The sequence below is a fragment of the Pedobacter cryoconitis genome, assembly GCF_014200595.1.
In the GTDB taxonomy this organism is placed as follows: domain Bacteria; phylum Bacteroidota; class Bacteroidia; order Sphingobacteriales; family Sphingobacteriaceae; genus Pedobacter; species Pedobacter cryoconitis_C.
The window spans coordinates 1-115343 of sequence record NZ_JACHCG010000006.1 but is presented as its reverse complement, the minus strand read 5'-3'; the positions used below and the strand labels follow the sequence as shown (position 1 = coordinate 115343).

Genomic DNA, 115343 nt, shown 5'->3' with positions numbered 1-115343 from the left:
TCTGACCTTCATTAATATCTTCAATCACCTGGTTATAGACAGCTTCAACGGTAGCAGGAGCATATTTTTGTTCCAGATCCATTTTAAGTGATAAAGGTATCCCGCGATCAGTCGCAGCAGTAGCCGCCAGGTAAGGTTTCGCATATACATTCAGTAATTCAAAGTGGCTATACGCTCTTAATAAGTAAGCCTCACCTTTCAGCTGGTCTGTTTCTGCACTTTTACCTGCCTTCTCCTGCACTTCTGCAATCACCTCGTTGGCATAAAATATAGTTTTATAAAATTCCAGGTACTGGAAAGAGGTGGTCACAGGGTCCGGAGAAGCATCGTTCCATTTAAAAATATCACGATAAAATGCGATATCATTACCAGATTCATCGATAGCCAACTCATCTGTGCGTATGGCCAAAAGTGATTTATTTGTAGAGAATCCAGCATAAGCTGTATTCAGTAAATCCCTGAAATCATTTGCAGTTTTAGGGACAACTTTTCCTACAGGTTCTATATCTAAATATTTTTTACAACTGCCCAGAGTGAGTAACACCAATAGAACAGCAGATAATTTTATAATTTTCTTCATTTTGAATCTATTTTTAAGTCTAAAATGTTGCGTTCAAACCAACTGAAATACTTCTGGAAATAGGCTGAGCATAAATATTACCATAAGTCTCAGGATCAGTATATCCTTTGTAGCCTGTGCTCAATACGAATAAGTTTCTGCCTTCGACACTAAATCTTAATGAATTCGCTTTGATTTTCGATGAGATTTTTGCTGGTAAAGTATAACCTACACGGACACTGTTTACACGCAGATAGCTCATTCTTTTAGCGAAAATATCTAAAGATTTGTAAGAGTTCCCAGGATCAGTATTGTTATACCAGTTATAAGCCATCCAGCGGCTACCATCACCAGTCGCGCTATCAAAAATCTGAGGCTGATTGGTATTCGTATTGGAAGGTGTCCATGCGTTTAAAATGTCTTTAGAGAAATTCATTCCGCGGTCAACTGCTGCTGGATTATAAGCAGGTGTAATCGTCATTAACTGACTAATATTAAAGATCGTTGAAATAGACAAATCAATATTTCCAAAACGGAAACGGTTAATCAAACCTCCTGTATATTTAGGATCTCTATCACCTGCGTAAGTAAATAACCCCTGGTATTCTTTGTTAGTTAAAGAAGAAGCTGTAGCGTTTCCAGGGAAGAAATCTGCATATGGATCATATAATTTATAGAAGTTTTCTACAGATACCACTTTACCGTCCTGAATAAATTGCGGAATTCCATTCGCATCCAGTCCAGCTGTTTTCAAAACAAATACAGCATTTACAGGATAACCTTCTCTTGATGGAGTGAATTGATTAGCACTGGCCATCTCACGGGTAACTTTACTTTTATTGTGGGCGATGTTGAAATCAGTCCACCATTGGAATCCTTTAGTACTGATATTTCTTGTCGAAATAGTCAATTCCAATCCTTTGTTTTTTACCTGTGCAAAATTAGAGTTGGTGAATTCAAATCCATTTTCCAATGGCAAAGATTGTAAGCCAATCAGATCTTTACTGTTCCTGTTGTAATAATCAAAAGTAATCTGGAATGCATTGTTAAATAAGCCCAGATCTACACCTGCATTAAAGGTTGTTGTTTTTTCCCAGCGAAGTTTATTATTTGGCGGGCTTTCTACGTTAATTGTTTCTTGTGTACCACCTGGTAGTATATCTGCACTACTATATCTGCCGACAATTTGCGGGGTAGTGTTTTTATCAATATTTCCCTGGATACCATATGAGGTACGGAAACGCAGGTTTGAGATCCATTTTGCTTTTTTAACAAAATCTTCCTCATTCGCATTCCATGCACCCGAGATAGAGTAAATTGGCAGGTATCTGTATTTAGGATCTACCCCAAATAAATCTGATCCATCATAACGAATACTTCCGTAAGCCGTATATTTCCGATCGTAAGTATAAGAAAGTGTACCATAGAAAGAAGCATAAGCATTGCTTAATTTAGACTTTTTGTAGGCACGATAAATATCATCATCTATCCTTTCTGAATTTGGGAATAGAATATTCTGATTGGTTAAAGTACGTTCGTTAAAACCGAAAGCTTTAGTAGCAAGATCATCACTGTTATTTTTCCTGAATTCAGTACCCGCAAGTGCTTCAATTTCATGTTTCTCATTGATTACTTTTTTGTATTCCAGCAAACTTTTCCAGTTGTACTGAAAGAAAGAAGTTTGCTGATTCTGCATAATTGCACCGACAGGCAAAAAGTATTCGTATTGCTTGGTTTTAGAGTTGTAATAACTTGTACCCTGTCTGAATTTACGCGTGAAATAAGATTCTTCACCTGCATATTTTTCAATGCCCGTCTCCTCAAATTGTAAGCCTAGCTCAGAATGGAATTTCAGGTCTTTAAAGATTTGATAATCCATATCGATAATACTCTTTACACTCTTATTTCCTAAAGTATAACGGGTGTTATTTCTTTCTTCAACGATATTGAAAGGGACATAAATATCACCACGCAGGTTATTTGTACCGAAAATATCCCTGTCATATGAATAACTTCCATCCGCATTTCTAACCTGCTGGTATGGATTTACATTTCTCGAATATCTTGCAGGGTTGGTAAAACCATCTATGTCTGCAAGGTAGTTTTTACGATCTGATTTAGAACCGAAAATTGCAACTCCAAGTTTTAATTTCTGAGAGACTTTAAAATCAGTCTTCAAAGTCATATTATATCTTTTCAGTCCTGTTCCAATTGTTGTTCCTTTTTCGTCATAATAGCCACCTGAAAAATAATAATTGGCCTGGTCATTTCCACCAGAAAGGCTTAGACTATACTGTTGGTTAATCGCAGTCTGGTAAAGTTCTTTACCCCAGTCTGTATTGTTTCCGCGTAGTGCGTTAATTGCTTGCTGAGTAGCAGGGCTTAAAGCTGAAAAACCATTGGTCTGGTAGTTTTCCAATTCTTTACTCTCATTAAGAATTCTGGCCACACTACCCTGACTGTTCCGGTAAAGAAGGTCTGGTCTTGCTGCTAGTCCTAATTCAAAATCAACTTTCTCAGTAGAGTTCATCAAGTTCAGTTTATCCAGGTTCGGACGTTCTGAGATGAATGTATTGGCATTAAAGTTTATTGATATCGGACCTTTCTTCCCCTTTTTAGTTGTGATCACAATCACTCCGTTTGCTGCCCTGGCTCCATAAATAGAGGTTGCTGCTGCATCCTTCAAAATTGTAATATCAGCAATATCATCCGGGTTTAAACCTGCAATTGGCAAGTTACGCAACTGGTCAATATTATCTTTATCTGTCAGGTTATTCGGCAAATTGGTTCCCTCCAGTGGAATTCCGTCCAATACCCATAAGGGATCTTGTCCGCCGTTCAATGAAACTGTACCACGGATACGGATTTTAGGTGCGCCCGATGGACCTCCACCCAATGAAGTAACTGCTACACCGGCAATCTGACCTTCCAGCATCTGGTCGATTCCTGAAACACCAGACTGACGGACTTTGTCATAGTCCAGCACAGTTGTTGCAGTGGTATTCTTACGTTTTGAAATCGCAGTATACCCGTTCACAACTACTTCGCCCAGGTTATTGTCATTACTCGTCATCGAGATGGTAATTTTAGTCTTATTGATAATATTTACCAATACAGAACTATAACCCATATAACTTACGCGAATGGCTGGCGTACCTTCAGGAACAGCCAATGTAAATTTACCCTCAGAGTTAGTTACGGTACCAATCGCTGTATTCTGGATTACTCCCGTAACATTGGTCTGCTCACCTATGGTGGATTTGTCCACGTAAACAGATGCACCTGGTATTGGTAATCCTTCCGGATCCAAAACCTGTCCACTTATAGTGGTTTGTTTCTGACTGTATCCTGAAAGACTGAGGCCAATCAGGAAGAGTATTAACAGTAGATTTTTAATCATAGTTTGTTGTTTAGGTGTGTTTGATAATAGTTAATTGTGGTGTGTGTATTTGTGTGTGTGTTCTTTATGTGCTTTTATTTTGTTTGAAGGCTCTGACGAATACGAAGGATCAAGTCCATATAATGACCTTTAGTTGCCTCATCACCTCTGTTCTTATTACTTTCCAATAGGGCTAAGATTTGTAAAAGTTCTCCTCTTTTCGCTGCTGCAACTTCCGAAGTACGGCTCATTGCAGAAACGTAGATATTTCTCAGGTTTGCCGAAGGATTGATTCCGTTTTCCAGGACATGATCTAAATCAGCATCATCTCTATTTAAACCTAAATCACAAATTTGTGGTAAGTTATTCAGGCTGGTCTGGAACAAAGATTTCTTAGTAATCTTCTCCAGCATCTTATCGGTACTCACCAATAAAACATCCACATAATTTTGCTGTAACATACGGTCTGTAATAGAGAGTGTTTTTCCTTTCAGCGTCTGTGCGAAAATAGCAGGACGGATATCTTTAAATAATTCGCCTACAGTAAATACGTTCTCTTTACCAAACTGGACTTCCATCTCCAGCATTCTCAATAAACGGTCTTCACCCAATAAACTGTAAAGCAGACCGTATTGATATTCACGTCTCAGGTTTAATGGTGCATACTCCATAGGACCTACTGGTGTATCTTTTATAGGGAAAGTTTTTTTAAGTAATTCTTTGTTGAACAACCATTCCGGCATAGTAAATACCTGATCTTTGAAATATTCCAATGCGCCTTTCTGAATCTTAACAGGTACTGGTGTATAGGCATCTTTACCATCTCCGCTAACAGGGTTTTCTAAATAATAGCCTCCGATGTTCGCAGTTACATGCTCTGCATAGGTTTGCCATTGCCAGATTGCAGCCAGGTAAAGTTTACCGGCCTGGTAATAATTATCACCTTCTGGTGCAGACCAGGTTAAGATTTGCGGGATCAGACGTTTTAAATTCGCCAATCCGTAACGGCTTGCTTTTACAGCATCATCACCAAGATCTTCAGATTGTGCTCTGGGATCAACAATGTTTTTCATTTGCTGCTGCTCCCCGTAGTGGTATAAAGGATCATTCGCATGTACTTTAATCCATTCTTTAAGAATTGGCAATTCCTGATGCGGATCTTCTGCTGGTAACCAGCGGTATCCCCAGGCGATAGCATATTTATCATAAGTCCCGATTTGCGGGGTGATATTAGTGACTTTATCTTCTGGTTGTGCTACGTAATTAAAACGTGCATAATCCATAATTGAAGAAGCTGTTCCGCCCATGCGGTTAGTAAAAGCTGGTGAACGTAAAGAGTCAACGGGGAAAGATGCCGAAGAAGACATATTGTGTTTCAGCCCTAAAGTATGGCCAATCTCATGAGAAGAAACGAAACGGATGGCATGTCCCATTCTTTGATCAGACACGTCATTATTTCTTACTTCAGGGTCAATGATACCAGTTTGCACACGCATCCAGTATTGAACTGAAGTCATTACGTTGTGCCACCATACCACATCAGATTCCAGGATTTCTCCTGATCTTGGATCTACGACAGCCGGGCCCATTGCATTTGATTTAGGCGAGGCAGCATAAGTAATTTCTGAGTAGCGTACATCGTCACCATCGTAATCGGTGGTATCTGTAACCTCACGGGCCTGAATTGCATTTTTGAAACCTGCTTGCTCGAAGGCTTTCTGCCAGTCATATACACCGGCAATAATTTCTTTCCTCCATTTTGGCGGAGTTGCAGGGTCTATATAAAAAATGATCGGCTTAACTGGTTCTACCAATTCACCTTTAAGATATCTTGCGCGGTCTTCCGGTTTAGGTTCCATTCTCCAGCGGGTAACCAGTTCTCTGGTTTCCAGTTTATGCTGTGCATCTGAAAAATACCATCTCGGTGTGCTGAAAAAACCAACTCTGTTATCTGCAAAACGAGGTTTCATTGGTTTTTCAGGTAATAAAAGAATATTAGTAGTTACCGTAATACTAATAGGTACGCTGATTCCTGCGTCCATTACCCTGGTGCTCATTAATGCACGAACAACAATATTCTGAGGAAAACTTTTAATCTTTTCAATAGCGGACAGGGAAGTTTTAGGGGTAGCTCCTAAACCCATATCATTAAATACATCATTGAAACTTTTCTCTGTTCCATCAAAAACCTTGTTCATTTTCACTACAACGGCCGATGAATCAGGTGAGTAAGCTTCAATTTTAAATGATTCTATCACTGAACCGGTAAAGTTATCTTTCACCGAACGGGTAATTGCATCGCCAGCAGGAGATTCTACCTGTGGTACGATCACTTTAACCCATACTGTTTTAGCTGCTTTATTTCTCGAAAACCGAATAACTCTGTTATCAAAGTTCATTCCTTTATTGACACCAGATTCGTTAAGTGCCAATGGTACTGAGGATATTTTATTGACTACCAAAAAGTCCTTTTCCATCAGGTTCAACGGAATTTCGAAGTAATAATCGTTCTCTACCTGATGCACTTTAAATAAACCTTTTAAGGTAGTTGCCTTCTTTAATAATTCGGCATAACTTTTCTCCTCCTTTTTACTGGTGCTATCTGCTTTCTTTTTAAGCGTATCTGTAACTGCTTTTTTGCTGGTAATCTTACCTTTATGCACAGGCAATCTCTTAGGCTGCACAGGTAATTTTTTAGGTATCTGGGTAAAACCGTTTACGTTGCATAAGAATAAAAAGAGCGCCGTAAAAGACAATTTCAAAAGTTTTTTAGTCAAAATCATGCTACAAAATCCCCCTTAGTTGGGAGATTATGAAATTATTAAAAGTGAAAGTCCTGTTATCTGAAGTGAAAGCGCAGATTTAAGGAGTGGAAGGTTTTTTAATCAGTGGCAAAAAGCATTGATAAGTCCCATTTTCAATTCCATAGCTTAGCTGGAAGTCCCCAAAGTGTGCATAAATACCTTGCAGATATTTCAAGCCTTGTTTCCCGGAATCCTTTACATCGGTGCGCAACTGTAAGTTGTTGGTGACTATTATACCTTCCCGCTCACTCCTGATACTGATATGCAGAGGCTGAAGTTTAGAAACGATATTATGTTTTACAGCATTCTCGACTAAGGTCTGCACACTCATAAACGGAATGTAAGCCGAAGAGTATTGTGGATCAATATCGATTTCCAAAGATGCCAGTGCCTCACCAAAACGTATTTTTAACAGGAAAAAGTATTCACTGGCAAAACGTACTTCTCTGGAAACTTCTTCGAGTCCATTTGGTGTAGGATCTAAAACATACCGGTATACCCTGGAAAGTTTAACAACAAATGCTTTAGCCAGGTCGGGTTGTTCTTCAATCAGACCATTCAGAGAGCTCAGGGAATTAAACAGAAAATGCGGATCGAGTTTTTCTTTAAGTTTATCGAGTTGCAGAATTGCATTTTCTTTTTCCTGCTGTGCGGCCAGTATTTCGGCCTGCTGCCGCAGCATGAACTGTTTCTGCCATTTGACTTGTGACCATTCAATTAAAACCAGGATAATTAAAGTGGCAGCAATCAGCATCAGAAACACATATTTTTCAATTGCTTTTACATCCTCATCTATCACAAAAACAGGGGTCTCCAGTACCATGGTCCACTTCATCCGGCTAATACCAAATGGGGTATAAAAACGAAAAACAGGCAGCCCAAGGTAAGAAGAAGTAGCTATTTCATAAAAACTTACGCTATCCGGAAGCTTCTCCAGGCGAGCTGTTTTAATTCCGCCCGGCATTTGTTTCCCAATCTGTTTCTCATCCGGGCTCAGCACATAGTCACCCTGCTCATCAACAATATAAATAGCTGCACGACTTTTACTATCCACCCCCCATAAGTAACGTTGTAATTCTTTGAAATTGATATCCAGTCCCAGAATAAGTGTAGAGGAATCTGCAAGACGATGCCGGGTAGCCAGCAGGCCATGAATAGAATCTTCTACATTGATAATTGTTCCTATTCTTGTGATCGTATCTTTTGAAACGAGCTGACTATGAATCCATTTCTTCTGATAGGCTAATAGCTCACCGTGCTGATAATTAGTCCCATTTTCAGTAATTGTCCTGTAAACAGTATCCTGACCGGTAACGATCGCATACCAGCCATGTTTTATTTTAGAATGGCTTAACAGCAGTGCATTGACCAGCTTTTCCCCTTTCAGGAAATCACTGGCAGATTTGAATTGAGGTATGATGAGTTCAGCATTGTTCAATCCTCCGACAAAACCTCTGAACTCATTATTGATAACATTGGATTTCAGCTGATAAATGCTGGTTGCCATATCCATGCTGATCCGTTCTGTGCGCTTATTGAATTTACTGGTTATAAAAAAACCAATCCCACTAAAACACAGTAAGATAAATACTCCGATTGCGATAAAGTACCTGGAGTTATATACTGAAGTTTTCATTCCGGCAAATATAGTCAAAATGCCTAAAACCTATTTTACAGGTCTGAGTTCCATCTTGGCATTCGCTGAAAGAGCTGATAATGTCTTTCAAATAGTATATTTTCCACTTTTCCAGGACTATCTGTATACTTATCACTATGAGTTACATACCAATAAACATCCAGCGCTTCAATGTTTTCTTTCTTCATTTGAGCGGGCCAGGATATTTCCCTGGCTACATCTGTAAACTGCATTCCATTAATCAGCTGGTCTTTTATTCCTCCGATCCCCGTACTTTGAATAGCATTTAATTCCTTTTTGGTCACCTCCCCTGTCCCTCCTATAAATACCAATTCAACTCTCCCATTTTTTAGGGCATAGGTAAGGAATACACCTATTTGCTTTTCAGGTGCGTTACAAACCTCCTGTAATTTATCTTCTGATGTCAAAAAGAAATGTCCATTCTTTTTGTATTTGTTCAATTCGTTAAACATATGCTGGTTGTTTCAAATATTAGTTAACAACTTATAAATCAATATTCTCCACGGTAGAATATAAATATATAAAAACCAATGAATAACATAATCATGAATGTTCTTTATTTCAATACATACCTATTGATTAACCTCTTCAAATGATAAAAGCCAGCCTGAATTGAGCTTAATCCAGGCTGGCTTTCTTATTCAATGGCAGATCAGTTAATTCAGGCAATTCGTCAACCCGATACGTTCTCTGCCTTTTATTTGACCAGAACTTGTAGTTACAGTCAACTCTACCCATAAGGTATGCGGCGGAACTTCAACGCTCCATGAATTGTATTCAGTAAGCTCAATATTCCCCTGAGCTGTGCGGGCTATCCATTTTCTATTTGATGTGCCAGCTATCGGATTAGCATATAAAATAAATGAGTCATTATAATCACAGAGTATATATGGCTTAAATGTGACACCCGTCTGAATATTCCCTGGCCAGCCAGTCCCGGTGCCAGCCTCAGTTTTGGTTATCTTTGAGGAGTGAAATTGTGCGGCCTGTGCTTTCTGATCACCATTTTTAAAGGAACAGAAAAATAGCAACAGGCATAAATAACAAATGATTTTTTTCATAACAGTCTTGGTTTAATCAGTTAATTTAACATTATTATTTTAAAAAGAAAAACAGCTAAGCTTAGATGAAAATACTATTCTTACTCACCTGTCTGTCTCTTACTTTAACAAATTCCAAACTGATGGCACAATCCAGAACTGCCCCGGATATGGAACAATTATATACTGAAGCGAATTCATCTTATCGGAAATTCGAAAGTATACATGGAGGTTATGTCCAGACGGATAATGTATTGATGCACTATCTATGCTGGGGAAATCCAAAAAACACGCCTTTAATCTGGTCACACGGAAGTTTCAGTCACAGTTATGAACTGGCTGATCTGGCCAGACTCCTGACTGATGGAGGGTATTATTTAATTGCTGTTGATTATTATGGACATGGTCAGACACCGGTTCCGGAAAAAGAAGTATCACTTTATAATTCTGCGGATGATATCCGGGTCTTAATGGATTCTTTAAAGATTGATCAGGCAATTATCGGAGGATTTTCCAGAGGAGGGTATATTGCCGCTGCCTTTTATCAAAGTTATCCTGAAAGAGTTAAAGCCTTAATACTGGAAGATGGAGGCTCTGTGGCTTTTAATACTTTTAATCATCGGATGAGTGAAGAAGCGCTGGAGATTAAAATTAAATCTATGGCACCTGAACAAGGAGTCAGTAGTATTTATGAGGCTTCTTTTGACTCACCTGCTGCGGCTTATCAAAGTTTATATGATAAGAGTGCGGGTGGGCTTCAGTTTGAGTTGTTAAATATTGTTAAACGTAAAGGCAATCAATGGATTACTTATGCAGGGTTAAATGACTTTTTCTGCATGAAAGACGATCAGCAATTTAAAAGCCTGGTATTAAAACCAAATAATTCTCCGTTGTATGGGGCTTCGATCACCATGGTACAGCCGAAAATTATCTTTAGAAATCTGCATATTCCTCTGCTAATACTTGACCCCGTAGCTGATCATGATCCAATGCCATTTGAAAAAGATAACATTGCTTTAGCGAATCAGTTTCCAGGGTTGATAACCCGGATCGAATTTGCAGGAATTGAACACAATATTCATTATGAAAAGCCGGCACAATTTAGTCAGGAACTACTCAAATTCTTAGGTATCGTCCAAAAACAGGGGCTTTCTTTTTCAAAAAAGAAATAACTGATAAGCGAATAGATGCCCTTATCTTTGTTTCTGATAGCTATCTTAATATTTCACAGCAGAAACTATGATCAGATTGAACAATGACACGCCCACCGATGTATTACAGGAGGTTAAGAAAGGTAGTTTAGTAACCGATACTTTTAGTAAAACAGGTTTAGTAGAAACGATTGATATCAGTGATGACGGACTATACCGTATTTACACCTTTAACCTGGTTACTGGCAGAAGTATTGTAGTGAAGAGATAATAGTACAATCAGTAAAATCAGAATCGGAAGTATAACCAGAAAACTCATTGTTTTAAAATATAACATAACGAACATGACTATACTGGTCAGGAAAATTACTGCTAAAGGTTTACTGATTTTTTTACAGAAAACCAGCAGATAAAAGGGATGACACCACAGCAGGTTTAAATTATACTTCACTAATTCCAAACTGGAAAACAGGGACAGATAGAGCAGTAAAAAACCGAGCAAACCGGCCATTGTAAAAACGGTTATAGTTACCCACATCATTAATTTATTTGCACCGCTTACCCGCTCTATAAACGGACTGATCAATAAGAGGATTAATAAAAAACTGTAGAGAGAAGTAGTTAAAACATTTGGAGAAACATGTTCTTCTTTGCCGGGTATGAATAAAAAAGCAGCTGGGTCAGCCATTTTACGCTTTCGCAATTGAATCTGGTCTAGTCTCTTTTGCAAAGTATCGGGTAGAAATAAGCTGACAGCCTTGCTGGAAGTTATATCTGCTTTGCTTCCTAATAAAACATTTATTCCGATCATATACAGAGCATCATTTGTCAGATAATTACTCACCAGTGTTCTAACCGGATTACCTGTGCCCTGGTTAGCCACAGAAAGGGAATAGTCAAAATCAGGCCCTATGGTCTGTGCTAACAGGTCAACTATTTTTGTTGCACAATTATTCTTTATAAAATCATAATAGTAATATTTATGGGTTGGTTTGAGTTGTTCATTCAGCAGTAAAAAGAGTTTATTTTTCTCTTTCAGCGTCAGGTTAAGTTTTTGGGCGGAAACCGTTTGTTGAGTTGTTATATATTCCTGTAAAAAGGAATGATAAGTGGAAACGGATAAAGAATATTTCATTCTTCCGCTAATAAAATTGATATAAAAGTTGGGATCATCAGTATCAAATGTCCCATAGTTATAGACCAGATCCAGCTGCCTTTCCTGATCTGTGATCCTGACTGCACTATGGCCAAATAAGGCATAAATATATTTACTTGTTTTACTACAGGTGAGGATGCTTACAGTAGATCTTTCTGAGAGTAAAAAAGTATTTTCTGATGGTAAACCAGCAACAGCAATCCTGATACATCCCAGAACAAAGACGAGTAAAAGAAGTATAAGTTTTCGCATTAGCTGATTTATAAGCGTAAATTCCGGGGCAATTTGCATTTATACTGTTAACTCAATGCGAAATATTCATTGCTTTTCAGGTTAAAACGAATAACTCAATAAATTGTTAACTTATTTAATTCTGCACAAGTTCAACATATTCAACCAATTAAACACCATTATAGCCGTAGTTAAGTATATAAGGGACAATATTTTCATTATTTAATTTGCATCCCATCCAAATTTAATTACTTTTGCCACCCCGGGGGATTAGCTCAGTTGGCTAGAGCGCTTGCCTGGCAGGCAAGAGGTCAGCGGTTCGACTCCGCTATTCTCCACAAGAGAATCAAAATGATCGGGGGGATACCAGAGTGGCCAAATGGGACAGACTGTAACTCTGTTGTCGCGAGACTTCGAAGGTTCGAATCCTTCTCCCCCCACCACTACTAGTTAAAAAAAAGTCTTTCAGTTCATGCTGAAAGACTTTTTTTATTTACAAAACTTATTCATTGCTTGTTTTTCCAATATAGCAGAAGTCACCACAAGTATCTGACATTAAACTTTATAAAAACAAACACCTCATATAAATAAATACATTAGATTTTAAAAGAAATTTTAATTTACATTTGGCTTAAATAAAATAACTTATCATTCTCTTTGTATGAAGAAAATTTACTTAACTATTGCCATAGTATTAGTTGGCTACATATCCAATGCGCAAAATAACCAACTATCTCCAACCGGAAACGTAGGTATTGGCATAACAAACCCGGATGTCCCGCTGCATATCCTTAAACCTACATCAAGCACAGTAGCTGTACCAATGCAAAAGTGGGATCCATCTGTAGCTGGCGGCTATAACTTAACTTTATCAAATTTCAATAGCATAAGAGGTATTGATTACAGGTTTACTCAGCTGAGTAACGGCATAGCTTTTCCTATCCTGACATTTCAAGGAGGTAATGTAGGTATTGGTACAGTAAATCCAACCGCAGCACTTCATGTCCTCAGATCTCCAACTACACTCAAAGATGCTCCTATGCAGGAATGGGATCCGTCAACCGAAGGTTATAACTTAACATTATCTAATTATAGTGGTTTGCATGGAATTGATTACAGATTTACTCAGCTTCATAATAATATACCTATACCCGTTTTAACTTTCCAGGCTGGAAATGTAGGTATAGGTACAACAGAACCCACCGCTCCGTTACATATACTAAAATCACCTGCTTCGCTCAAAGACGTTCCTATGCAAGAATGGGATCCATCAACTTCAGGTTACAATCTGACGCTATCAAATTACAACGGTACGCATGGAATCGATTACAGATTTACACAACTTCACAATAACATAGCTATACCTGTTTTAACTTTCCAGGCCGGAAATGTAGGTATTGGTACAACAAATCCTGATGTCCCTCTGCATATACTCAAATCTCCCACCGCCTTTAAAGACGTTCCAATGCAGGAATGGGATCCGTCACTTGCAGGCTATAACTTAACTTTATCAAATTACAATAGCGAACGTGGTATTGATTACAGATTTACACAATTGCTAAATGGCACACCTTTTCCTGTTTTAGCCTTTCAGGGCGGTAATGTAGGGATAGGAACAACGTCACCTGATTCAAGATTAACTGTTAATGGCACTATCCATTCAAAAGAAGTATTAGTTGACTTGAATGGGAATGGAGCATGGCCAGATTATGTATTCAAGCCAGAATATAATCTTCTATCGCTCGATGAGGTAAAATTATTTGTTGATAAAAATCATCATTTACCAGACATGCCAACAGAAAAGGAAGTCGAAATGAAAGGTATTAACCTGGGTGAAATTAACAAATTGTTAGTTAAAAAAGTAGAAGAGCTGACGTTGTACCTTATTCAACAAAAACAGAAAGCCGATCAGCAAAAAAGAGAAACTGATCAACAGAATAAATTACAGCAACAACAAATAAACGAGTTAAAAGACCTGGTATCAAAACTTATTAAATAAGAATAAACTGATTATCCCCCGGATCTGGAAGATTTGAATCTTTCTATATCCTACTCTAAAAGTCTTTCAGTTCATGCTGAAAGACTTTTTTTTGCTCCGTAAATCTTAAAAATCCCTTCAATTATAATCACGGAATACACTTTACTTTCAACAGATAGATTGTATTAAACTGAACACAAATTGCATTTCTAAAAAGGACGCCTGAATAAAAAATCAGACAAAAATCATAGCTTATCAGATTAATATTTGAAAGAAAAATAAATTTATTTATTTAAAAAAAACAAACCAAAATAAGAATGGTTATCAGTAGTGATAAATTTCAAAAAAATATCATAAAACTGGAATTTCAACGTTTAATCTTTCCATTTAAAAATCCACACTACACTACTCTTCAAAAGAATAATTCGGGGTTTAAAAGAGCTGTGCGAAAAAAAAGGTCTTCATCGGTCGCCTTAACTAAACGTGAAAAATAAAATAAATCACAAGAAATTATCAATTCTTAACCGACAAAACCATTCATTAGCTAAATCGTTAAATCAATTCTAAAGAAATTAAAAGGTGAGCTTTTATTCTGTTTAACTTTGTTCAACAATAAGCTAAACACATGCATTTCAGGCAAGTAGCGGCACAATTCTTGATCCGACACTCAATAGACAAGTATTTTGTATGAAAAAAAGTACACAAATAAACGTACTTTTTAAATAAGATGCTTTTTAACTATTATTTATCTAACCTGATATAAAATACCTAGTACCCTTTCTTCTTTTACACATCTACCAAGACCTAAAAAAAGCAAGAATCCTTTGTATACTTCATAATATACTGAGGCATTACGATCTATAACGTATCTAAAGCTATTAAAGTATGAAAAAAATCTACATTCAAACTTCCATCTTCTCTTTTCCAAAAATTCTGACTACGGATATATACATTAATCAGATACGATTTTTAGGGTAACCCCTGGAATCAACTTCTGTTTGATATTATTTTCCAAAGTATAATGCCATATAACCGGGCAACCGGTTTCATATTGGTTAACCTAATCTACTACACGTCAAAAGTTTTGCTATGAAACTAATCTACCCTCGAAGACCCTCTTTCTTGAAAATCCACAATTCACAATGTATAGCTCTTTTTAAGGAAGCGCCGCAATATGTTAAGGGAAAAATCAGTATTTATCATCAATTCCAAAAGATTGGATTTCTTTTGTTATTTCTGCTGATCGGAATACACGCAAATGCACAGTTTACGATTACAGAAAACTTTAAAGGGAGTTCTGCTGCCGGAATAACAATTGGCGGAGATGCAATATTAACTTCTGGTGGTGTAGATCCGGCAAATAATGGATGGTTAAGGCTTACTCCTGCTGCTTTAACCAAAGCTGGTTATGCCTATATCAATCAGTCTTTTCCTTCTACATTAGGAGTTCTGGCCGATTTTGAATATAAAACATGGCGTTCGGATAATCCGGCATTCGGAGGTGCAGATGGAATCGGAGTATTCCTTTTTGATGCCACCACATCGCCTTTTAAATTAGGCCCTAACGGGGGATCGCTGGGTTATACTGCAACCGCAGCTGGGAATGGTTTAAGTGGCGGTTATATTGGTGTTGGTTTAGATGAATTTGGAAATTTCTCGTCCACACAAGGAGGGCCGGGGCAAACTCCGAATGCAGTCGTATTAAGAGGACCCTCTACCGCAGCTCTTGCTACCTCAAACCTCTACCTCTCCGGAGCCTCTGTAGGTCAGATTGGCTACGGCACACTGACGCCAACCCGTCCCACAGACGCACAATTTTACAGGAGAGTTCAGATAGAAATCACTCCTACAGGTGCTTTAAATACATTTTCAGTAGTCGTAAGATGGACTACGACTCCAAATGGCGCTTTTACTCAGCTTTTTCAGTACACTTTAACAACTGCGACTACGGTCCCTCCTAAGCTTAAGATAGGCTTTGCATCTTCAACGGGTGGTGGTTATAACAATCACGAAATCAGAAATCTTATTGTAACTACGCCGGGCGGGGTACGTGTACAAAAAACGGTAGATAAACTTACCGCAAATGTAGGTGATCAATTAACCTATAATATTTTTTTAACTAATCAGACTAATGCAAATTTAACAGGCCTGGCATTTACTGATGCGCTGAATCAGCTCCCTGCTAATTTTCAGATCAACTCCGTAGCTTTTAATACAAATGGCAATGCAAATAGCTCAGCGACCGGATTCACCTCTACCAGCCTGTCATCCGCAACTGTTAGTTTAGGGGCTAATGCTACCGGAACGTTTACAGTGACGGGTACGATTAATAACTATCCAACAGGCGGAGTAATCACGAATACAGCAAACTTTAATGTAGGTACTTCTGGTGTCAGTGATCCGGATCAGACAAATGATATTTCAACAGTGAATACTACTGTACCACAAAATGACCTTTCCATCACTAAAGCAGTTGACAATGCGACACCTAGAGTAAATACAAATATTGCATTTACGCTTTCCGTAAAAAACAACGGAACAAATCCGGCAACGGCAGTTAAAGTCACAGACCTGCTGCCTAATGGTTATACTTTTATTTCCAGCAATGGAACCTATAATTCCACCACCGGAATATGGACAGTTGGTAATCTTGCTGCCGGGGCTACAACCGCATTAACGATCAATGCAAAAGTACTTGGAACAGGAAATTATGCAAATACAGCTACGGTATCAGCAGCAGAATTTGACCAGAATACAGCGAATAATACAGCAACGAATACCCCTGTACCAATTGCTCCTTATGACCTGGCCATAGTTAAAACTGCAACGCCAACAACTGCTGTTGCCGGACAAACTTTAGTTTATACGCTCAAATTAACCAATAATGGGCCAAGCCCGATATTGGCTACAGATGTAATCAATGTAACAGATAATCTGCCTGCCGGGTTCACGCCTGTTTCTTATGTTGCTCAAAACGGAACTTATACCAGCAGCAGCGGAGACTGGACAGGATTAACACTGGCTAGTGGAACAAGCAGCAATTTAACAATTACAGGTACGGTAAGTCCTACCGCAACTGCGGCTTTAAGTAATACTGCCACAGTGAGTACACCTACAGGTATAACTGATCCGGTACCGGGCAATAATACTTCTACAATTTCAACTCCTGTGAGCCGTGTGTTAGATCTGGGTGTCACCAAGACTTCCAATCCAACAACAGTAGTTGCCGGCCAGGCACTGACTTATACAATCACGCTGACAAATAATGGTCCATCAGGTTTGCTTGCCGCTGATATTGTAAACGTAACAGATAATCTGCCTGCTGGATTTACACCAACTACCTATACCCCTGCCAATGGAACTTATACCAGCACCAATGGAAACTGGACGGGCTTAACTTTAGCTAGCGGCCAATCCACTACATTAAGTATTGCGGGTACAGCCTCACCATCGGCCTCAGGTACTTTAACCAACACAGTTACAGTAACACCACCAACCGGAACTACAGACCCGGTTCCCGGCAACAATACAGCAACAACACCAACTACGGTAACCAGACAAATTGATTTTAGTTTAACCAAAACTGCCAGCCCCAAGCCAGCAATAGCAGGACAGACTTTAACGTATACTTTAACCTTAAAAAACAACGGTATAAGTAGTTTGGTAGCCAGTGATATTGTGAATGTAACCGACAACTTACCTGCCGGATTTACTGCAACAAGTTATACGCCTTCCACAGGTACTTATACAAGCTCAAACGGAAATTGGACAGGCTTAACTTTAGCTGGTGGTCAAAGTACAACTTTAACTATTGCCGGAACATTAAGCGCCAGTACTCCAGCAGGAAACTTAACAAACACCGCAATCGTTACCCCCCCAACTGGAATAACTGATCCGGCACCGGGTAACAATACGGCAACCGATGTTACTGTGGCGACCAGGGTTATAGATTTGGGAATTGCCAAGACAGCTTTACCAAACCCTGCGGTAACCGGTAATACGCTAACCTATACCATTACTTTAACGAATAATGGGCCAGGCACATTAGCTGCTGCCGATGTAATCCAGGTTATTGATAATTTACCAGTTGGATTTACAGCCACAACCTATACGCCTGCCGCAGGAACCTATACCAGTGCCAACGGCAACTGGACAGGTTTAACGCTGGCAAGCGGTCAGACTACAACGCTGACCATTACAGGAACTCTGGCTGCTAATGCAACGGGTTCTCTGAGTAATACAGCCACAGTAACCGTACCAGCAGGTATAACTGATCCGGTACCAGGTAACAATATTTCAACGGTTACCACGCCAGTCAGCCGTGTAATTGATTTGACCGTAGCTAAAACCGCGGCACCAAAACCCGCAATAGCCGGACAACCTTTAACTTATACCATCACTTTAACTAATGCCGGCCCGGGTACTTTACTGGCTTCCGACGTAGTTAAAGTTACAGAAACATTGCCTGCCGGATTTACTGCGTCTACATTTACACCTGCCGCAGGAACCTATACCAGTGCCAATGGAAACTGGACAGGATTAACGCTGACCAGTGGACAAAGTACAACTTTAACAATTACCGGTACTGTATCTCCTGTGGCAAGTGGTTCATTAACAAATACAGTTACAATTACTCCACCTACCGGAGTGACAGATCCTACACCAGGAAATACCGCAACCGATGTTACCCCGATTAACCGTGTTATAGACTTTGGAGTTAATAAAACGGCAAGCCCTGCTACAGGTATACCTGGAGAAACTTTGACTTATACCATCACTTTAACCAATAATGGCCCAAGTACTTTACAGGCTACTGATATAATCAGTTTAACAGATAATTTACCCGCCGGATTTACTGCGGATACTTACGCAGCTGGCTCCGGAACTTATACCAGTTCGAATGGAAACTGGACGGGCTTAACTTTAGCCAGTGGACAAACTACAACATTAACCATCACCGGAAAAATAGCAGTGGCGGCAACTGGTTCACTCAGCAATACCGCAACCGTGACGCCTCCGGCTGGCATAACCGATCCAACACCGGGTAACAATACTTCGACAACTACAACTAACTTAACAGCGAAACCAGTATTAACGATTACTAAGCTGGGTGCCGCAGGCTTAATAGCTGGTAATACAGCAACCTATACTTTGAATATCTCCAATACAGGAAGTAGTAATGCGGTAGGCGCAAGCATCACAGATATCATACCGGCAGCACTAACAGGTGTTAACTGGACAAGTACTGTGGCTGGTGCAGCTACCATTACGAATGGTGCAACTGGTACAGGGAATAATTTAAGTATCACTGCGAATATTCCTGCTGGTGCAGCCAATACCGTATCGGTAAAGATTACCGGTACTATAAACCCCGCAGCTACGGGAAATGTGAGTAATACCGCTACCGTAACACCTGCTGAACCTACAGGAACAGGAAGTAACTCTACTGTGAACGCTAATGTGACCAGTACTTCCGGAATAGTAATTACTAAAACAGGGCCTTCAGCTGCTACCGCAGGAAACCAGATTACTTACCAGGTAGAGGTTTCAAACAATGGCCCGAGTAATGCAACCGGTACGCAAATTTCGGATATTGTCCCCGCTTCATTAAGTAATGTCAGCTGGACAACACAGTTAACAGGTACTGCAACAATCACCGCAGGTGCAACTGGAACCGGCAATACCGTAAATGTTACAGCTAACGTTGCAGCTGGTACTTCCAATAAAGTAGTCATCATTGTAAAAGGTACCATAGACCCTGCTTTTGCCGGAAACATTACCAACACTGCAACAGCTACTCCTGCCGAACCAGGTAGTACACCTGTCAATGCCCAGGCAGTAACAACCGTTAAAAAACTACCTGTATTTACGGTAACCAAAAGCGGGCCTGCAACTGCAACTGCTGGTAATGCGATTGTGTATACCATCAATGTTAAAAACACAGGTCCTTCAAATAGTTTAAATACACAAATTACGGATGCTGTCCCTGCTGCAATTACCGGTGTAAGCTGGACGGCTACAGTAACAGGAGGTACCGCTTCAATTAATTCGGGAGCTACCGGAACTGGTAATGCCATTGCTGTTTCGGGTAATTTTGCCGCAAACAGCACTATACAGGTAGTCGTTTCAGGAACAATAACCTCCAATGCATCGGGCACAATTGTCAACACCGCTACAGCGACTCCATCAGAATCAGGCACAGTACCGGTAACTTCAACGCCAGTCAATACAGCATTAAGTGCTAAATCAGGACTGACAATTGTGAAAAGTGTTACACCAACAGTCAATTCCGGAAGCAATATTACTTATACAGTTGAAGTCGGTAATACTGGCCCAAGTGATGCTTTAAATGCACATGTACAGGATGCTATCCCTGCCAGTATTTTAAATACAGCATGGACTTCAGTAGTACAAGGCACTGCTTCTATTTCTGCTGGTGCAACCGGAACAGGAAATACATTAGATGCCACGGCTAACATCCCGGCAGGCGCAGGAAATAAAATCATCTTCACTATTACAGGTAAGGCTAATCCTGCTTTTAATGGTTCGATCTCCAATACGGCCTCGGTAACAGCAACAGAACCGGACAGCCCTTCACCTACTTCTACCGTAAATACAATTGCCAGCAGAACACCGGTACTGTCAATTACCAAAAGCGGCCCTTCATCTATCAATGCAGGAGAAACAATTACCTATACTATCATTGTCTCCAATAACAGTGCATCGGATGCACTTAACCTGGCGATTAATGACCTGGTACCGGCAACAATAAGTGGAGTCAGCTGGACTGCCTCCACTACTGGTAATGCACAGGTTACTGGCGCTTTAACAGGAAATGGAAATACGATTAACCTCAACGGTAATGTCGCCAGCGGAACCGGAAACCAGATTACAATTGTAGTTACTGGTAAAGTGGCTGCTGGTTTTAGCGGCCCGCTTATCAATACAGCAACAGTGACTCCTGCGGAAGCCGGAACCGGACCTGCATCAGCTACAGCGACCACAAACGTAACCCGCATACCAGTATTAGCCATACAAAAAAATGGCCCGGCTACTTTAAGTGCAGGTCAGGCAATTACTTATACCATTTCAGTTAAAAACATCAGCCAGGCAAATGCCACTGCTTCGGTTATTACTGATGCTATTCCTGCCAGTATATTAAATCCAACCTGGACAACTTCGACGACCGGAACAGCAACAATCACTGCTGGTGCTAACGGAACGGGATCTGCTTTAAGTGTAACAGGCAATATTGGCGGAAACCCGGCAGATGAAATCCTGATTACCATTTCAGGAACAGTTAATCCTGCAACCACCGCAAACATCAGCAATAGTGCAACCGTTACTCCTGTTGAAACAGGGGCTGTGCCTAAAACAGCCGGGCCGGTCATTACTACGATTACCAAAAAACCATCGGTCACCATTACCAAAACGGGGCCGGCAACCGCAAATGCAGGTGAGACCATAACTTATGTGATCAATACGGTAAACAACGGCCCATCTAATGCAACAGCCTTAGTCATCACTGACGCGGTTCCAGCAGAATTGACAGCGGTAACCTGGACAGCTACTTCACAGGGAACGTCAGCAATAACTACAGGTGCAACCGGAACCGGCAACGCAATCAGTGTAACCGGAAATCTGAATGCAGGTAATGCCAATACTATTCAAATCACAGTTACTGGTAAATTAAATGCGAACCAGGTCAATACAACTTTAGTTAATACAGCAACGGCAACCCCTGCTGAACCTGGAATTGCACCAGTACAGTCAAACACAGTAAATACAACCATTGCCAATAAGAATGCATTAACGATTAGTAAAACAGGCCCTTCATCTGTCAATGCAGGTGAAAATGTAGTGTACAATTTAACGATCTCAAATAATGGCCCAAGTAATGCACTGGCGGCTGTTATAACAGATCAGGTTACTGCGAACTTAACTAATGTGAACTGGACAGCTACAGTTTCTGGTACGGCAACAGTGACCGCAGCTACTGGTACAGGAAATGCGGTAAGTGTAACAGGCAATATACCAGCAGGTGCAGGTAATCACATCAATGTGAGGATTACTGGTAAACTTAATCCTGCTTTCACTGGCACCTCAATTGCGAATACAGCCACAGTAACACCAGCCGAGTCTGGTAATAACCCGTCAACTTCAAATACAGTGACTACCGGAGTTACTAAAACCGCTGATCTGCGCATTCTTAAATCAGGATCGGCAACAGCTGTTGCTGGTCAACCGGTTAGCTATACCATTAAAGTAAGCAATGCCGGGCCAGGTGATGTTATAGGTGCAAGAGTACAGGATATTATTCCTGCAAGTGTGCTGAACCCGGTATGGAGCGTGACTACTTCCGGCACTGCCGCATCGAATTTATTAACTGGGGCCGGCAATGTAGATCTGCTCGCAAATTTAAAAGCAAATGGTCTGGATGCACTTGACATAACAATCAATGGCACACTCGATCCACTATTCAATTCAGGCACCCCAATTACAAATACGGCGACCATCACTCCACCTGCCGGGGTTACTGATCCTACACCAGGTACGAGTACAGCTACCACCACAACTTCCGCTTCTGCAAATGTAAGGATTGTAAAATCCGGCCCTGCGAATGTCGGAGCTGGAGAACCTATACAGTATGAGCTCCGTATCACAAATGCCGGCCCAAGTACAGCAATAGGAACTGTCATTACTGATAATCTGCCTGCTGGTGTTTTAAACCCAACATGGACAGCAACAGCAACTGGCGGAGCAACAGTATCTGCTGCAAATGGAACAGGAAATGTGAGCCTGACTTCTGATATACCATCAGGAACCGGAACAGTAATTGTAATGATCTCCGGAACAGTAGATCCAGCATTGACTGATGGATCGCCTATGCCAAATACGGCTACGGCAATCAGTACAATCGCAGATCCTGAAACAGCAAATAACACGGCGGTCTCTCCAACTACAATTACGAACTCTCCTGATTTCAGGGTGTCTAAATCAGGCCCTGCAACGGCAAATGTGGGTGATCCGATCAACTATAAAATAGTAATTACAAATTCCGGTACAGGTAATATCACCGGAGCTCAGATCACAGATAATGTGCCGGCGAGTGTAAGAGTTACCGACTGGACGGCTACAGCTCTTTACAGTTCGGCAATAGCCGGAGTACCAAATGCAGTCGTTACTGGTACAACCAATGCGATTAATATTCCATCGGCTGATATAGAGGCAGGAACATCCAATGCGATTGAAATCATTGTGAATGGATTTGTAGAGACGACCGCACTTCCAATCTTTACCAATACGGTGACAGTTGTTGCAGGTAATACCCGCGCAAGTTCTGTAACTACCTCAGTTAACAGTTCTACAGATGTGCATATCGAAAAACAAGGCCCTCAATCTATAGCAGCGGGAGACAATATCTCTTACACGATAAAAGTATTTAACAATGGTACTGTTAATGCTACTGGATTAACGATTAATGATGTAGTACCTGCAAGCGTAGTGGTAAGCGACTGGACAGCAACTGTTGTCGGAACCGCCACTATCCAAACAGGATTATCCGGTAATACAAATACCATTCAGACTACAGGCACTATCCCTGCTGGTGATAACAGTAATTATATACTGATCACAGTAAATGGTAAAGTACCTTCCAATACGCTTCCATCGTCAATTAATAACATAGCAAGTGTTACACTTCCTGCTGGTTTACTTGATTATAATATGGCCAATAATACTTCGGCCGCTACAACTGTAATCACGAATAATCCAACCTTACAGGTGTCAAAAAGTGGCCCTCAGACTGCTGTTGCCGGCGAACAGATACACTATATTATCCAGGTAGCCAATAATGGCCCGAGTGATGCGGCCGGAGTGAATATCACTGATCCGGTTCCTCCGCAGTTACTCAATTATACGTGGACAGCTACAAGTTCAGGAACTGCTGCAATTACCTCTGCTCCTGTTATAGGAACGATGATCCCACCCGCAGTTACTGCAAACATCCCGCAAGGCGCTGGTAATATCATTACTATTGATATCACCGGAACCGTAGACCCGGCATTTACAGGTACATTTACCAATATTGCTCAGGCACAAACCGGGGCGGATCCAGCGGTAGTTTCACCGGCAGTAAGTACGGTTGTCAGCAAAGTTACGGCATTGAATATCCGCAAGTCCGGCCCGGTGTCAACAAGCGCAGGTCTGCCAATAACCTATACAATCGAAGTAACCAATACTGGCCCTAGTAATGCATTGGCGGCAGCGATCACAGATGCGATTCCTGCTGTTTTACAAAATGTGAAATGGACTGCGACTGCTGCCAGTGGAGCTGCGATTACTTCTGGTGCTACCGGAACAGGGTCAGTCTTAGCTGTAGAAGCAGCTATCCCAGGCTCAGGAAATGCAAAGGTTTTAATTACTATAACTGGTGATATTCCATCTGGGGCAACAGCCGGTTTAGTCAATTCAGCAACTGTAACAGAACCCGGTAATCCAGCAGTGACTTCTAACGTAATCACTACAACATTAACCAAAACTCCAGGACTGGTTCTGGTAAAATCAGGCCCTGCAACTGCGGCCAGTGGAGAAAAGATAACTTATACATTGAACCTGACTAATGCGGGCCCATCTGATGCAACGGGTACTGCTGTAACAGACGTAATTGATCCTGCCGTTACAAATGTACAATGGACAACGACTGCCAGTGGTGGCGCAGCGATTAATTCTGGTGCTGCCGGCACAGGTAATCAGGTTGCTGCAAATGTCAATGTGCCGGTAGGTGGTACCATTAATGTGACCATTACTGGTGATATTGATCCGGCTTATTATAACAGCCTGACCAATACAGCAACAGCAACGCCAGCAGAACCAGGTATCATCCCGGTAACTTCAACGGTTACCACTGTCGTGAAACCAGTAGTTAACCTGGCAATTACCAAAAGCGGCCCGGCTACCTTACTAGCGGGTGAGGAAATCAACTACGAAATCCGTGTCACCAACAGTGGCCCTAGTACGGCGCTTAATGCTGCGATTTCAGATATCGTTCAATCCGATGTGACTGTTCAGCAGTGGTCAGTTACCCAAACAGGAAATACGATAATTACCGGTGCAAGTTCAGGGACTTCAAATACTATTGCAACCAATGCCAATTTAACAACCGGCGCAGGTGATGCATTAATTATTGCCATCAAAGGAACCGTGACTCCTTCATTTAATGGCACCATAACCAATACAGCTACAGTAACAGCGGTTGAAGATCCACTGAATCCAGTCACCTCAACTCCGGTTGTGACAGCAGTAAGCAGAAAACCAGTAATTAAAATAGTTAAAACAGGACCAGCCACATTACCTGCGGGAGCAACGATTAACTATCTGATTACAGTGAATAATGAAGGTACCGGCGATGCACTTAACCTTGATATTGCCGATAATATTCCAGCTGTACTGACCGGCATTAACTGGCAGGCTACTGCTGCCGGGTCTGCAAATATAATTACTCCGATAACTGGTGGAAATAGTAGTAATATCTCCTTAAAAGTGAATGTACCTGCTGGAAATGGGAATACGATTACCATTACTGTGAGTGGTAAAGTACCTGCAAATAATAGTGTGTCACCTTTGGTGAATACAGCCACAGCTACGCCTGCTGAAATTGGGGTTCTTCCTCAAACTTCTACGGTAAGCACTGTAATTAGCAGAATCCCTATAATTGAGATCACTAAATCCGGTCCTGCTCATGCAACCGCAGGAACTGAAGTTGAATACATTATTACAGCTGTAAACACAGGTATCAGTGATGCATTAGGAACACTCATTACCGATGCGGTACCAGCAGCACTGACTAATGTTAGTTGGGTTGCAACCCCTGGCGGGTCAGCCACTGTGACTGCGGGTGCTACCGGCACGAACACTAATAATGTAAGCGTAACGGCTAATATTCCAGCGGGCAATACCAATACGGTTACGATTCGCGTCACAGGGTTCTTGCCGGCAACTGTTACAGCGAACCTTCAGAATACAGCAACTGTAACGCCTGTAGAACCGGGTACAACACCACAAACTACACCTCCGGTAACAACAACGATTGATATAGTAACTGATCTGGCGGTAACCAATACGGTTAACCAGGCTTTACAAAAAGTTGGTCAGCCGGTAACGTTTACCGTTCAGGTAACCAACAATGGCCCAAGCAACGCTTCGGGGGTTAAAGTTACAGATCTGCTTCCTGCTGGTTATATGCTAACCAGTCAGTCGGCAACTACAGGCACTTATGATCCGGCTTCAGGATTATGGACAATTGGCAATTTAGCTAATGGTGCGGTAACGACCTTAACCATACAGGCGAACCTGGCAGCCACAGGCCCTTACCTGACCACAGCTGTGGTATCAGGAACTGAAACGGACCCTTTACTGACCAACAATACCGCTTCGATCGGTGTAAGTACTGTCAATAGTGATCCGGTTGCCAATCCAGATGTGAACACTTTACTGGAAGATCAAACGCTGACAGTAACCGCAGCAAACGGTTTATTAATAAATGATACAGATATAGACAACGATGTATTGAGCATCAGCAAATTTACTATCGCTGGTATCACAGGTGACCAGCCGGCAGGTACTGCGGTATTTATTCCAGGAAAAGGAACCATCACCATCAATACTGACGGTGGATATACTTTCGCTCCTGTACCTGATTATAACGGAGCAGTACCAGTAATTACTTACACTGTCATTGATGGAAAAGGCGGTGCTGCAACCAGTACATTAACCTTAACAGTTATTCCTGTCAATGACGCACCGTCCTTTATAAAAGGTGCTGATCAAGTGTTGCTACAGTATTCGGGAGCACAAACAGTTCCAGCATGGGCAACAGCAATCAGTGCTGGTCCGGCAGATGAGGCAGCACAAAAGCTGAACTTCCTGGTCACCAATGCAAACAATACATTGTTTACAACTCAGCCAGCGATTGCCCCTGATGGTACATTGACCTTTACTCCTGCTTTTGGAGCAACAGGAACAGTGATTGTAACGGTCATCCTTAAAGATGATGGTGGAACAGCTAATGGTGGTGTGGATCAGTCTGCTCCACAAACGTTTATCATTACCCTGACTTCGGGAAATTCATCGATGACCCTAACTAAAGTGGCTAACAATACAGGCACTAAAGCGGGTGATGTAATTACTTATACGATTGTAGCGACCAACACTGGTAACGTTACTTTGAGTAATGTTGTAGTGAGAGATCCGGGTGCTGATGCAGGAAGTATTATTCCGGCAAACATACCGGCTATCATCCCCGGTGCCAGTGCAACGGTAACAGCGAAACATACCTTAACACAGGCAGATATCGACGGCGGCACTTATAGTAATCAAGCAGGTGCAACAGGTACCGATCCATCGGGTAATCCGGTTGATAAACCGAAATCTGATGATCCGGATACGCCTGCTCCTGATGATGCTACAGTTATTGTTATTGGCGCAAAACCGACCCTTATATTCGTAAAAACAGCAGCATTCAGTGGTAACCAGATTACCTACACCTTTACAGTTAAAAACACAGGTACTGTTACTTTGAACCCGGTTATTTTCAGTGATACCAAACTTGGGATCACGGGCAGGTCAATTCCTGTAAATGGAGGACTTAATCCTGGAGCGAGCGCTTCTGTTACAGAAGTTTACACGCTGACCCAGGCTGATAAAGATGCGGGTCAGGTGACCAATACAGCAATTGCAAAAGCAAAAGATCCGAGCGGGAATGAGGTGACTGCAACATCCGGAACAGAGGAGTCCAACAAGAACCCTACAGTTATTGTAGTTCCAAAATCGCCTGTTGCCATAGATGATAAAGCGGAAGCCAAAGCTAATACAACAATTGTTATCGATGTGCTGGCCAATGACAATCCTGGCAATTCAAGCTTTGACAAGTCTACAGTGGTTATTATAACCCAGCCATTACATGGTAAAGTAGTGGTGAACAGTGATGGTACAGTTTCTTATACACCAGATCCTGGTTATTCAGGGCCTGATAACTTCACTTATCAAGTGAAAGATAGGTATGGCTATCTGACAAATATTGCCTCCGTATCGATCACCCTTAATTTCTTCGAAATCAATATTCCGAATCTGTTCACTCCGAATGGTGATGGTACAAATGATGTCTTCGAAATACGCGGATTAAATCAATATGGTGACAATGAGCTAAGTATTGTCAACCGTTGGGGCAATGAAGTATTCAGACAGAAAAACTACCAGAATACCTGGAGTGGTGAAGGGCTGAACGAGGGTACTTACTATTACCTGCTGCGTGTGAAACCTAAGGGTGGAAATGGAGACTGGCAAGTATTTAAAGGTTATATCACCCTGATCCGGACCTTTAAGAAATAAGACAATAAACAGAATCAGATTGAAGAATAGAATTAATTATACCCGTATGAAAAGAAGCTTGTTATTATTAGTGTTGGTCTTCAGCCTGCTGCTTCCTGCCAAGGTGCTGAAAGCCCAGCAGGACGCACAGTTTAGCCAGTATATGTTCAACGGTATTTATATCAACCCGGCTTATGCAGGGTATAAAGAACAATTGAACTTACATAGTTTTTACCGTAGCCAGTGGACGGGGATCAAAGGAGCGCCAACTACTTTCTCCCTGGCAGTTGATGCGAATGCAAACAACGGTAACGTCGGGCTGGCTTTACAGGTTTCGGCAGATAAGCTGGGGGCACAGAGCAATCTTGCAGCCTATGCCAATTATGCTTACCGGCTGAAAATGAATGAAAGCGGAACTTCAAGGCTGGCACTTGGTGTGGGGATCGGAATGGTACAGCTGGGTATTGACGGTTCGATGTTACACCCCAATGATCAGGAACCTGATCAGCCGACAGGTTCACAAAATACCGTATTGCCCGACGCAAGAGTTGGGGTTTATTATTCTGATGACCGTTTTTTTGCAGGGTTATCTGCTGATAACCTGATTGCCCAATATATCAACGTGGACCGGTATGCTTTTATTCCACAGCCAAAACCTCATTATTATTTAACTGCGGGTACATTGATTCCTTTGGGACAGGATATTTTACTGAAACCTTCTTTTTTGCTGAAGGATGATCGTGGTGGGCCAACCAGTCTGGACATCAATGCTTTTGTACTTTTCATGGACAGGATCTGGGTGGGTGGTTCTTACCGTACCGGGGTCAAATTGTATAGCAAAGATTATTTGCAAAGAGATCTGAGCAACAGGAATTCGGCCGTCGCGGCTATTGAGGTTTTTCCGACTAAGACACTGCGTGTGGGTTATGCCTATGACATTTCAATAGGCCCGTTACAAGGTTACAGCAGTGGTACACATGAAATATCAATTGGTTATTATTTCAATACGAAAAATACCAGGATGAGATCTCCGAGGTATTTCTAAAAGACGGAGATTACATAATTAAAACAGATTCTAACACGTTCCACCGATTAATAGCATGAAAACGATCCAATCAGGTATAATCATCGCCATACTCCTGCTGAGTTTAACAGTAAAGGCACAGTACGTCCTTAAAGAAGCGGATACCCAATTTGAATTATTTAATTATAACAGGGCCATTGAATTATATCAAAAGGCTTATCACAAAAAGAAAACCTTACCTGCTGCGCAGCGTCTTGCAGACGCCTACCGGCTGACGGGCAATTATCCTGAGGCAGAAAAATGGTATGGGATTGCTTCTGCCCTCCCCAAAAGTCCGGCAGAAAACACTTTGTATTATGCGAAGGCTTTACAAAGCAATTCCAAATATGAAGAGGCTAAAACTACTTATCAAAAGTATATAAGTTTAAAGCCTGAAGTCAGTGCTGCCCAGCAGCAGGTATGGCTGGCGTCTTGCGATTCTGCACAACACTGGATCAAAAACCCGGTATCTGTAACGCTTGTCAATGAAAAAGAATTGAATAGTGCAGGATCGGACTGGGGCGCAGTCGCTTACCAGCAGGGTATAGTTTTCACTTCCGACCGCAATTTTTCAGGGGACACTAAAAAGCAGAAGTCTAAACCTTTTCTAAAGTTTGACGGCCCGACAAAATTGCCAGATCCTGCCAGTTATGGATGGACTGGAAATCAATACCTGCGCTTGTATGAAAAAGCGGGGAAGAACGATAGCCTTAAGGCTTTTGCCCTGAATGCAGAAACTAATTACCACATCGGTGCGGCAAGTTTTACTGCCGATGGCCTTACTGCATATTTTACACTGACCAGAATTCCCAAAAAGATTACACGTCAAAAAGGTGAGCCGGGAACAATAAACCTTGAAATTTACAGTAGCTCAAAAGATGCTGCTGGTAGCTGGGGGAAACCGGTTCCTTTCAAATACAATAAGGTTAACGAGTGGTCGGTTGGTGATCCTTCGATCTCTGCCGATGGTAATCAGCTATACTTCGTTTCTACGATGCCGGGTGGCAAAGGTGGAACAGATATTTACAGCGTAACTAAAAATGCAGACGGAAGCTGGGCTGACGCTATAAATGTGAATGCAGTAAATACTGATGGGAATGAACGAAACCCATTTATTGCTGCTGATGGCAATTTCTATTTCAGCAGTGATGGACTGATCGGTATGGGCGGACTGGATATTTATAAAGCAAAACAAACCCGTTTAGACAAGCCTGTTAATCTGGGCTACCCGATCAATTCTCCGCAGGATGATTTTGCTTTTTACAAGGGTTTAAAAGGAACAGTTTTTATGGCTTCTAACCGTCCGGGGGGAGCAGGTAATGATGACATTTATAGTTTTACCGATGCTCTGGTTACGACAATGAACCCGAAAGATTCTTCTACGCTCCATAAAGATATATTTTTAGATACCATCGTCCTGAACAAACCGATCAGAATAGAGAATATCTTTTATGATTTTGATAAATCAAATATTCGACCGGATGCTGCAAGGGAACTGGATAAATTAGTATCTGCGATGAAAACCAATGAAACCATTGGAGTGGAACTGAGTTCTTATACGGATAGCAGAGGCCGCGACGCGTATAACCAGTGGTTGTCTCAGAAAAGAGCAAATTCAGCTGTACAGTATATCATTTCAAGAGGTATTGACAAAAGCAGGATTACAGGGCATGGTTATGGAGAGACACAGTTACTCAACCGCTGTGCAAATGGTGTGAAGTGTTCTGAAGCCATGCACCAGTTAAACCGGAGAACAGAATTCAAAGTAGTTAGCCAGTAAGGTCAGCTCAATTTATTTTTCAATCCCTGCAAATTCAGTTTTGCAGGGATTTTTTAGTTAAAAATTCACTCACCTACAACAAGTTACCCTAAAACTCCGTTTATTAATTAAAATAATTTGTTAAACAATGTACAGTATGCCTTGTTTAACAACCATATTTTTTATCAATAAACCTTATGTCAAAACTGATTCAAATCATAGAAGACGATGAAGCTATACGCGATGTCATAGAATATATTCTGCAACAGTCAGAATTTGAGGTTACAGTTGCTGCTAACGCCAGAGAATTTAAAATTAATCTCTTTAATACCCTGCCTGATCTTATCCTGATGGACGTCAGACTTCCGGATGGAAATGGGATACAGCTGTGCCGGAAATTGAAACAGAGTCTGGATACCAGGCATATTCCGGTAATTATTATTTCTGCACATGCCAATGCTGAACAGAGCAGTAAAGAAGCTTTTGCAGATGATTTTATTAGTAAACCATTCGATTTAGACGATTTATTAAAGCGTGTTGAGAATCAATTAGCTTAGAACCCAAAAAAAGCCATTATGATTTATTATAAAATATCACTTTATGGCGAGAATTTTCAGGTGAAACGACTGTCACCAAATATCCCTTTGTTCAGAGTAGTACACAGACGGGGTATTCTGGAAATTTATAAAAACAGGTCATCAGGAAAGTGGTCGGTGCTTTTCCGTTCCAATCCTGATGACCTGACACTGGCCTCTTTAATAGGTCCCGAAATAGAGAACTCATACCCGGTTGCTTATGGTCAGAAGCTCAGTACCGGACGTTCTTCTTCGGTGATCAGGATCTTCTCCTGATCACGTTTGAATATAATTATTTTACTGTAGCTGCCCAGTTATCCATTTTATTTTCAAAGACACTAAGCGGTAATGAGCCGTCTTTAAGTACCTGGTGATGGAATTCAGCAAGCTTAAATTTAGTGCCCAGTTGTTTTTCATATCTGCTGCGGAGTTCACGAATCTTCATCGCCCCTATTTTATAACCTAATGCTTGTGCAGGCATACCCATATAACGCTCAATTTCGGCAGTTGCCCCTTGTTCGTTGATGGCCTCATTATCCATCATATATTTGATAGCTTGTTCTCTGGTCATATTTTTGGTATGTATGGCTACATCTACAACCAGGCGGATAGCACGGTGCATTTCATCACCTAATGCACCCATGTACTGATAAGGATCAGTATATAAACCCAGTTCCTTCCCTAAAGATTCACAATATAATGCCCATCCTTCTACGTAAGCATTATGCATTCCAAAACGTCTGAATTTAGGAAGTTCTGTATTTTCCTGTGTCAATGAAATCTGATAGTGGTGACCAGGAATTGCTTCGTGAAGGAATAAAGATTCCATACCCGAAGTGGTGTTGAATTTAGTCGCATCCAGTATAGGTACATAAAAAATCCCCGGACGTTTACCATCGGCAGAACCCTGATTGTATTCTGCACTGGCAGATGCTGCACGGAAAGCTTCTGTCTGACGAATCTCAAATGGTGTTTTGGGAACAGTCGTAAACATAGTTTTCAAGTTTGGTTCCATTCGTTTATGAATGTTATCAAAGGCAGCCAGAATTTCAGCAGGTGTTTTATAAGGCATGAATTTAGGATCAGTTTTCATGTACTCGAAAAATGCTTTAAGATCTCCTTTGAAACCCGTTTTATTTTTGATACTATCCATTAAAGAATGGATTCTTGCCACTTCTTTCAAACCCGTCTGATAAATTTCTTCAGGAGTTTTACTCGTTGTAGTTTGTTGTTTAACGAGGTAAGTATACATGGCTGTACCATCCGGTAAAGAAGAGAAACCAGAAGTAGTTCTGGATTTCGGCAGATATTCATTTTTCAGAAACTCTCCCAACTTTTTATAAGTTGGAACAATAACGGTCATAATCGTATTGCGATAGGCATCGGTCAGTCTTTTTTTATCTGCATCTGCAAAGTCTTTTGGCATTTGCGTAACAGGTGCATAAAATAAACTTTTTGCCGGGTCAGTAACTACCATACTCAACATTTGAGGGTACATTTTAACCACCAGTGCCTTTGGCAAAACTATACCGGATGCCATTCCTTTTTTAAAATTACCGATAGCTGTATCTGCCCATACGGAAAATGCGTTGACACGTTTCAACCAGTCTTCATAATCTTTAACTGTTTTAAAAGGCTGTGCACCTGTGCCAGATCCCAATTGACCGATAGTTAGTGGCAAGGCATTCATCTGGTTGAAAGGAAGATATTCGAAATGATATTTTAAACCTTCAAGGCCGGTTTCTAAATTATCCTTTAATACATCAAAAGATAACTTATCATTTTCATCCAACTGGTCGCGTTTGTATTTCCCCAGGCTATCCAGATATTGTTTGTAAAAGTTTTTAGTGCTATTCAGGTAAGCTACAGATCCATCATTGGGTAATTCGCTATTGTACCTGTTATCTCCTGCATAGGTAGCAGAAACTGGATTTAATTTTAAATAATCTTCGTAATACTGATCGCATAGTTTGCCGAATTGCGGATTCGCATTACTTTTTTGGCCCCCCTGTTTACAGGCCGCTATGGTACCAGCAAACAGAAGAACAAAGGCTATTCTTTTCATAAATTTTGAGTTTAGAAAATAAAGCTAGTCAATATTTATCAGGTTCTATCTATTCAACGAGGGTATTGAATCTGGATTCAATATGGCTTTTAGCTTGTTTTTGAAAGTCTTCGGGAGATAACCCGGTTTGTTTTTTAAAGAACCGGCTAAAGTAAGAACGGTCTGTAAAGTTCAGGTTATAGGCAATTTCTTTGAGTGTATTTTCGCTGTGGATGATTTGCCGTTTAGCTTCCAGAATAATCCGGTCATGGATGAGCTGCGTCCCTGTTTTATCCAATTTATCTTTTAAGATCTGATTGAGTCGTTTAGCGCTTAGTCCTGATTTCCCGGCATAAAAGTCGGCATTCCGTTCCAGTTGATAATTCTCTTCCAGCAGCATCATAAATTCATATACCCTTTTCTGATTGACGTCCTGGGTAGTAAATACGTGTTCTTTGATACGGATAAGTTTCAGCAGAAAGACTTTTAGCAGTGCTTTCAAAATTAAAAAGCTATTACTTTGCTCTTTGTATTCTTCTTCCAGCAATTGATAAATCTTAACCAGTTCAACAGCATTTTCACTGGTTAAGGGCAGACAGGAGAATTCCCCCTGGATATTAAAAATCTTAAAGATGTCGAGGTAGAATTCTTTATCTTCTTCGTCTAAAAAGTCTCTTTTAAAAGATAACAGGATACCGTTTTTACCTGCTTTATTCAATTGATGCACCCGGTATGGCGGAATCAGATAGATCCAGTCCCCTCTTGTTGGTTTTTCTTCTTCCTTAATGGCGTGTAATGGAAATTCATTTTGCAGCCAGACAATTTCAAAGAAGTCTTTTCTCCCCGGATCATTCAGATAACTTGGCGGACATTTCTCCAGGTTTCTGATATATATCAATGACTTTTCTAATCCAAGGCCGGTACTTTCTTCCATCTGGGCCAAATATATTAATAGTTAAGGAGGTATTAGCAGTCGTTTCCAAATAGTCCCATACTATGCGCATATAGTGTAACGTGAGGGCTGGATGCCTCCATTACCTTTGAGGCAGACAAAAAAGAGATGGGTAGTGCAAACATAAATGAACAGGCAGCCAGTTTACAGGCAAACCTGGAATTGATTTTACAAGAGAACCAGAAGTTAGCAACGCAGCTGGATTTTATGCAGTTAGCAGCAGTTATTCCTTATTTACAGCAGGCAGAACGCGTATTTGTAATTGGTGCCGGACGCACTGGTTTAGCACTAAAAGCAGCCGCAATGCGCTTAATGCACTTCGGTTTTACAGTATTCGTGGCAGGAGAAACCACTACGCCAGCAATTAAGAATGGAGATCTTTTAATCGCTGCCTCAGGTTCCGGAACCACCAGTACTATTGTCAGGGCAGCAGAGAAAGCTATTGCTGCTGATGCAAAGGTCATTGCTTTTTCTACAACCAGCGATTCTCCTCTTGGAAGTTTAGCAACACTTGTACTGCTGCTTCCCGCAGCACAAAAACAGGATCATGGAAAAACTATTTCTAAGCAGTATGCGGGCAGCTTATTTGAACAAGCTCTATTCCTGTTAACTGATGCACTTTTTCAGACGATGTGGGCTGCCGATGGCACTCCTGCGGAAGAGCTGTGGAAAAGACATGCCAACCTGGAATAACGATCCATTCTCAACAATCGATTTAAAGCAATACAAACAATAATTAAAAACAAATTACAATGGCAAAATTACAAGTCGCAATAGATTTATTAACTACAAAAGATGCTTTAGCATTAGCTGCTAAAATCGCTCCTTATATTGATATTATTGAATTAGGTACTCCGTTAATTAAAAATGAAGGTATCGCAGTGGTTACCGCCATGAAACAAGCTCACCCTGATAAATTAGTATTTGCTGATTTAAAGACAATGGATGCTGGTGAATTAGAGGCGGACATTGCTTTTAAAGCGGGTGCTGATTTAGTCACTGTATTGGGTGCTGCGGGAGATGCAACTATTGCTGGTGCAATTAAAGCAGCTAAGGTGCATGGTAAAGGTATAGTTGTAGATACAATTGGTGTAGCTGACCGTGTTAAACGTGCACAGGAAGTAACTAAATTAGGTGCTGAATTTGTAGAATTACATGCAGGTTTAGATGAGCAATGGACGGAAGGATATTCTATCCAGGTTTTAATTGACGAAGCTGCGCGTGCTGGTGTTCCTGTTTCAATTGCTGGTGGTGTAAATATCAACAATGTTACAGCTGTGATTAAAGCAGGTGCAATAGTAGCGGTTGCTGGTGCTGCAATTTATGGTGCAGAAGATCCTGCCGCTGCTGCAAAGGCTTTACGTGAGGCAATTGACGCTGTATAATTAAAATATTTTACATAAAAGGCAGGCAGGTATCGCTGATCTGCCTTTTATTCTTCAGAAGAATAAGTTTTACACACTGTTATGTAATTTTTAGCCCGACATAGCCGTTTATGCCTATTATGGAACACTATTTGTTGATCTTGTGGTTCAAATAATAGCCAAACATAATTAGTTATGATCAAAAGGATACACGTACTTGAAGATGACAGTGATATCAGGTATATCATTGAATATTTATTGAAGGATGAGGGTTATGAATTGCAGCTTTCTTCGTCAGTTAGTGAACTGAAAAGTAAACTGAGAGACTCTTTACCTGATCTGTTTATTATCGATGTAATGTTACCTGATGGAAATGGAATCGAGATTTGCGATGATCTTAAAAATGACATGTTCACTAAACATATTCCTGTTATCGTCATGTCTGCTAATCCAAGAAGTAAACAAATGAGTACGCAGGCTTGTGCTGATGATTATATCAGTAAGCCATTTGATCTGGATGATGTGGTTAAAAGAATCAGTAACTTATTAGTCAAAAAGACTGCTTAATATAAAATGAATATCTGCCCTGATAAAATCGAGGCAGATATTTTCGTTTTAACCTTTTAGCAGATATGCTGAAATCAGTGATGCCGTTCTGGCAGAAGCTCCGGGCTCGCCCATAATAAAAGACAGTTGTCTGTAATCTTCCATTATTTTCGTTCTTCCCGGCCCATCAATCAGCCTGAGCAGCTCGTCCGTAATATTCACCGTATTGCAATCCTCCTGAATCAGTTCAGTAACTACCTTTCTATCCATAATCAAATTGACCAGGGATATAAATCTGATCTTCACCAGCATTCTTGCAATCGCAATAGAAATTGTTCCTCCTTTATAAACCACCACTTGCGGTACATGAAATAAAGCAGTTTCTAAAGTTGCTGTACCTGAAGCTACCACAGCTGCTGTTGCGACATTCAACAAATCGTATGTCTTTCCGAAAACCAGTTTCACATTTTTAGCACCAATAAACTGCTGGTAATAGATCACTGGAAATCCTGGTGCCGCTGCAACAACAAATTGCTGATCAGGAAATTGTTCAGTAACGCTAAGCATTGCTGGCAATAGCCGTTCTATTTCCTGTTTACGGCTTCCCGGAAGCAGGGCGATAATATGATTCTCATTTAATTGGTGCTGCGCACGGAAATCCGGATCAGGTGTAAAGGAGGCTTTTTCATCCAGTAAAGGATTGCCTACATAGTCTACCTTCATCCCCCATCCTTTGTAAAATTCTACTTCGAATGGAAGGATGCAAAACATTTTATCGACTACTTTTTTGATTTTGAGTACCCGTTTTTGATTCCATGCCCACACTTTCGGAGAAATATAATAACATACTTTAATCCCTTTCTCTTTCCCAAAACCAGCAATTTTTAAATTAAAGCCCGGAAAATCTATCAGGATCAAAACATCAGGCGAATAGGCCAGGATATCCTCTTTACAGGTTTTTAAATTCCTGAATATCGTTCTCAGGTTAAGCAGCACTTCTGTAAAGCCCATAAACGCCATTTCTGCATAATGCTTTGCGAGCGTCCCGCCTTCTGCTTCCATTTTATCCCCACCGAAATACCTGAATTCAGCTTCCGGATCCTGATCCTTCAGCGCCTTCATTAAATTAGCTCCATGGAGATCTCCGGAAGCTTCACCGGCTACAAGATAATATTTCATGATTGTGAGATTTTATAGAAAAAGAAAAGCATTCCCCATATAAATGTAGCACCTAATACGCCTCTCCCGGTATTTTCTTTATTCACCTTGAAAAAGTACTTCAGCAGCAAAGCATTCACAGCTATACAGCCGATCAATAAGAGATCTGCTTTGGCCAGGTAGGCTATCTGGTGCATAATAAACCACACGATAGAAAGCAGCACCCCCGGAAGGAAAATACCGATTCCAAAACCTACCCATACATTGTCTTTAATATTTTTAATCATTAAATGTCCACGAGTTTAATATTGGAATAGCGTGATGTGCAGTTAAATCAAATTGTACAGGTACAACTGACACAAATCCATTCTCCAATGCCCATACATCTGTATCTTCTCCTTTATCGTTATTCTGAAATACGCCGGACAACCAGTAGTAAGGACGGCCATAAGGGTCTTTACGTTCGTCAAATTCTTCTGCCCATTTTGCATTTGCCTGTCTGCAAATTTTAATCCCTTTCAGCTCCGGGCCTTTAGGGAAATTAACATTCAGCAAAGTAGCTTGTGGCAAACCATGATCAAGTACCTGGCGGACTATCGTTTTAACAAATTTAAGACAGTGACTAAAATCAGCTTCTTCAGAGAAATCATCTAAAGAGAAACCAACAGAAGGAATACCTTCAATTGCTCCTTCCATAGCAGCTGACATCGTTCCTGAATAAATAACATTGATCGAATTGTTTAATCCATGGTTGATACCTGAAACACACAGGTCAGGTTTTTTACCTTTAAATATCCTGTTTACTGCCAGTTTTACGCAGTCTACAGGTGTCCCTGAACATTTATACATTTCAACGCCTTCATACAGGTATACTCTATCAAAACGCAAGGGCTTTCCTATGGTAATTGCATGTCCCATTCCGGACTGCGGTCCATCGGGTGCCACCACAACAACGTTACCAAATTCCTTAACGGCTTCAATCAGATTCCTGATACCCGGCGCGGTAACACCATCGTCATTTACTACTAAAATATTGGGTCTGGATTGCTCTTTCTTCATGGGGGTAAAAGTACAAGATTATAGGATATATATAAGTAGTTTCTCATATTTCAAAAGTATATTTGATCATAACTTATTAAACATGAAAAAAAATATATTTCTCTTATCCTGCTTTATCCTTGCTGGATCGTCCTTAATGGCGCAGGTGGGGTATGAGTGGAAAACGGCATCCTCCGGTGGATATACTTATAAGTATGTAACCAACGATCCTACCAAATCCCGTTTTTATACTTTGCAAAATGGACTTACTGTAATTCTTTCTGAAAATGCGAAGGAGCCTAGTATTGAGTTTCGCATGGCTGTAAGAGCTGGCAGTAATACCGACCCGCGTACTTCTACCGGACTGGCACATTACCTGGAGCATCTTTTATTTAAAGGGACTGATCGTTTTGGTACTTTAGATTATGCTAAAGAAAAACCTTTACTGGATAAAATAGAAGGACTATATGAGAAATATCACGCAACAACTGATCCCGCTAAACGGAAAGAAATTTATGCCCAGATAGATAAAACTTCCAATGAGGCTTCTAACTACTCTATTGCCAATGAGTATGATAAAATGATGAAATCTATCGGTGGACAGTCTACGAATGCACATACCTGGTATGAGGAAACGGTTTACAATGAGGATTTACCTTCTAATGCAACAGATAAATTCCTGGCCTTACAGGCTGAACGTTTCCGCAACCCGGTATTCCGTATTTTCCATACAGAACTGGAAGCTGTTTATGAAGAGAAAAACCGTGGACTTGACAATGATTCCTGGAAAATCAGTGAGAAGATGAATGATTTGCTTTACCCTACCCATAATTATGGACAGCAAACCACTATCGGGACAATTGAACATTTAAAAAATCCTTCTCTGGTAGAAATCCGCAAGTATTATAACAAATATTATGTACCTAATAATATGGCTGTTATTCTTTCTGGTGATTTTAAAGCGGATGAAATGATTAAAAAGGTGGATCAGTCGTTCTCTTATATGAAAGCAAAACCACTTGAACTATACAATCCTGCTGCTGAAAAACCATTAACCAAAATTCAGACTGCCGATATCAATGGCCCAAGTGCCGAGGCGGTTAGAATCGGTTACAGAGGTTATGCAGAAAATACGAAAGAAAGCATGATGCTTGATTTAATTTCCAGCATCCTTGCCAATGGTAAAGCCGGTTTAATGGACATCAATTTAAACAAGCAGCAAAAAGTATTAAATGCTGGTGCGGGTTATCAGCAAATGAAAGATTATGGGACTTTCCTTTTGGTTGCCCAGCCTAAACAAGGCCAGTCACTGGATCAGGCCAAACAATTATTATTAGACCAGATTACTTTATTGAAAAAAGGTGATTTTGATGAAAGTCTGATCAAGGCAACCGTTGCCAATAGTAAATTAAGCTTGTTAGAATCATTTGACAAGAATGATTTCCGTGTGGAAGCGGTTACCAATGAGTTTATCTTAAACCGTGCAACGAAATGGGATAAATCATTAAGAAATCCCGATGATATGGCTAAAATCAGCAAAAAAGAAATAGTTGATTTTGCGAATAAATTCTTTAAGGATAACTATGTGGTTATTTTGAAACATAAAGGAGAAGATAAGAGTATTCAAAAGGTAGATAAACCAGCAATTACCCCGGTTAAAACAAATACGAATGAAACTTCTGCTTTTACTAAAAACCTATTGGCTACGCCTTCAAAACCTATTGAAGCCAGGTTCCTTGATTACAGGAAAGATCTGAATTTCGGTAAAGCTGGCATCGCAGATGTGGTAACTGTTCAAAATAAAGAGAACAGCATTTTCAACCTGACGTATCGTTTTGATATGGGGGCATGGAATTCCAAATTATTACCTTATGCAGCAAAATATCTTGCCTTTTTAAGTACTGATAAATATTCGGCAGAAGAAATCAGCAAGCAGTTCTATAACATTGCTTGTAACTATTCATTCTCTGTAAAAAATGATGTAACAACGATTGAAATCACCGGGCTTCAGGAGAATTTTGACCAGGCTGTAAATTTAGTGGAACATGTGTTCGCTAACTGCAAAGCAAATGAAGAAGCATTAAAAGAGATGAAAAGCAGTATCCTTAAATCAAGGGAAAATACTAAACTGAACAAGTCTGCGATTCTTTCTGGCCTGATGAGTTACGCGCAGTATGGCCCCAAAAACCCTACTAATTTTGTTTTATCCAATGAGGAAGTACAACAATTAACTTCTGCCCAATTACTGGATGTTTTACACCACATCAATGAAACCAAACATTCTATAAACTATTATGGTCCGGAAACAATTGAGGTGTTCACTAAAAACATCGAAAAAGTTCATGCTTTGCCTAAAGTATTTACAGAAACAGTGCCTGCCCAGCAGTTTGTTTACACCGATAATAAAGATAACCAGGTTTATTTTGCCAACTATGATATGGTACAATCTGAAATTCGCTGGATAAGAAACAATGGTACTTACAATCCTTCAGATGCGGCTAAAATCAATCTGTTTAACAGCTATTTCGGAGGTGGTATGGGTTCTATCGTTTTCCAGACTATCAGAGAGTCTAAAGCTCTGGCTTATTCCACTTATGCCTATTATTCTGCTCCTGATAAAAAAGAAAAAGACAACTCAATGATCGCTTATGTAGGTAGTCAGGCAGATAAAATGAATGATGCTGTTAGTGCGATGAATGAATTATTGAACGTATTGCCTGAATCTGAGAAAAACTTTCAGTCTTCAAGATCCAATTCTTTAAATTCTTTAGAAACTTCAAGGATCACTAAAAATGCAATTATCAATCATTATTATGCAGATCAGAGATTAGGCCTTGATCATGATTCGAGAATTGATGAGTATAAAGGTCTGCAGCCTTTAACCTTTGCAGATATTAAAGCTTTTCACACTAGCCAGGTAGCCAACAAGCCATACAACTATTGTATTGTTGCTTCTGATAAAAAAGTAAAAACACAGGATATGGAGAAATTTGGTAAGCTGAATACGCTTACACTGGAACAAATATTCGGTTATTAACCTGATAACAGCTCCTTGTAACAGCCGTTCCGGATTTTATCCGAAACGGCTGTTTTGTTTATAACTTCAGATAAAAAATTAACTTAAAGGAAGTATATTTAATGACCCAACATTATGTATTTAAATTTTATCCAAAAGAGTTATGCAAGTATCAGAGACGAATGTAAGCAGCCTGCCATGGAGCAGAAGCTTAAAAATCCAATCCATTCTCAGAATTAATCGCCGGAGCCAAACGATAATCCCTGAAATCAAACTTTCAGGCCGCTGGCTTAGTGAAATAGGTTTCACTCCAGATCAAAGAGTAAACATTACCATAGTCAATAACGCGTTGGTTATTGACCTGGAAAAATAGAAAAGGCTCCTCAATTAAATTTGAGGAGCCTTTTGTTGCTTAAAAAATATCTTTACAAAGATTTTAACCAGGTGATGACTTCATCACGGGTTTTACCTGTTTTTTGCTGTAATTTACCATAAAGCTCATCGTCTTTACCTTCTTCATGTTTCAAGTCATCTTCTGTAAGGTCTCCATAAGCTTGCTTTACTTTACCTTTCAACTCATTCCATTTTCCTTTTAACTCTAAACTGTCCATAGCGTAATGTTTTAAATTAATGATTGTTTCGATAGGAACAGTCAGCGCCTGAAAATTGTTTTAAAGGACGTAAATCTTTACAATTGCTGCGCGGAAACAATGATTTCTTCTACCACTCCCGGGTCCAGTAATGTGCTGGTATCACCAAGGTTTGTAGTTTCGCCTTCAGCAATCTTACGAAGTATTCTGCGCATGATCTTTCCTGAACGTGTTTTTGGCAGCCCGGTCACAAATAAAATCTTATCTGGTTTTGCAATAGCACCAATAACACGGGTTACTGTTTGCAGAATATCTTTTTTGGTTAATTCAGGCTCATCATGCAATTTCGGATAAATTACAAAAGCATATATCCCCTGTCCTTTTACTTCATGAGGGTATCCTACAACAGCACTTTCTACCACACCAGCATGCATATTGATTGCATTCTCGACTTCGGCCGTGCCAATTCTATGCCCCGAAACGTTGATGACATCATCTACCCTTCCGGTAATTTTATAATAACCATCTTCATCGCGCATACAACCATCACCAGTAAAATACAGGTTAGGATAAGTCGAGAAGTAAGTTTGTTTACACCTTTCATGATCACCATAAGTAGTACGTAATATCCCTGGCCATGGGAACTTAATACAAAGGTTACCATTCACGCCATTCCCTTCAATCTCTTTTCCGTTCTCATCAACCAGCACGGGCTGAATACCCGGCAAAGGTAAAGTTGCACAGGCAGGTTTTAATGGCGTTACAAAAGCAATCGGTGAAATCATTAATCCACCAGTTTCTGTTTGCCACCAGGTATCTACGATAGGACAATTTTTGTGGCCTACTTCTTCATCAAACCAATGCCACGCCTCTTCATTGATGGGCTCTCCTACTGATCCCAAAACCCTCAGAGTGCTCATGTCTATCCCTTTTAAAGGCTCTTTACCGAAACTCATCAATGAACGGATGGCAGTCGGAGCAGTATAAAGGATATTAACTTTATGTTTTTCTACGACTTCCCACAATCTTGATGGTGTCGGATAGGTAGGAATCCCTTCAAATATCAGTGTCGTTGCACCTTGCGAAAGCGGGCCGTAGACAATATAAGAATGTCCGGTAATCCAGCCAATATCGGCAGTACAGAAAAAGACTTCGTCTGGCTGGTAGTTAAATGCGTTGGCAAAAGTATAACCTGCATAAACCATATAACCGCCTACAGTATGTACTACACCTTTTGGCTTTCCGGTAGAACCTGAAGTATATAAGATAAACAACATGTCTTCTGCATCCATTTCTTCAGCAGGACAGATCGTGTCTACCAATTTAATCTCATCTTCAAACCATAAATCACGGCCTTTTAACATCGAAACAGGAGTACGTGTGTGGGTAAGCACAATCACTTTCTCTACTGTCGGACATCCGATCAGCGCATCGTCAATAACTTCTTTCAGCTGTATTTGTTTACTTCCACGGAAAGATCCATCGGCAGTAATCACCAGTTTACAAGCCGAATCATTGATTCTGTCTGCAATTGATTTGGCAGAGAATCCACCGAATATAACAGAGTGGACTGCTCCGATACGCGCACAGGCCAGCACCGCAATTGCGAGTTCCGGTACCATTGGCATATAAATACAAATACGGTCACCTTTTTTTACACCATTTTTCTTTAGCACATTCGCAAACCGGCATACTTGTTCATGAAGAATTTTATAGGTTAGTGTTACACTTGGTTTTTCAGGATCATTCGATTCCCAGATAATTGCAGGTTTGTCACCACTTTTCTCCAGGTGACGGTCAAGGCAGTTTTCAGTAATGTTCAGCTTCGCACCTTCAAACCATTTGATCTGCGGGTCTGTGAAATTCCAGGATAAGACTTTATCCCATTTCTTTTTCCACAGAAATTTATCTGCTATACCAGCCCAGAATTCTTCTGGATGCTCGACACTGAACTTATAGGTTTCCTCGTACTCGGCTAAAGATTTGATTTGCATAATATATTTGGTGATAATTTTAAGCTAATATAAATTATTTGAAAGGTAGTTAAAAGATTATTATAGCAAAATATCTGTAGTCAGTTCACTACAATACAGCATAATAACGCAATGAATTGCCTAAGATTCGTATTTATGGGGTATTTATGTATCTTTGCCGCAAGAGCAATAAGAGGTAATCTATAAAATTTGAAAAATAATCACATGGACTCTTGATCGTTACAAATATTTTCGTGATATTTGCACACTCTTAAAAAATTAAGCGAAGAACAATTTAACAATATATATTAAAGGCATGTCTAGAGTTTGTGATTTAACCGGAAAAAAGGCTATGAGTGGTTTTAATGTTTCTCACTCAAACGTTAAAACTAAACGTAAGTTTTATCCCAACTTACAACTTCAGAAATTTTATATTCCTGATGAAGACCGTTGGATAACACTGAAAGTTTCTACTTCAGCTATCAAAACCATCAATAAAATTGGTATTACTGAAGCTATTAACCGTTTCGTAAAAAAAGGATTTTTGTAAAAACATTGTTGATGTGAATCAACTAAATTATTAATAAAATGGCAAAAAAAGGTAACAGAGTACAAGTTATTCTAGAATGTACAGAGCATAAAACTAGCGGCATGCCTGGTATGTCTAGATATATCTCTACAAAAAACCGTAAAAATACTACTGAGAGATTAGAATTGAAAAAATTCAATCCGGTATTGAAGAAAGTAACTGTACACAAAGAAATTAAGTAATACATTTCCAATCTATTTAGATCATGGCAAAAAAGGTAGTTGCAACCCTTAAAACGGGTAAAGGTAAAGAATATTCAAAAGTTATTACGATGACTAAATCACCAAAATCTGGTGCTTATTCTTTCAAAGAAGTTATCGTTCATAACGATCACGTTAAAGATGCTATTGCTGGACAAGGCAAGTAATTTTAATATTTAATGATATTAAAGCCGTCCCTATATTTATGGGAGGGCTTTTTTTGTTTTCATCTACATTTCTATGGGACTATTCGATTTTTTCAAGAAAAAGGAAACTGCTCCTGAAGCTCAGGAAGTATTAAACAAAGGTTTAGAGAAAACTAAAAACGGATTCCTTAACAAAATCACGAAAGCTGTTGCCGGAAAGTCGACAGTTGATGATGATGTATTGGATAATCTGGAGGAAGTACTGGTTACTTCTGATGTCGGTGTAACTACTACATTGAAAATCATTGACAGGATTCAGGACAGGGTGGCAAAAGACAAATATTTGTCCACTTCAGAATTGAACCTGATCCTCCGTGATGAAATCCAGCTTTTACTCGCTGAAAATAACAGCAATGATTTCCGTAATTTCGAGTACGGTGACCATAAACCTTATGTAATCATGGTAGTTGGTGTGAATGGTGTAGGTAAAACAACCACCATTGGCAAGCTTGCCCATAAACTTAAAGCCGAAGGGCTGAAAGTGGTATTGGGTGCAGCAGATACTTTCAGGGCAGCAGCTGTTGAACAGATTAAATTATGGGGTGAACGCATTGATGTAAGAGTAGTTGCCCAGGCTATGGGTTCTGATCCTGCTTCTGTTGCATTTGACACTATACAATCTGCCGTTGCCAACGGAGAAGATGTAGTTATCATTGATACAGCCGGAAGACTGCACAATAAAATCGGGCTGATGAACGAGCTGGGCAAAATCAAAAAAGTGATGGAAAAGGTAATCCCTAATGCACCACATGAGATTTTACTGGTACTCGACGGCTCAACCGGACAGAATGCATTTGAGCAATGTAAACAATTTACAGAGGCTACAGATGTAAATGCACTGGCAATTACTAAACTGGATGGCACAGCCAAAGGTGGTGTAGTTATTGGTATTTCTGATCAGTTTAAAATCCCGGTTAAATACATCGGGGTTGGTGAAGGTGTGAATGACCTTCAATTATTTGATAAAAAAGCTTTTGTTGACGGCCTGTTTAAATAAGCCTTCTTTTAAAAGCAATATATACACACAAGATGAATACGAAAACGACTTCTAAAATTATCCCTGTTAAAAAACCAAAAATCAACGTAATTACATTGGGTTGTTCCAAAAACATTTACGATTCTGAGGTTTTGATGGGACAATTAAGAGGGAATAGCTTAAATGTGGTTCACGAAGCTAATGAAATCAATAAGGATGATATCATTGTTATCAATACCTGCGGTTTCATTGACAATGCAAAACAGGAGTCTATTGACACTATTCTTCAATACAGTCAGTTAAAAGAAGAAGGTAAAATCAGCAAAGTAATTGTAACGGGATGTCTTTCGGAACGTTATAAGCCTGAACTGGAATCGGAAATTAAAAACGTTGATGCCTTTTTTGGTACAAACGATTTACAAAACATATTACATTCATTAGGTGCAAATTATAAGCATGAATTGATTGGAGAACGTTTATTGACCACGCCTTCACATTTTGCTTATTTCAAAATTGCAGAAGGCTGTAACCGCCCCTGCTCTTTCTGCGCCATTCCTCTGATGCGTGGTAAACATGTATCTACAGAAATGGAAGCTTTAGTTAAAGAAGCAAAAATATTAGCTGCTAACGGAACTAAAGAGCTGATCCTGATTGCTCAGGATTTAACGTATTACGGTTTGGACATTTATGGTAAACGTAATCTGGACGAATTATTAAGACGTCTTTCTGATATCAATGGTATCGAATGGATCAGGTTACAATATGCTTACCCTTCAGGATTCCCAATGGAAATTCTGGACGCAATGAACGAAAGAGAAAACATCTGTAAATATCTGGATATGCCTTTACAGCACATCACAGATAATATGCTGAAGTCAATGCGTCGTGGAATCACGAAACAAAAGACTATCGACATCGTTAACCAGATCAGAGATAAAGTTCCTGGAATTGCGATGCGTACCACACTGATTTGTGGTTACCCTGGTGAGACTGAACAGGACTTTGAAGAAATGTTACGCTGGGTAGAAGATACCCGTTTCGACAGACTGGGTTGCTTCACTTATTCTCACGAGGAAAAAACACATGCACATAATTTAGTGGATGATGTACCTGATGAGGTAAAACAAGAGCGTGTTGATGCGATCATGGAATTACAACAAGGAATTTCTTATGAAATCAACCAGGATAAGGTAGGTCAGACTTACAAAGTTCTGGTAGATCGTAAAGAGGGTGATTTCTTTATCGGACGTACCGAATTTGACTCTCCAGAGGTTGATAATGAGGTTTTAATCGATGCCAGTACAGGTTATGCTGCAAATGGTAGTTTCGTAAACGTAGCTATTGACCGCGCTGAAGATTTTGATCTATATGGACAGATTGTAAAATAATATTGCGTTTTGCTGAATTATGGTTTATTAACTTAATTTCGTAGCAATGCAGGCCAAGTACATCTCTTATCAGCAAACACACGCTTTTTCATCCATTGTATTGGATTACATAGATGGAAAGGATAATCTGGAGTCTTTTTATAAGTACTCCCCTACTTTAGAGGGTTTTAAAAAAGCAATCGGAGACCGGAAATATTCTGGTGACCGCAGCTTATTAGTAAACAGCCTGCACAAGCAGTATCAGCATTTGCAGCCCTCTGCTTTAGTCCTTGAAAATATCAACTTATTAGCTGATGACCGTACGTTTACCATAACGACAGGTCATCAGCTGAATATATTTACAGGCCCCCTTTATTTCATCTATAAGATTGTAACTGCAATTAAACTGGCAGCAGATCTCAAACAACGTTTTCCTGACTATAACTTTGTACCTGTCTACTGGATGGCTACAGAGGACCATGATTTTGAAGAAATCAATCATGTGAAAGTCGAGGATAAAATGCTGACCTGGAAGAAAAATGCTGCTGGTGCGACCGGCAGATTAAGTACTTCGGATATTACAGACGCACTTGTTGGTTATAAAGGATATTTGGGGATCAGTGAAAATGGTACTGAATTCTCACAAATCGTTGAAAAGGCTTATACCTCCAATAAAACTCTTGCTGATGCCACACGCGAACTGGTTGACACTTTATTTGGTAAAAAAGGTTTAGTATGTGTGGATGCTGATGATGCAGCATTGAAAGCACAGTTTTCATCAATTGTATACCAGGATATTGTTGAACAGAACAGTTTCGCGCAAATTAATACAAGTAGTGAAGCGCTGGAAGCAAAGGGTTATAAACCCCAGGTAAATCCACGGGAGATCAATTTCTTTTATATGGATAATCAGCTCCGTGAACGTATTGTAGAAGAAAATGGTGAATATAAAGTACTGAATACTGAAATTAGTTTTACCAAAGAGAAGTTAAAACACGAAATAGCTCATCATCCGGAGCGTTTTAGTCCTAATGTGGTCATGCGCCCTGTTTACCAGGAACTGATCCTGCCGAACCTTGCTTATATTGGTGGTGGAGCTGAAGTGACCTACTGGTTACAGCTAAAAGCTAATTTTGACTTTTATAAAGTCCCTTATCCTATCCTGATTCTAAGAAATTCGGCTTTGGTGATCGACGATAGAAGTGCCCGTAAAATGCAAATCCTGGATATCAGCCCGATCACCTTATTCAATAGTGATGAGCAATTGAAAAATCAGTGGATTAAAGTACATGTAGGAGATTCCCTTTGTCTGGATGATGAACAACGTGCAATAAGAGCTGTTTTTGATCAGATCAAATTAAACTCTTATAAAATCGACAAAACACTTTCTATGTCTGCGGAAGCGGCTAAAACAAAAGCTTTGAAACTGGTCACTAACCTGGAGAAAAAACTTTTAAGAGCTGAAAAGCGTAAGCATACGACCTCTTTGCAGCAAATAGACACCTTGAAGAATAAACTGTTTCCATCAGGCGTATTGCAGGAACGTGTGCTGAATATTGCACCGATGTATGTACTTTATGGCGACGATTTTATTGAGAATCTATTGTCTGCATTCAAACCGCTTGATTATAAATTTACGGTCCTATACGCTTAACTCATTCAAATGACCTTTCATACTTTTACTGAAACACGTTTACGGAATTTCACCAAAAGCGTCTTTTTGAAAATGGGCTGCTCTGCTACAGATGCAGATCTTGCCACAGATGTATTGTTACGTTCTGACCTCAGAGGAATAGATTCTCATGGTGTAGCCCGGTTAAGCGGTTATATCCGCTTATGGGAGAAAGAAAGAATTAATGCGACACCAAATATCAGGGTTGTACATGAAACCCCAACCACAGCGACCGTAGATGGTGATGCCGGCCTTGGCCTGGTAGTGGCTCCTTTTGCAATGAAAGTGGCTATGGAAAAAGCTGCAATCTATGGCAGTGGATGGGTCGCAGTAAAAAACTCCAATCATTTCGGTATTGCCGGCTATCATGCTTTGCTGGCTGTAGAAAAAGATATGATTGGTATCAGTATGACTAATGCAAGCCCACTGGTTGCTCCTACTTATGCGAATGAAAGGTTATTAGGAACTAACCCTATGTGTTATGCGTTCCCAGCAGGTAAATATCCTCCTGTAGTTGTTGATATGGCTACCGCAGCAGCAGCCAATGGAAAACTGGAAATTGCGCAGCGTGCGAACCAGCCAATTCCAGGTGGCTGGGCACAGGATAAAAATGGTCAGGGCACTACTGATCCGAATGCACTGAAAAATGGCGGTTCTTTATTGCCATTGGGAAGTGATAAAGATCATGGCAGTCATAAAGGCTATGGTTTAAGTGCAACAGTTGATATTTTGACTGCGGTACTTTCAGGTGCTAATTATGGCCCGTGGGTCCCTCCTTTTGTGGCTTTTTTGGAACCATCAGCAAATCCTGTAGGGGAAGGCTTGGGTCATTTCTTCGGTGCGATGCGTATAGATGGATTTCGCCCTGCACAAGATTTCAAGGATCACCTGGATAACTGGATAGAACGCTTTCAAAGTGCAGAAACAATTGATCCTGCCAAGCGGGTAATTATTCCGGGAGAGCCTGAATATGCATTTGAACAGGAACGTAAATTATCCGGGATCCCTTTGGTAGAACCAGTTGTAAATGATCTCAACGAACTCGCCGATAAGCTACAGCTTAGCCGGTTATAAAAAAAGGTTGCGATGTATCTGACATCGCAACCTTTTTTATTTGTTTATAAACTCCTGGCTTAATGAATACCGTTAAACAAACGGCCCCATCTGATTTTGCTAAAGAAAGAACCATTAGTATCGTAACTCATCCAGATGAATAGAGCTTTTCCTACAATATGATCTTCTGGTACAAATCCCCAATATCTTGAATCCAGTGAATTATGCCTGTTATCACCCATCATCCAGAAGTAATCCATTTTAAAAGTATAACTATCAGCTTTTACACCATTAATTAACCATCCACCAGCAACTTTTTCTACCTTATTACCTTCGTAAGTAGAAATAGCCCGCTGATATAAAGGCATAGATACGCTGTCCAGTTTTACAGTCCATCCCTTTTTAGGAACTTGAACAGGGCCCCAGTTATCAGCATTCCATTTTCTGTTTGGGTCCTGTGGAAACACATTCGCTTCAACAGCTCCCGGTGCAGCAGTATGGGTATTTACAGAAGCAACGAAATCAAGTTTCTTCACCTTGTCCATCATTACTGGTGTACCTACAAAATTATAGGTATCCTGAGATAAAGCACTGATGTCCCTGTCAATTACAAAACCCATTTCTTCAAATACCTGGAAATTGACATCACTGGTTTTAAATTTAACCATATAATCAATTTGTCCTGTATTTTTCATCGGTTCAGCCTTTCCATTGATCGTCACCAATCCGTTGGACATGCTTAATATATCACCGCTGATACCAATACAACGTTTGATATAATTCTCTCTTTTATCTACCGGTCTGCTGACAATCGTATACTGACTTTGAATAGCCTGTTTACCAACTGCACGGACCATATCATAATAATCTCTGTCCTGAGCTTCCAGGGCTACAGTATCACCATCAGGGAAGTTAAAAACGACCACATCGTTTCTTTTGATATCCTGCATTCCGGGTAATCTGCGGTATTTCCATTGTATACCGTCATAATAAGCTTTCGTACCAGTTACAGGCATTGTATGGTGTGCAAAAGGGAAAGCAACCGGAGTCATAGGTATCCTTGCTCCGTAATTCACTTTACTCACAAATAAAAAATCGCCGATTAACAGCGACTTCTCCATGGACCCCGTAGGAATAGTATAAGCTTCAATAAAAAATACACGGATAACAGTTGCGGCAATTACAGCGAAAACAACGGCATCAAACCATTCTCTGCTTTTGGTTTTTTTCTTTTTCGGCTCAGTATTATTCTTTTGCCAGAACTTCCAATTCATATGTTTTGTTATTTTAAATTAAATATATCAGATATATTATAGAATCCCTGTTTATTTTGCAGCCATTCAGCTGCAACTACTGCACCCAATGCAAATCCAGCACGGCTATGCGCAGTATGTTTCAATTCTATTTCATCTACCTCTGAACTATAAATCACAGTGTGTGTACCTGGTATATTTTCAATTCTTTGTGAAGCGATCAATACTTGTTCCTGCTTCAGTACATCAATAGCCGGATTACCATCCAGTTCATTCACCCATTCAGATTTACGGTCCATATTTTCGATAATACCTTCTGCAAGCGTCATCGCCGTACCACTCGGTGAATCCAGTTTCTGCGTGTGGTGAATTTCTTCAACCTGCACCTCATATACCGGGTAATTGTTCATCACTTTGGCAAGCACTTCATTAATATGAAAAAACAGATTCACACCAATACTGAAATTAGACCCATATAACAAGGTATTGTTACGGCGCAGACATTCATCTTTTATTTCCTGTAACTGCCCGTACCAGCCAGTTGTACCTACAACGATAGGTACATTTGCATCAAAACAAGTATATATATTATTTATAGCAGCATCAGGTGTACTGAAATCGATGGCTACATCTGCTTTTCTTAAGTTAGAAACAGTCAGGTCGGCCAGGTTATCTATGCCAATTTTCAGGACAACTTCATGCCCTCTTTCTATAGCAAAACGTTCAATGATCTGACCCATTTTACCGTAACCGATTAAAGCTATGTTCATTTATTTATATTTTAGAAAAGATTTTTGGTGAATCATATTGAAATTAAAATCTAAAGGCGACTTTCAGGCCCGGATTAAAAGCATTGTATCCGTACATCATCGACTGTGTACCAATCATGGCAGGCGAAATTTTGATAGCCAGGTTATCCCCGATATCAAAATAGGAAAGCCTTGCATCAACATAAGCTTCCACGATATTCACCACATATAAACCTACAAAAGAGAAAATAACAACTTCCTTATTTCTACGGAATACATCCTTTGCGGTTAATAGCCCCGCAGTACTCACACCAGCCAGCGGGCTTCCCTGTGTGGGCAGATTGCCATTCTTGGCCCTGTTCTGAAGTTCAGTCAGGTATTCATGATATTTATTATTATTCTGGATAAAAGACATGGCCAGCAAAGTACCTCCCGTGTAAATTGCAGCTATTTTTATCCCGCGATAGACAGTTAATCCATTCCCATACTGTCCCCAGCCAGGAATCAGCGCAGATCTGATTGCTGCCTTTCTGCCAGCAATACGGCCAAGGTTTACATAACCCGTATCCGCTTTCACCGGAGTACGTTTAAGACTATCACCTTTTACACTAAATTTTTCCTGTCCGCTAACTGCAAATACAGTGCAGCAAAACAAAACCGATAACAGTAGGTTTTTTGGCATTACCAATCTAATAATTCTAATATTCTGCTCAGGTCATCATCAGAGACAAATGGAATTTCTATTGCCCCCTTACCATTTTCACCAACCTTAAGTTTCACTTTAGTCGCAAATCTTGAAGCCAGGTCTTTTTGTAATTTCTGATATTCGAAAGACACACCCAGCGGCTGTCTTACACTTTTTGGTTTCAGCTGAAGACTATTGATACTTCTGACTAACTCTTCCACCTTACGCACAGAAAGCCCTTTATCAATAATTTCCTGATGGATAAACAACTGCTTATCGGTTTCTTCTACACTAATCAGCGCACGTGCATGCCCCATAGAGATTTTCTGATCACGGATCGAGATCTGTATAGCAGGAGGCAATTTAAGTAAACGCAGATAGTTGGTAACCGTTGACCGGTTTTTACCTACACGCTCTCCCAGTTGTTCCTGTTTAAGATTACATTCTTCCAGCATGCGCTGAAAACTAAGTGCAACTTCAATCGCATTTAAATTTTCACGCTGAATATTTTCGATCAGGGCCATTTCCAGCATCTGCTGATCATTAGCCTCACGGACATAGGCAGGAATCTCCGTCAACCCGGCTAATTTGGACGCTCTTAAACGTCTTTCACCCGAGATTAACTGATAATTTCCGCCCGCAGCTTTTCTGACAGTAATCGGCTGGATTAATCCCTGCACTCTGATGGAATCAGCCAGTTCATTTAATGCAACCTGATCAAACTCAGAACGCGGTTGATAAGGATTGGTCGCGATATCACTGATCTTGATATGACCAATATTACCTGACTGCGTTTTCTGTTCAGTTTCACTGACCGGGTTAATTGCATTCTTTTGCGGATGAGCCGAATCTGAATCATCTAAAAGAGCACTTAATCCTCTACCTAAACCTGTTTTTCGCTGAAACGATGTCATTAAGTTATATTTAAATAGTTGCAGAAGTCAAACCCTGATTTTCTTTGACCAATCCGTTTTTACGGACAATCTCACGGGCAAGGTTCAGATAATTTATTGCTCCCTTACAATTTGCATCATGCATGATGACCGAAATCCCATAACTTGGTGCCTCACTTAAACGGGTATTTCTTTGTATAATCGTATCAAATACCAGTTCCTGGAAATGTGTTCTTACTTCTTCAACAACCTGGTTTGATAAACGTAAACGTACATCGTACATGGTTAAAAGAATACCTTCAATTTCCAGTTCAGGGTTTAACCTGTTTTGTACAATTTTTATGGTGTTCAACAGTTTGCCAAGTCCTTCTAATGCAAAATATTCACATTGAACAGGTATAATAACAGAATCCGCAGCGGTTAAAGCATTGATTGTGATCAAACCCAGTGAAGGGGAACAGTCAATAATGATAAAATCATACTGGTCTTTAATTTTCTCCAGGACGGCTTTCATTTTATATTCCCTGTTGGTCAGATTGATCATCTCAATTTCTGCTCCAACCAGGTCGATATGTGCTGGTAATAAATCAAGATTAGGAGTTTCCGTCTTTTGAATAGCTTCTGATGGTTCTACATCATTGATGATGCACTCATAAATACTATTCTTGATGCTTCTTGGATCAAACCCAATTCCTGAAGTTGAATTGGCCTGAGGATCTGCGTCTACTAATAAAGTTTTGTACTCTAATACGGCCAGGCTGGCGGCTAAATTTATAGATGAAGTCGTTTTACCTACTCCACCTTTCTGATTGGCCAATGCAATAATTTTACTCATTTATCTTTTTAATAATTACCAATTATTTCCTGAGAATTTGTGAATTAGATCCTTTAGGTATAAAACGCTATTTTTACCTACATTTAGGGGCTTTTTAACAATTAGCTAAGATACAAACTAAATGACAATATTAGCGTTAAACAATAGCGTGTTTTAAACATCTTATTAACAATTTTTACATGATTACGATCATTTCAGGCACAAACAGACCCGATAGCAATACGCTGAAAGTCGCAAAATATTATAGAGACACACTTGCTAAAAAAGGACAGGAGGCTGATATACTGAGCCTGACAGACCTTCCGGCACAATTAATCGTTTCCGATTTATACGGAAAAAGATCTCCGGAATTTAAAAAGATACAAGAACAAATTACGGCAACCGAAAAATTTGTATTCATCATTCCTGAATATAATGGCAGTTTTCCCGGTGTTCTGAAAACATTAATAGATGCCTGTGACTTCCCGGACAGCTTTTACGATAAAAAAGCATGCCTGGTTGGTATCTCCTCAGGCAAATATGGGAACATCAGAGGAATTGATCATTTTGGTGGCGTATGCAGTTACCTGCACCTGAATGTTCTCCCTTTACGTTTACATATTCCGGCTATCAAAACTGAATTGGATGAACAGGGTAATTTCTATAAGGAAGATACTTTAAAATTTACAGGGCAGCAGATAGACAAGCTTATTGCTTATTAAACAGCGAAGGATGTCCAGTTTTTGCCTTCATTACCAAAAATAAAATAGCCAGGATAAAGCATTTCTGCCATGTCTTCCATAGCCTCTACAAAGGATACCGGATCACTTAAAAAGGCAGAAGTGTCTTCCATCAGGTAAACTCTGTTATAAGCAACTGCCGGCCATTCCTTTTCTAAAAGAGCAGGTACAAGGCCCATCAGCTGTCCAATACCTGTATTGGTTTGATGATAGATCAGTACTTTCGCTTGCTGAACAATTTCAAGCACTTCGCCACCAACAGCTTCCAGGAGCACGTTCAATACGTGATTAGGAGTGTTATTTGTATCCAGGCAGGTGACGGGCACTTTGTCCATAAATTTAATCTTATGCAGAATAATATCCACCCGCTCCTGCAAATCTTCGCGCAGCGTTTCATCCCCAACATTATTTATAAGTGCATTTAAAAAAGACATATCGATTAATTTATTACTTTGTGCAAAAGTAATATTCCTGATCTGATGCCCCGAATTATAAAAAATATATTTTACACTTTATGTCTCATAACGCTCTTTGGCTGCCATTCCGGGACTCAGGACAGTGAAAAAAAAGTATTTAACCTGAATTTTGACCAGAGCCTGACTTCATTAGACCCTGCTTTTGCCCGTAATCAGCCTGCAATATGGATGATGAACCAGCTTTTTAACGGGCTTGTTCAGGCAGATAGTGCCCTGAATACAATTCCGGCAATTGCCAGATCATGGGAAGTCGCACCCGACGGCCTTCAATATACTTTTCATCTGCGCAATGATGTCTACTTTCATGACGACCCTCTTTTCACCAGCGGAAAAGGAAGAAAAGTCGTTGCAGCAGATTTTGCCTATAGTTTTAACCGCTTATCAGATCCAAAAGTAGCTTCTTCAGGAGGCTGGATCTTTAGTGATAAAGTAAAGGACAAAAACAGCTTCCAGGCACTCAATGACACTACTTTAATTATTCACTTAACCAAACCATTTCCAGCATTCCTGAATCTCCTGACTACACAATACTGTGTAGTTGTACCGCATGAAGTAGCAGATTATTATGGAAAGGACTTCAGAAGCCATCCGATAGGCACAGGGCCTTTTCGTTTTAAATACTGGAAAGAAGAAGAAATCCTGGTGCTGCTGAAAAACGAAAATTACTGGGAGAAAGAACATGGTAAAAGACTCCCCTACCTGGACGCTGTTAAAGTTTCTTTCATCACAGACAAACAAAGTGCGTTCATGTCTTTTATCAAAAAAGATCTCGATTTCTTTTACAGTGTAGATGGAAGTTACCGCGATGATATTTTAACCAAGAGTGGCCATATGACCAGTAAATACAAAGGAAAGTTCCAGTTAATCAAAGGAGCTTATCTCTGTACTGAATATGTGGGTATATTGGTAGACACCTCAAAATCCATTGTCAGAAATTCTCCTTTAAGATTTAAGAAAGTACGGCAGGCGATTAATTACGGCATAGATAAAGCAAAACTGATCAAATATCTGCGCAATAGCACAGGCACTCCTGCCACCTCTGGCTTTGTACCTAAAGGAATGCCCGGCTTTGACAGCATCAAGGTAAAAGGCTATCATTACGATCCTGTAAAAGCAGCACAGCTACTGGCCGAAGCAGGCTTTCCACATGGAAAAGGAATGCCAGAACTCACATTGAGTACTTCTACAACCTACAAAGATCTCATCGAATTTATACAGGGTGAATTAAATTCACTGGGCATGAAAGTAAAAGTTGACGTTACACCAAGCTCCAGCTTAAGAGAACTGATGTCTAAAAATGAAGTTAATTTTTTCAGGGGTTCCTGGATTGCTGATTACCCGGATGCAGAAAATTACCTTTCCGTTTTCTATTCTAAAAACCGTGTGCCTTATGGGCCAAACTATACCGGATATTTCAATAAAGAATTTGACCGTTTATTTGAGCAGAGCTATTACGAGAATGATGCAAAAAAACGTTACGTTTTATATCAGAAAATGGACAACATGGTTATAGAAAATGCCTCTATTGTACCTATTTTATATGATCAGTCAGTGACCATGCTGCAAAATAACATTAGCGGTTACCCGATCAATCCATTAAGTGTAATGATTCTGAAACGGGTTAAAAAGAAATAGGGTTAAATCTTCAGTTACCTGAAAATTTAACCCTGTTGTTCAGATGATCTTATTGTTTTGGCGCTGCGCCCCCACCTAGTCCTCCGGCACCTTCATCCTGTTTTAAATCGTCATTGGAAATCCCTTTTTTCTTCTTTGGAGCAGAAAAAGTAACCTTACCAAACTTATAACTAAAGTTAACCCCAAAAGACCTTAAAGGATAATAAATATTCATATTCTGGCGGAAATCAGCTCCTGTATTCTCATTATGAATATGCAGATCTCTTGAAAAGACATTCAACACATTGATACCAACTGTTGCTTTCTTTTTCATGATCTCTTTCTTGAACGCGCCACCATAAAATGCCATTGGCCCTGAAGTACCCTGGAAAGTTCTTCTTGATGCATTATATACACCGAAAATCTCCGTATTCCATCCACCTTTAAAAGAGATTGCAGATCTGGCAAACACCGAATAATTTACAAATACACCCGTACTCTGATTCGTCTGTGAATTTCTTAAATCATAAGTATTCAAGCTAAAATTCCCCATTAAAGTCCATTTAGGTAATGGATTATAAGTAGCGAACACATTACCACCAAAAGATTTATTTTTACCGACGTTGGCATAAGTAGTCAGCTTTTGTTCAGGAAAATACAAACTCTCAATTACATCGCTCGTAGTACGGTAAAATATAGAGGCATTAATTACAGATCCTTTGATAAAGGTCGAATAACCAAGCTCCACAATATCACTTATTTCAGGATTTAAATTCGGGTTACCCTGCTGCTGATTCTCCGGGTCATTCCTGTTTAAGAAAGGATTCAGATAAGACAAACTTGGTCTTTGCATCCTTGCATTATAGCTCAGTTTTAAGGTAGAATTTCCCTTCAGTGTTTTGGAGACAATTATACTTGGAAATAAATTAGTATAATTATTATTAAAATTCAGTGAAGAACCAGAAACCCCGCTGATGTCAGTATACTCTGCTCTTAAACCACCCTTTACATCAAACAATTTAGCAAGTTTAAAGCTTAAAACGCCATAAGCTGCAACAACATTTTGTTTATAATCAAAATCCTGTTCGCTACTCTGATACTTGCTTTTTATATCTCTTAGAATCCCTTTAACACCTGTTTCCAATGACATCGTTTTACTAAAAGGATATACATAATCCGTTTGTAAAGTATACTCATTATTTTTACCCGTATTATCACCATTTACATCAGGGGCCAATGCTGACCCGTCCGGATTAATCAGGCGTGTATTAAATTGGGTTGTATTCCTGCCAAAACTTGCCTGACCGGAAACTGTAAACTCTTCTCCTTCTTTTTTGGTCGTTTTTCTGTAGTCAGCACTCCAGTCTATGTTATTTAAACTACTCTTGCTATCAGAAGAACGCACATAATTAATTGTCCTCAATATAGTGTCCATGATACTGCTGGTCACATTTGAATTTCCTTTCGCACCATTCGAAAAATCATTGTATTTGATATTCGTAGAAAGACTGTTATAGGCATTAATATCATAATCCAGACCTATACTTCCATTATAAGCATATCTTTTTGCCTTACTGAACCCTTCCTGAAAAACATGTGACCGCTGGCTGTAGACATCATTTTCTAAAACAATTCTCGTATCCTGAGGAATCGCATACTGTCCCCCAAAGCTAGAACTGATTCCTAAACGTCCCTTTTTAGCATTTAAACTAAAATTACCATTATTCTGGCGTGTACCAACTGATAACGAAGCATTACCATTTACACCCTGAGCAGTTTTCTTTTTAGTGATGATATTAATAATTCCACCCGCACCCTCTGCATCATATTTTGCCGAAGGACTTGTAATTACTTCCACGCTTTTAATCTCTTCCGCAGGAATCATCTTTAAAGCATCAGCAACACTGTTTGACATCGTTCCCGAAGGCTTTCCGTTAATCAATACCCTAACCGCAGAACTTCCGCGTAAAGAAGGGTTTCCGTCAATATCAACCGTTACCATTGGCACTTTACGCATCACATCACCGGCGTTACCTCCCGCTGTAGTTACATCCTGTTCCGCATTATAAACCAATTTATCAATTTTGGTTTCGATCATTGGCGTTTTACCAACAATAGCAACCTCTTTTAAATTACTTTCTGTGCCGGTCAGTAAAACATTCCCAAGGTTCAGATCAGGTTTCTCAGGACTGGTTTTCACTAACATGGTTTTACCCTTATAGCCCATAAAGCCAATCAATAATTTATACTGATCAGGGGATACATTTTGTAGTACAACCTTACCTTTTGCATCAGTTACACCGCCATTAACCGATTTATTATCTTTAACCCTAATCAGAGATACGGTTGCATAATCAACGGGCTGTTTAGTAGCAGAGTCAATAATAACAGCACTTATCCTTCCGGTTATAGTAACTTTTTGTGTTCCGCCACCTAGTGTGAATTGGGCGTTAGCCTGCTGTATCAGTCCCAGAAAGACAAATAGTAGTAGTAGTTTTTTCATAGTTTAGTAATAGTGTGATTCTGTGTGTGTTGTTTAGTCGCCGCAAATTTAACTTTGTTACGGGCTATTTAAAATTCTTTTTGCTGATCCGGTAATTATAGCCGGTAAACAGCAGAAATTTACCGGTAATTATTGGAAATGCCTTTAAATAAAAATGGTTATTAAGGATTTGACACCTTAATAACCATTCGGTATATTATTTATGCGATTGAATTAAATCACAATATTTACAATACGGCCCTTAACGATAATCACTTTTTTAGGTGTTTTACCTTCAAGGTATTTCTGAACCTGCTCATCAGCCAGTACAATTTCCTCAATCTCTTTAGCCTCAAGCGCCAAACTCAGATTTAAGTTTAACCTGGTTTTTCCGTTTACAGAAACCGGATAACTGAATTCATCTTCTACTAAATGTGCCGGATTAAATTCCGGATAAGCAGCATAAGATAAACTACCCTCATTTCCTAACAATGACCATAATTCTTCCGTAATATGTGGTGCATATGGAGAAAGCACAACAACCAGCTCTTGCAAAATACTGCGTTTATTACATTTAAGATCCGTCAATTCATTAACCGCGATCATAAAGCTGGATACTGAAGTATTGAAAGAAAAGCGCTCAATATCATCCTGTACCTTTTTAATAATTTTATGCAATGCCTTTAATTCAGCCTTTGTGGGCTCAGCATCCGATAAAGTAAATTCCCATTGATCATTGTGGAATAAACGCCAGAATTTACGAAGGAATTTGAATACCCCCTCAATCCCGTTCGTGTTCCACGGTTTACTTTGTTCAAGCGGCCCAAGGAACATTTCGTACATCCTTAAAGTATCTGCACCATAACTGGCAATCAGTACATCAGGATTCACGACATTGAAATAAGATTTAGACATTTTTTCTACCTCTACCCCACAGATATATTTACCATTCTCCAGAATAAATTCTGCATCAGCAAATTCAGGTCTGAACAACTTAAATTTTTCAATATCCAGGATCTCATTCTCTACAATATTTACATCAACACGTAATGCCGAAGTTTTATAATTGTTTTTCAAACCATGAGAAACCAAAGTATTAGTGCCTTTGCCCGATTCATCAGCTACCCGGTAAACAAAATTCGTCCTGCCCTGGATCATTCCCTGATTAATCAGTTTTTTGAAAGGCTCTTCTTCTTTGACATAACCCATATCTTTCAGGAACTTATTCCAGAAACGGCTATAAAGCAAGTGACCAGTTGCATGTTCAGCACCACCAATATATAAATCTACATCTTTCCAGTATTCAATAGCTTCTTTACCAGCAAATTCAGTTGCATTATTGGAATCCATATAACGGTACCAGTACCAGCTCGAACCCGCCCATCCTGGCATTGTACTCAACTCATAATGATACTGATTTTCGTAAGTCCAGTTTTCAGCTCTGCCCAGAGGCGGTTCACCAGTTTCTGTTGGCAAATATTTATCAACCTCAGGTAACAATAAAGGTAACTCCTCTTCCTTGATCAAATAAGGCAGACCATTTTTAAAGTATACCGGAATAGGCTCTCCCCAATAACGCTGACGGCCGAATATCGCATCACGCATACGGAAATTTACTTTCGCTTTTCCTACCCCCTGATCTTCCAGCCACTTATTCAAAGTAGTGACCGCTTCTGTATAAGTCATTCCATTAATGAAGCCAGAATTGATGTATTTACCTTCTTTAGTACTGTCAGCCTGTACATCAATAGCTGTTTGCGCATCAAGAATCTGAACAACAGGCAAATTAAAATGCTTTGCAAATAACCAGTCACGCTGATCACCACTCGGCACGCCCATTACAGCACCAGTTCCATAACCAGCAAGCACATAATCAGCGATCCATAACTGGATACGCTCACCACTCACCGGGTTCACCACGTAAGTACCCGTAAAAGCACCAGAAACTGTTTTAGTATCCGCCATACGGTCTAACTCAGATTTCTTTTTAGTCTGCTCTATATAATTCTTAATATCATTTACCTGTGCTGGCGTAGTCAATGCAGCTACCAGTTCATGTTCCGGAGCTAATACCACATACGAAACACCAAAAATAGTATCCACGCGTGTAGTAAACACTTCAATGTAATCTGTATTAATAGCTGCATCAGTTTCGATTTTGAAGCGGACACTCGCCCCTACACTCTTACCAATCCAGTTGCGCTGCATTTCTTTAACCGGTTCCGGCCAGTCAATTGTATTTAAGCCTTGTAACAAACGCTCTGCATAAGCAGAAATACGCATGCTCCATTGCATCATTTTTTTCTGTTCCACAGGATGGCCGCCACGTTCAGAAAAACCATCTTTCACCTCATCATTAGCCAGTACCGTTCCTAATGCTGCGCACCAGTTTACTGTACTTTCTTTCAAAAATGTTAAACGGTATTTCAAGAGCTCTTCCTGTTTTTCTTCCGCAGTCATATTTGCCCAGTCACTTGGCATGAAACTTTTCACATCCTCATCACTTGCTGCTTTTACATCAGCACTGCCCGAAGTATTGAATTTTTCAATTAAAGTATTGATATCTTCAGCACGGTCTGTTTCCAGGTTATACCAGGAATTGAACAGCTGCATAAATACCCATTGCGTCCACTTATAATATTCAGGTTCGCTGGTACGTACTTCGCGGCTCCAGTCAAAAGAAAAACCAATCTGGTCCAGCTGACGACGGTAAGTGCTGATATTTGCTTCAGTCGTTAACGCCGGGTGCTGCCCTGTTTGTATTGCATATTGTTCAGCAGGTAATCCAAATGAATCATATCCCATCGGATGTAAAACATTGTAACCTTTTAATCTTTTGTATCTTGAAAATATATCGGAGGCAATGTAGCCCAGTGGATGGCCAACATGTAAACCCGCACCCGATGGGTATGGAAACATATCAAGCACATAAAATTTAGGTTTGGCTGATGTTGCCTCTGCTTTAAACGTTTGGTGTGCTGCCCAAAACCCCTGCCACTTCTGTTCTATTTCTTTAAATTGGTAATCCATTACAAAAATCCTTTATATACGGCGAAAATAAAGAAATTAAGGAGGTTTTAGAAGCCTTATCAAAAGAACTTTAGTGATATAAACGATATTCATACCAAACAAGATATTTTACCCGTTTAAAAGGCATCTAGTTTGCATATATTTTTTTATTTTCGCAGAACATAAAATACACCCAACTCATAAAATATGGAAGAATTTGAAGTTAGTGATGCTTCTAAGAAGACGAAAACCATTTATATCTCTACTATATTTAGTATAACCCTGGTTTTGTTGATGCTTGGCGTATTGGGACTAATACTGGTACATGCAAAGAATCTTTCTAACTATGTAAAAGAGAATATTGTATTAAATATCATAGTTGACGAAGGCGCAAAAGAAGCTGATGTTATTCAGTTCAGAAAGGAACTTGATGCTAACCCTGCCGTTAAACAGACAGAATATGTCAATAAAGAGGTAGCTGCAAAAAATCTTACACAAGATTTAGGAGAAGACTTCGTGAATTTCCTGGGTTACAACCCATTACTTTCTACTGTAGATGTTTACCTGAAAGCTGACTATGCAAACAATAAAAGCATTGACGCATTGAAAGCGACCATCAGTAAAAACCCGGTTGTTAAAGAAGTGATCTATCAGAGTTCACTCATTGATATGGTGAATAAAAACATCAATACCATTGGTTTAATTGTACTGGGATTTGCAGCTATATTACTGGTGATCTCTGTTGCCTTAATCAATAATACGATCAGACTGGCAATTTATTCACAGCGTTTCCTGATCAAAAGCATGCAATTAGTAGGTGCGACGAAAAACTTTATTCGCAAACCCTTCATTTTCTGGGCAATGCTGCATGGCTTAATCGCTTCGTTTATTGCTATCCTGATCTTGCTTGGGCTTTTATATTACGCACAAAAAGAAATTCCGGAGATCATTATTCTAAGAAATTATACCGAATTTGGTATCGTTCTGCTTGGTTTAGTAGGGATGGGGATTTTCCTGACCGCGCTGAGTACAACCTTTGCAGTAAGCAAATATTTACGTTTAAAAATTTACGACCTTTACAGATAATAACAAATGATCGAGAAAAAAACTAGTCCTGCAACGCAAGACCCTAAAAATGAAATGGTTTTTACAAAAAAGAATTATCAGCTGTTGTTAATCAGTATGGCTATTGTTGTAGTTGGCTTTATGCTGATGATCGGAACAACGGACATTTATGATTTAAGAAAAACACTTCTTGCGCCAATGGTTGTCCTTTTTGGATTTGGATTTGGTATTTACGCAATCCTGAAAAAGTAAGCATTACATGACACTTATAGATGCCATTATTCTCGCTGTAATAGAGGGACTGACTGAGTTTTTGCCAGTTTCTTCTACCGGCCATATGATCCTTGCCTCTTCCTTTATGGGAATTGCATCCGATCCATTCGTTAAACTATTTACCATTGCCATTCAGCTTGGAGCAATCCTTTCGGTAGTTGTCTTATACTTCAAGCGTTTCTTTAAAACAATTGAATTCTACATTAAGTTGCTGGTTGCTTTTATTCCCGCAGCTATTTTTGGATTACTGCTGAGTAAAAAGATTGACCAGATGCTGGAAAGTCCGATGACAGTAGCTATATCTTTAGTAGTCGGAGGTATAATTCTTCTTTTCGTAGACAAATGGTTTAATAAACCAACCATCCATGAAGAAGAAGAGATCAGCTATCTTACCGCTTTAAAAATAGGTTTCTTTCAATGTCTGGCGATGATACCGGGCACATCAAGATCCGGTGCAAGTATTGTTGGTGGTATGTCTATGAAATTAAGCAGAAAAGTAGCTGCTGAATTCTCTTTCTTTCTGGCTGTCCCTACGATGTTTGCGGCAACGGGAAAAAAGTTATTCGATTTTTATAAAGAAGGGAATACCATTAGCCATGATCAGATTCAACTGCTTGTGATTGCTAATATCATTGCATTTATTGTAGCCTTACTCGCTATTAAAAGTTTTATCGGTTACCTGAACAAACACGGATTTAAAGTGTTTGGATGGTATCGTATCATTGCTGGATTGATCATCATTGTATTAATATATAGCGGGCATAACCTGCAAATAATTTAATGTGTAAATTGCAGCTTAATTTAGATTACCATTTTGAGCGCACAAAAGTTACTGGAAAGAACCTTCAATTTTGCCGAAGGAGAGTTATTACTCATCAATAAACCCTATAAGTGGACGAGTTTTGATGTAGTAGGGAAGATAAGGAATTCATTAAAACCCCTGAAATTAAAAGTTGGCCATGCAGGGACATTAGACCCGCTGGCTACAGGTTTATTGATTTTATGTACAGGAAAACTGACTAAACAGATCGACACCTTTCAGGCAGAAGACAAAGAATATACCGGAACTATGATCCTGGGGGCTACAACGCCCTCTTTTGACATGGAGACGGTAGTGGATCAGGAATATCCACTCACTAATTTAACTGAAGAAGCAATTTATGCCGCTACTGCGCCATTTACCGGCGACATTCAGCAATATCCACCAGCCCATTCCGCAGTCAAAGTAAACGGGGAACGTTTATATGTTAAAGCCCGCAGAGGTGAAGAACAGGAATTAAGGCTTCGTTTTGTATCCGTACCAGTCTTTGAGATTACCCGTATTGCTTTACCTGAAGTTGACTTCAGAATTGTTTGCAGTAAGGGCACTTACATCAGATCACTGGTTTCAGATTTCGGAAAACATCTTGAAAATGGTGCCTATTTATCAAAACTTACCCGCACCAGAAGTGGGAATTTCTCCTTAGAAGACGCTTTTGAAGTAACCGACCTGGTGGAATACCTTAAAAATAAGAGAGAAGCTGCCGCAGCTGAACAAGCCGGTACAAATACTTAATAGTTACTATGCACAATCACCTCAAAAATACTTACCTGCGTCATCTAAAAGATTTTACCCTCATCGGGCTGGGCATTGTTTCTGCCTGCTTCGGTCTTAAAAGCTTTTTAATGCCTAGTGAGTTTATAGACGGCGGAGTAACAGGTATATCACTACTAATCAGCACACTGACTGGATTTAAACTCTCTTATCTGATACTGCTGATCAATATCCCGTTTGTGATTCTGGGTTATTCACAGATCGGTAAAGGATTCGCCATAAAAACAGCGCTGGCCATTATTACGCTTGCTATTTTTCTGATTATCCTGCCTTTTCAGCCCGTTACCCATGATAAATTACTGATTGCTTTTTTTGGTGGTTTGTTTTTAGGCGGGGGGATTGGTCTGGCTATGCGTGGCGGATGTGTCATTGACGGTACAGAAGTACTCGCTTTGTATATCAGTAAAAACAGTATGCTGACTGTTGGAAATATTATCCTGATCCTTAACATTCTCATTTTTGGGGTTGCGGCAATTTTCCTGGATATAGAAACAGCGATGTATGCAATCTTAACTTATTTATCAGCTTCCAAGACCATAGACTTTGTAGTTAACGGGCTGGAACAATACATTGGAGTAACGATTATCTCTGAGAAAAAAGAAGATATCAAGCTGTTCCTGATCAATGATATGAAAAGGGGCGTGACTATTTATAAAGGTGAAGGCGGATACGGGGAGAAGAAAGAAATTGATATTTTATATACTGTAGTTACAAAACTTGAAATGGGTAAACTGCAAAATGAAATCCGCCAGCTGGATCCGGATGCTTTTATTGTGCAGCAGCAAATTTCTGACCTTAAGGGTGGCGTAGTAAAACGACATGCCTTGCATTAATACTAAAGATTTTGAAAACATATAACCACCTTTCCGAATTCAAAAGGTTGAACAATGCGGTTGCAACCATAGGTACTTTTGACGGCGTTCACTTCGGACATCAGAAGATTATTAAAAGACTATGCGAACTGGCGAAAGCTACCGGTGGCGAAAGCGTAATCTTAACCTTTTTCCCTCATCCCCGGTTGATTATTGACCCTGAAAATCAGGATCTGAAGATGATCAATACCATTGAAGAAAAGGCAGAGATATTAGCCGCCCTGGGAGTTGATCACCTGATCATCACTCCATTTACCCGTGATTTCTCCAACCTCAGTCCTGCCGAGTATATCAAGAATATCCTGGTAGACACCATTGGTATTAAACAGCTGATTGTTGGCTATGACCATCGTTTCGGAAAAGACCGTTCAGGTGGCATGCTCGACTTAGTTGCTTTTTCAAAACCATACGGTTATGAGATTGAAGAAATTAAAGAACAGGACATCAATGATGTTGCTGTGAGCTCCACTAAAATCAGGAAATCACTACTCGAAGGACAAGTTGGTTTAGCCGCAGAATACCTGGGTTATAATTTCTCTTTGTACGGCCCGGTAATTAAAGGAGATAAAATAGGCCGTACCATTGGCTTCCCGACTGCGAATATATTTATTGAACAGCCCTATAAAATCATCCCATCCGACGGTATTTATGCCGTAACCGTTGAAATGGAAAATGAGACCTATAAAGGGATGGCTTATATAGGTCAGCGTCCCACGATCAATGGAATGACCAGGAATATAGAAGTGAATATCTTTGATTTTAACAAAGAGATCTATGGCCAGTACATTAAAATGAATTTCATGGAATTCCTGCGGCACGATGTAAAATTCACCGGACTGGAAGCGCTTAAAATACAACTACAAAAAGATAAAGAAGATACACTGGCTTATTTTGCACAGCAGGGCTAATTCAAATATGTGTCATCTTTACTCAAAATAAACGTCAATTCACTAAAGAAAACGCCTCTTTTTTTGTATATTTACAATAATGAGGCGTTTTTTAATGATTATCACAATCTTTTTCATTACAAATTCATGCTTTGCCTTAAAGCCTGGGCGTATTCAGGCTACCTGTATATCAGCCTTAGAAATTAAGGCAATTTCCCTTCATCATCAGTTCAATAAAACGCAGCACGAGGACGTATCGAACTTAAACGCAGATGATTTAGAACACCCTACCGTTATACAACAAAGCTTAACCAAACAATCCATAGTCAGTTTACAATTGTTTCGTCTGCCCGAAAGCAAAACGGTCAGAAATACACCTGTCCAGGCTTATAACGTACAAACCTGCTTCCACTACAATTTCATATACGATTTTTTGTATCCTAACCATGTTTTCTGGTAACGTCTTCATTGCAAAACCAAAACCCGTTTTTTTACAATTAAATATTATATATGCTACACCTACCCGTATTAATAACTGATTTAGGCTTAATACTCGCAGCGGCTGGAATTACGACCCTGCTTTTCAAAAAAATCAAACAACCACTAGTGCTCGGTTATATTCTTGCCGGTTTATTAGTTGGCCCTCATATTAATTTTATTCCTACCGTAACCGACAATGAAAGTATCCATATCTGGGCTGAAATCGGGGTTATCTTTTTGCTGTTTAGTCTTGGACTGGAGTTCAGTTTCAAAAAGCTGGTTAAAGTAGGTGGATCAGCTTCCATTACAGCCATTGTTGAAGTCGTTTGTATGCTGCTTATCGGTTTCGTTGCCGGGAAGGCCATGGGCTGGAAAACGATGGATAGTATTTTCCTCGGTGGAATTTTATCAGTTTCGTCAACAACCATCATCATCCGTGCCTTTGAAGAGCTCGGCGTTAAACATAAGAAATTTGCCGGCCTGGTTTTCGGTGTCCTGATTGTAGAAGACCTTGTAGCCATCCTTTTACTTGTCCTGCTCTCTACATTGGCCGTGAGTCAGCAATTTGCCGGAGCAGAGATGTTTTTCTCTATCCTGAAGCTATTGTTCTTCCTGATCCTGTGGTTCATCGGTGGTATCTTCCTGGTTCCTACGTTCCTGAAGGCGACAAAAAAACTCATGAACGACGAGACGATGCTGATCGTTTCCATTGCCTTATGTCTGCTTATGGTTTTACTTGCCGTTAAAGTTGGGTTCTCCCCTGCTCTTGGTGCATTCATCATGGGATCTATTCTTGCTGAAACCACACAAGCAGAGAAAATTGAGCATCTGACTAAATCTGTAAAAGATCTTTTTGCGGCTATCTTCTTTGTTTCGGTAGGGATGCTGATCGACCCGAGTATCCTGATCGATTATGCCGTACCTATCCTGATCATTACTATTGCTACCGTTCTTGGGAAATTCCTGAGCTCGGGATTAGGCGCATTGCTCTCCGGACAGCCCCTAAAAACCTCCGTACAAACCGGAATGAGTTTAGCGCAGATCGGTGAATTCTCCTTTATCATTGCAACCCTCGGGCTCACCCTGAAAGTAACCAGTGATTTCCTGTACCCAATCGCGGTGGCTGTTTCTGCAATTACAACTTTTACCACCCCCTACCTGATCAAAGCATCAGAGCCCTTTTACCTGTTCCTGGAGCGTACCCTTCCGAAAAGCTGGGTGGCGGCCATCAACAGATACAGCTCCAGTACTGCCGGAATTACAACCATGAGTGACTGGAAAACCTTACTCAAATCATACACTTTCAATACGATCATTCACTCTGTAATTCTGATTGCTATTATCTTTCTGGGTTCCCGGTATCTGCATCCATTTATCACACAAAACCTCATTAACGGCAATAAGGGTATCATCATCAGCCTGATTATTTCCCTGATTTTCATGGCTCCTTTTTTATGGGCGCTGGCGATCCGGAGAATAGAACGTAAAGCACACTCCCACTTATGGCTGAATAAAAAATACACCCGCGGGCCACTAATCGCGCTGGAAGTATTAAGGGTTGCCCTGGCTATATTTGCCGTATGTTTCCTGATTTTCCAATTCTACAACACCTGGGTAGCGATGGTCATCGCCCTGATCCTGATTGTTACCGGGATGATTATTTTCAGCAGGAAACTCCAGGCCTTTTATGACCGTTTAGAACACCGCTTCCTTTACAACCTGAACGCCAGGGAAGAACAGAACAAACAACCCGAGATATTACCATGGGATACCCACTTAACAGAATTGACTATAGCTCCTGAATCCTCTCTTGTTGGAAAATCCCTGATTGAATTAGCGGTCAGAGAAAAATACGGTGTAAACATTGCGCTGATTGAGAGAGGCAATATGATGATCCCTACCCCCGGACGTGATGAACGTTTGTATCCAAACGACAAAGTGATGCTGATTGGTACAGATGATCAGCTGGCGGCAGTTGGAGAGCTTTTTAAAGGTACTAACCATGATAACCAGGAAAGCGCATTCCCTAAAAAGGATATGACCCTTCAAAAGATCGTCATCAACACCTCTTCACCCGTATTTGCTCAAACCATCCGGGATTCCGGTATCCGCGAAAAAACACAGGGCCTGGTAGTTGGTATCGAGAGAAATGGCATCCGTATCCTCAATCCCGATTCCGATCTCATATTTGAGAATGAGGATATCGTATGGATTGTGGGAAATAATAAAAAGATCCCTGACCTGCTGAAGAAAGTTTAAACTAATTAATTTTCCGTTTGTTCATTTAAACAACTAGATTCGTTAAGCCCGGACCCTGCCTGAAAACAGGGTCCGGGCTCAACTACTAACAAATGAAGATAGACCAGGAAAAGAGTGACTTTTTAGATGAAATGCTTGACCACTGGCAGGAAGAAAACCTGCTCACTCCTGCCGACATCGAAAAACTAAAAGCCAGCTATGAGGCCAAGTCATTTGATTGGCGGAGACTAGCTCAATACTCCTTCTGGATTGCGATGGCCTGCGGCGTAATCTCACTCGGCGCCCTGCTGATCGACAATAAATTCCTCGACTACTTAAAAAACCTTTACGACACCCCCAACAGCATTATCAGCCTGCTTTCTGCGGTCGGAGCGGGTATCCTCTATAAAATAAGCTTTACCCGAAAAAAGACCATGCCCATGCAGGTCTTCAGTAACGACGCCATTATTTTTACCGCCGTTATGCTTACCGCCAATGCCATAGCCTACCTCGGTAAAGCCTTTGATAAAGGAGACGGGCACTTCTCCATTCTGATTCTGCTCTCCGTATTCATCTACGGCATACTGGCTTATCTCTTCAAATCCCGTCTCATCTGGATCTTCGTTTTAATTTCCCTTGGCGCCTGGTTTGGAACAGAGACCGGCTATATGTCCCGTGATAACCTTTACTTTCTCGGCATGAATTACCCCTTACGTTTTGTCGCTTTCGGACTTGCCCTTACAGCAATCTCTTTATCCCTGAAAAACGTAAAAATCTTCCAGCAATTTTACGATACCACATACATCTGCGGGATGGTTTATCTTTTCGTATCCCTGTGGCTAATCTCCGTATTCGGTAACTTCGGCACCCTCGATAAATGGTATGCCATCAAGCAAATCAGTCTTTTCTACTGGGCTATCATTTCGGCCGTTGCCTGCGTAGCCAGTATTTTCATAGGACTTAAATACCGTGACGACATTGCCCGTGAATTCGGGATTACCTTTCTGTTCATCAACCTTTACACCCGTTACTTCGAATATTTCTGGGACAGCTGGCATAAAGCCCTTTTCTTTAGTGTACTCGCTGCATCCTTCTGGCTAATCGGCCGGAAAGCCGAAAAGATCTGGAACGTTGAATTCCTGAAAAAATAGCAAAACCAAGTTTCCCTTCCAGTCCAGCTCCAACGGTAAAACTTCTCAACAGTCTTCAGAAAGGCAGGCACTTAACCGGTTGCCTATTCTTTCGGTATGGGCTATCATTCAAGCCATAAATGTCTCTATAATTCTAATTTTTAAATCTATAATAAATTCACACACTAGCCAGGCAGACATAGTTTGATTGTAAGACAATCATATTACAACAAGGTATTTGGCAGGTTCTGATTACAGGAATATAAAACATGTTTTTTCTGTGGAACCAGAAAATGAAAAGAAAAAGTTCTTTCTAATAAGCGGGAAGCAATCCAAGAGCAATTCTAATAGCAATCTAACAAGTAACTAACAATCCAAAAAGCAATCCTATTAGCAATCCAGCAAGTAATCCTATTAAAAATCCAACAAGCAAACCAACCGCGTCGTCACATTTGTCTTCCTTGTAGCGCATCCTATTGTTAACCCATAAAACCTTACGTATCGAAAATAAAAAAACCTGGCATGTGTTTTCCAGACCTCATTCCCGTTCGGGGAATGCCAGTCGGAAAACACATGCCAGGTTTTTTTATTTCCCTAAGTACACCAGCCCAAGCTTAACAACATGATAAGCGGAAAGTGCGAAGAACAACAACGCGATTGCCCTATTGACCACATAACTACTTAAAGCGAACTTCGTTTGAATATATTGAGCAAACCTTGCAAAACCATACAAAGCTACAGCGGCGCCAATTCCCGACCCGATACTAAACACCGTTAACGACAAATATCCAATATCAATCCACTCATGAGAAATCAAGTACGTCCCCACAAACAACCAATAAGGAATCTGCATTGGATTAAGCACCCCAAGTAACATCCCATACCTGATACTATCCTTTTTCGAATAATCAGCCTTAGGCATTTCCTTCCTTGACCGCCACGTGATCACCCCCAGCACCGTGAACATCACAATCATCACGACATCAATATAATTGCCCACTTTAATCTCGCTCGACAACCACTGCACAAACCTCATTACACCAAAAGTGAACAAAACCTCTACCGCAGAAAAAGCCAGGATAAAATACAAAGCCTGTTTTATACCACGAGTAATAGTTATCTGTACCACCGTAAGGTTGATATTTCCAGGCGGGATATACCCTATCGAATTTAGAATTATCCCGAGGAATAAGGTTAGAAAAAGCATGCGCTAATATAAAATTAATTAATCCGTACTACTTGTCAAAAAAAAGAGCTGACGAATAAACATCAGCCCTTAAAAAATTATGATTAAACCAAAGAAGGCTTCAAATGCGGCAATAAATACTTCGCAGTATAAGAACCCTTTGTACCAATCAGATCCTCAGGCGTTCCCTCAAAAACAACACTGCCACCACCATCACCACCCTCAGGCCCGATATCAATCACCCAATCCGCAGACTTGATCATATCCATATTATGCTCGATCACTAAAATCGTATTTCCCTGCTCAATCAACGTATTCAAAGCAATCAACAACTTCTTAATATCATGGAAATGCAAACCAGTAGTCGGTTCATCAAAAATGAACATCGTTTTACTCGCACTATTTCCCTTAATTAAAAACGAAGCCAGCTTGATCCGCTGCGCCTCACCACCAGACAAAGTATTAGAACTCTGTCCCAAATGAACATACCCCAAACCAACATCAACAAGCGGCTGTAACTTATTCAAAATCTTTGGCTCATTCTTAAAAAACCCTACCGCTTCATCAATCGTTAAATCCAGGATATCAGCCACATTCTTATCCTGATAAGTAATATCAAGAATCTGCTGCTTGAACCTGCGGCCACCACAAGCCTCACAAGGCAAGTAAATATCCGCCATAAACTGCATCTCAATCTTCACCTCACCCTCACCCTGGCAAACATCACAACGGCCACCCTCCACATTAAAAGAAAACGCAGCAGGCTTTAACCCCGCCGCCTTCGCAGCAGGCAAAGCAGAAAACAAAGCACGGACATCGTCCCAAGCCTTCACATACGTGACAGGATTAGAACGCGAAGAACGGCCAATCGGATTCTGATCCACCATTTCTACCTGGCTGATCAGCTCATAATTGCCGAATATCCCATCATACAAACCAGTCTGTTCACCAGCATAATTACCAATTGCCTTTTGCAGCGCAGGATATAAAATCTTCTTGATCAAGCTCGTTTTACCCGATCCCGAAACCCCGCTTACTACCGTAAAAACACCAAGTGGAAACTTCACCTCAATATTCTTAAGATTATTCTCTCGTGCCCCCTTAATCAGAATATGGTCAGCCCATTTTCTTCTCACCGCAGGAATTGCTATATTCTCTTCGCCCGACAAGTATTTCCCCGTCAAACTCTTTTTATCCTTAATAATCTCCTTATAAGTACCCGTAAACACCAGGTTTCCACCTAAAGTACCCGCCTCAGGGCCGATGTCAATAATATGGTCCGCAGCCCTCATCATCTCCTCCTCATGCTCCACCACAATTACTGTGTTTCCAACATTTCGTAAAGACTGTAATACCTCGATCAGCTTATTCGTGTCCCTTGGATGCAAACCAATACTAGGCTCATCCAGCACATAAATAGACCCCACCAAACTACTGCCCAGTGAAGTTGCTAAATTAATACGCTGAGACTCCCCACCCGAAAGCGTATTCGACAACCTGTTTAAAGTTAAATACCCTAAACCGACATTATTCAAGTATAACACACGGCTCGTTACCTCCGCCAGTAAACGCTTTGAAATCTTAACATCCGTTTCAGAAAGCTCCAGGTTATCAAAGAAATCCTGGATAATAGATAAAGGCATTAATACCACATCCACAATCGACTTTCCGCCAATCTTTACATAAGAAGCATCTTTACGCAACCTTGAACCCTTACAATCCGGGCAAATAGTTTTTCCGCGGTAACGCGACAACATCACTCTGTACTGTATCTTATAAGTCTGCTGTTCCAGCTCCTCAAAAAAGGCATCCAGTCCTTCAAAATATTTATTACCCGTCCAGATTAACCGCTGTTCCTTCTCCGTTAACTCATTAAAAGGTCTGTGAATAGGAAAATCAAACTTCGAAGCATTCTTGATCAGCTTATTTAACCACTCCCGCATTTTTTCACCACGCCACGGTGCAATTGCATTATCATAAAGACTCTTGCTCTTATCAGGAACAACCAGATCCTCGTCAATTCCAATCACATTTCCATACCCCTCACAACGCTTACAAGCACCATAAGGATTATTGAAACTAAAGAAATTTGGTGTAGGCTCCTCAAAACGAATCCCATCCAATTCAAAACGATCACAGAAATGAGTGATTTTACCCTCATGCTCCACATAACAATCGCCCTTACCTTCAAAAAAGGCAGTCTGAATAGAATCAGCCAACCGGCTCATCGTTTCATCATCATCATGGAAAACAATCCGGTCAATCAGGATCTTGATCGTCTCAGCATCCTTAAGCTCCGTATCCTTAAACTGCTCATCTTCCAGTACAGCTTCAATTTTATGAACCGTATCCCCAAGGTAAACCCTTAGAAATCCCTTCTGTAACAATACAGCCAGCTCCTCCTTAACAGATCTGTTATTGTGCGGATGAAGCGGGCAGAAAATTGTAGCCACGCTATCCTCTCCAAGTTTGGATACAAAATCAACAACCGTACTTACCGTATCCTTTTTCACTACAGCTCCCGATTCCGGCGAAATAGTTTTGCCGATTCTGGAAAAAAGCAACTTCAGATAATCGTAAATTTCTGTTGAAGTTCCAACCGTAGATCTCGGATTGGACGTAATTACTTTCTGTTCAATTGCGATGGCAGGGGCAATACCTTTAATATAATCAACATCCGGCTTGTTCATCCGGCCCATAAACTGGCGGGCATAAGAAGAAAGACTTTCTACATATCTTCTTTGTCCTTCAGCATACAGCGTGTCAAAGGCAAGGGAAGATTTCCCTGAACCCGACATTCCGGTGATGACTACCAGCTTGTTTTTTGGTATTGCAACATCAATATTCTTGAGGTTATGTACCCTGGCACCCTTGATAATAATGTTTTTATGTGGATCTTTCTCCGTTTCCTTACTCATTGACTTCCTTATAGGATTTGCTAATATAACCCAAAAAACACAAAATTAGTTTGTGGGGAGAATGCAAAAATACGGCTCTTTAAACTAATTTAATTTTTTTTACTACTTTTATTCTTGTAATCTGATAAAAAAATGCTTCTTTTGAACTTGTAACACAATCAATTAAATAACCATTTTTAAAAAACATAGGAGAACCACTATAGCAAAAACATCTACTCAATCTTTTTTTAGCACACCAAGCAAGGGAATTTAGTTTAGATAATCCTATGAAGTTACAATCATATAGTGATCAGGAATTAGTGAAGTTATACCTGAAAGGAAATGAATCAGTTCTTGAAGAACTCCTGAACAGATACAAATCCAAGATATACACTTCTATATATTTACTGGTTAAAGATCAGTATTTAGCAGAAGACATTTTTCAGGATGCTTTTATTAAAGTCATCAATACCCTCCGCTCAGGAAGGTACAACGAAGAAGGTAAATTTTTACCATGGGTGATGCGTATTGCCCACAACTTAGTCATCGATTATTTCAGACGTGAAAAACGTGCGCCGGTTATTACCAGTGCAGATGGGACTGATGTACTCAATATGCTGCAAATTCACGAAGAAAATGCAGAAGATAAATTACTGAGAGAACAAACCCATACCGACCTGCGCGTACTGATCCAGCTTCTTCCTGATGAACAGAAAGAAGTGCTGATTATGCGCCATTACGCAGACCTTAGTTTTAAAGAAATAGCGGATCTGACCGATGTAAGTATCAATACGGCATTAGGCCGGATGAGATATGCTTTGAGTAATCTTCGTAAAATGATGAAAGTAAAGGAAGTAACCTAGAATAGGTTGAAATCGTCTTGTTGTATTTTTTTATCGTTTTAGTAATCTCTCTGCCAAGGCAGAATTAAACTGCTGAAAGTCTGTAGTGCCCATAAGTACAATAAAAACAGACAAACGGAAAAAACAATATGCTCTGATGAAAATAAATGTTGAATTGTTTCGTTAAATTAGAAAACAAAAACAGTTTAATGCTTATGATAACAACCTCTACTCCTATCTCAAATTCCCACTACTTAAATCAGCATGCTGAAAATATAAGTAGTGAGTTTTTCAACGACCTCGATTTAATGTTTTATGAAAGCATAAAATCTCAGATGGACTTGTTGAATAAAAACCCTGATGAGGAAACTATTTCCAAAATCCTGGCTTATTCCAAGTCTCTGTAATCAATCTAAAAGACAAAGCTGCCAGTGATGGCAGCTTTTTTTGTTTTATCTTTGTCCCACTATGCTTAAAAAAGAAAGGTATAAACAATTTGTAGCCTATTTTTCTGCTAAACAGCCTGATGCTGAAACAGAACTTCATTACAATAACCCTTTTCAGCTGCTGGTCGCAGTAATTTTATCTGCACAATGCACCGATAAAAGAATCAACCAGGTTACCCCCGCTTTATTCCAACGCTTCCCGAATGCGAAAGCACTCGCAGAAGTTACCCCTGACATCGTTTTTGATTATATCAGGAGTGTAAGTTATCCGAACAACAAAGCGAAACACCTGGTAGGTATGGCCAACATGCTGTTAAATGAATTTAATAATGTAGTGCCTTCAGATATCGGCCAATTGCAGAAAATGCCCGGTGTAGGCAGGAAAACAGCCAATGTAATTGCATCAGTAATTTACAATGCACCAGCAATGGCCGTAGACACGCATGTATTCCGTGTAGCCAACCGTATCGGGCTCACTACTGGAAAAACCCCACTGGCAGTAGAAAAAGATCTGGTTAAATATTTACCAGAAGAAACTATTCATGTTGCCCATCACTGGCTGATCCTTCATGGCAGGTATGTATGTGTTGCGCGTTCTCCAAAATGCAATATTTGTGAGATCACTTCGATCTGTAAATATTATGAGAAACTGAACAAATCAGCTAAAGCTATTAGCCAGGAAACCCATCAAATTCAACAATTTTAGATATTTTATTATTTATTGAAAATAATTACTTATTTTTGCTAAATAAATTAGTATAATTACTACTGTATATAGTTTTAAATATTTTATATTTACGACCTAATTAAATAAGATGATCCCAAACCCAGATAAATTAAAAGCATTACAACTTACATTAGATAAGTTAGAAAAATCTTACGGTAAAGGTGCCGTGATGAAATTAGGTGATACACCTACTGAATCTATTGAGTCTATCTCAACCGGCTCTATTACCTTAGATATCGCTTTAGGTATTGGTGGTGTACCAAAAGGACGTGTGATCGAGATTTACGGTCCTGAATCTTCTGGTAAAACTACTTTGGCAACCCATATCATTGCTGAAGCACAGAAAAAAGGTGGTGTTGCCGCATTTATTGATGCAGAACACGCTTTCGATAAATTCTATGCAAAGAAATTAGGTGTAGATGTAGACAACCTGTTAATTGCACAACCAGATAACGGTGAGCAAGCTTTAGAAATCGCTGACAACCTGATCAGATCAGGAGCTATTGATGTAATCGTAATTGACTCGGTTGCAGCTTTAGTACCGAAAGCAGAGATCGAAGGTGAAATGGGTGACTCTAAAATGGGTCTTCAGGCCCGTTTAATGTCTCAGGCTTTAAGAAAACTAACAGGAACAATCGCTAAAACAGGATGTTGCTGTATCTTCATCAACCAGTTACGTGAAAAAATTGGTGTGATGTTCGGTAACCCGGAAACAACAACTGGTGGTAATGCCTTAAAATTCTACGCTTCTGTACGTCTTGACATCAGAAGAACTTCTCAGATTAAAGATGCTGATGAAGTTTCAGGTAACAGAGTAAAAGTAAAAATCGTTAAGAACAAAGTAGCTCCTCCATTCCGAATTGCAGAATTCGATATTATGTTTGGTCAGGGAATCTCTAAAGTTGGTGAGATCATCGACTTAGGTGTAGATTTCAATATCGTTAAAAAAGCAGGTTCATGGTTCTCTTACGGTGAAACTAAATTAGGACAAGGAAGAGATGCTGTTAAACAATTACTATTGGACAATCCAGAATTAGCTGACGAAATCGAAAGAAAAATCAGAGAAGAAGTAACTGGTGAGAAATTAGAAGAATTGTTGTAAGCCCAGCCTACTAGTCAACAAAAAACCGGTATACCCCATAAGGATATACCGGTTTTTTTATGAAACCAAAAAAACTTATGGGTTCATAAACTTCATATCCACGTTAACCGCTACATAAGCGGCTATAAATATAGCCGCAACCAGTACGACAAGACCGATATAGTTCTTATTCTTATCCTGTTTGATCATCCAGATCAAAAGCAAAATGAAAGGAACCAGCATCATGCCGAAAAATAAAAAACTCATTGAATTCATAACAAATATTTTAGTGTCTTAATATTAAATATACTACTGCTACCCAAAGTAACAGCTTAAAATTCCATTCTTGATGCAGGAGCAATATCCTGACCAACAAATTCTTGATTTATAAACTTATAATGACCTGCAATAGCAATCATTGCTGCGTTATCCGTACAAAACTGAAACGCAGGAATAAAAACCTTCCAGCCCAGCTCCACAGACTTCTCTTCCAGTGCCTTGCGCAATCCTGTATTGGCAGAAACACCACCAGCAATTGCAATCTCTTTAATATTATATTGCTTTGCTGCTTTCTTCACCTTATTTAATAAGATATGTACAATACTATGTTGTACAGAAGCACAAATATCATTCAGGTTTTCCTGAATAAAATCAGGATTTATCTTTTCCTGCGCTCTGATAAAATATAATATCGCTGTCTTTAAACCACTAAAACTATAATTCAAATCTTTGATCTGAGGTTCAGGAAATTTATAAGCCAGCGGATTACCTTTTGCTGCATGCAAATCAATCAGCGGCCCGCCAGGATAAGGAAGATTCAGGATCTTGGCAGTCTTATCAAATGCTTCACCCGCAGCATCATCCAGTGATTCCCCTACTATTTCCATATCAAAATAGTCTTTCACTAAAACAATTTGCGTATGTCCACCAGAAACTGTCAAACATAAAAATGGAAATAATGGTTTCGGATCATCAATAAAATGCGCGAGAATATGCGCGTGCATATGATTCACAGCGATAAGCGGCAGGTCTAAAGCAAGGGCAAAAGATTTGGCAAAGGATACCCCTACCAATAAAGACCCCAATAATCCCGGTCCCCTGGTAAAAGCTATGGCATTTATATCCTTTTTGCTAACTTTAGCATCGATTAATGCCTGCTGAATTACTGGTACAATATTCTGTTGGTGAACTCTTGAAGCTAATTCAGGAACTACACCACCATAATTTTCATGAATAGTTTGGTTTGCAATAACATTGGCAGTAATTTTGCCGTTATTACAAATAGCAACAGAAGTTTCATCACAAGAGGATTCGATAGCAAGTATTACTGACACGTTGATTATTATTAAGCTACAAAACTATCAAAAAACTATTAAAAATACTTCTTTGGTTTATTGCATCGATTCTGCTGCTGCTCGCGATTATCTTATTTTCGCTTCAGTTCCGGCCTGTGCAGACTTTTGTGGCAAAAAAAGCAGCAGATTACCTGTCCAAAGAATTAAACACGACGATTTCTTTACACAGCATTTACGTTAAACCCTTCAAATATTTAGTCATTGAGGACCTTTTGGTACTCGATCAGCAGAAGGACACCCTGTTAAGCACCCCTAAATTTATTGTAGACCTCAACATGCTGTCCTTCGATAAGCGAATCATTGACGTCAATACAGTACAATTGAACAACGGCTCTTTCTTCCTGAAAAAATATAAAGGAAAAAATAAAGGGACAAATGTTGACTTTATCATTGACTACTTTGATTCAGGCTCTCCAACCACTATAAAGAAGAAAAAGAAACCCTATAAAATCACTTTTAACCGGGTAATCCTGAATAACCTGCAATTAAAATATAAAAACCTGAATGTCGATACCGTCATGAACGGAGTAAACTTCGAGGATGTAGAGCTGACCAGTCTGAACGGTATTTTTGAAAAACTGAATACGACCGATCACCTGATGCAAGCAGATATAAAAAATCTGACCTTCAAAGAGAAAAGTGGTTTTTACCTGAAAAATCTATCCGCATTTACTACGGTAGATACGAACCGTATTGAACTTAAAAAGTTAACCCTGGTTACGAATAAAAGTCATCTGTCGGATTACTTCGAAATGAGGTTCCATGATTATGAAGACTTTAACGATTATGTGAATAAAGTGAGAATGAAGGCTCATTTCAAGAACAGTCACCTGGAATCAAGAGATGTCGCCTACTTCACTTCGGAAGTTGCAAAGATGAACCTGAACATTGACATCGATGGACAGATTACCGGACTCGTAAATAACCTGAGGGCAAAAAAGCTCTCTGTTAAGGCCGGTAAGGCTACCTATATCAAAGGTGATTTCAACCTGAAAGGCTTGCCTGAACTCGATGAAACTTTTATGGAGATGAAAGTTGAAATGGCTTCTACTAATAAAAAGGATTTAGATGAACTGCTGGCTAATGTAACCGGGAACCGTAAAACAGTGATCCCTGTGATTGTCCAGAAATTCGGGGATATTTATTTCAATGGGAATTTTACAGGCTTCCAAAATGACTTTATCGCTTTTGGCGAGTTCAAAACTAAACTGGGGCGGATCGTTTCAGATGTAAACATGAAAATCAGTAAGCAAGGTGTCCCTTCTTACTCCGGAAATGTAAAAACATACGACTTCAATTTAGGGAACCTGATTGATGAAAACAGCCTTGGAAAGATAACTGCCTCCGTTTATGTGAAAGGTAAAGGTACAGAACTCAACAGCCTGACCGAGCAAATTAATGGCGATGTAAAATATATAGACTTCAATGATTACCGTTATACCAATGTTAAAGTGGATGGGGTTTTTGACAAAAAATACTTCGACGGAAAACTGAGTATTGATGATAAAAATATAAAACTGGACTTTGACGGCGGGGTAAACTTAAATCCTAAACTCCCTGTGTTCGACTTTAAGGCTTCTATCAGGAATGCCAAACTTCGTAATCTTCATTTGTTCAAAGACTCACTGATGGTAGATGCGAACTTCCAGACCAATTTTTCAGGGACTAACCTGAACAATATTCAAGGCGATTTACTCATAGAGAAGATAAGGCTTAACAATGTAAAAGGGATCTACAATATTGATTCTGTTCAATTGCAAGCTAAAGGAATTGGTGCAGACAGGACGCTAAGAATCAATTCGGATGTACTGGAAGCCAGTATTCAGGGCCAGTATGACCTGAACACGCTGCCTTCTTATTATAAATCACTTGCAAAAACTTACATCCCTTCTCTTAAAGCAGATATTGTAAATTTCAAAAATCAGATCTTTAAGTTTCAGCTTAAAATCAAACGTTTTGAACCGGTTGCCGAATTAATTGCCCCGGGTTTGGAAATAGAAGATCAGGCAGAACTGGTCGGGAATTTTGATTCCGAAAAGAAAATAGCCACGCTGAATGGATTCATTAAAAAACTGAAATATAAAGGGGTCATCGCTAACAATATTATTATCGATGAAAACACGACGACCAATCAGTTACAGGCAATTATTACTTCCGACCGCGTAGACCTGAATGATAGTTTGTATATCAAGAACGTTAACATTTCAAATGTACTCCGTAATGACAGCCTTGCACTCAACGTTAAACTATCCAATTCAGATGACGCGAATCAGCTGGATTTAAACGGCCTGGTAGAGTTTGGAAAAGATACAACCCGTATCAGTGTCCTGCCTTCCCTGCTAAAAATTAACAGCCAGGACTGGGCTATTCAGGATAAGGTGAGAATAGGTTTCAAAAATGGTAAAACTGAGATCAGTAATTTTGATCTGCGAAATGGCAATCAGCTGTTAACCGTGGATGGAATTTTATCTGAGGATGTTAACGATGTCCTTAAAGTAGGGTTTAAAGACTTCAGCTTAAAAACATTAAACCCTTTCATGAAAACGGTGGGCATACAATTGTCAGGTAATGTAAACGGTAAAACGAAACTTTACGGGCTGCTGAAATCACCAAAGATTAATGATGACATTAAAATTGACTCCCTGAACTTCAATGATACTTATATAGGTTCTTTGACAGATACTTCTTCTTATAATCAGGAAACCAATCTTGCCAGTATATTTACCCGGATCAACAGAGATGGAAAAGAAACCCTTAAAGTGAACGGGCGTCTGGATCTGAAGGAGAAAAACATAGACCTTACCGTGAAAATGGATGAAAGTGAACTGACTGTATTGTCTCCATTTGTAAGCGATCTGGTTTCTAACCTCAAAGGGCATATCTCTACTGACCTCACCATTAAAGGTGCATTTAATGCCCCGCAGATTGACGGAGATATTACACTCGATAAAGCAGAACTAACCGTAAATTACTTAAAAACTGCCTATACCATCTCACAAAAAGTGAGTGTAGATAAAAGTGTGATTGATATTGACGACCTTGAATTAAAAGACGTTGGCGGCAATATTGCGACTGCCCATGGTTCGGTAGATATGAACAATATCAATACACCAACACTGGATATTAATATCAAAGCCAAAAATTTCATGGCTTTAAACACGACAATCAAAGATAATGAACTCTATTTCGGACAAGCTTTTGCTACAGGTACTTTCATCTTCAGAGGCCCGACAAATAAGTTATTTATTGGAATTGACGCCAAAACAGAAAAAGGAACAGTATTCAATCTTCCATTAAATAGTTCAGAAACTGTATCAAACAAAGACTTCATTACGTTTTTGAATAAGGATACCACGGCAAACGTTAAGAAAGCTATCAATTTTGATGGGATCACGATGAGCTTTAAATTACAGGTAGACCCTAACAGTACTGCTAACCTGTTTACCAACCTGGGGAACTTAAGCGGAAAAGGAAATGCCGACCTTAACCTGGAGATCAATAGTCTTGGAGACTTTGAGATGTCGGGTGATTATATCATTGAATCGGGTAGTTTTGATTTTACCGCGCAGGAGATTATCAACAAGAAATTTAACATCAGGCAAGGAGGTACGATCAGGTGGACTGGAAACCCAACACAAGCTCAAATACAGCTGAAGGCAATTTATGAGCTTAGAGCGAGTCTTTCCGACCTGTATGCTGCTGCTAACAGGGATAACAGTAGTAACTCTCTGTTAAGGGTACCTGTGGAAGTTGAGATGGGATTGAGTGGCCTTTTATTAAAGCCGGATATTAAGCTTGATATTTTCTTCCCTTCTAACCCGTCGATCAAAGAAGAACTTCAGGCTTATTTTAGTGATCCGAACAACCTGAACCTTCAGGCATTCAGCTTAATTATCAGAAGAAGTTTTGCTCCTGGAGGTGGTAAAGAGGATTTGGGTAAACAAGTAACGTCTGGCGTTGCCAGTACCGCAACAGAGCTGCTGTTTAACCAGTTTAACAATGTATTATCTTCACTTAACCTTGATTTCGTGGATATCAATATCCGGTCACTCAGTGAGGCCAGTGCATCGTTCAAGTTTTTCAATAACCGGATCATTGTCAATGCAGGTGTCATAGACAACAGAAGTACGAGTGATCTCTCCCCTATCGGATTTTCAAGAAATAGTGTGGGTAGTGAGGTTGAAGTCCTGGCGCTTATCCGAAAGGATGGGACACTGATCGGTAAGCTGGCCAACAAGCCGCCTACACAACAAAGTATTTTTGTCAATACTGGAATAAATCAGAACGTGAATGTAACTTCATTCGGCCTGATTTATTCACAGCAATTTGATAATTTCAGAGAGTTTGTCCAGAAGGTTACGGGAAAATACCGTAAAAACTTAAAGAACAAACAAGATGACACGCACCAGCATAAAAAACAATCTGTTAATAAAGATGCGGTCACCGAAGAACAAAAGAGGTTACTTAAAGAAGCGGTATTGACTACCCCTTCATTATAGTATGGCCCATTTTATCCCTTTTTGTTTTAAGGTAAGTTTCGTTGTGCGAATTGCTTAAGATCTCAATCGGAATATTCTCCACAACTTCTAAACCATAACCAATCAGTCCGGCTCTTTTTGTAGGATTATTAGACATCAGCCGCATTTTACGAACACCCTGTGCTCTTAGAATCTGTGCCCCTACGCCATAATCACGTTCATCACCTTTAAAGCCTAATTTAATATTAGCCTCTACTGTATCAAAACCAGCATCCTGAAGGTTATAAGATAATAATTTGTTCACCAGGCCAATACCACGGCCTTCCTGGTTCATATAAACTACAATTCCTTTACCTTCTTTTTCGATCATCTGTAATGCTTTATGCAGCTGAGGGCCGCAATCGCACCGGCAGGAACCAAAAATATCACCAGTAACGCATGAACTGTGTACCCTAACCAATATAGCTTCATCTGCTGTCCACTCCCCTTTGCTCAAAGCAAGGTGTGTAGCATTATTTTCCAGTTGTGTATAAGCAGTCATTTTGAAATCACCCCATTCTGTAGGCAGGTTAATCGTAACCTCTTCTTTGATCAGGCTATCATTTTTCAGGCGATAAGCAATCAGGTCTTTAATAGAGATTATTTTCAAATTGTGCTGCGCTGCTATTTTGATCAGGTCAGGCAGTCTTGCCATCTCTCCGTCTTCTTTCATAATCTCTACCAAAACTCCGGCAGGTACCATTCCAGCTAACCTCGCTAAATCTACGGCTGCTTCGGTATGGCCTGCACGTCTCAGCACTCCACCATCTTTGGCACGTAAAGGGAATATATGTCCGGGCCTGCCCAGCTCATCAGGATTCGTATCCGGATTGATCAATGCCTGGATGGTCTTAGAACGATCTGACGCAGAAATACCAGTGGTACAACCATGTCCTATCAGATCTACTGAAACCGTAAAATTAGTTTCATAAGCCGCGGTATTTTTACCGACCATCAGCTCCAGGTTTAATTCATCACATCTTTCTTCAGTAATTGCGGCACAGATCAGGCCTCTTCCATGAGTGGCCATGAAGTTAATAACTTCAGGTGTTGCATTCCCAGCAGCAGTAAGGAAGTCGCCTTCATTTTCACGATCCTCATCGTCTACAACAATAACGACTTTACCGGCTTTTATATCTGCAACAGCATCTTCTATTGCGTTCAGTTTAATTTCCATTTTATAATCAGACCTTCAACAAAGGATATATAATTAAATCCAATTTAAGATTCATAAACAAAGTTACAACCTTCCCCGGATAATATATATTTAAAATATCATCGTTAAGTAAGACTCTGATGAAAGACTTATGAATTCTGAATGTTGTTATTTATCGGACGTCTTTCCCTTTTTGAAAATCCTCATGACCAGCGACTTATAATAAGTAAGATCAAAGAGTGCAGAATCAACGGTTGCCTTATAGGTTAAGAATGCCCCTACGGGTGATAAGACAATAATTGCCATCCAGATACCAACCACAGGATGTATATTTCCCTGATTGGCAGACTTTTCTGCTACTGTAGAGATAATATGATAAAAAAGGAAGAAGATAATGGCCATAACTACTGGTAAACCCAGGCCACCTTTACGAATAATTGCCCCTAATGGCGCACCAATAAAGAACAACATTAAACAGGAAACTGCCAATGTAAATTTCCGCTGATATTCTATTCTGATCCTGATCAGGTTTGCGACCTTATCATCATGATCCGGAATCCGGCCTTCTACGGTTTGTTTGATAGAATTAGCCTGATCTAATGCGGCCTGAACAGTATTCATCCTTTTAGCTTCCGGGAACTCCGTCAGGATATTATCGTTAATTTTTGCAGGCGCAACTTTAGCTTTTGTATAACCCTTAGTATAGTTGTTCTGCTTGTAATAGTTGCTGATATTTACCCTGGCATACCGGTTCACGCTATCCAGTTCTTTAGTAAGGGAGTCTGATTTATGGGTCAGCCCTTTGAGGTTGAGCATCTGATTATTTGACCGGAAACTATTCTCGTCTGTCCTGTTCATTTTAAAACTGGACAGGTCAAACTTTTGTTCCGTTTGCCCAAAGCGCATCCGGGTTAATTGCTGCCTTGGGTCGTACCCTTTATTCTGTCCGCTGGACTCTTCATACCTTACACCATCATTCAGTTTTAAGATCAGGTACTGTTTATCTTTTGTGGTATTCATTGTACCATCTTTAGCCACAATGATTTTTGCTACGCCCTGATTTCCGGTATGGTCATAAATCATGATCCCTTTTAAAGAGGTACCATCTGCACCCTTTTCATCTACACGGATTGAATAACCGGGAATACTATTATTAAATACGCCTTCTTTAATCAGAAAAGATAACTTCTTATTCCTGACATCCCATAACAGGGAGCCAAATTTAAGGTTGGCTTTTGGCAGCATATATTCTGAGAACAGAAAAGAAGAGAAAGCGATGCCAATGATCAGTACAAGTAATGGCCGCATAGCCTTTTGTAAGGAGATCCCTGCCGACTTAATAGCCACCAGCTCATAGTTCTCCCCCAAAGTCCCGAAAGTCATGATAGAGGACAGTAATATGGCTAATGGCAACGCCATCGATACATTTGCAGCAGAAGCATAAAACATCAGCTCCACAATCGTATACCATTCAAATCCCTTTCCGATCAGATCATCCACATATTTGAACAGGAAAAACATCAGCAAAATAAACATCACTATAAAAAAAGTGACGATAAATGGTCTTATGAATGCTTTAAGAAGTAGTATGTGTATCTTTTTCAATGTTACAAATGTAGGCAATGCAACTCAAATACTATACACCAATTATAATACTACGCTCCGATTACACTGTGGAGGTAAGTAATCTGGTTATCCCAAATCTGGGTTCTTTCTTTAAGTGTTTCTTCGGTTGCGAAATCAGTAATAGACAGGGCTACATCGTTTGTTAATTCATCCTGTACAATTTCCATTTCAAAATAACAGTGTGGTTCATCATCAATCCATTTGAACTTAACCATCTTATTCTCTTTAAAACTTAACATTTTTGCTTTCTGCACTTCATCATCCCAGGTGAAGGTATAAACCTGATCACGGAAAACCACATCATCAGCAAACCATTGAGACAGGCCATTTGGCTCACTTATGAAGCTAAACAAAATACGCGGAGACGACTTCAACTCATATTCCAGGGTAAATTTTTTCTTTTCTGACATCTTAAATCGCTTATATCTTGTTATTTGTAAATTATTTTTATTTTTTTTCCTAAAGAAAAGTATTTTATTCTATATTTGCAACTCTTAAAAAATAAGAAGCCCACGGCGGGGTAGCTCAGATGGTTAGAGCGCAGGATTCATAACCCTGAGGTCGGCAGTTCGATCCTGCTCCCCGCTACTTGATAATCAAACCTTTAGATGAAATACTCTAGAGGTTTTTTTATGTTCTAAGGTATTCAAATATACCTTTTCTGTGCGCTATCTACCACCATGTGCCTATTTCAAATATAGTATAATAACTGAGAAACAAGCAGAATAAAGATCTTTTGAGCAATTTGATCGTGTTATATTTCACAAATTACAGCTAACTCCGTACTTCAACTTTAGGATACCTTTACAGGATCAATTTAACGCAGCATTTATATATGTCCTTAAAGATCACTATAAATTTTGAAGAGACTTACCCCCCAACTGATATACAGCCCGATTTCACCGAAATGAAATTCATTTCCCCGCAAAAGGACGGTACTGATATTGAATTATTAGTTTCTATAAAATCCCATCCGGATCCGGAATTACCGAATGTTTATAACCTTGGATTTGGCCCATTGGATGAAAATGACAGTTTCTTAGACAATGTTAGGCTACCCCACGTAAATAATAATAAGGTTCTTTCAACAGTTTTGTTCCTGGCACTTTTATTTTTGAAAGAGAATCCGCAGTTAACAATAGGATTGGATGGCTCCAATGATACCAGAGCAACGCTTTATCAAATGATATTCAAATCCAATAGAGATTACCTGAAGGATTTCTTCATTGCTAATGGTGTAGACTGGTATGTACGAATATTCAGGAATGATACTTATGAACAGGACGAGCATGGCAATTATATCAAACGTCCCAGACCTGAACCTTTTAATTATGACCGGACACGACACGACCTTTATCGCTATTACATGTTCAGACTCAAATAATTGGTCTTGTATTTGCAACACAATTAATTATATTTGTATTATGAATCAAAGAATTCAAGATAAGATCGAGGAATATAAAAAAATGGCCAGCAGTCATAAAGGACATGTTTCATTTCCTCATTCCACAACTGCCCGTAAGGATAGTTTAGGAACAGTGATCAGATCTAAAAAAGATGCCGAAGAATTTATGGCTGAGCTGGAAAGTGCTTTCAAAAGATCAAGGTAGATCCCATTTGTCAGTTATCTACCTTGAAATATATTCTATCCCCCCATTACTTATTCATAGCTGAAATCCACCTGTTCTTCACGCCAAATGATTCAGAAGGCTGATCAGATGCAGTAATCACCAGCTTTCCCCCCTTCATGATTTCCTCATGCGTAATCCAGTTCCTATCCAGAACTTTGCCATTCAACGTTACCTTTTCCACATATTTTCGGTTTTCCACATAGTTATCCACACTAATGTTAAGAACTTTTCCATCGGGCCATTTAAAGGAAACCGTTTTAAACAAAGGAACATTTAAATAGTAAACAGGTGACCCTACACAGGCAGGAGAAAATCCACAAGCTGCAAATACATACCAACCCGACATCGCTCCGGCGTCATCATCCATTGTACGGATATAAGCATCAGGCTGATTTTTATAAATCCTGTCAATAAAAGGATCGATCCCTCTGCTGTTATCGTTAAAATAATACTGAATAACGGTATCTACGGCCAGATGGTTCACCAAAGCCTGCGATTTCCATGGTTCAGAAGAAGCATTGTACATAAACGGAACCTGGATATCGGGTTCATTCGCATGATTATACTGATCATTGTCAAAAAAACGATCCAGTTGTTTGATATAAGCAGTATCACCCCCCATCAGCTCAATCAATCCTTTCAAATCGAAAGGAGCAAACCAGCGGTATTGCAAAATCGTTCCCTGGTATAATCCTCTTGCAGATACCCGGTCAACATCTCTTTTAGTTACATCTTCAAAATCCTTTTTCCAGTACTTTTTATATTCAGCTGCCTGATCAAGATATTTTTTACTCAATTCATCTTTCTTCAGCACTTTCAAAATCTGTGACAATGCCCATGCATCATAACTTGATTCCAGTGCCTTATCAGGATGACTATAATCCAGCCGGTCCACATCTTTGACCAATGAATCACAAATCCCTGCAAAATCAACTTTATACCCTTTGCGGTAAGCATCCAGCAACACCACAATAGCATGTTCAGTTCTTACCGTATTAGAAGGTTCATGCTGCGTCGCATAATCCTTTTTACCAAAACTATAAAGGTTGGAAATAGAATTAACCATTCCACTGTATTTTTCCGGCACTATAATAGATAATAGAGGTAACTGTGTCCGGTAATTATCCCAGATTGCCCAACCGTTATACATCGTTTCTTTGGAATGCTGTAAACTGCCATCCGTAGCCCGGTAACTACCATCCTTCTCAGAAATCACATAAGGTGACTGCATTGTACGGTATAGCAAAGAATAGAACAATTTAGCTCTTTGCTGATCTCCTTCTACCTGAATACGTCCCAATACGTCATTCCAGCCCTGTGATCCTAAAGATTTCATCCGGGCAAATGACAAATCATTGAGTACTGCCTTTGCATGTGCTACATCCACAGCAGAAAAAGACACCCTGATTTCTGCACTGTTTTCAGCTGTATTCAGTACAGCAGTTAATTTATGATTTGCACTATCTGTCCATTTCACGGGCTTATCAATAGTAATCACATAATATAACTTATACGTCCCTACATTACAAGTAGTCCTTGCTTCTATAGAACCACTGATACTTTGTCCGTTAATCTCATGTTGTTCTCTAACAAACTGGTTGGCCAGCGTATGGCTCAGATCAAAATAAAACCCCTTTGCTCCTGCCGGGAAATCATAATGTTCCACCCCTTGCTTTTCCACGACTGCAAAAGCGGCTTTAATCCCATTAGAAAAACCAACAGCGTAATTACCCGGTGCAGCAGATTCAGAAGTCTTAATCAGCGCAGAGGCCAAAGGCTGATCTCCCAGATAAGGTTTAATCAGAATATTTCCACCACTTCCTTCACAGCCTACACCTTCAAAACGGTTATGGGTAAAACCAAGAAATATCTTTGCTTTATGTTCATACCCTGCATGTAACTTAGGATAAGTCTGCGGCCCGATACTTAACATACTAAATGGGTAACTGGCAGCCGGTGATATTTGTCCATGATCTCCCGATGAGCCTAAAAATGTATTGACCAATGCAGCCGGATCTTTCACAGCATTAGTTTGAGCGCTTAAATAAAAAGGAAAAAGCAGCAGAATAAAAAAATACTTCATGACAGGTAAAATTAAAATTCAGATTAAAAAAAAAGCCAACCCTTTATTGGAAATAAAGGGTTGGCTTGAAAGGGTAGTCAAATTAATATCCAGGATTCTGGTACATTTTCTGAGGATCAAGCTTGTACTCATCGAATGGAATAGGGAAAAATCTATCCTTTGTACCAAAGTTAGCCAGCTTTGCATTTCCAAAAGCAGCTTGTGATTTTGCCTGGAAAAAAGCAACAAGTTCAGGTGTAGTAAAGAACCTGATCAGATCAAACCAGCGCTGGTGTTCAAAAGCCAGCTCCACTCTGCGCTCATGTAAAATTGCCAGTTTCAGCGTAGGATATTTAGCCGTATACTTTGGGTCCATAGACGCAACAGCATATAAAGGCATCCCTGCTCTTGCGCGTACCATATCTAAATATTGAATAGCAGCGCCAGTATTACCCAGATCCATATTTACTTCTGCAAGCATCAGGATGATATCAGCATAACGCATCAATGGCGTATCATTTCCTCCGTAGCCATTTACACCTGCCGCAGCACTGGCATCACGGTATTTGGTCACAAACCAATCCTGTACCTGTGGATTTGCAGCATATTTTACAGAGAAGTTTTTCCTTGGATCGTTAGCTTCATAATCGTTGATTAAATCTGGTGTAACATTTCCACCAACTCCCAATCCTGTTTTAAGAGAATTAATCGTTTCTCCCAAAGGCTGGTTGTTAGCCGCGATACTCGAGCTGTAAGTAATATCACCCTGTTTATTTACGATAGACAAGATCATTTCAGGATTAGTCGTCTTTTTAGCTACATCAAAAACATCTGTATAAGGAATATCCTTCAGGTTGCTGAACGGACGCATCGCATAAGCAGCAGTCAGATAGGTATTGGCATTGGTCAGGTTCTCTGCTTTATTGTTATCCAGTGTAGAGGCCATGGTTAAATATACCTGTCCCAGTAATCCATTGATCGCTGCTTTAGATACACGGCCTGCATTAGCACCTGTTTGCAGATTAGGCAGATTACTGCCCAGTGCATCCTTCAAATCAGTTACGATCTGTGCATATACAGTTGCTTGTGGCTGACGATAAGTATTTGCCGTGATTTCGGCAGTTGTCGTTAAAGTTTTAGTAACCAAAGGGACATCCCCCCACTTTCTCACTAAATGGAAGTACATTAACGCCCTGATAAATTTAGTTTCCGCCAGATACTGCGTTTTAGTATCACCATTAGCGAAAGTTACTTTATCAATATTCGTTGTAATACTATTACACTGTGCTATCGTTGCATACAAACTTGACCAGTGAGACTTTAAATAAGTATTACTTGGTAAAATACTAAAATTACCAAACTGGAAAGGCTCCCCCGAATTTGACTGTGAATCATTCGTCCCTGTATCATCAGAACGCTCATCCGTAAATAAACCACTGGTCTCGCCAATATTATTACCACTTCTTAATGAAGTATAAGCCCCGTTTACAGCCAATAAAACGCTGTTTTCAGACTTAAAGAAATTGTCTACTGTTGTCGCATTGGGATTGTCCTGTTCCACAAAGCTCTTTTTACAAGAAGTTAGTACTGCAAACCCCAGGAAAAATATGACCGTATATCTTTTCATTACTATATTTTTATATTAATTATGCTTAGAATGTTAATTTGATACCTAAATTATATGCTCTGGCTATCGGATAATTTCCATAATCCACACCCGGCGCTAAGTTTGCACCATTGGTACCAATGTTATAATCTACATCCGGGTTATATCCTTTATATTTTGTCAAGGTAAACGCGTTATCTACACTGGCAAAAACCCTGATATTTTCAACTTTTAAACGTTTACTCAATAACTTAGGAACATTATAGCCTATAGTAGCATTGGTCATTCTCAGATAAGATCCATCCTGTAGATAGAATGATGACAAACGTGTACTGTTACTTTGTGTTCCTGCGCGGGACGGACGGTAGTTTAAACCACTTCCTGGCTGATCCGGAGATACATATCTGTCTGCAACCTGCACATACTGGTTACCTGAACCCTCGAAATTGTACAGATAATAATCCTGTCCGTCTAATATTTTGTTACCATAAGAACCATTAAACGAAGCGCGGAAGTCAAAAGCTTTATAAGTAGCCGTTAACGCAAATCCGTAAGTAAATTTAGCATATGGGCTACCGATAACCGTTTTATCATTATCGTTGATCACCCCATCATGATTTACATCTTCAAAATAAAGGTCACCAATTTTAGCAGGGTTAGAAGAAGAAGCCGAAGGCGCAACTTTACCTATATTTTCAGCAGTTATTCTTCCCAATGCTTTAAAACCGTAGAACATACCTACTGGCTGTCCCATTTCTGTGATGTGGGTTTTATAAGAACGTTCTGCTCCGGCAGTAATAATTGTACTTGCACCACCAAGATCCAGTACTTTATTTCTGTTTAAGGAGATATTTCCACTCACACCAAAAGTAAAGTCCTTATTCTGGATGATTCTTCCATCTACCTGGAAGTCGAACCCTTTATTCTGAACCTTACTGTCTTTTAAATTCGTAAGAATAGATGTCGCACCTGATACAGCCGAAATTGGCTGGTTGAACAATAAATTATAAGATCTGCTCAGGTAATAGTTCACAATAAATGACAACCGGTTTTTAAGAATCGTCACATCAGTACCCACATTATATTGTGAAGTAGATTCCCAGCCAAGATTCTGATCCTTAACATTTCCTACTAAAACAGCCGAAGAAATAGCCCCTGCCCCGAATACTGCCCCCGTAGGAGAATTTACAGTTTGTACCGCATTATAATTACCAATATTATTATTTCCACTCAATCCCCAGCTCGCTCTCATTTTAACAGAAGACTGCTCTCCTAAAAAGTCATGGTACCAATCTTCTTGCGACAGGCTCCATCCAGCAGATACCGAAGGGAATGTTCCCCATTTATTTAAAGGACCGAACCTTGATGAACCATCCGTACGGATCGATCCTGTCAGGAAATACTTTCCATTATAATTATAACTCAAACGACCGAAATAAGACAGAAGCGTATTGGTAGATTTACCAGTCAAAGGATCAAGCGTAAATAAACTTGGATCTGCTCCCTTATCGGTGATTTCACCTATAGCATCGCTTGTAAACCCTTTGGCATTCAACCTGATCAGATCAATGTTAGTTTGCTGCGCAGAATAACCACCCAGTAAATTGAAATTGTGTTTACCGATTTTCTTGTCGTAGTTTAAGGTAAACTCCGCCAGCTTATCTACCTGTGTCAGCGTTTGGGCAATCGCATTTGCAGCTGCAATAGACGATGGAGAATAAGGTGGGTTTCCGCCTCCGTTACTCAAACTGGTAGGCAGGTAATAATCGTATTTTTCATTGTAAGATTGTGTACCCAGGTTAGCCTTGAAAGAAAGTCCGTCAAGGATCTGATAAGTCGCGTTTGCATTGATTGTAGTTCTGTAACCCAACCTGTTACTTTTAGTTTCTTCAACTGAGGCCAGTGGATTTTCTATTCCCTGGAAACCATACTGGTTCGCCAGTGCATTCATCCCGTATTTTATCGGAGCACCATTTGCATCTCTTGCAGGCAAGTAAGGAATATAAAGCAATGCAGCCATCATCGGACTAAAACGACCTTCTGCTACTTCTTTACTATTGGTTTGCGTGTAAGCAATATTAGCACCTACTTTCAATCTTTTACTTACATCCGCTTCAATATTAGACCTGAAGTTCAGCGTTTTCATAGCAGTATTGTCTACGATACCGTCCTGATCCTGGTAACCACCACTCATAAAATATCTGATATTTGTAGTACCTCCTGAGAAGGCAAGATTATGACGCTGAAAGAATGCATTTTTATACAATTCATCCTGCCAGTCTGTATTATATTTAGGTGCGATCTTTTGCTGGGTAGCGAAATTATAGATATCCTCAGGAATACTTACAGAAGATCCGTTACCTACATTCGCAGTTCTGGTCGCATTATTATCAGAATACATCGCGTCATTCCAGGTTTTACCTGCATTCACCCAAAGATCTTTGTAAGAGTTATTCCGTGCATTAATCACCAGGTCTTCAAACTGATCTGCATTTAACAGTTTTATCTTTTTACCTAATTGGGTAACACCAGCCTGTACATCATACTCAAATCTACCCTTGCCATCTTTACCTTTTTTGGTTGTGATCATTACTACACCGCCCGAAGCCCTTGATCCGTAGATCGCTGCCGATGCCGCATCTTTCAAAATGTCGATCGTTTCGATATCTTCAGGATTGACGAAAACATTATTTCCTGCCGGATATCCATCAATCACATATAAAGGATCTGAACTTGCATTCAGTGATCCGATACCACGAACACGGATTTTTGTACCGGCATAAGGTGCACCACTTGTTTGTGAAACTTGCACACCAGCCACTTTACCTACCAATGCCTGACCTATGGTTGGTGCCGATAAATTCAATTCTGATGCTTTTACACTACTGATTGCACCTGTAACATCAGATTTGCGTATTTTCTGATAACCAATAGCCACAACCTCCTGCAATGAATTGCTTGATTCTTTCAGTTTGATATTGACTACAGTCTGGTTAGTAATCAGCACTTCCTGTTTATCATAACCGATATAGTTGAAGCTCAGCTTTGATCCTGAAGCTACACTCATGAAGTACCTTCCTTCAGCATCTGTACCTGTTTTTTTACCCGAAATCAGGTCCATAACAGTTACGCCAGGCAAAGGCAGGCCACTCATATCAGTGACTACACCCCTTACCTCCACCTGCACTGCCGGTACCACAGACTTTACAGGCACCGCAGCAACCACCTCTTCCTGTTTCTCTACTTTAATCAGGACATGGTTGTTATCCACCTGGGTTACACTGCCTTTATAGTCCTTCAGCAGTTCTTTTAATATAAAATAAACCGATTTAGCATTGACAGTTAAAGAAACTCTTTTTTTAGTATCGATTACATTATCATAACCGATCAGGAAATTCGATTTACGCTCAATAATCTTAAACACCTCTTTTAAAGTGAGATTATTTGCAGTAAATGAAATATTAGTATTATTCATTGTTTGTGCATCAGCTGCAAGCGCAGGAAGACTAAACTGGATGAAAAACGTAATGGCCAACATTAATTTCACCATTCCGGATTTCGCACCTGATTTAGTGGATTTTAAGAATGGGATAAGATAAAATTTTTGCATTTTTGAGTTAAATAAATAATTTGAACGATTATTGAATTTTTGTGCCTTTCAGGCAAAACATCAATGGGGACTGGTTGCACAGTCCTCATTTTTAAACTGCTCTCTTTTTTACATTTTTCTTAAGATTTCTTAGGGTTAATAATGACTTTCCTTCCATTCATACTATAGGTCATACCGGTTAAGTTTGATAAAACATTAAGGACTTTATCTGCCCGTTCATTATAAAAACTGAGTGTATATCTTTTAAGATCATGAGGTGCTGTCAGCGTAACATCCAGGTTGTACCAGCGGCCCAGTGAGCGGGCGATCTCTTCGTACGAAGCATTCTCGAAGATTAAATGATTAGTGCGCCATGAACTCACAGAGTCTGAATTTACAGCAGTGACCCGGTGGCTGTCTTTTACCCTATTGTAAACCAGCGCCTGGTTGTGTGTTAAAGCTTTGGCATATAATGCCGGTTTTGAAGATGTTCCTTTGCCTTCAACTTTTACTTTCCCCGTAGCTACGCTAATTTTCAGCTGTTCATCTTCAGGATAGGCCCTGATATCGAAAGATGTTCCAAGGACAGTGGTTTGTAATTTTCCCGAATGAATAACAAATGGTTTGCTTGCATCATGATGTACCTGGAAAAAGGCCTCCCCGGTTAGCTTTACCTCTCTTTTATCCTCCCCGAACCGCGAAGAAATAAAAATACTGGAACCTGAATTTAAGAAAACCGTAGTCCCGTCTTTCAGTGTGATCTCTTTTTTCACTCCCCGGAGTGAACTGATTTCGGTAAAAGTTTCTGGCTTTACAGGCTTTTTCGTAAACCTGTTCCTCATGAAAAGACCTGAAACCAGCAGCGTAAAAAATACTGCTGCAATCTGTAACCAGCGAAAATTCATTTTACGTACCGGCACATCTTCTGCTAAAAATGAATTTATTCTTGAATCAAGATCTTCAAAAACTGATATTTCGTCCTCAGAGCTTAGCTTTTTATTTTGCTGCCCCTGGTAACTCTCAAACCAGGTTTCTACCAGAATGCGTTCTTCGGTTGTAACTGTACCTTCCTGGTACCGCTTAAATAATACTTGTATCTTCTCGTCCAAAACTGTGCTTTAATATAGCTCGCGCTCGGGCACAGAATGTCCTTTAAGGAATTGTTAACTTTACATTAGGTTTTTACTTAGCCTGAATAAGGCCCGGGACAGCAGGATTTTGCCAAAAGATGATTTAAAATTATTTAAGAAAAAACAAGAATAGCATAAAGATCTCAGGATGGTTTTCTTTCAAAGTTATTCTTAACCGTTTTAGCGCCTCGGAAATATTATTGCGGACAGTTTTCTCTGAAATATTAAGGATATCAGCAATCTCCCTGTTTTTCTTTCCCTCATTTTTGCTGAGCTGGTAACACTGGCGTGTCGTTTCAGGAAGTTTTTCTACAATCACATTGATCTGCTGATGCAGTTCCTTTGCCATCGTATTTTCCTCCGCAGAGTAATCAAGCGTATTTAAACCCTCTAATAAAAGGCCTTCATTCTTTAGCTGGAGATTTTTCCTTCTGAAAGCAGAGATGACATGGTTTCGGGCAACGACGTATAAATAAGGTTGAATATCCCGGATATCTATTAGCATATCCCTTTTAAGCCACAGTTCCAGAAAGATCTCCTGTACCACATCTTTCGTATCTTCCAGATCAGGAAGACGCAGATTAACGATAGCAAAAACACTTTTCTTATGCTGTTGATAAAATTCTTGAAATAAGTATTTATCCATCATCATTATTCTTCAAGCTCACCTTTCCGTCAAAAGTAGACTTATCTTATATGCACGAGATTAAATCTGCGTTAAGAATAGGTTAATAGGATGAAGTATAGCAATTTACTTAACCAGGACTTCTTCAGCACTTAACTTGCCCGCCTTAAAATTTGGTTTCGTTTAAAGTCGGGTTTTTACTTGCATTCACCTGGTAGGTAGTAATCTTTCCATCTTCATTGACCTCTACAATCCTGTAGCCCCTGTAACTTGTGCCCCAGCTGCCACCGATATGTGCATCAAAAAAATGAGGCAATTTTCCAGTATAAAACACACCGTCCAAACTATGGTCATGACCATGGAAAACAGCTTTTACATTTTCATAACTATGCAATAAATCAACAGTTTCAATACATTCCACAAAAGGATTTTGAGGTACCCAGATATGTGGTGGAATATGCAGGATTACAAAAACCGTTTGCAATGTTTTGAATTTTTCCAGTTCCCTTTGCAAAAAAACATTATCCGGACAGCGGTAAATACCTTTTGTATCAGAAGTATTGGCCAGTATAAAACCTACCCCATTTTTTTGCATGGAGAAATTGTCTTCATAACCAAAAACAGATTTCCACAATACAGTATCTGCATGGTCATGGTTACCCGGCACTGCATAAAATGGAACGGGCAGCTTATCGTAATACTTATTTTTCACTTCGATTAGCAGATCCGGACGGTCGTGAACAAGATCTCCATTGATAATTACAAAATCCAGCGGTGTTTTAAGGTGCGCTTCCTTCAGCCAGCCAATCATATGCTCATGATCTTCCTGATAAGGAGTACCTGGCTGACCATAATGGCCATCAGATGCAATGGCAAACCGCAATTTGGTTTTTTGAATTGAATCTGGAAGGGCATTATGTTCAACCCCCGCAAATACTTCGATAACCGGTGTCAGCTGGGCAATGATTAATCCTGCTACACTATTTTTAATAAATGATCTTCTGTTTGCCATACAAATGTGGTTTATAAAGGGCTGCAACCACCGGCAGCCCTTTTATTAATTTTTAAAAACTATATCTGACGCCAACCTGGCCTCTCCATCTTGATTCAAAAGGAGCATTTACAAAAGAGCTGCTCACTGGGGTATAACTGTAAGCAGGTCTTGATCTTCCATCAGCTGTTGCAGGGTTTTCAAATCCTCTGAATGTTAAGATTGCCCCGCTTAAGGTAGCTGGTAACTGTGCTGTTGTAATAGAAGGCAGTTTGACCAGTCCCCAATTTTTATTGATCAGGTTACCTACGTTAAAGATATCAAGAGTAATTTGTACGTTATGCCTGGTTTTCCCAGCAGTAATAGAAAAATCCTGGGCAAGGTGCATGTCGAAAATATGCGACCAGGGAGTTCTCGCTCCGTTTCTTTCGGCATATTCCCCTCTGTGCTTCCTTAAATAAGGATCTTGTTCTATAAAGGCATTTAGCTGTTCATAAATCTGGGCAGGAGTACGGGTATCTTGTGCATTTGTTGGCAATAACACAATATCACTGGCCGATTTTGGTATATACATCGCATCATTTTGTGTCTGCCCGTCGTTATTGATATCTGAGTTTAACCGGTAAGTATAAGGAAGGCCGGACTGACCGTTGTAAACCAAGCCAATGGTGGTAGCCATACCTTTTAAATAGGTAATACGGTAAGAAACAGTACCAATAATCCGGTGATCCAGGTTCCAGTCAGAAAATGTCAACCCCGGATTATTCGGATTGTTGACAATGGTGTTGTTGCGAAAATTTGTTGAAGCAATAGTGGAGTTCATGCTCGATATATCTTTCGAGTGCGCATAGGTATAGGCAATTGACCCTGATATGCCATTGGCGACATTTCGCTGTAGCTGTGCGGTCAGACTATACTGATATCCTTTGTTTGTATTGGTCAGCAAAAATACATTGGTGTATTGTGGAAACCTTAACCTGCTGTTTCCCGAAGGATAAAAATCGCGGCCATCACCATCCAGTTTTGCTGTCGGTTCCACCAGGTTTAAATCCTTAATATATGGGGCATTCAATTCTTTTCCATAAATACCCTCTAATGTGGCCACAAAACCTAAAGGAAGTTTTTGGTCAATCGCCAGATTGGAACGCCAAACCTGTGGCATTTTAAAGTTTTTGTCTGTCAGGTCAATCTCTGAAGTGGCTACCGTTGGGGTTTTCGGTTGATTATTCACATCTCCCGAAAAACGAATAGGCGCTGTAGCAGTTCCGGTAGCATTGATACGCCCCAGATCCACACCCGAATTGTTATAGGCATTACCCAGCCAGACATAAGGAAGTCTGCCTGTAAAAATCCCGCTTCCGCCCCTCAAAATGGTCTGCCCATCATTATTAATATCCCAATTAAAGCCGATTCTTGGAGAATATAGCAACTGCGATTTAGGCTTACTAGCTGTTTGTAAACCCATAGCTGCAAAAGATTCCGCAAAAGCGGTATTTTGTAAAGGCTTATCTAAAAATACAGGAACATCAACTCTTAATCCACCGGTAATCTTTAACCCCTCTTTAACGGTGAATTCATCTTGTGCATAAAAGCCCAGCTGCATCGCTCTGAATATAGATGTTGGAATAGCCACATCAGGAATTTTTGAATAGGTGAGCTGATAAACAGAAGGTGCCTGGTTCGTTAAAAAAGAAGAGAGGCTGCTGTAGGTGTAATTTCCCCAGATATTCTGGATAAAAAGATTATTAAAACGGAAGAATTCGTTTTGCGTTCCAAAAGTGAAATGATGATTATTGTGGATAATGTCCAGGTTATCCGTTAACTGAAATAAATTTTGTGTCTGCTTAGCCGATGGAGAATAACCTTCTGTACCCGCTGTAATACTCCCTGCGGCCCCTAACTGAATCAAAACCTGTGGAAAAGGGCTTCCTGGAATTTCTCTGTTATCCCTTACATTAGAATAACCTACAATCAGATTGTTCACGATTTCGTTGGAGAAATAGGTATTTAGCTCGGCAACGGTAATGTTGGTCGTACTGGTCTGGATATATTTATTGTTCTCAAACCGGAGTGCATTGATACCGTTTCCAATGTCATCACGCCTTCCATGTACATAATTATGCCTTAAAGTCAGCCTGTTTTTAGGGTTGATAATATAGTCTAAACGGGCAAATATCTTTTCACTGTTCGTCTGTTTGCTAATGTCATCAAACTTGCCCGGATCATAATTATAAGCACTCTTTAGATAATCTGATATTTGTTGTGCCGTTGCTGCCGGAATTAGCGATTCATCTGTTGCGCCGGTTCCTCTGTTCGCTTTATAGAGCAGTGGTTCATTTCTTCTGCTGATTTCTGCATTGGTAAAGAAGAAAAGTTTGTCTTTGATAATTGGCCCGCCCAAACGAAAACCATACTGTGCATCGCTAAACTTATTAAATTTTGTTCTGCTGGCATCAGGACTTTTTCCTACCAGATTTTCATTCTTGCCATAGGTATAAAAAGATCCATTGAAAGTATTACTGCCACGTTTGGTTACCGCATTAATTCCAGCCCCCGTAAAACTGCCCTGCTTCACATCAAATGGCGCCAAAACAACTTGTATTTCATCAATAGCATCCAAACTGATCGGCTGAGTACCTGCTTGTCCGCCCGGTGCACCAGTAGTAGTACCGCCACCTACACCATAACCCATAATATCGTTATTCTGAGATCCATCTATCTGAATATTGTTATAACGGTTATTTCTACCACCGAAAGATAAACCAGAAGATTGAGGCGTAAAACGGGTAAAATCTGATAAAGATCTGTTTAACGAAGGATATCTTTCCATATCTGTACGACTGATATTATTCGAAGCACCTGTTTTGGCCAGGTTTCTTGAAGAGCCTGTTCTGGACGTTTTAATCTCTACTGTATTCAGGCCGGTGTTTTCTGAGGCAAGAAATACCTTCAGGGAATACACCTGACCTAAGGCAAGCAATACGTTTTGCTCTGTATATTTATGGGTACCAATGTGTGTGATTTCTATCGTGTACGGGCCACCGACAGGAAGGTTCTGCAATACAAATGCACCTTTTTCATTGGCCTTAGCTTCAAATTTCATATTTGAAGGCACATACGTTACACTGATGCTTGCCCCTGGCAGCAGGTGATCTTCATTGTCATACACATATCCTCTGATACCGGAGGATGTTGAGCCCTGCCCGTACGAAACCAGATGGAAAAAAAATGCCAGGCAAAAAATGAGCAGGGATGTACGTATTCGCAATCCGAAATTGAAAAATGTAATTGTTTTTTTCATATTTTTAGTTTTTTAAACATTTTGGCCATTGAGACCTTTCTTGATGGTAATCCCCACGAGTGTTCCACCACTCGTGGGGTTTTTATTTATTGATTTATTGAGGTTTAATGTGAATACTGGCAGCGCTGATCTCGTAACTTACAGGTACCTGATTTTTAATTTCTTCCATCACTGTTGCTATCGATTTTCCCCTGGTATTTAGGCTCAGTTTCAATGCCGGGTCAATACCCGTTCCGAGCACTATTTTAACCTGGTATTGTTTTTCAAGTTCACTGATCACACTTTTAATTGAGGTCTCATTAAAAGATAGTGCAGTTGCAGGTTGAGCTATTTTCAATGGATGCAGCGCATGTTTTTCAGGCCTGATTTTACTTAAACGTCCAGATATTTGATTATATAGGGCTGATTCGCCCGGCAACAGAAATATTGCAGGTTCGGTTAGCTGTTGTACCCCAACCTTTCCTGTTTTTACTTTTACCGATGTTTTTTTGGTCTCAGCTGAAAAATTTATCCAGAAGGAAGTACCCAGTACAGTTGTTTTTACGTCACCGGAACTCACTACAAATGATCTTGCAGTTTCATGTTTCACGTCAAAAAAAGCTTTGCCGATCAGGCTCAATTCCCTTTTTGTGGCCTCAAATTTTTCCGGGTAAGACAGGGTTGCACCTGCTGAGAGTGTGACCTTACTGGAATCTTCCAACAGGATAATTTTTGTATTAATACCTGAATTAGTTACCCGTAGCATCCTGACTGGTGTGCTGCTTACTATACGCACAACTGGCTGATTATTGTTTTGCGAGTTGATAACCCCCGCATAAATTGCACAAGGGATCAATACTGCGGCAACTCTTCCGAGCCATAATCTTACTGTTCTTCTGGAGCTATCCTGTTGTTCGATTTTATCCCTGAGCAGCTCAAAATCTGGTGAAGGTGTTTGCAAAGCTGCGGGCGTCAGACTTTGGATGTGTTCGTTCAGAAAGGATTGTTGCTCCTGCGGGCTTAGGGAAGAAAGCCATTGCATCAGTGCCTCGTATTCTGGCTCCGACAATTCATTGTCAGTAAACCGCCTTAAAAATTCTTTGTTAAATTCTTGCTCTTTCATGGGATATACAGTCTATACGAACAGACTCTACTCCAACCCTACCTACAGATTAAAAAATGTTGTAAAAAAAATAAAGCAGGAAATCTGGTGGTTTTTTAAGAAGATGCGTAAATGGGAAAGGGTTTTACTGATGTGTTTTTCAACCGCTTTTACAGAGATGTTCAGTTGTAAAGAAATATCCTTATTGCTGAGGTGTTCCTTTCTGCTGAGGTTAAATACTTCAAGATTACGGCTCGGTAAATGATCTAATACAGTTCCAAGTACCCTTTCGTAATCTGCAAAGATGATTTCATCAAAAGTGCTGAAAGATCTGTCTTTACTCAATTCCAGGAAATTCAATTTAGCTTCATGGCTTTTAAATTTCCGGAGCTCATCAAGCGCCTTATTCTTTGCTATGGTAAAAAGCAGGTTCTTAAGACTTTGGTCTGGATTGATCCGTTTACGCATTTCCCAAAGCTTTAAAAATGTGTCTTGTGTAATTTCGTCTGCATCCGCAGTTAATCTGCAATAAGGGGTTAAAAAAGATTTTACACCTTGAAAATAGAGGTTGTAGAAATATTCAAGCCCATACATATCGCTCCTGATTAAAGCATTGATCGCCTCTGTATCACAAGTAAACCTCTGCATATTTCTTCGAATTGATTTTGGGGTTAAAATTAGGATCCCTAAATAAAACTGATGTTTACCCGGTGTTACCAAATTGTTGATTGCGCAAGAAATGGGTTCTTATTGAGGAATACATTCCGTAATTTCGGATCTGATGTTTATCTTATGAAAACACAACAAGAACTATCAAATGAAACCAGTATCATCACCACAACGGAAATTTCCACTCCATTAGGCCCGATGCTGGCAGGAGCAACCGCACAAGGTGTTTGTATACTGGAATTCATTAACCGGATCAGGTTAGAAAAAGAGATCATTGATCTGCAAAAACTGCTCAATGCAGTGATGCAACCCGGAGAAAATCCACATTTAACGCAATTGAAAAATGAACTAGCCGAATACTTTGAGGGAAAGCGAAAAGTATTTTCGGTTCCCACTCATGCACCGGGCAATGAATTTGCACAAGCAGTCTGGCAAACGCTTCAGGAAATCCCATACGGGCAAACCTGTTCCTATAAACAGCAAGCCGATAAAATGAATAATCCAAAAGCTATTCGCGCAATTGCCTCTACAAATGGCAGGAACCGGTTGGCTATTATTATCCCTTGTCACCGCGTAATTGGTAGCGATGGCAGCATGACCGGATATGCCGCCGGAGTAGAAAAGAAAAAATGGTTGCTTAAATTTGAAAGAAATAATTCCGAGAAACCAGCAGATACCTTATTTTAACAAGATGCAGAATTACAAAGACTTTAAAATCGGCCAGTGGGTAAAATCATACGGCAAAGGAATCCATAGAATAGAAAAATTCATCCCTGTTGAATACGAAGAATATCATTTTTTTGTGATGGGAGATTGGGAAACAGGGTCAATTAAAGAAAGTCAGATTGGAAGCTTGCAAGAAGAGCCGCTTGTTGAATTAAAACGTCTTTTTAATTCGAAATTCAAGAAGCAAATCGGCGCCGATTATTGCTCAGGCTATTATTTAAAAGATTTAACGGCAGAAGAACAGGCAGACATAGCGGAGCAAATCAAATCTAATCCAAAATATATAACTGATCTTGACAAATATGTAATGCCAAAATTTGAAAGCCGCTACGGCTTAAGTTTTTCCTTAACAGATGACACTATTCATCTGGTTAAAGAACTGGCACAATTTATCAGGCAGGAAAACGGGAAAACTTTCACCGAAATTTTTGAATGGCTGAAACATCATAACTATAAGCAGTTACTTTACAAACAGGACTCTCCAACTGACAACAAAGGACATTACCTGCAATTCATCAACTGGAATTACCAGGTCAGCAATAACAGGTTATTATTTACTGATCTGTTAGCTTTTACACCGGAATTTGCAAAAATAGACACCGTTTAACAGGAAATCAAAATGAGAAAAATAATATTGATTGCAGGATTTCTGAGCGCAGGGATTACTGTATCCGCCCAACACAAGCATTCTTCCAGCAATTCTATTTTTCAAATACAAACTGATTTAAAGCAAATACCTCTTTGGGGAAATACGATTCCTGATGGCCCGGGACCGCAAGGTGCCGAAAAAATGACGGCCAGTGGTTCAGTAACCAATGTCTCGAATCCCCGGTTAATCATCCATAAGCCTGCTAAACCTAATGGAACAGCAATTCTGGTGATTAGTGGCGGTGGTTATGCACATATTGAATTGGGTAAAGAAAGTACACCAGTAGCGGACTGGCTTCAATCACAGGGTATCACTGCTTTTGAACTGGTTTACAGATTACCACAAGAAAGCTGGAAAACAACACATGTACCCTTTCAGGATGCACAGCGTGCCATGAAGCTTATCCGGAGTATGGTTGTTCAATACGGAATAGACCCTGCTAAGATTGGCATATTAGGTTTCTCCGCAGGTGGACACCTTGCAGGAATGACAGCAGCCCGGCCTGATAAAAAACAGTATAAACCTGTTGATGCTATAGATGCTTTATCTGCAAAGCCAAATTTCGCAGGGCTGATTTATCCCGTACTTACCATGCTCCCGCCTTTCAATAAAACGCATGCTAAAAAAAGTATTTTGGGAGAAAACCCAACAATAGCACAAGAAGAAGCTTATTCAGTAGAACTGCAAGTTACCAGCAGTATGCCAGTTACTTTTCTGGCACAAGCTGTTGATGATCCTATATCACCGGTCAACAATTCCTATTTAATGAATGCAGCCTTAGAAAAAGCTGGCGTGCCCGTTGAAATGCACATCTTTCAAACAGGCGGACATGGCTGGGGAATGGGTAAAAAAGATTCCCCTGTTTCAGCATGGCCAGACCTATTCTTAAAATGGATAAAATCTAAGGGGTTTTAATTTCCCTAAGTTGCTACCTTATAAATATACTCAGGCTTCCTGAGGAAACCTGAGTATGCTCGATATTACGGAGCTATAATAGTGAAGAGGTATACTGCAAAAATAACAAGCAGTACTATACCCTGTAAGATATTCGTCCGGCCGGTAGCCAGCGAAAGCATAATGGTAAACTGAGCAAGCAACAACAAGACAGTTGCCTTCATATCAATTCCTAAAGTAATACTCATACCAGTTACAATAGAAACAATTGCAACCGCAGGAATGGTTAAACCGATACTCGCAAGCGCAGAGCCCAGCGCTAAGTTAAGACTGGTCTGTAAACGGTTCTTTTTGGCAGCGCGGTAAGCAGCAAGCCCTTCAGGTAATAAAACTACAGCAGCGATAATTACACCAACTAAAGATTTTGGCGCACCCATATTTATAACAGTATTCTCAATATCCGGAGCTAAAGCTTTAGCCAGTAATACAACAATACCTAAACACAGCACCAATAAAAATGCACTCATTAAAGCCACTTTTTTTGTTGGCGGCTCAGCATGTACATCCTCATTTCCATCGGCCTCAGGAGGCAAAAAATAATCACGGTGTCTAACCGCCTGAACCATAACAAATGAACCATACAATACTAAACAGATTACAGCTACAAAAATCAGCTGAGTCTGGGTATACTGTGGCCCAGCTTTACTTGTTGTATAATTTGGAAGAATTAAGGTAAGTACCATGATCGCTGTAAGTGTAACCAGCGCCGCACTAACTCCCGGTAAACTGAATACTTGCTCTTTAAATTTAGCGCCACCTACAAGCAGGCTTAACCCAACAATTCCGGTTAAAATAATCATAACTGCTGCAAGTACGGTATCCCTCGCAAGTTCAGCCACATCCGGCCCTCCGGTTAACATCAGAGAAACAATTAATGCAACTTCTATAATGGTGATCGCCAATGCGAGTAATAAAGTACCAAATGGTTCACCGACCCGGTGCGCTACAACTTCAGCGTGATGTACAGCAGCAAGTACTCCACCAATTAGTACAGCGGCAAGAAAAAAGGTATAAAGGATACCAAGATCCAGAGAAATCCCGAAATAAGCCAGCCAGGCTATAACAGGCGTTACTATTGTCCATAATGGCAGTGGTAATTTTTGTTTCATAAAGATTCTTGTTGATTAAGTAATAGTGAAAAGTAAGATTAAGCAATTATGATGCTAAAGAATTAAATCATCAATTGTTTATATATACTTAACAAAAGTTAATACCAATATTTATAAACAAAGTTTAGTTTTGCTATACTTACATATAAATCAAAACCAGCATATGAAAAAATTAATCATCGCGGCTGCCATCCTGTGCATCAGTTTTCACCTAAAAGCACAACCGAAAAACATTAAACACATTATTCTGATTGGTTGCGACGGATTTGGAGCTTACGCCATTCCCGAGGCAAACATGCCAAACCTGAAACAATTAATGACTACCGGATCCTGGTCCTTAAAAGCCCGAACAGTATTACCTTCTTCAAGCGCAGTAAACTGGGCCTCCATGCTCATGGGAGCCGGCCCAACCGAACATGGTTATACCGAATGGGGAAGCGCGGTTCCAGAAATCCCTTCTGTTGTCAAATCACCTTACGGCTTATTTCCAGGAATCTTTACCCTGATTAAGCAGCAGAAACCCAAAGCAAAAACTGCTGTGATTTACAGCTGGCAAGGGATAGGCCCATTAATTGAAAAAGATGCCATCAGCTTTGTTGTTCCCGGGCCAGATGGTGATAATGATAATTTCTGTGCAGATACTGCGGCAGCACTTATTGTCAAAGAAAAACCGCTGTTAACTTTCATACATTTTTCAGAGCCTGACAATACAGGACATAAAATTGGTCACCGCACTCCTGCGTACTATGTAGAATTAGAGAACCTGGATAAAAGAATAGGAAAAATAGTTGAAGCTGTAAAAAAAGCAGGCATTGCGAATGAGACCGTAATTATAGTGTCGGCAGATCATGGCGGTACTGGCAAAGGTCATGGTGGTAAATCATTGGACGAAGTACAAATCCCCTGGATTACCAATGGTACAGGCGTATTAAAAGGACATGAAATTAAAGATGTAATCATTACTTATGATACCGCATCTACCATTGCTTGGCTGTTAGGTTTAAAAGAACCACAAAGCTGGCGCGGAAAACCTGTTACCGAAGCCTTCAACAAATAGGAATCATTAAAAACTTAACAATTAAATAACATCAAATTGTTTACTTATATTAAACAATAACTATATAATTGTAAACAACAAAATTAGAAGTAATGTCGATAAAATTAGTAGTGTTTGATATGGCTGGTACAACCGTAAGTGATGAAAATTACGTAGCCCTATCCTTTCAGCAGGCCATGAAAAAGCAGGGGTATAATGTGGAATTGAAAGATGTAAACCCATTAATGGGTTACGAAAAACCTCTTGCTATTCAAATGATGCTGGACAAATATGAAACTGATACTCAAAAAATCAATGCAGATTCTATAGCCAGGATACATACTGATTTTGTAAATATAATGCTGGAATTTTACACCCATTCTCATGAAATCAAACCACTTCCAAACGTTGAAAGTACATTTGAACAGCTTAGGACTATGGGCATTAAAATTGGTCTGGATACAGGGTTTTCCAGGAACATTGCAGAATTGATTATCAGCCGTTTGAACTGGGAAAATCAGATAGACATCATGGTTGCCAGTGACGATGTAAAAAATGGCCGCCCATATCCGGATATGATTCATAAAATGAAAGCTGATTTGAACCTGCTTCCAACAGATGAAATAGTTAAAATCGGAGATACAGAAGTTGATATCAATGAAGGTATCAATGCAGGTTGTAAATACGTTGTTGGGATCACTACCGGCGCTTTTACAAGGGAAGAACTGAAACCACATCATCCAACACATATCATAGATAATATCTCAGAATTGATTGCAATTATCAAAGCATAAAATACAAGAATAAAATGAATAATGCTCCTTATGATTTAATCGTTATTGGCGGAGGCATTCTAGGTACATTTCATGCCTATCATGCCTTAAAAGCAGGAAAAAAGGTACTTCAACTGGAAAAAGATAATTTTCCGGTTGGAGCAACTGTAAGAAATTTTGGCCAGGTGATCCCTTCTGGAATGACAGGCGAATGGTTCAATTACGGACTGCGCTCAGTAGAAATTTATCAGGAAATACAGCGTGAGTTTGACATCTCTGTCAGAAAAAACGGTAGCGTATATATCGCGTCCGATCCGGACGAACAAACCTTGATTCATGAATTAAAAGCTTATTACGATACCTTAGGTTATTCACAATCCTTATTGAATCCACAGCAAATCCTGAATAAGTATTCCTCTATTCAAGAATCTTATGCCAAAGAAGCTTTGTTTTTTGATCAGGAAATCAGTGTAGAACCAAATCTGATGATTCATCGTCTCCATGAATATATGAAGACAAAATTTGAGCATTTCACTTTATTATATGATTCACCCGTTATAGATTGTTATTCAGCATCAAATGATGCAGAGGTACGTTTAACAAATGGAGATAAGTTTAAAGCTACAAAAGTTGTATTATGCAATGGCTACGAGTTCAAACTTTTATTTAAAGACTTATTCAAAGCAAGCGGACAAGTGATCAGTAAACTTCAAATGATGCGTACCGCGCCGGTAAAAACTATAGCACTCGCTGGAAATATACTGACAGGTTTAACGATTCGCAGGTATGAAAGTTTTGAAGAATACTGTCCTTCCTTCAAAACAATACCATTGCCTGCCCATTATGAACAATTAAAAGCCTATGGTATTCACCTGCTTTTCAAAACGGCACCGGACGGAAGTGTAATTATTGGTGACTCTCATGAATATGCGTCTGCAACCAATTTTGATGATCTCGGCTTTAACCTGAATTCACATATCAATGAATTGATGCTTGCAGAGGCCAGCAGGATTGTAAATTTTGATGTCCGTAATATTGCGGCTACCTGGGCTGGTTTTTACCCACAGCATCCCGACAAACATATTCTGGAATATGATATTGATAACCGCATTCATATCCGCACCTGTATTGGTGGTAAAGGCATGACTGCAAGCGCCGGATATGCAGAGGCGAGTATAAAAGAGCTTTTCAATATTTAAGCCTGTTTTCTGGGATCTAACACAGTTTTAACGATTATTAACTATTAAACTCTGCCGAATTTCTTAAGTTTGAGCAATTGCCCCCCTTTATGGAAGAGAATATTATACTTAAGATAAGTACCAGGATAAAAGAAATAAGAAGAGAGCGTAATACAACGGTACAGGAACTTGCTGATCTTGCAGGTGTAAGCAAAGGCCTGATTTCACAAATTGAGAATAACCGTACTGTACCTTCTTTAATGGTATTGATAGATATTATAAGTGCCTTAGATGTCGATTTGAACCAGTTTTTCAAGGATATATCGGCCAATAGTCAACTTAGTCCTGTCATCATTAAAAGAAAAAATGAATACGAGTCGTTTGAAAAAGAACAGGCCATGGGATTTTTATATCAGCGTATTTTTACAAAAACCTTTAAAAATTCAACGGTTGACATCGTATTACTGGAACTTGAACCTAATGCAACCAGGCCAATGGTCGTTACTGAGGCATTTGAATACAAATATATCTTATCAGGGAATGTAGACTATGTTTTTGAAGATCAGACTTACAACCTTTCTGATGGAGACTCCATGTTATTTGACGGACGTTTACCGCACACGCCTAAAAACACCTCTGATCAAAAAGCGATCATGCTGATTATTTACTTCTTTGAGCAAAACGGAAACAGCTTAACAAAATAAAAGTGCAGTTAATCCTGCACTTTTATCAGGATAAAAAATTTAGTGCCATTAGAAACTTTGCATTAGGATAGCGTTTTTTTAAGGCAGCAATTAAATCCGCAGAAGTTTTTCTTTTTGTAATTCCTGTTCGTAAACCTCAAGATACTGTTTCGTATAATTAACAGATTTTGCTATGTTTTCGCGGAGTAAAGCATACATATTGAGATCAATAGATCAGCAGGAAAACGGTAGATATGTCTAAAACAGGCCATATTTCGAAGTTGTCATTGGTCTTCCATCAGGAGCTCTTCTTTTGCAAGATTACTTTTGTAACTTTACGATTGCAAATCTCTTTAATACAATAGAATTAATGCCACTTACTACACAGATGAAATCAAGCTTGGCCGCTAATTTAACTAAGCTTTTTAATAACCGGCTATTTATTCTCAGTATTTTTATTCTGCTGCCTGCAATCACCTCTTACAGACAATATCATTCAGGTACCTCTCATAATAACTATCTGATTTTCATTTATACTTATTTTCACGCCAATGACCATGTATCCCTATTTGGCAGGTATCCTGAATATGCAGATATGAATCATTACGGCCCTTTGTTCTCCCTGATCATTGCGCCTTTCGCTCAGTTGCCAGAATTTCTGGGGATGTTTTTCTGGGAGCTTGCAAACAGCCTGTTCTTATATTATGCGATTAAGACCTTGCCACTAAAAGATGCAAAGGTAAATGCCGTCTACTGGATTATTGCCCATGAGTTGCTTACGGCATTATTTGCCTGTCAGATTAACCCTTCAATTACAGCAATCATTGTTTTAAGTTATACCTTAATTGATAAAAAACAGAACTTCTGGGCAGCGTGCCTCATTCTGCTCGGTACATTTATCAAACTATATGGTATTGTCGGGCTGGCCTTCTTCTTTTTCGTTAAGCAAAAGCCGAAATTCATTGTCTATTGTATCTTCTGGGCTATCATATTCTTTGGACTGCCGATGCTCTTTTATGGCCATGAATATATCTTACTACAATATAAAGAATGGTACTTGTCTTTAAGTGCTAAACAACTTGAAAATGCTACACTGGTTTCCTGGCAGGACATATCGCTGATGGGAATAGTCAGACGAGTGACCGGAAATCCTGATATTTCCAATTTACCATTTCTGATTACCGGTGTCCTCCTTTTCTGTCTTCCTTATTTAAGGATTAAACAATATCAATCACAGGCATTCAGGCTGATGTACCTGGCATCAACACTGATCTTTACCGTTATCTTTAGTAATTCTTCTGAATCACCGACCTATATTATTGCATTTACGGGGGTAGCGATCTGGTTTGTTTTGCAGGAAAAACCTATACAACCAATCGCGATTGCTCTTTTTGTATTTGCGATCTTGCTTACAACTTTAGGGTCTTCCGATTTATATACCAGGTCTTTCAGAGACAATTATATTATCCATTATTCGTTAAAAGCTCTTCCATGTGTGCTTATATGGTTCTATATGACTTATCAAATGATCTTTAAACGATTTGATTTAACAAACAATCCAACGGCATGAAGAAAACTGTATCTGTAGTGATCCCCGCCTTTAATGAGGCCGAGAACTTAATTGTTATTATAGACAGGCTGGAAGGTATCTTCAAGAATACGGCCTATGATGCTGAATTTATAATTATTGATGATGGTAGTACCGATCATACCCTGACCATCCTTAAAACGATGGCTAGTATCAATACTAAATTATTTTACATAGAGTTTTCACGGAACTTTGGTCATCAGCTTGCATTAAAAGCTGGATTAGATCAGGCCAAAGGTGACTGTGTAATTTCTCTCGATGCTGATCTTCAGCATCCACCAGAGCTGATTATCCAGATGCTTGAAAAGTGGGAAGAAGGTAATGATGTCGTTTATACCCGAAGATCAGAAGATAAGAGTCTGCCTTATGGAAAAAGAAAATCATCATCTCTTTTTTACAGACTAATCAATGTTTTATCAAGTATACAAATTGAAGAAGGAACTGCCGACTTCAGGCTGATGGATAAAAAGGTAATAGATGTATTCAGGAACTTTGAGGAGAACGAGCCCTTTATCCGTGGTCTTGTCCAGTGGATGGGCTATAAACAGATTGCGATAGATTATATCCCACATAAAAGACACGCAGGAACAAGTAAATATAACCTTCGGAAAATGATGCGTTTTGCCTTACAGGGTGTAACCTCATTCAGTATCAAACCACTCTATACCGCAGTATATCTTGGGTTTGCTTTTTCTATGTTATCAGTCTTATATATTCCTTATGTATTCTATTCGGTTTACATGGGTATAGAAGTAGACGGATGGGCATCTACCATTATGACTATAGTCTTTTTTGGAGGCTTACAGCTCATTATTATGGGGATTATAGGAATTTATATCGGGAAGATGTTTATGCAGACTAAAAACCGCCCTAATTATATTATCAAATCTACAAATTTCGTTCCGGCACCTACAACCACAAATACTAATTATGATATTGCTCAGCTTTGATATTGAAGAATTTGATATGGCTTTTGAATATGGGAAAAGTATCACTTTTGAAGAACAAATAAGAATCTCTTCTGAAGGTACCCTGATCATATTGGATTTGCTGGCGAAGCATAAACTTAAAGCGACCTTCTTCAGTACAGTTACCTTTGCAAAAAATGCAACTGCAATTATCAGGCGTATACTCGATGAAGGTCACGAATTGGCTTCTCATGGTATGTACCATTCTGATTTTAAAAAAGAACACTTACTGGAATCCCGCCTGGCCTTAGAGGAATTATCAGGCGTAGCGGTGACAGGTTACAGAATGGCGAGAATGATGCCCGTAGATGAGCAGGAGATACAAAAAGCAGGTTATCTATACAATAGCTCCATAAATCCAACCTGGCTGCCTGGAAGGTATAATAACCGCCATATTTCCAGAACATACTTTTATCAGAGCGGAGTTTTACAATTACCGGCTTCAGTAAGCCCGATTTCACGTTTTCCACTTTTCTGGTTATCATTTCATAACCTGCCACTTTGGTTTTACGAACATCTTGTCAAAAGGACTTATCAGAAAGACAATTATATTAATATCTATTTCCATCCCTGGGAATTTACAGACCTGACCGATAAAGAGCGTTTTGGTTTTCCTGGTTATGTCAGTAAAAATTCTGGTCAGGATATGATTACCAGGATGGACAAGTTTATGGGATGGCTTAACAAGCAAGGTTATCCTTCAGGAACTATTTCACAATTCACGAAGAATATACCTTTAGCATAAAGGTTACGCCCGCTCCCGGAAAGTTACATATGATTGGAAGAAGTAACTGAACGCAGACATCAATACTATAATGAAGGCTTGTGATGGCGTAGCCCACAAGCCAAAATATCCAACCAGCAGATGAAGCAAACCATAATTCATCAGTAGAGAACTTGCAGTAACAAATGCATATAAGCCCAACTGCTGAATCCCTCTTCCTTCCTGCTGAAAAACTAAATACTTATTCAATAGAAACCCTACCGGGAAACTTACAGAAAGCGCCATCAGATCTGCTCCAATGTAAGAGGTGATCGTATAGCTTCCAATTCTCAGCGCTTCACCCTTCAATACGTAATTGTAACTCAGAAAGAATATAGTCAGATTAAGCAGGGCATTGCTCCCTCCGGTTACACCATATCGAAAAGTCTTTATAGGTATAAAGTGTAAAAAAGGAAAGTAAAAGAAGTCTATAAGCTTAATGAGCGGGTTTTTGAGCAAGTCGAATCAATTATGTAACACAAATAGTATAAATAGCAGGTAAATATAAGACTCTTTTCAGACTCGCCGCTACAAGCCCTGATTAATAATTGCAGTGCTTTTAAAAGCTGTAAATAAAAAAATGTTGTATAACAAGAAAAGCCTGTAGTTTCCTACAGGCTTTCTTTAAGATTTGGCACCGACCTACTCTCCCACGTGTTACCGCAGTACCATCGGCTCTGG

Annotated in this window: 87 protein-coding genes and 3 tRNA genes (1 of these 90 running past the window's edge); 50 read left to right on the top strand and 40 right to left on the bottom strand. The window is 39.8% G+C overall.

What is annotated here, in order from left to right:
• The 6 genes from HDE70_RS25005 to HDE70_RS24980 form a co-directional block, all read right to left on the bottom strand.
• Positions 1-580 carry the 5' end (the start) of a RagB/SusD family nutrient uptake outer membrane protein gene (locus tag HDE70_RS25005; RefSeq protein ID WP_183892170.1) on the bottom strand. It extends 746 nt beyond the left edge of the window, so only the first 580 of its 1326 coding nucleotides appear in the window; it begins with the start codon at positions 578-580; the stop codon falls past the left edge of the window.
• Positions 581-599: 19 nt separating this feature from the next.
• Entirely contained in the window at positions 600-3959 is a 3360-nt protein-coding gene (locus HDE70_RS25000; RefSeq protein WP_183892169.1) for a SusC/RagA family TonB-linked outer membrane protein, read from the bottom strand.
• 74 nt (positions 3960-4033) lie between these two features.
• Entirely contained in the window at positions 4034-6622 is a 2589-nt protein-coding gene (locus tag HDE70_RS24995) for a zinc-dependent metalloprotease (RefSeq protein WP_317617437.1), read from the bottom strand.
• A 178-nt stretch (positions 6623-6800) separates the two neighbouring features.
• Positions 6801-8378 carry a sensor histidine kinase gene (locus HDE70_RS24990; RefSeq protein ID WP_183892167.1) on the bottom strand — a complete coding sequence of 526 codons (1578 nt, stop codon included), beginning with the start codon at positions 8376-8378 and terminating at the stop codon, positions 6801-6803.
• Positions 8379-8413: 35 nt separating this feature from the next.
• Positions 8414-8851, bottom strand: coding sequence for a hypothetical protein (locus HDE70_RS24985; protein WP_183868525.1), 438 nt, complete (start codon positions 8849-8851; stop codon positions 8414-8416).
• Positions 8852-9055: 204 nt separating this feature from the next.
• On the bottom strand, positions 9056-9460 hold the full coding sequence (locus tag HDE70_RS24980) for a hypothetical protein (RefSeq protein WP_183892166.1): 405 nt from the start codon (positions 9458-9460) through the stop codon (positions 9056-9058).
• A gap of 65 nt (positions 9461-9525) precedes the next feature.
• Here HDE70_RS24980 and HDE70_RS24975 point away from each other — a divergent pair, with 65 nt between their 5' ends.
• Together HDE70_RS24975 and HDE70_RS24970 are read left to right on the top strand one after the other, a co-directional pair.
• Positions 9526-10611, top strand: a complete 1086-nt coding sequence (locus HDE70_RS24975; protein ID WP_183892165.1) for an alpha/beta fold hydrolase — start codon at positions 9526-9528, stop codon at positions 10609-10611.
• A gap of 67 nt (positions 10612-10678) precedes the next feature.
• Entirely contained in the window at positions 10679-10861 is a 183-nt protein-coding gene (locus HDE70_RS24970; RefSeq protein WP_183892164.1) for a hypothetical protein, read from the top strand.
• Here HDE70_RS24970 and HDE70_RS24965 read toward each other — a convergent pair.
• Positions 10802-11998 (bottom strand): DUF4105 domain-containing protein, encoded by a 1197-nt coding sequence (locus HDE70_RS24965; protein ID WP_183892163.1) that lies wholly within the window; start codon positions 11996-11998, stop codon positions 10802-10804. The two genes, HDE70_RS24970 and HDE70_RS24965, sit on opposite strands and share 60 nt — an antisense overlap.
• A gap of 243 nt (positions 11999-12241) precedes the next feature.
• Between HDE70_RS24965 and HDE70_RS24960 the strand changes: the two genes are divergently transcribed.
• From HDE70_RS24960 to HDE70_RS24925, 8 genes are all read left to right on the top strand, one after another.
• Positions 12242-12315 (top strand) — tRNA-Ala (locus tag HDE70_RS24960).
• Between the two features lie 19 nt (positions 12316-12334).
• Positions 12335-12420, top strand: a tRNA-Tyr gene (locus HDE70_RS24955).
• A 218-nt stretch (positions 12421-12638) separates the two neighbouring features.
• Positions 12639-13976: a hypothetical protein gene (locus HDE70_RS24950; RefSeq protein WP_183868516.1), complete on the top strand. Its 1338-nt coding sequence runs from the start codon at positions 12639-12641 to the stop codon at positions 13974-13976.
• A gap of 1068 nt (positions 13977-15044) precedes the next feature.
• Positions 15045-28343 (top strand): Ig-like domain-containing protein, encoded by a 13299-nt coding sequence (locus HDE70_RS24945; protein WP_183892162.1) that lies wholly within the window; start codon positions 15045-15047, stop codon positions 28341-28343.
• A 46-nt stretch (positions 28344-28389) separates the two neighbouring features.
• A complete protein-coding gene (locus tag HDE70_RS24940; protein WP_183868512.1) occupies positions 28390-29367 on the top strand; it encodes a type IX secretion system membrane protein PorP/SprF in 978 nt (325 codons plus the stop codon).
• A gap of 55 nt (positions 29368-29422) precedes the next feature.
• Positions 29423-31165: an OmpA family protein gene (locus HDE70_RS24935; RefSeq protein WP_183892161.1), complete on the top strand. Its 1743-nt coding sequence runs from the start codon at positions 29423-29425 to the stop codon at positions 31163-31165.
• A gap of 176 nt (positions 31166-31341) precedes the next feature.
• On the top strand, positions 31342-31701 hold the full coding sequence (locus tag HDE70_RS24930) for a PleD family two-component system response regulator (RefSeq protein ID WP_183868510.1): 360 nt from the start codon (positions 31342-31344) through the stop codon (positions 31699-31701).
• An 18-nt stretch (positions 31702-31719) separates the two neighbouring features.
• The gene (locus HDE70_RS24925; protein WP_183868509.1) at positions 31720-31995 is read left to right on the top strand and encodes a hypothetical protein; all 276 of its coding nucleotides are present in this window, start codon (positions 31720-31722) and stop codon (positions 31993-31995) included.
• A gap of 16 nt (positions 31996-32011) precedes the next feature.
• On the opposite strand, the gene HDE70_RS24920 is transcribed toward HDE70_RS24925, so the two are convergent.
• Both HDE70_RS24920 and HDE70_RS24915 read right to left on the bottom strand, forming a co-directional pair.
• Positions 32012-33784: a DUF885 domain-containing protein gene (locus tag HDE70_RS24920; RefSeq protein WP_183892160.1), complete on the bottom strand. Its 1773-nt coding sequence runs from the start codon at positions 33782-33784 to the stop codon at positions 32012-32014.
• 49 nt (positions 33785-33833) lie between these two features.
• Positions 33834-34697 (bottom strand): helix-turn-helix domain-containing protein, encoded by an 864-nt coding sequence (locus tag HDE70_RS24915; protein WP_183892159.1) that lies wholly within the window; start codon positions 34695-34697, stop codon positions 33834-33836.
• A gap of 126 nt (positions 34698-34823) precedes the next feature.
• Here HDE70_RS24915 and hxlB point away from each other — a divergent pair, with 126 nt between their 5' ends.
• From hxlB to HDE70_RS24900, 3 genes are all read left to right on the top strand, one after another.
• Positions 34824-35408 (top strand): 6-phospho-3-hexuloisomerase, encoded by a 585-nt coding sequence (hxlB, locus tag HDE70_RS24910; RefSeq protein WP_183892158.1) that lies wholly within the window; start codon positions 34824-34826, stop codon positions 35406-35408.
• Between the two features lie 59 nt (positions 35409-35467).
• Positions 35468-36100, top strand: a complete 633-nt coding sequence (gene hxlA / locus HDE70_RS24905) for a 3-hexulose-6-phosphate synthase (RefSeq protein WP_183892157.1) — start codon at positions 35468-35470, stop codon at positions 36098-36100.
• A gap of 174 nt (positions 36101-36274) precedes the next feature.
• The gene (locus HDE70_RS24900; RefSeq protein ID WP_183868505.1) at positions 36275-36646 is read left to right on the top strand and encodes a response regulator transcription factor; all 372 of its coding nucleotides are present in this window, start codon (positions 36275-36277) and stop codon (positions 36644-36646) included.
• 48 nt (positions 36647-36694) lie between these two features.
• Here the strand turns inward: HDE70_RS24900 and lpxB are convergent, their stop codons facing one another.
• The 3 genes from lpxB to surE are packed head-to-tail and all read right to left on the bottom strand — an operon-like array spanning position 36695 to position 38842.
• A complete protein-coding gene (gene lpxB, locus HDE70_RS24895) occupies positions 36695-37804 on the bottom strand; it encodes a lipid-A-disaccharide synthase (protein ID WP_183892156.1) in 1110 nt (369 codons plus the stop codon).
• Positions 37801-38070 carry a stationary phase survival protein SurE gene (locus HDE70_RS24890; RefSeq protein WP_183892155.1) on the bottom strand — a complete coding sequence of 90 codons (270 nt, stop codon included), beginning with the start codon at positions 38068-38070 and terminating at the stop codon, positions 37801-37803. Before HDE70_RS24890 ends, lpxB begins: the two co-directional genes overlap by 4 nt.
• On the bottom strand, positions 38063-38842 hold the full coding sequence (gene surE, locus HDE70_RS24885) for a 5'/3'-nucleotidase SurE (protein ID WP_183868502.1): 780 nt from the start codon (positions 38840-38842) through the stop codon (positions 38063-38065). Before surE ends, HDE70_RS24890 begins: the two co-directional genes overlap by 8 nt.
• Positions 38843-38924: 82 nt before the next feature.
• On the opposite strand from surE, the gene HDE70_RS24880 reads away from it, so the two are divergent.
• Together HDE70_RS24880 and HDE70_RS24875 are read left to right on the top strand one after the other, a co-directional pair.
• Complete coding sequence (locus HDE70_RS24880) at positions 38925-41858, top strand: M16 family metallopeptidase (RefSeq protein ID WP_183892154.1); 2934 nt, start codon at positions 38925-38927, stop codon at positions 41856-41858.
• A 142-nt stretch (positions 41859-42000) separates the two neighbouring features.
• Complete coding sequence (locus HDE70_RS24875) at positions 42001-42210, top strand: SymE family type I addiction module toxin (protein ID WP_183868500.1); 210 nt, start codon at positions 42001-42003, stop codon at positions 42208-42210.
• Between the two features lie 52 nt (positions 42211-42262).
• Here HDE70_RS24875 and HDE70_RS24870 read toward each other — a convergent pair whose 3' ends face one another.
• Both HDE70_RS24870 and acs read right to left on the bottom strand, forming a co-directional pair.
• Positions 42263-42448 carry a CsbD family protein gene (locus HDE70_RS24870; protein ID WP_068406300.1) on the bottom strand — a complete coding sequence of 62 codons (186 nt, stop codon included), beginning with the start codon at positions 42446-42448 and terminating at the stop codon, positions 42263-42265.
• A 77-nt stretch (positions 42449-42525) separates the two neighbouring features.
• A complete protein-coding gene (gene acs, locus HDE70_RS24865; RefSeq protein ID WP_183892153.1) occupies positions 42526-44421 on the bottom strand; it encodes an acetate--CoA ligase in 1896 nt (631 codons plus the stop codon).
• Positions 44422-44716: 295 nt separating this feature from the next.
• Here acs and rpmB point away from each other — a divergent pair, with 295 nt between their 5' ends.
• The 7 genes from rpmB (at position 44717) to HDE70_RS24830 (ending at position 50484) form a co-directional block, all read left to right on the top strand.
• The gene (gene rpmB, locus HDE70_RS24860; RefSeq protein ID WP_037437638.1) at positions 44717-44950 is read left to right on the top strand and encodes a 50S ribosomal protein L28; all 234 of its coding nucleotides are present in this window, start codon (positions 44717-44719) and stop codon (positions 44948-44950) included.
• Positions 44951-44988: 38 nt separating this feature from the next.
• Entirely contained in the window at positions 44989-45171 is a 183-nt protein-coding gene (gene rpmG, locus HDE70_RS24855) for a 50S ribosomal protein L33 (protein ID WP_008242799.1), read from the top strand.
• Positions 45172-45194: 23 nt separating this feature from the next.
• Positions 45195-45356, top strand: a complete 162-nt coding sequence (locus HDE70_RS24850) for a DUF4295 domain-containing protein (protein WP_082036098.1) — start codon at positions 45195-45197, stop codon at positions 45354-45356.
• Positions 45357-45429: 73 nt separating this feature from the next.
• Entirely contained in the window at positions 45430-46392 is a 963-nt protein-coding gene (gene ftsY, locus HDE70_RS24845; protein WP_068406294.1) for a signal recognition particle-docking protein FtsY, read from the top strand.
• A 32-nt stretch (positions 46393-46424) separates the two neighbouring features.
• On the top strand, positions 46425-47759 hold the full coding sequence (gene rimO / locus HDE70_RS24840; protein WP_183868498.1) for a 30S ribosomal protein S12 methylthiotransferase RimO: 1335 nt from the start codon (positions 46425-46427) through the stop codon (positions 47757-47759).
• Positions 47760-47805: 46 nt separating this feature from the next.
• Positions 47806-49392, top strand: a complete 1587-nt coding sequence (bshC, locus tag HDE70_RS24835; RefSeq protein WP_183868497.1) for a bacillithiol biosynthesis cysteine-adding enzyme BshC — start codon at positions 47806-47808, stop codon at positions 49390-49392.
• A gap of 9 nt (positions 49393-49401) precedes the next feature.
• Positions 49402-50484 (top strand): Ldh family oxidoreductase, encoded by a 1083-nt coding sequence (locus tag HDE70_RS24830; protein ID WP_183892152.1) that lies wholly within the window; start codon positions 49402-49404, stop codon positions 50482-50484.
• A gap of 59 nt (positions 50485-50543) precedes the next feature.
• Here HDE70_RS24830 and lepB read toward each other — a convergent pair whose 3' ends face one another.
• From lepB to HDE70_RS24805, 5 genes are read right to left on the bottom strand one after another with little or no spacing between them, the layout of a single operon-like run.
• On the bottom strand, positions 50544-51737 hold the full coding sequence (gene lepB, locus HDE70_RS24825; RefSeq protein WP_183892151.1) for a signal peptidase I: 1194 nt from the start codon (positions 51735-51737) through the stop codon (positions 50544-50546).
• Between the two features lie 8 nt (positions 51738-51745).
• Complete coding sequence (dapB, locus tag HDE70_RS24820) at positions 51746-52486, bottom strand: 4-hydroxy-tetrahydrodipicolinate reductase (RefSeq protein ID WP_183892150.1); 741 nt, start codon at positions 52484-52486, stop codon at positions 51746-51748.
• A 43-nt stretch (positions 52487-52529) separates the two neighbouring features.
• Positions 52530-53147, bottom strand: coding sequence for a DUF5683 domain-containing protein (locus HDE70_RS24815; RefSeq protein WP_183868493.1), 618 nt, complete (start codon positions 53145-53147; stop codon positions 52530-52532).
• Complete coding sequence (locus HDE70_RS24810) at positions 53147-54064, bottom strand: ParB/RepB/Spo0J family partition protein (protein ID WP_183868492.1); 918 nt, start codon at positions 54062-54064, stop codon at positions 53147-53149. The genes HDE70_RS24815 and HDE70_RS24810 overlap by 1 nt, the downstream gene beginning before the upstream one ends.
• Before the next feature lie 10 nt (positions 54065-54074).
• On the bottom strand, positions 54075-54878 hold the full coding sequence (locus HDE70_RS24805; protein ID WP_068406272.1) for a ParA family protein: 804 nt from the start codon (positions 54876-54878) through the stop codon (positions 54075-54077).
• 179 nt (positions 54879-55057) lie between these two features.
• Between HDE70_RS24805 and HDE70_RS24800 the strand changes: the two genes are divergently transcribed.
• Positions 55058-55579 carry an NADPH-dependent FMN reductase gene (locus HDE70_RS24800; protein WP_183868491.1) on the top strand — a complete coding sequence of 174 codons (522 nt, stop codon included), beginning with the start codon at positions 55058-55060 and terminating at the stop codon, positions 55577-55579.
• On the opposite strand, the gene HDE70_RS24795 is transcribed toward HDE70_RS24800, so the two are convergent.
• Positions 55576-56031 carry a hypothetical protein gene (locus HDE70_RS24795; protein WP_183868490.1) on the bottom strand — a complete coding sequence of 152 codons (456 nt, stop codon included), beginning with the start codon at positions 56029-56031 and terminating at the stop codon, positions 55576-55578. The genes HDE70_RS24800 and HDE70_RS24795 overlap by 4 nt on opposite strands.
• A 45-nt stretch (positions 56032-56076) precedes the next feature.
• Between HDE70_RS24795 and HDE70_RS24790 the strand changes: the two genes are divergently transcribed.
• Complete coding sequence (locus HDE70_RS24790) at positions 56077-57708, top strand: ABC transporter substrate-binding protein (protein WP_183868489.1); 1632 nt, start codon at positions 56077-56079, stop codon at positions 57706-57708.
• Between the two features lie 49 nt (positions 57709-57757).
• On the opposite strand, the gene HDE70_RS24785 is transcribed toward HDE70_RS24790, so the two are convergent.
• Entirely contained in the window at positions 57758-60190 is a 2433-nt protein-coding gene (locus tag HDE70_RS24785; protein ID WP_183892149.1) for an outer membrane beta-barrel family protein, read from the bottom strand.
• 213 nt (positions 60191-60403) lie between these two features.
• Positions 60404-63199, bottom strand: coding sequence for a leucine--tRNA ligase (gene leuS / locus HDE70_RS24780; protein WP_183892148.1), 2796 nt, complete (start codon positions 63197-63199; stop codon positions 60404-60406).
• A 186-nt stretch (positions 63200-63385) separates the two neighbouring features.
• Here leuS and HDE70_RS24775 point away from each other — a divergent pair, with 186 nt between their 5' ends.
• The 8 genes from HDE70_RS24775 (at position 63386) to HDE70_RS24740 (ending at position 71738) form a co-directional block, all read left to right on the top strand.
• Positions 63386-64264 (top strand): cell division protein FtsX, encoded by an 879-nt coding sequence (locus tag HDE70_RS24775; protein ID WP_183868486.1) that lies wholly within the window; start codon positions 63386-63388, stop codon positions 64262-64264.
• A gap of 6 nt (positions 64265-64270) precedes the next feature.
• A complete protein-coding gene (locus HDE70_RS24770) occupies positions 64271-64495 on the top strand; it encodes a DUF3098 domain-containing protein (protein ID WP_183868485.1) in 225 nt (74 codons plus the stop codon).
• Positions 64496-64502: 7 nt separating this feature from the next.
• Positions 64503-65297 carry an undecaprenyl-diphosphate phosphatase gene (locus HDE70_RS24765; RefSeq protein ID WP_183868484.1) on the top strand — a complete coding sequence of 265 codons (795 nt, stop codon included), beginning with the start codon at positions 64503-64505 and terminating at the stop codon, positions 65295-65297.
• 24 nt (positions 65298-65321) lie between these two features.
• Positions 65322-66071, top strand: a complete 750-nt coding sequence (truB, locus tag HDE70_RS24760) for a tRNA pseudouridine(55) synthase TruB (RefSeq protein WP_409339010.1) — start codon at positions 65322-65324, stop codon at positions 66069-66071.
• Positions 66072-66079: 8 nt separating this feature from the next.
• Positions 66080-66943 (top strand): YitT family protein, encoded by an 864-nt coding sequence (locus tag HDE70_RS24755; RefSeq protein ID WP_183868482.1) that lies wholly within the window; start codon positions 66080-66082, stop codon positions 66941-66943.
• 11 nt (positions 66944-66954) lie between these two features.
• Complete coding sequence (locus HDE70_RS24750) at positions 66955-67890, top strand: bifunctional riboflavin kinase/FAD synthetase (RefSeq protein WP_183868481.1); 936 nt, start codon at positions 66955-66957, stop codon at positions 67888-67890.
• Between the two features lie 489 nt (positions 67891-68379).
• Positions 68380-70608, top strand: coding sequence for a cation:proton antiporter (locus HDE70_RS24745; protein WP_183892147.1), 2229 nt, complete (start codon positions 68380-68382; stop codon positions 70606-70608).
• A 92-nt stretch (positions 70609-70700) separates the two neighbouring features.
• Positions 70701-71738 (top strand): DUF2157 domain-containing protein, encoded by a 1038-nt coding sequence (locus HDE70_RS24740; RefSeq protein WP_183892146.1) that lies wholly within the window; start codon positions 70701-70703, stop codon positions 71736-71738.
• Positions 71739-72303: 565 nt separating this feature from the next.
• Here HDE70_RS24740 and HDE70_RS24735 read toward each other — a convergent pair.
• Both HDE70_RS24735 and uvrA read right to left on the bottom strand, forming a co-directional pair.
• Complete coding sequence (locus tag HDE70_RS24735) at positions 72304-72924, bottom strand: LysE family transporter (RefSeq protein ID WP_068406220.1); 621 nt, start codon at positions 72922-72924, stop codon at positions 72304-72306.
• Between the two features lie 83 nt (positions 72925-73007).
• Positions 73008-75821, bottom strand: a complete 2814-nt coding sequence (gene uvrA / locus HDE70_RS24730; protein ID WP_183892145.1) for an excinuclease ABC subunit UvrA — start codon at positions 75819-75821, stop codon at positions 73008-73010.
• Positions 75822-76087: 266 nt separating this feature from the next.
• On the opposite strand from uvrA, the gene HDE70_RS24725 reads away from it, so the two are divergent.
• From HDE70_RS24725 to recA, 4 genes are all read left to right on the top strand, one after another.
• Positions 76088-76663: an RNA polymerase sigma factor gene (locus HDE70_RS24725; protein WP_041882334.1), complete on the top strand. Its 576-nt coding sequence runs from the start codon at positions 76088-76090 to the stop codon at positions 76661-76663.
• A gap of 188 nt (positions 76664-76851) precedes the next feature.
• A complete protein-coding gene (locus HDE70_RS24720; protein WP_183868473.1) occupies positions 76852-77049 on the top strand; it encodes a hypothetical protein in 198 nt (65 codons plus the stop codon).
• 61 nt (positions 77050-77110) lie between these two features.
• The gene (gene nth, locus HDE70_RS24715) at positions 77111-77794 is read left to right on the top strand and encodes an endonuclease III (protein WP_183892144.1); all 684 of its coding nucleotides are present in this window, start codon (positions 77111-77113) and stop codon (positions 77792-77794) included.
• 109 nt (positions 77795-77903) lie between these two features.
• Complete coding sequence (recA, locus tag HDE70_RS24710; protein ID WP_183868471.1) at positions 77904-78917, top strand: recombinase RecA; 1014 nt, start codon at positions 77904-77906, stop codon at positions 78915-78917.
• A gap of 75 nt (positions 78918-78992) precedes the next feature.
• Here the strand turns inward: recA and HDE70_RS24705 are convergent, their stop codons facing one another.
• Together HDE70_RS24705 and tsaD are read right to left on the bottom strand one after the other, a co-directional pair.
• Positions 78993-79172 (bottom strand): hypothetical protein, encoded by a 180-nt coding sequence (locus HDE70_RS24705; protein ID WP_111633532.1) that lies wholly within the window; start codon positions 79170-79172, stop codon positions 78993-78995.
• A 56-nt stretch (positions 79173-79228) separates the two neighbouring features.
• A complete protein-coding gene (gene tsaD, locus HDE70_RS24700) occupies positions 79229-80230 on the bottom strand; it encodes a tRNA (adenosine(37)-N6)-threonylcarbamoyltransferase complex transferase subunit TsaD (RefSeq protein ID WP_183892143.1) in 1002 nt (333 codons plus the stop codon).
• Between the two features lie 128 nt (positions 80231-80358).
• Here tsaD and HDE70_RS24695 point away from each other — a divergent pair, with 128 nt between their 5' ends.
• A complete protein-coding gene (locus HDE70_RS24695) occupies positions 80359-84750 on the top strand; it encodes a translocation/assembly module TamB domain-containing protein (protein ID WP_317617436.1) in 4392 nt (1463 codons plus the stop codon).
• Here the strand turns inward: HDE70_RS24695 and HDE70_RS24690 are convergent.
• From HDE70_RS24690 to HDE70_RS24680, 3 genes are all read right to left on the bottom strand, one after another.
• Positions 84734-85945, bottom strand: coding sequence for a bifunctional 3,4-dihydroxy-2-butanone-4-phosphate synthase/GTP cyclohydrolase II (locus HDE70_RS24690; RefSeq protein ID WP_111633529.1), 1212 nt, complete (start codon positions 85943-85945; stop codon positions 84734-84736). The two genes, HDE70_RS24695 and HDE70_RS24690, sit on opposite strands and share 17 nt — an antisense overlap.
• A gap of 147 nt (positions 85946-86092) precedes the next feature.
• Complete coding sequence (locus HDE70_RS24685; RefSeq protein WP_183892141.1) at positions 86093-87529, bottom strand: LptF/LptG family permease; 1437 nt, start codon at positions 87527-87529, stop codon at positions 86093-86095.
• Positions 87530-87579: 50 nt separating this feature from the next.
• Positions 87580-87960: an START-like domain-containing protein gene (locus HDE70_RS24680; protein WP_041882351.1), complete on the bottom strand. Its 381-nt coding sequence runs from the start codon at positions 87958-87960 to the stop codon at positions 87580-87582.
• Between the two features lie 104 nt (positions 87961-88064).
• Between HDE70_RS24680 and HDE70_RS24675 the strand changes: the two genes are divergently transcribed.
• The 3 genes from HDE70_RS24675 to HDE70_RS24665 all read left to right on the top strand — a co-directional run bounded on the left by HDE70_RS24675 (position 88065) and on the right by HDE70_RS24665 (position 89160).
• Positions 88065-88138: transfer RNA gene (locus HDE70_RS24675), tRNA-Met, on the top strand.
• A gap of 247 nt (positions 88139-88385) precedes the next feature.
• Positions 88386-88934 (top strand): DUF6934 family protein, encoded by a 549-nt coding sequence (locus tag HDE70_RS24670; protein ID WP_183892140.1) that lies wholly within the window; start codon positions 88386-88388, stop codon positions 88932-88934.
• Between the two features lie 40 nt (positions 88935-88974).
• Positions 88975-89160 (top strand): hypothetical protein, encoded by a 186-nt coding sequence (locus HDE70_RS24665; protein WP_183892139.1) that lies wholly within the window; start codon positions 88975-88977, stop codon positions 89158-89160.
• 46 nt (positions 89161-89206) lie between these two features.
• Here HDE70_RS24665 and HDE70_RS24660 read toward each other — a convergent pair whose 3' ends face one another.
• The 9 genes from HDE70_RS24660 to HDE70_RS24620 all read right to left on the bottom strand — a co-directional run bounded on the left by HDE70_RS24660 (position 89207) and on the right by HDE70_RS24620 (position 104214).
• A complete protein-coding gene (locus tag HDE70_RS24660) occupies positions 89207-91264 on the bottom strand; it encodes a glycoside hydrolase domain-containing protein (RefSeq protein WP_183892138.1) in 2058 nt (685 codons plus the stop codon).
• An 82-nt stretch (positions 91265-91346) separates the two neighbouring features.
• Positions 91347-92870 carry a RagB/SusD family nutrient uptake outer membrane protein gene (locus HDE70_RS24655; RefSeq protein WP_183892137.1) on the bottom strand — a complete coding sequence of 508 codons (1524 nt, stop codon included), beginning with the start codon at positions 92868-92870 and terminating at the stop codon, positions 91347-91349.
• 25 nt (positions 92871-92895) lie between these two features.
• Positions 92896-96459, bottom strand: coding sequence for a SusC/RagA family TonB-linked outer membrane protein (locus HDE70_RS24650; RefSeq protein ID WP_260162092.1), 3564 nt, complete (start codon positions 96457-96459; stop codon positions 92896-92898).
• A 119-nt stretch (positions 96460-96578) separates the two neighbouring features.
• Positions 96579-97547, bottom strand: coding sequence for a FecR family protein (locus tag HDE70_RS24645; protein ID WP_183892136.1), 969 nt, complete (start codon positions 97545-97547; stop codon positions 96579-96581).
• Positions 97548-97677: 130 nt separating this feature from the next.
• Positions 97678-98220: an RNA polymerase sigma factor gene (locus HDE70_RS24640; RefSeq protein WP_260162091.1), complete on the bottom strand. Its 543-nt coding sequence runs from the start codon at positions 98218-98220 to the stop codon at positions 97678-97680.
• Positions 98221-98359: 139 nt separating this feature from the next.
• Positions 98360-99205, bottom strand: a complete 846-nt coding sequence (locus HDE70_RS24635; RefSeq protein ID WP_183892135.1) for a metallophosphoesterase family protein — start codon at positions 99203-99205, stop codon at positions 98360-98362.
• Between the two features lie 52 nt (positions 99206-99257).
• Positions 99258-102485 (bottom strand): carboxypeptidase regulatory-like domain-containing protein, encoded by a 3228-nt coding sequence (locus HDE70_RS24630; protein WP_183892134.1) that lies wholly within the window; start codon positions 102483-102485, stop codon positions 99258-99260.
• 94 nt (positions 102486-102579) lie between these two features.
• On the bottom strand, positions 102580-103587 hold the full coding sequence (locus HDE70_RS24625) for a FecR family protein (protein WP_183892133.1): 1008 nt from the start codon (positions 103585-103587) through the stop codon (positions 102580-102582).
• Between the two features lie 42 nt (positions 103588-103629).
• Positions 103630-104214 (bottom strand): sigma-70 family RNA polymerase sigma factor, encoded by a 585-nt coding sequence (locus tag HDE70_RS24620; protein ID WP_183868459.1) that lies wholly within the window; start codon positions 104212-104214, stop codon positions 103630-103632.
• Between the two features lie 144 nt (positions 104215-104358).
• Here HDE70_RS24620 and HDE70_RS24615 point away from each other — a divergent pair, with 144 nt between their 5' ends.
• Genes HDE70_RS24615 through HDE70_RS24605 form a run of 3 tightly spaced genes read left to right on the top strand, consistent with a single transcriptional unit; the run spans position 104359 to position 106525 of the window.
• Positions 104359-104922, top strand: coding sequence for a methylated-DNA--[protein]-cysteine S-methyltransferase (locus tag HDE70_RS24615; RefSeq protein ID WP_221302123.1), 564 nt, complete (start codon positions 104359-104361; stop codon positions 104920-104922).
• A gap of 4 nt (positions 104923-104926) precedes the next feature.
• Positions 104927-105568, top strand: coding sequence for a hypothetical protein (locus HDE70_RS24610; protein ID WP_183892131.1), 642 nt, complete (start codon positions 104927-104929; stop codon positions 105566-105568).
• Positions 105569-105580: 12 nt separating this feature from the next.
• On the top strand, positions 105581-106525 hold the full coding sequence (locus tag HDE70_RS24605) for an alpha/beta hydrolase (RefSeq protein ID WP_183892130.1): 945 nt from the start codon (positions 105581-105583) through the stop codon (positions 106523-106525).
• Positions 106526-106590: 65 nt separating this feature from the next.
• Here the strand turns inward: HDE70_RS24605 and HDE70_RS24600 are convergent, their stop codons facing one another.
• Positions 106591-107673, bottom strand: coding sequence for a calcium:proton antiporter (locus HDE70_RS24600; protein ID WP_183868455.1), 1083 nt, complete (start codon positions 107671-107673; stop codon positions 106591-106593).
• Between the two features lie 163 nt (positions 107674-107836).
• On the opposite strand from HDE70_RS24600, the gene HDE70_RS24595 reads away from it, so the two are divergent.
• From HDE70_RS24595 to HDE70_RS24565, 7 genes are all read left to right on the top strand, one after another.
• Positions 107837-108730 carry an alkaline phosphatase gene (locus HDE70_RS24595; RefSeq protein ID WP_183892129.1) on the top strand — a complete coding sequence of 298 codons (894 nt, stop codon included), beginning with the start codon at positions 107837-107839 and terminating at the stop codon, positions 108728-108730.
• A gap of 92 nt (positions 108731-108822) precedes the next feature.
• The gene (locus tag HDE70_RS24590; RefSeq protein WP_183892128.1) at positions 108823-109503 is read left to right on the top strand and encodes an HAD hydrolase-like protein; all 681 of its coding nucleotides are present in this window, start codon (positions 108823-108825) and stop codon (positions 109501-109503) included.
• Positions 109504-109517: 14 nt separating this feature from the next.
• Entirely contained in the window at positions 109518-110681 is a 1164-nt protein-coding gene (locus tag HDE70_RS24585) for a TIGR03364 family FAD-dependent oxidoreductase (protein ID WP_183892127.1), read from the top strand.
• A gap of 89 nt (positions 110682-110770) precedes the next feature.
• The gene (locus HDE70_RS24580; RefSeq protein WP_183868451.1) at positions 110771-111364 is read left to right on the top strand and encodes a helix-turn-helix domain-containing protein; all 594 of its coding nucleotides are present in this window, start codon (positions 110771-110773) and stop codon (positions 111362-111364) included.
• A gap of 367 nt (positions 111365-111731) precedes the next feature.
• Positions 111732-112913, top strand: a complete 1182-nt coding sequence (locus HDE70_RS24575) for a glycosyltransferase family 87 protein (RefSeq protein ID WP_183892126.1) — start codon at positions 111732-111734, stop codon at positions 112911-112913.
• Positions 112910-113881: a glycosyltransferase family 2 protein gene (locus HDE70_RS24570; RefSeq protein WP_183868450.1), complete on the top strand. Its 972-nt coding sequence runs from the start codon at positions 112910-112912 to the stop codon at positions 113879-113881. Before HDE70_RS24575 ends, HDE70_RS24570 begins: the two co-directional genes overlap by 4 nt.
• Entirely contained in the window at positions 113862-114644 is a 783-nt protein-coding gene (locus HDE70_RS24565) for a polysaccharide deacetylase family protein (protein ID WP_183892125.1), read from the top strand. The genes HDE70_RS24570 and HDE70_RS24565 overlap by 20 nt, the downstream gene beginning before the upstream one ends.
• A gap of 3 nt (positions 114645-114647) precedes the next feature.
• Here HDE70_RS24565 and HDE70_RS24560 read toward each other — a convergent pair whose 3' ends face one another.
• Positions 114648-115121, bottom strand: a complete 474-nt coding sequence (locus tag HDE70_RS24560; RefSeq protein WP_183892124.1) for a GtrA family protein — start codon at positions 115119-115121, stop codon at positions 114648-114650.
• Positions 115122-115343: the final 222 nt, after the last annotated feature.

What these genes read in the sequence shown, in the direction of transcription:
- HDE70_RS25000 (WP_183892169.1), bottom strand. Translation starts at nt 3,959, where the DNA reads ATGATTAAAAATCTACTGTTAATACTCTTCCTGATTGGCCTCAGTCTT.
- HDE70_RS24990 (WP_183892167.1), bottom strand. Translation starts at nt 8,378, where the DNA reads ATGAAAACTTCAGTATATAACTCCAGGTACTTTATCGCAATCGGAGTA.
- HDE70_RS24985 (WP_183868525.1), bottom strand. Translation starts at nt 8,851, where the DNA reads ATGTTTAACGAATTGAACAAATACAAAAAGAATGGACATTTCTTTTTG.
- HDE70_RS24980 (WP_183892166.1), bottom strand. Translation starts at nt 9,460, where the DNA reads ATGAAAAAAATCATTTGTTATTTATGCCTGTTGCTATTTTTCTGTTCC.
- HDE70_RS24975 (WP_183892165.1), top strand. Translation starts at nt 9,526, where the DNA reads ATGAAAATACTATTCTTACTCACCTGTCTGTCTCTTACTTTAACAAAT.
- HDE70_RS24970 (WP_183892164.1), top strand. Translation starts at nt 10,679, where the DNA reads ATGATCAGATTGAACAATGACACGCCCACCGATGTATTACAGGAGGTT.
- HDE70_RS24965 (WP_183892163.1), bottom strand. Translation starts at nt 11,998, where the DNA reads ATGCGAAAACTTATACTTCTTTTACTCGTCTTTGTTCTGGGATGTATC.
- HDE70_RS24950 (WP_183868516.1), top strand. Translation starts at nt 12,639, where the DNA reads ATGAAGAAAATTTACTTAACTATTGCCATAGTATTAGTTGGCTACATA.
- HDE70_RS24945 (WP_183892162.1), top strand. Translation starts at nt 15,045, where the DNA reads ATGAAACTAATCTACCCTCGAAGACCCTCTTTCTTGAAAATCCACAAT.
- HDE70_RS24940 (WP_183868512.1), top strand. Translation starts at nt 28,390, where the DNA reads ATGAAAAGAAGCTTGTTATTATTAGTGTTGGTCTTCAGCCTGCTGCTT.
- HDE70_RS24935 (WP_183892161.1), top strand. Translation starts at nt 29,423, where the DNA reads ATGAAAACGATCCAATCAGGTATAATCATCGCCATACTCCTGCTGAGT.
- HDE70_RS24930 (WP_183868510.1), top strand. Translation starts at nt 31,342, where the DNA reads ATGTCAAAACTGATTCAAATCATAGAAGACGATGAAGCTATACGCGAT.
- HDE70_RS24925 (WP_183868509.1), top strand. Translation starts at nt 31,720, where the DNA reads ATGATTTATTATAAAATATCACTTTATGGCGAGAATTTTCAGGTGAAA.
- HDE70_RS24920 (WP_183892160.1), bottom strand. Translation starts at nt 33,784, where the DNA reads ATGAAAAGAATAGCCTTTGTTCTTCTGTTTGCTGGTACCATAGCGGCC.
- HDE70_RS24915 (WP_183892159.1), bottom strand. Translation starts at nt 34,697, where the DNA reads ATGGAAGAAAGTACCGGCCTTGGATTAGAAAAGTCATTGATATATATC.
- hxlB (WP_183892158.1), top strand. Translation starts at nt 34,824, where the DNA reads ATGGGTAGTGCAAACATAAATGAACAGGCAGCCAGTTTACAGGCAAAC.
- hxlA (WP_183892157.1), top strand. Translation starts at nt 35,468, where the DNA reads ATGGCAAAATTACAAGTCGCAATAGATTTATTAACTACAAAAGATGCT.
- HDE70_RS24900 (WP_183868505.1), top strand. Translation starts at nt 36,275, where the DNA reads ATGATCAAAAGGATACACGTACTTGAAGATGACAGTGATATCAGGTAT.
- lpxB (WP_183892156.1), bottom strand. Translation starts at nt 37,804, where the DNA reads ATGAAATATTATCTTGTAGCCGGTGAAGCTTCCGGAGATCTCCATGGA.
- HDE70_RS24890 (WP_183892155.1), bottom strand. Translation starts at nt 38,070, where the DNA reads ATGATTAAAAATATTAAAGACAATGTATGGGTAGGTTTTGGAATCGGT.
- surE (WP_183868502.1), bottom strand. Translation starts at nt 38,842, where the DNA reads ATGAAGAAAGAGCAATCCAGACCCAATATTTTAGTAGTAAATGACGAT.
- HDE70_RS24880 (WP_183892154.1), top strand. Translation starts at nt 38,925, where the DNA reads ATGAAAAAAAATATATTTCTCTTATCCTGCTTTATCCTTGCTGGATCG.
- HDE70_RS24875 (WP_183868500.1), top strand. Translation starts at nt 42,001, where the DNA reads ATGCAAGTATCAGAGACGAATGTAAGCAGCCTGCCATGGAGCAGAAGC.
- HDE70_RS24870 (WP_068406300.1), bottom strand. Translation starts at nt 42,448, where the DNA reads ATGGACAGTTTAGAGTTAAAAGGAAAATGGAATGAGTTGAAAGGTAAA.
- acs (WP_183892153.1), bottom strand. Translation starts at nt 44,421, where the DNA reads ATGCAAATCAAATCTTTAGCCGAGTACGAGGAAACCTATAAGTTCAGT.
- rpmB (WP_037437638.1), top strand. Translation starts at nt 44,717, where the DNA reads ATGTCTAGAGTTTGTGATTTAACCGGAAAAAAGGCTATGAGTGGTTTT.
- rpmG (WP_008242799.1), top strand. Translation starts at nt 44,989, where the DNA reads ATGGCAAAAAAAGGTAACAGAGTACAAGTTATTCTAGAATGTACAGAG.
- HDE70_RS24850 (WP_082036098.1), top strand. Translation starts at nt 45,195, where the DNA reads ATGGCAAAAAAGGTAGTTGCAACCCTTAAAACGGGTAAAGGTAAAGAA.
- ftsY (WP_068406294.1), top strand. Translation starts at nt 45,430, where the DNA reads ATGGGACTATTCGATTTTTTCAAGAAAAAGGAAACTGCTCCTGAAGCT.
- rimO (WP_183868498.1), top strand. Translation starts at nt 46,425, where the DNA reads ATGAATACGAAAACGACTTCTAAAATTATCCCTGTTAAAAAACCAAAA.
- bshC (WP_183868497.1), top strand. Translation starts at nt 47,806, where the DNA reads ATGCAGGCCAAGTACATCTCTTATCAGCAAACACACGCTTTTTCATCC.
- HDE70_RS24830 (WP_183892152.1), top strand. Translation starts at nt 49,402, where the DNA reads ATGACCTTTCATACTTTTACTGAAACACGTTTACGGAATTTCACCAAA.
- lepB (WP_183892151.1), bottom strand. Translation starts at nt 51,737, where the DNA reads ATGAATTGGAAGTTCTGGCAAAAGAATAATACTGAGCCGAAAAAGAAA.
- dapB (WP_183892150.1), bottom strand. Translation starts at nt 52,486, where the DNA reads ATGAACATAGCTTTAATCGGTTACGGTAAAATGGGTCAGATCATTGAA.
- HDE70_RS24815 (WP_183868493.1), bottom strand. Translation starts at nt 53,147, where the DNA reads ATGCCAAAAAACCTACTGTTATCGGTTTTGTTTTGCTGCACTGTATTT.
- HDE70_RS24810 (WP_183868492.1), bottom strand. Translation starts at nt 54,064, where the DNA reads ATGACATCGTTTCAGCGAAAAACAGGTTTAGGTAGAGGATTAAGTGCT.
- HDE70_RS24805 (WP_068406272.1), bottom strand. Translation starts at nt 54,878, where the DNA reads ATGAGTAAAATTATTGCATTGGCCAATCAGAAAGGTGGAGTAGGTAAA.
- HDE70_RS24800 (WP_183868491.1), top strand. Translation starts at nt 55,058, where the DNA reads ATGATTACGATCATTTCAGGCACAAACAGACCCGATAGCAATACGCTG.
- HDE70_RS24795 (WP_183868490.1), bottom strand. Translation starts at nt 56,031, where the DNA reads ATGTCTTTTTTAAATGCACTTATAAATAATGTTGGGGATGAAACGCTG.
- HDE70_RS24790 (WP_183868489.1), top strand. Translation starts at nt 56,077, where the DNA reads ATGCCCCGAATTATAAAAAATATATTTTACACTTTATGTCTCATAACG.
- HDE70_RS24785 (WP_183892149.1), bottom strand. Translation starts at nt 60,190, where the DNA reads ATGAAAAAACTACTACTACTATTTGTCTTTCTGGGACTGATACAGCAG.
- leuS (WP_183892148.1), bottom strand. Translation starts at nt 63,199, where the DNA reads ATGGATTACCAATTTAAAGAAATAGAACAGAAGTGGCAGGGGTTTTGG.
- HDE70_RS24775 (WP_183868486.1), top strand. Translation starts at nt 63,386, where the DNA reads ATGGAAGAATTTGAAGTTAGTGATGCTTCTAAGAAGACGAAAACCATT.
- HDE70_RS24770 (WP_183868485.1), top strand. Translation starts at nt 64,271, where the DNA reads ATGATCGAGAAAAAAACTAGTCCTGCAACGCAAGACCCTAAAAATGAA.
- HDE70_RS24765 (WP_183868484.1), top strand. Translation starts at nt 64,503, where the DNA reads ATGACACTTATAGATGCCATTATTCTCGCTGTAATAGAGGGACTGACT.
- HDE70_RS24755 (WP_183868482.1), top strand. Translation starts at nt 66,080, where the DNA reads ATGCACAATCACCTCAAAAATACTTACCTGCGTCATCTAAAAGATTTT.
- HDE70_RS24745 (WP_183892147.1), top strand. Translation starts at nt 68,380, where the DNA reads ATGCTACACCTACCCGTATTAATAACTGATTTAGGCTTAATACTCGCA.
- HDE70_RS24740 (WP_183892146.1), top strand. Translation starts at nt 70,701, where the DNA reads ATGAAGATAGACCAGGAAAAGAGTGACTTTTTAGATGAAATGCTTGAC.
- HDE70_RS24735 (WP_068406220.1), bottom strand. Translation starts at nt 72,924, where the DNA reads ATGCTTTTTCTAACCTTATTCCTCGGGATAATTCTAAATTCGATAGGG.
- uvrA (WP_183892145.1), bottom strand. Translation starts at nt 75,821, where the DNA reads ATGAGTAAGGAAACGGAGAAAGATCCACATAAAAACATTATTATCAAG.
- HDE70_RS24725 (WP_041882334.1), top strand. Translation starts at nt 76,088, where the DNA reads ATGAAGTTACAATCATATAGTGATCAGGAATTAGTGAAGTTATACCTG.
- HDE70_RS24720 (WP_183868473.1), top strand. Translation starts at nt 76,852, where the DNA reads ATGCTTATGATAACAACCTCTACTCCTATCTCAAATTCCCACTACTTA.
- nth (WP_183892144.1), top strand. Translation starts at nt 77,111, where the DNA reads ATGCTTAAAAAAGAAAGGTATAAACAATTTGTAGCCTATTTTTCTGCT.
- recA (WP_183868471.1), top strand. Translation starts at nt 77,904, where the DNA reads ATGATCCCAAACCCAGATAAATTAAAAGCATTACAACTTACATTAGAT.
- HDE70_RS24705 (WP_111633532.1), bottom strand. Translation starts at nt 79,172, where the DNA reads ATGAATTCAATGAGTTTTTTATTTTTCGGCATGATGCTGGTTCCTTTC.
- HDE70_RS24690 (WP_111633529.1), bottom strand. Translation starts at nt 85,945, where the DNA reads ATGGAAATTAAACTGAACGCAATAGAAGATGCTGTTGCAGATATAAAA.
- HDE70_RS24680 (WP_041882351.1), bottom strand. Translation starts at nt 87,960, where the DNA reads ATGTCAGAAAAGAAAAAATTTACCCTGGAATATGAGTTGAAGTCGTCT.
- HDE70_RS24670 (WP_183892140.1), top strand. Translation starts at nt 88,386, where the DNA reads ATGTCCTTAAAGATCACTATAAATTTTGAAGAGACTTACCCCCCAACT.
- HDE70_RS24665 (WP_183892139.1), top strand. Translation starts at nt 88,975, where the DNA reads ATGAATCAAAGAATTCAAGATAAGATCGAGGAATATAAAAAAATGGCC.
- HDE70_RS24660 (WP_183892138.1), bottom strand. Translation starts at nt 91,264, where the DNA reads ATGAAGTATTTTTTTATTCTGCTGCTTTTTCCTTTTTATTTAAGCGCT.
- HDE70_RS24655 (WP_183892137.1), bottom strand. Translation starts at nt 92,870, where the DNA reads ATGAAAAGATATACGGTCATATTTTTCCTGGGGTTTGCAGTACTAACT.
- HDE70_RS24650 (WP_260162092.1), bottom strand. Translation starts at nt 96,459, where the DNA reads ATGCAAAAATTTTATCTTATCCCATTCTTAAAATCCACTAAATCAGGT.
- HDE70_RS24640 (WP_260162091.1), bottom strand. Translation starts at nt 98,220, where the DNA reads ATGATGATGGATAAATACTTATTTCAAGAATTTTATCAACAGCATAAG.
- HDE70_RS24635 (WP_183892135.1), bottom strand. Translation starts at nt 99,205, where the DNA reads ATGGCAAACAGAAGATCATTTATTAAAAATAGTGTAGCAGGATTAATC.
- HDE70_RS24630 (WP_183892134.1), bottom strand. Translation starts at nt 102,485, where the DNA reads ATGAAAAAAACAATTACATTTTTCAATTTCGGATTGCGAATACGTACA.
- HDE70_RS24625 (WP_183892133.1), bottom strand. Translation starts at nt 103,587, where the DNA reads ATGAAAGAGCAAGAATTTAACAAAGAATTTTTAAGGCGGTTTACTGAC.
- HDE70_RS24620 (WP_183868459.1), bottom strand. Translation starts at nt 104,214, where the DNA reads ATGCAGAGGTTTACTTGTGATACAGAGGCGATCAATGCTTTAATCAGG.
- HDE70_RS24615 (WP_221302123.1), top strand. Translation starts at nt 104,359, where the DNA reads ATGAAAACACAACAAGAACTATCAAATGAAACCAGTATCATCACCACA.
- HDE70_RS24610 (WP_183892131.1), top strand. Translation starts at nt 104,927, where the DNA reads ATGCAGAATTACAAAGACTTTAAAATCGGCCAGTGGGTAAAATCATAC.
- HDE70_RS24605 (WP_183892130.1), top strand. Translation starts at nt 105,581, where the DNA reads ATGAGAAAAATAATATTGATTGCAGGATTTCTGAGCGCAGGGATTACT.
- HDE70_RS24600 (WP_183868455.1), bottom strand. Translation starts at nt 107,673, where the DNA reads ATGAAACAAAAATTACCACTGCCATTATGGACAATAGTAACGCCTGTT.
- HDE70_RS24595 (WP_183892129.1), top strand. Translation starts at nt 107,837, where the DNA reads ATGAAAAAATTAATCATCGCGGCTGCCATCCTGTGCATCAGTTTTCAC.
- HDE70_RS24590 (WP_183892128.1), top strand. Translation starts at nt 108,823, where the DNA reads ATGTCGATAAAATTAGTAGTGTTTGATATGGCTGGTACAACCGTAAGT.
- HDE70_RS24585 (WP_183892127.1), top strand. Translation starts at nt 109,518, where the DNA reads ATGAATAATGCTCCTTATGATTTAATCGTTATTGGCGGAGGCATTCTA.
- HDE70_RS24580 (WP_183868451.1), top strand. Translation starts at nt 110,771, where the DNA reads ATGGAAGAGAATATTATACTTAAGATAAGTACCAGGATAAAAGAAATA.
- HDE70_RS24575 (WP_183892126.1), top strand. Translation starts at nt 111,732, where the DNA reads ATGAAATCAAGCTTGGCCGCTAATTTAACTAAGCTTTTTAATAACCGG.
- HDE70_RS24570 (WP_183868450.1), top strand. Translation starts at nt 112,910, where the DNA reads ATGAAGAAAACTGTATCTGTAGTGATCCCCGCCTTTAATGAGGCCGAG.
- HDE70_RS24565 (WP_183892125.1), top strand. Translation starts at nt 113,862, where the DNA reads ATGATATTGCTCAGCTTTGATATTGAAGAATTTGATATGGCTTTTGAA.